Below are 115,343 nucleotides of genomic sequence, written 5' to 3' on the forward strand. Positions count from 1 at the left end.
AGGGCGCGAGCATACTTTGTTAAAAATGTTAACCAAAAAGAAGTTCTTCTCTAAAAGCATCATCATAACAAGCTCTTACACACTTACTTCTTATTGACCCCTTGCTTTTCGTATGCTGCTTTATCATGTTCCTAACGACGCGTCTAAATAGTGCCATATGTTGCGCACTTAATGGCTCATTTATTTGACAGGCATCTTCTTTAAATACGACATCCAGTATCCAGTGTTGCTGATTTTCTATCAGCCAATGTTGTCTTATTGCTTTACTTATCAATATATTGTCTGTCAACGATGTTAGGTAGTAATGTGTGTCAATACTCGTTCTATTACCCTTCGTTCGCTCTCGCTGCACCGCAACGATTGTCCTAACTGATGGCCAGCTCTCTTTAATTTCACTCGGTAATAAACGCGCATCAAGACAATCTATCGTGCGTACTTCTTTTCGCCCATGCCCTGCATCTTGTGTTACATGACTAAGTATCTCTGAGTTTTCAGATTCATACTGGTGTGTAAATGCATCTTGAATCGCGCTATAAAGTTTCTTTTGATTACCCTTTGCTTGCACTAGATAATCTGCATGTCTGCTAATTAGCTGTTTTAGCGTTTCTTTTTGGCAGTGCAAAGCATCAAGTGTAATGACGGTGTTATTGATATCGAGTATTTTCAATAAATCCCGAACTGCCGGTATTTCATTCGTCTTACTGCCAACTGTTTGGTGGAATAATGTGAGACCTGCCTCACAATCAAATGCTGAGACGAGGTGTAATTTATCAGCAATGTGTTTACTTGCTCCGCGAATAGTTTTGCCATCGAAGGCAATGACAGGATGCGCTGATTTAACGCGGTTTTGATTGACCCAGCTATACATCGCGAGTAGTAATGAGTCAGTATCAACGGTTCTAAAAATCCGAGCAATACTATGTCGAGTGGGTATGCCATTTTTGAAAGAACGAAATCCTCTTAACCAATTAAGCTTACTTTCGCCATAGACTTCAATATCTTGCCAGTTTTCACACCCTGATGTAACGGCAGTAATAATAAGAAAAAGCACATCAACTAAGTTATGGTGTTGATTTATATGTGAACGATTATCTTTGACGAGTTCTAAATGGGAGAAGAGTGACATAATAAGTTTAAGGTGATTAAATTTATGGTATTAGATCATAAAATTTGTTTATTTACAAAGTGTGATCCCGCCCTGTTAGCTATGGTTTGTTTATCAATAAAAACAAATAAAAAAATGAGTTAATCTACAGGCTCATTATTTTTTCGAACATCGAGGATATTTATGGAAATTGAATATATTTGGGGTGTTTTAGCGGTTATTGCAGTTTTATTTATATTAATATTTGGTAACTCAATACCTAAGCATGGCAGCGTAACTGAAGGTGATGTTATTGTTGCTTTAAAATCAGGTCATAAAGTTAGAGCAATAAAATATTATAGATCTGTTCATGGTGTAAGTTTGAAAGAAGCTAAAGATGCCATTGAAAAATTAACCTCAAAACATGCCCTGAAGTGAGGCCCAAGTAAAATTCAGCCATTAATTGCAAGTTTTAAAAGTGGTGAGCCTCTTTGTTTTCCACCACCTAGATACAACCCTTATCCATTTGAATACCAGCGATCTAATAATAAATTGCGCTGTCCCCACTTATTTTCACTTCAGCGATATCATTAAACGCGCCGCCCCTAAAAAATTAACTAAGAGTTAAATAACAATACTTTAGTAAACGCTAGTTCATATTACGTCACGTAATATCCATACAGAACTTTAAGTTAAACATACGTTCGTGCAGCGTTCCCATTTTTATTTGACTCAATTTATTGGACATTCTTTTTATGAAATTAAAGTTATTTATCGCAATTATTTTTAGCACTTCGATGTCGTCTTACGCGACAGAAGCAGTAGATAAAACGCAGTTTTCATTCGAAGACTTAAAAGCGCTGGCAAAAGCCTCAGCCGAAAAGCCCTATACAGAAACCAAGGTGCCAGCGCCGGAGTTAATCGATAAAATTACGTATGACGAACATTGGAAAATACGCTTTAAAGAAGATGAAACCTTATATCCAAGTGGAAAAAAGGCGCCCGTACAATTATTTTATCCTGGGCGATATTTTCCTGAGCCAGTAAGTATTTACATCAGAGACGATAAAAATCAGGTGCAAAATGTACCTTTTAGTAATGACGTTTTTGATATGCCTGATGACAGCCCAGCTTACGATCTCCCAGAAGGGTTTGGATTTGCAGGCTTTAGAATAATGCGCCCAGATATGAAACCAGATTGGATATCTTTTTTAGGCGCGTCTTATTTTCGTACCGACGGGCCAGACGGGCAATATGGTTTGTCGGCTCGAGGTATCGCGATTAATACGGGCATGAATCAACCAGAAGAATTTCCGCGCTTTTCTGCATTTTGGATTGGCCCTGCAGAGAAAAAAGGTGAAAGTGTGTCTGTTTGGGCATTGCTTGAAGGGCCTTCTATTACTGGTGCTTATCGATTTGGTTTAAGTAAAGATAACAAAGAAGCCAAAGGCCATATCACCTCAGTGAGCGCTAATTTGTATATGCGCGCCGATGTTAAACGCTTAGGCATAGCACCGTTAACCAGTATGTATTGGTACTCACAAAAAGATAAAACAGAAGCTAAAGATTGGCGCCCAGAAATTCACGATAGCGATGGCCTGGCGATTCACACAGGATCGGGTCAATACGTTTGGCGCCCGTTAAATAATCCTCAGTCGGTTTCGACCAATAGCTTTATTGATGAGAACCCAAAAGGGTTTGGTTTAATCCAAAGAGATCGTGACTTTAATAACTACCAAGACGACGGCGTATTTTATAATAAGCGTTCATCAGCGTGGATAAAACCTACTGACGATTGGGGCAAAGGCGCAGTTCAGTTAATCGAGATTCCAACAAAAGATGAAACGTTTGACAACATTGTTGCCTACTGGGTGCCCGAAAAAGAGGCGCGCAAAGGCGACGAGTTTACCTTTTCTTATGATATTGAGTGGCGTCCACTCGATCCAAAATCAAAAACGCTTGCAAGCGTTGTAAATACTCGCCAAGGCTTAGGCGGGATCCCCGGCCAGCCAATCCCTGAAGGCGTTAACAAAATGGTGATTGATTTTGAAGGTCCAGTATTTAAAGGCTTAGATAACAAAAGTGGTATAAAGCCGATTGTTGAAGCCAGCAATGGTGAAATACTAGAACCTATTGGAGTTTATCCGGTAGTTGGTACAAACCAATGGCGATTAGCGTTTGACTACAAACAAGCTAACAACAATCCGGTGAACATACGCGCGTATTTAGTTGATAAAAATGATGAAGCTATAACTGAAACATGGGTAACTGATGCAAAGGTAACGATTAAATAAGACCTTAAATAAGCATTAAAGTAAAACGGGTGGCTATATTTTGATTTTCTAGGTAATTATAGCCACCATAATGTCTTTTAAAACGCCAATCAAAACACCATTAAAACTCCCTTTTATATCCCACGTAAAATACAGTAAACGATTGAATCAAAATATGAACTCGGCTATGGTTTGTTTATCAATAAAAATAAAAAAACGAGTTAACTTACTGTTTGTTAGCTGTTTTGAGGGATTGTATGTTTTTTTGAGTAAATTATTTTGTTGGGAGCGAGGTAGGCAAAAATCAGGCTACGATAAAATGTTGATTTGTGGTGCTACGTGGCCAATTAAATTTGATACATATTTGCTTAAATTCCCACAAGGAAGTGAAATAGCACCACACACAGACAAAGTTGAATCTGGTAAACACTATCGATTGAATATAGTGCTTAAAAAAGCAGATTTGGGTGGTGAGTTTATTTGCAGTGATCCGATATTTGAAACAAAGCGGGTTAAGCTATTCCGGCCTGATGTAAGTGAGCATCAGGTATCAAAAGTTATAAAAGGTAATAGATATTTACTCAGTATTGGGTGGATAAGAAGGAGCTCTAAGTGTTAGATTTAAGACCTAATTGTGAATGTTGTGATAAGAATCTACCTGCACAGTCCACAGAGGCTTTTATTTGTTCATTTGAATGCACATTTTGTTCTGGCTGTGCTCAAACGGTATTAAATAACGTGTGCTCAAACTGCTCAGGTAATTTGGTGCAGCGACCAATTCGCCCTTTGGCTGCACTAAAAAATTACCCAGCATCGACTAAGCGGGTGCTAAAAGAAAGTGTTTGTGCGCCAAACACATAAAAACATAAAGTATAATAATTACATTTCTGGGTATGGAGGTCTGATGAGAAAATCCTTTGAATTTACTGTTAAGTCAATCAAAGTTAAAATAATTAACGCTTGGTTTAGTGGTGCTAAATTATATGTAAATGGTGACTTACGAGATACTGACAAAACTTTGTTCGCTTTTAGCAAGAATACTTTGCTATCTGCAAATTTAGGTGAGTTGGGTGTTCTAGAAATCAAGCCATTATCGGGGCTAATTACCGTTGAAATGGATGCATATTTGGTCAATGGTACAAACATTCAACATGTATATAGCTCACATAAACGCCTTAGCCTAAAAGAGCAAAGGGCAGCCCGATAAAGCTACTTTAAATAACGTATATTCCTATGTTTTCCTGCATTTACCTGCCTTCAGTAATAACCTCCAAATGACTTTGAGGAGGTTTAAGCCCCTAAGCATACCAAGTTAATATACTTGGTTTACTCGATTACCTTAAAATCACTCATACTCTTTCACGTAAAGTAAAAGCGCGCTGTACATTACACTGAGTGCCTTTGTTACATCGCTGTCGATAACTGCTTCTGCTGGGTGATGGCTTATACCGCCAGGGCTGCGTATAAATAACATGCCAACAGGGCAAATAGGAGCGATTGCCATTGCATCGTGCCCTGCGCCTGAGGCAAGTGAAGGCGATGCTTGGTTATTGAGTTTACATACGCTTGAAAACAAATGCTGAATAGTGGTGTCGCACGCTACGGCATCGGCGGCATGCGTCCATTGCCAATCAAGCGTTAAATTGCGTTTGCTTGCTATAGATTGTGCGCTGCTTTGTATGGCGCTTAATAAGTTAGCGAGATCTGTGTCGCTTTGTGCGCGTGCGTCTAGGCTTATGGTTGTTTTGCCTGCAATCACGTTTGTAGCCCCAGGGCGAGATTGTATTTGCCCTACGGTGGCAACTTCGCCATTTTTAGCATTACTTGCTAGTTTTTCAATTTCGGTTACTAATTCAGCGCAGCCTGCTAATGAATCCTGCCTCAAGTCCATTGGCGTTGTACCCGCATGACCGCTTTGCCCTGTTAGGGTAAGCATGGCGCGTTTTGCTCCTGCGATTGCAGTTACAACGCCTAGCGCCTGATTAACCGATTCGAGCACCGGGCCCTGTTCAATATGAGTTTCCCAGTAAGCTAGTAATTCGTTTTTATTAAGTGCAGCTTTTGCGTAGTCGTTAGGGTTTAGGCCAAAGTCGAGCATGGCTTGGCGCATAGTTATGCCGTTTGTGTCTTCAATGTTTAGCCACTGTGGGTCAAATTCGTTAGCGAGGGCTTTTGAGCCAATTAAAGTGGTGGCAAAGCGGGTGCCTTCTTCATCGCAAAAGCCCACTACATCTAAATGAAAGGGCAGGTCGAGCTTTAACTTATGTGCAAGCGCTGCAATTTCTATCCCCAGTAGTACACCTAAAATACCATCAAACGCACCTGCGTTTGGTACGGTGTCTAGGTGCGATCCTATAATTAAACGTTTAGCATGGGGGTTTGATGATTTTAGTCGTCCCCAAAGGTTGCCCACTTCGTCTTGCCACGATTGCATGCCCGCCTCAACCATCCATGATGCAGTAACGGCGTTACACTCTTTGTGCTCTTTTGATAAGTACACGCGGTGAATACCGCCTTGCATTTGCGATAGTGCGCTGAGAGTTTTACAGCGAGATAAAGCACGTGTTGCGTATTCATCAGCAAGTTCTTTATCTAATAAAGGGCTGTGTTGTGGGCTTACAATCGTCATGCTAAATCCTTTTTTATTTATAGTGAGCAAGGGCTGCAATGGCGGCTTCGCCTTTAGGGCCTTTGTAACCGTTGGCATGTAAGCAAGCGTCTAAACTTGCAAGTGTTTGTAGTACGGTATCTTTGCGGGCGTTGTAACCCATAGTGCCAATACGCCAAATTTTGCCATGCAGTGGCCCAAACGAGGTGCCAATTTCAATACCAAAATCGGTTAGCATTTGTCCGCGTACGTGGTCGGTATTAATGCCCTCGGGTATATAAACACCCAGTACGTTGTTCATTTTATGCCTTAAATCGCCAAATACGTTTAAGCCCAGCGCTTGAATGCCTGTTAGCATGGCATCGCCGTGTAATTTGTGGCGCGCTACGCAGTTATCTACGCCTTCTTCAATGACTATGCGGGCGCATTCTGAGGCGCAATACAACATGCTGGTGGCTTCGGTATGATGATTTAGGCGCTCCTCGCCCCAGTAATTCATTATCATGCCTAAATCAAAGTAGTTTGAGCGTACAAATGGCTCTGTGCCGTCGGTATGATCGGCAGTGCGAATACCTGCTTCTACTTTCTTACGTTTTTGGATCCACTCGGCGCATTTGTCACTGAGTGTTAAAGGTGCTGAACCAGACGGTCCGCCTAAACATTTTTGCAGACCAACCGAAAGTGCATCGAGTTTCCATTCATCGGCAGGAAGTTCGTTACCCACAATGGATGCGGTGGCATCGCAATAAAATAGTACATCGTGCTTTTGGCAAATATCGCCAATATGCTCAAGAGGTTGGTTCATGGTGGTCGATGTATCGCCTTGTACCATGGCAAGCACATGGGGTTTTACATCAACAATGGCTTTTTCGATTTGTTCAGGGGTAAATACTTCGCCCCACGGTACTTCTATTGTGTGCACCTTTGCGCCAACGCGTTCTGCAATTTCAGCCAGTAAATGCCCAAAACGCCCCATAATTGGCACCAATACTTTATCGCCTGGGCGCAAAATAGAGCACAGTACGGCTTCAATCCCAGCGCGCGATGTGCCATCTATTAGCATGGTCCATTCGTTTTTTGTTTTAAAAATTTCGCGGTAACGTGCCATGGTTTCGTTCATAAAACCGGTCATTACTGGATCGTATTGACCTATAAGCTGCGCCGACATAGCACGTAAAACACGAGGGTCGGCATTAATTGGGCCTGGTCCCATTAATAAACGCTGTGGTGGGTTTAAGGTTTGAACTTGCGTGTTATTAAACATATTTTAGGCTCCCAGAGTCTGAATAAGCATGCGTACGCCGGTTATCATTAAGACAACGGCAAAGGCGCGTTTTAGTTGTTTTTGATCCAGTTTGCTACCAATCTTTACGCCAATAGGCGCAAATAAAATAGTCAGCGGAATAATAAGAAAAAAGGCAGGGAGGTTTACCAATCCCCAAGTACCAAGGGGAGCATCGGTTGGCGTTGTGCCAATACTTAATAAGGTAATAACGCCAGGTAGCGCAATCAATAAACCAAAAACGGCTGCAGTACCTACTGCAACATGGGCGCGTACATTAAATGCGTTTAGCATAGGTACGCCAATAGTGCCGCCACCTATGCCAATCATTACCGACAAACCACCTACAATACTTGCCATAACGCCTTGACCAAATTTACCTGGCAGTTGCTTTACAAGCGCGGGTGCGCCGGCTCTAAATAACATGTTTAAACTGACTAAAATAGCAATACAGGCAAACATAAGTACCAGTGCATTACCGCGTATTGAGTGCGCTAAGTAGCTGCCTACAACGGCCATAACTAAAATAAATGGTGCCCAGTATTTTATTAGCGCAAGGTCAATATTCCCTTTGCTATGATGCGAGCGAATAGATGAAAGCGAAGTAGGTACTATGGTTGCAAGTGATGTAGCGGTGGCTATCATCATTGCCGACTCTGGGCTTACGCCAAAACCTTGCAGTAAAAAATACAGCACAGGGACGATAACAATACCGCCGCCTACACCAAAAAGTCCTGCTAAAATACCGGCAAAAATACCGGTTGCTATTAAGGCTACTATAATTGGCCATTGATTTATTATTTCTGACATTGTGTTCCTGCTGTAGTTACTGTTGCACGTCCATCTGAACGAGGATCTGTTGCAGCTTCAAGGCTTGTAGGTGTATCTAAAATCGCCCCAGCGTGCCCCATCATTTCGTTATTATTATCAACGCTTACCCAATCGTGGTCACGTTGATTTAATTCATGTTCTATATGAAAAACTAACCCTTTTTCAATTTTTAAATTTGTACTTGTATCGCCCCATGTGCGTCCAAGTAACCAACGAGGGTCGCTAATTGCTTGTTTTATTGATTTATTTCGCCACGCGTAGCCTGCAAAAACAGCGGCTTGAGTTTGTGGCTGCCCTTCACCGCCCATTGTTCCGTAAGCAAGTCGACGACCATCGCTAAACTTTGCCATTGCTGGGTTAAGTGTATGAGCGGGCTTTTTATTTGGAGCAAGGGCGTTGGTATCTTGATTGTTTAAACTAAAGCTTAAACCACGGTTATTCCACACAAAGCCGCCTTCACTCATTAATATTCCGCTGCCAAATTCCCAGTAAATACTTTGAATAAAGCTGACTAATTGCCCGTTTTTATCTCTGGCTGCCATCCACACAGTATCGCCAGGCTCTGCGTTAAATGGCCATTTTTTGGCTTTACTCATATCAATATTATTAGCAAGTTCGCTTAAGCGATTATCGGTTAGTGCGTTTTTATAATCATCCCCTAACACATCAGGGTCAGCCCAAAGGGTAGGGCGATGCGTAAAGCTTTGCTTAGTTGCCTCAACAATTAAGTGCGTCCAGTCGGCATCGGTTTTAGCTAAATGCTTTAACTTATTTACGGAACCAATTATTTGTAGTGAATGCACGCCCTGTGTTGGCGCGGGTAAGTTGTAGCAATCAATACCACTGAGGTTTGCATTTAGCGCAGTAACTACCTCGGCTTTAGTATTTGCAATGTCACCTGCTGTAATTGAGCTGCCTGCTTTTGCTAAGTCGGCGGCAAATGAGTTGGCAAGTGCGCCTTCATAAAATACGTTTAAACCATGCTTTGCTAGGTATTCAAACGTTGCTGCAAGTTTAGGGTTTTTAAAATGCTGGCCTGCTTGTAAGGGCTTGCCATTGGGTATGAAGAGGTTTTTAAATGCGTCATTGGTATTGTTAGCAGCGGCTAGTTTTTCGCAGCCTGCTTGCAAGCTTTTTGTTACGGTAAAGCCCTCGCGCGCAAGCTCAATAGCGGGTGCTAAAATTTTTGACAGTGGTAGTGCTGCATGCTCATCTAGTTCAAGCGCTTTTTGCCAGCCGCGTATTGTGCCCGCTTGAGTCAGTGCGCTTAATCCGCCGCGCTCTGGTATTTGTGTGAGCGAGTTATAGGGCGTTGTATTAGTTGCTGCGCGGCCGCAGGCGTCAATAGCGGTAGGCGTTTTTTGGTTTGGGTTATCGATAAGCCAAAAGCTGTCGCCACCAATTGAGTTCATATGTGGATATACAACGCTAATCGCAGCGGCAGCCGCTACCATAGCCTCGGTAGCTGTACCGCCTTGTTTTAGTATATTTATACCCGCCTCAGTGGCCGAAAAATGAGATGCGGTAAATGCAATGTTGTGTGTGGTCATGCCGTTGTGCCTTGTTTAAAGTGTGCAGCTAGGTGCTTAACGCAAGCAAGTAGGCTTTTATCGTTACCGTGGCTCATCATTAATGAAAAACCATACGGATGATCATTTGCTAAATCAGCCAGCGGTAAATGCACTTGCGCTGAGCCACTAAGCCCTGCAATTGCCGAAAGCGTAATAATTTGCATGCGTAAGGCGCTTGTGTCGGCGCCTAATTTAGGTGCGGTTGTGGGTGTGGTTGGCAAAAATAAACAGCTGTTTGTATTTAGGTTTTTAGCTATTAGTGTTTGCCATTGGGTTTGTACTTTTAGTGCTTCTTGTTCTTCTTGATCAGTTAGGGCAAGCGCCATATTAAAACGTGCCGCAATTGCTGGCGCAAACTGGGGAAGTTGCCCCTGCAATTGAAGCCAATCTTTATGCGTTTTTGCGATTGCTCGCCCTTGCAGTATTCTAAAACTATCAGCCAGTTCGTTTAATAAGCTGCTGTTAGGTAGTTCAAATTCTTTATGGTGTTTAAAATTAGGCTTGGTTTTTTCAAGCAATTTTTTAAGTGGGGCTTGTAAAGCAGGGTCAACGAGTTCAAATAACGGCTCGCAAATAACTAAGGTATCAACGTTATTAATAGCTTGATTTGGTAACAGTACATTACCTACATCGCTTAATAGCTCGGCGCTTTGGGTAAGCCAACCTATGGTATCAAAAGGCGGAGCCAACGGTATTAGGCCGTCTTTTTCAACCACGTTATGGCTTGGCCTTATGCCATATAAACCACAATAGCTGGCGGGTATTCTAATTGAGCCGCCAGTGTCGGTGCCTAAGCCAATATCAGCTAAGTTTGCAGCAACGGATGCAGCAGACCCCATACTCGAACCACCGCAGGCATGCCCTTTTAATTTAGGATTTTGCGCAGCGCCATAATGTATATTATTACCCTCTAAGCTATAAGCCAGTTCGTCTGTGTGGGTAAAGCCTATAAAGTTACAACCAGCGGTCATGAGCTTAGTAACCGAGCTTGCCGTATTTTGAGCCGGTTTAGCTGTTTTAAACCAGTGTGGGTTGCTTGCGCTGTTACGCTCGCCCTTTACTGCAAATACATCTTTTACAGCTAAGCGATTGTTTGCAAGTAGACCAGATTGGTTTGTTTGCCACAGGGTAGGACCATGGTCACAAAAAATACCGGTCGTATTATTATTTTTGGTACTCATATCACCACTCGTTATAAAAAATCTGACCAAGCAGTTCAGATTTAGAGTGATTAAAAAGACGGATTAATTTTTATTATTTTTCAGCTCACTGCGTAACATCTTGTTTTTATTTTACAGAGCCTGATCCGCTTTTTAATCGTTTAGCTTATTATATTGTTTAAAACCTAAGCAAGAGGAATGCCATAAATTAAAATCTTGTCCAACTGGTCAGGTTTTATTGGGTTGTATGAGGTTTGTAAATGTGGGCTGTAGAAATAGTGAGATTAAAATGAGCTAAAACAAACCAACTTGGTGCGTAGGTGCACCAAGTTGGTCTCTATTTATATGGTTTTGAGTGCTAAATAAGGGGCGTTTTACTGATGATTAAACCGTTAATATCGGCGTAAACCCAATCGTTAGGTTCAATAGTGGTGCTAAGCATGGTAACAGCTTGGTTTTTATCACCAAAGCCGCGCTTTAAGGTACTACGCGGTGTAGAGCCTAGCGCCATTACAGGTAAGTTCATCGTGGCAAGTATCTCAATATCTCGGCAACAGCCATTTATTATTACGCCTTCCCAGCCATTATTTAGGGCACGCTCAGCCATAATATCGCCTATAAACGCAAAGCGTTTGCTCGCAAACCCGTTTATAACTAACACTTTACCTTTACCATTTTCATGCAATATATCGGCGGCAAAAGAGTTGTCTTCTGGGCAGGTAACGGTAACTACTTTGCCATAAAACGTGGTTTTTTTACCAAAGTGGTAAAGGCCGCTGTCTGCTACTTGCACGTTATCGCGATGATCGTCAAATAAATCGGGTGTAGTAAAGGATGTCATGGGTTAAGTCTCACTTTGCTCAGGTATTTTAAGACCAATACCTTTTAAAATTATGTGGGCAATTGATTGCGTAATTTGTGCCACATCGGTTTCGTCGTACTCTAATTTGTTCATTACGAGTAAAACCTCAGCCTGAAAGTCGGCGTAATATTGCGTGGTAGACCAAATAGTAAAGAGCAAATGGTAGGGATCAACCTTATCCATTTTATCTGCGTCCATCCATGCTTGAAGTACATCAACCTTTTGTTTAACCCAAGGGCGGGTATTGGTTCTAAAGTAGTTTTGTAAATAGGGTGCACCGCGCAGTATTTCACTGGCAAATAAGCGAGATTGCATTGGCTGATTTACGGCCAGTATTACTTTGCTTTTAATATAGTTATAAAGCACGGTAGCTGGATCGTCGTTAATTGTGACGTTATCAAGCCCTAAGTTCCAATTAGCTATTATGCGGTCAATCACAGACTCGTACAGACCATCCTTACTTTTAAAGTAATACAAAATATTAGCTTTTGGCACCTGCGCTTCTTTAGCAACCATGCTCATACTTGCTCCGTCGTAACCTAATTGCGAAAACAATTGCTCGGCGGCATCTAAAATTAGTTTTTGGTTTTTCTCGCGTGTGACTTCTTTTTTATTTGGCTTTATTTGTGTGGTCATTATAAAGTTTGCGTGTTTAACGTATTGATTGATTGTAGCTTTACTGACCAAAAGGTCAATTACTAAAAAGGGTGAATGCTAAAAACAAACGAGAGGTTTAAGCTATTAACTTTAGGGTCTGTTGATCTTTGCGGATTAAAATTTGTTCAAACTAGGGGCTATTTAATCGCGGCGCGAGATTTGTAACCTAGTGGGCTAAGTAAAAACCGAGCAACAAAGAGTAAGTAGCCCCTAGGAAGAACCCTTTGGGCAGCGCCTGTTTGGCATTAATGCTACGTTATCGCCCATTAATGGGGAATAACCACACTATATAGGCTCTGCCTTGCCTAAATACCAAACAGGCTGCTGCAAATTTAACCTTGAAAGAACAACAGACCCTTATTGTTTAATTAAATAATTACTGTTAGTTTAGTTTCAAATTTACGAGTAGTACTTTTAGGTTGGTAAATGGACTTTATAAGCAAAAATAAATATACACTATATGGAGTTGCTGCAATATTACTGTGGAGTTGCTTAGTTGCATTACTACGGGATATTTCTGAGTTGTTTAGCCCCATTGGTGGTGCTGCGGCTATGTATTCTGTCAGTGCGATATTTTTAATTTTGGTTATGGGAGTGCCCAAGTTTAGTGGGTTTTCGAAACGTTACTTGGGAGTAGGTACTTTATTATTTGTATCGTACGAAATTTGTTTGGCGCTTTCTATTGGTATGGCAAATAGCCGTCATCAGGCAATGGAAATGGCGGTTATTAATTATTTATGGCCCACGCTGACTATATTGCTCTCTATTATTATTGTTCGTAAAACAGTAAGTTACTGGGTTTACCCAAGCATGATCATTGCTTTTTTAGGCGTTGCTTGGTGTATTACGGGCGATCAAAAAATGTCACTCGATACGCTTGTTACTAACTTTGCTGATAATCCTGCTACTTACTTAATGGCATTAGCTGCAGCGTTTATATGGGCTATTTATTGCGTAGTAACGCAAAAGCTGAGTAATGGTAAAAATGCCATTACGTTATTTTTTGCTGTTACGGCAATGAGTTTAGTGGGCGCAATATGGTTTTAGTAATGAAGCGCCATTAACGTTTTCACTGGGCTCAAGCATAACATTGCTATTAGCTGGTGTAGTCGTGGGGAGCGGTTATGCACTGTGGAATCAAGCTATTATTGGCGGTAACTTAATGCTTTTGGGAACGCTTTCGTACTTTACACCGGTGTTTTCTACTATTATTTCGGCGTTGTATTTATCTATTACGCTGAGTGCTTCGTTTTGGCAAGGGGTTGTGCTGGTAACAGTGGGCTCGCTAATTTGCTACTTTGTAACGCGAGAAAAGCCTAAACAACCTCAAATAGCGTCTGCAACATAAGACTAATTATTAAAAATAAGCCCTATTATTTTAGGGCTTTTTGTTGCGAGCAGATTATTTTGCATTATTTACCTGCGCTAGTAACTCTATAACTTTTTGTTGACCAAATGTTTGTGCAAATTGCTCGGCTGTTTGACCGGCTTTGTTTTGATGCGCGTTGTCGCAATCAAGTGATACGAGCGTTTTAGCGATACTAAATTCACCTCTAAAAATAGCGGCCATTAGCGCTGTGTTGCCACGGTTATCTTCTAAACAGGCATTGGCACCTAAGTGTAAAAGCGTGTTAACCGTGTTTTTATTACCGTGATAAGTGGCAATCATTAACGCGGTGTAGCCTTTGTTGTTGTAGCTGTCGATAGGAATACCAGCATCTACAAATTGCTCTATTACAGCTGTGTCGTTTGTGCGTGCTGCGGCAAAGTAATAAGCAAATAAGCTATCGTATTGAGTTTTTGCAGAATGTTGGTTTTCAACTTGCGTACTGGGTGTTTGTGTATCTGACGTATTTTGAGCGTAAACGCTACTGGTAAAGCTCAGAAATAGAGCGACTATAATTAATAAATTACGCATAACCATTGCCTCTTATAAAAGAGGAAGGGGTTTATTCCTTCCTCATGGTTGTGGTTTAAATAGCTATTTAGTTGGGACTAATTGCTTTTAACTAGTTGCTTATAAGTTAGCTGCTAGTTGTTTAACCATTTTAAGGTCGCCGTTTACAGCTTTAGTTAAGCGTGTACCGTACTCACTATCAGCTTTGTAAAAGTGGCTAAGCATTTTGTGTTTAACACTGCTGTTTTGCACTTTGCCTAAATCGCCTGCTAGGTTATTAATTAGGTTTGTACGTTCTTGCTTGCTAAAACCACGGTATATAACACCTGCTTGCGCGAAGTTTTGCTGCTTTTTAATCGCAGCTTGTTGTACAAAGCCTTTTAGCTCTGTGTTACTTCTACGTGCAATTGGGTTTTCAGCTACGTTTTCTTGGCTTGGCTGGTAGTTCACATTGCTTGTAGTGTTACCAATATTCATTGCGCCGTCTTGGTTGTAGTTAACCACTTCAACTTTTGCACGGTTAATTGGCAGTTGCTGGTGGTTAGCACCCAGGCGGTACATTTGTGTATCAGCGTAAGAAAACATACGACCTTGTAATAGTCTGTCTTCTGATGGCTCAATACCTGGAATAATGTTTGCCGGTGCCATTGCTACTTGTTCTGTAGACTGGAAGAAGTTAGTTGGCATACGGTTTAGGGTCATTGTTCCTACTTTAGTTTCTTTAATGTCTAACCACATTTTTGTTGCATCTAATGGGTTGTAATCAAAATCATCAAGCTGCGACGGATCAAGCGTTTTAATGTACAGATCCCACTTAGGGAAGTTGCCTTTACCAATTTCGCTGTAAAGGTCGCGTGTTAAGTGTTGGAAGTCTTGGCTTTGCACTTTAGCTACTTCTTTTGCGTCAAGGTTATCAATACCTTGTTGGCTTACCCAATGAAACTTAACGTATTTAACATCACCCGATTTATTAATCATTTTGTATGCATGTACACCCCAACCATCCATTTTACGAAGACTTGCTGGTGTACCGTAGTCGCTGTAAACCCACGTTAGCATTTGTGTAGAACCTGGTTCATACGAGAAAAAATCAAAAAAGCGATTAGGATCTTGAATGTTATCAACCGGAGATGGTTTTAAAGAGTGAACCATGTCTGGAAATTTGATTGCATCGCGAATAAAGAACACAGGTAAATTATTACCTACTAAATCCCAGTTACCTTGGTCTGTGTAAAACTTAGTTGCAAAGCCACGTGGATCGCGCAGTGTTTCTGGGCTGCCTTTTGAGTGAATTACTGATGAAAAACGAACAAATACGTCTGTTTCTTTACCAGCTTGTGCAAACGGTGCTGCAATTGTTAAATCATCTAGCTCTTTTGATGCTACAAACACACCGTGTGCGCCAGTACCACGAGCATGCACAACACGCTCAGGAATACGCTCACGTGCAAAGCGTTGCAGTTTTTGAATTAGTTGCACGTCTTCTAGTAATACACTGCCGCGCTCGCCAGCAGTCATTGAATTTTGGTTGTCGCCAACAGCCGCGCCGTTATCTTTAGTAAGAGTTGTTGCTGCGCTTGCCGGTAATGCTATTGCAAGTGCCAGTGCAGTGAGTGTTAATTTTGTTTTGTTTATTTGAGTATTCATTGTCGACCTCATCTATTTAAAAGTGCCGGCAGTGGTGCAGGCTGTTAATCTGTTAACGATAGTATTAATTTTATTAACTTCGGTAAAACTGATTAATTAGATTGATGTGATTTGTAAAACAGATGAAATGAATTTGCAGATACACTTTTTACATTAATGTAATTTTTTTACTACGACCTTAGTCACAATATGCTTTTATAAAATTTATTAAATACAAAGGTGTTTAGTTTTATCTGGCGGTATTTTCACCACGTTAGTGCGTTTTATACTTACAGCGTGTTGACATATTCGCGCAATAAAGGGAATATGCCCAATCTGTGGGCTTATGCCCATGGTTGGGTTGTACTAAAAAGTTGCACAATATTAATCGCGCTTAACTCGTTATGCTTAAATTAGCTAAACCAAACAGTTTGAATAAGGTGACAAGATGAATACTAATATTGAGCTAGTGATATTTGATTGTGATGGCGTTGTTATTGATAGCGAAATTTTAAGCGCACAAGTACTCATTAATATGCTTGTTGAAAAAGGCGTTGAGATTGACCGCGCTTATGTACAGCAACACTTTTTAGGCTGCAACTTTAAAACAGTAAGCCAAAAAATAGCGGATGCATTTAATGTCACTCTTCCTGAAAGCTTTGAAGGTGACTACCGCGAGGCACTGTTAAACGAATTTGAAACCGGACTAACCACGACTGACGGTATAAAAGACGTACTTAACAATTTAGCTGTGCCTATTTGTATAGCTACTAGCAGCAGCCCAGCACGCACCGCAAAAGCGTTGAGCGTAGTGAGCTTAAGCAAGTACTTTAGCGATACGGTTTTTACCAGCAGCGAAGTTAAGCGTGGCAAACCAGCCCCCGATTTATTTTTACATGCAGCTAAACAAATGGGTGTAAAGCCAGAGCATTGCTTAGTAATTGAAGACAGTAAAGCAGGCGTAAACGCAGGAATTGACGCCAATATGCAAGTACTGCATTACAGCGGTGGGCAACATATGCAAGGCTCTGTTAATCATGTACACAGTGCTTACCCAAATGTTGATCATTTAACGCATTGGCAAGATTTTTTAGTGCATACCCTGCACTTAAAAAGTAGTAAACACGCGGCTTTTTAAATCAACAAAGTTTTAAACGTGATTTGCTCGCCTATACACTGACAGGCAAGCAAACGCAAAATATAAATGTAGATGGTTTTGCTTTACTAAAAATAAAACAAAACATGGCAAAACATCATGCGTTTATAAGCCAAATTATAAAAGGCAAAGTATTTAGGTACTATACCAATCTGCTTGAATATGGGGTTTATTTAACGATAAGAAAATTGCACTGTAACTAGGCAAAAATTTTTATATCTAGTTGTTCTAAATATAAAATTTTTAACGACGTTATGGGGTAATTTAACTCGTTAAATTATTCAAATAGTTATGCAGATTGGTATCAAATATTTTGCTGTTAACAATAGGAAATACCATGGCAACGAGTCCACACACACAAACATTTAAAGATGTAAACGAAGAGCAACTTCCTGTTGCTAATAATAAGCTTCACGGCTGGAAGCATTTTGCAGGGCTATACGCTGGCGAACATGTTGCGGCTACTGAATTTGTTATTGGTGCAACGTTTGTTGCATTAGGCGCTTCAACCATCGACATTCTACTTGGTTTATTAATAGGTAACCTGTTAGCAATGTGTTCTTGGTGGCTGATTACTGCACCCATTGCAGTAGAAACCCGCTTAAGTTTATATAACTACTTAAACAAAATTGCTGGTAACTCAATGACCAAGCTCTATAACTGGGCTAACGTGGTTATTTTTAGTGTTATATCGGCCGCTATGATCACGGTATCCTCCACCGCCGTGCGGTTTTTGTTTGATATACCTGCGCAACTTGATTGGTATCCAAATAGCTTTTGGTTTGTAGCCATTGTTTTAGCTGTTGGATCTATTGTTGTATTTGTTGCGATGTATGGCTTTTCTACGGTTGCTGACTTTTCAAAGCTGTGTGCGCCGTGGCTATTTGTTATATTTATTGCAGGCTCGTTCGCGTTATTCCCTGAGCTTTCAAATCATGTATTAGGTTCTACCTCTTTAAGTAGCTTTAGCGACTTTATGACCATAGGCGACTCCTCCATATGGACGGGCACCAACGCCGATGGTGAAAAGGGCATTGGCCTATTAGAAGTGATTGGCTTTGCATGGGCTGCTAACTCAATTACTCATTTTGGTTTAATCGACATGGCTATTTTTAGATTTGCTAAACGCAAAAGCTATGGCTTGTTTTCTGGTGTGGGCATGTTTTTTGGTCATTACTTAGCGTGGATCTCTGCCGGTATTATGGGCGCAGGTGTTGCGGTATTACTTAAAACAACTATTTCATCACTTGATCCGGGCGATGTTGCATACCATGCATTAGGTTGGACTGGTTTTGTTATTGTAATTATTGCCGGTTGGACTACAGCTAACGCAAACCTTTACCGTGCAGGCCTTGCAGCACAATCTATATTTGTTAATCAATCACGTGAACGCACCACCGCTATTGTAGGTGTTGTAACCGTAATTATTGCGTGTTTCCCATTTGTATTTTCTCAAATGCTTCCGCTACTTACCTACGCAGGCTTATTAGTTGTACCAGTAGGCGGCATTGTGTTTGCTGAGCATGTGTTATTTCCTAAAATTGGCCTAACACGTTACTGGGCTAAATATAAAAATATTACCCGCAGCGTACCGGCTATAGCATCTTGGGCGTTAGCACTTGTGTTTGGCTTTGGCTTAAACGCAATTGATGTAATGTCGTTTTACTACTTGTTTATTCCTACATGGATTTTCACCATTGTTGTTTACACGCTTTTAGCTAAAAAATACGGCGCTGGTGACGATTACACACAAGAGATTGAAGCAGAAGAGCAAGAGCAACGTGATATTAAAGAATATCAAGCTGCTGAGGCTAAAGACATTCCAAAGCCAGTAATTGACAGCTCTGTATTTACAAAAGTACTTAACGCGGTTTCTACGGTTTCACTGGTTATTATTTTTATATTTGCCAGCCAAGTGATGTTTTTCAGTGAAACTATGAATATGTACAGCGCTAATAAATCGCAGTTCGAAATAGCCTGTTTTATTTGTACTGTTATTTATTTTGTTACTGCGTACTGGTCGTTAAAACGCCATAAAGTACTCAATACAGCATCGTAATACAGTATCGTAATTTATATTTTATCTTTGTTTAGTAAGGTCGCACCATGACGCAACATCAACACACTGACGCTCTAGTTACAGGGCTAAACCAACAAAGCTTGGCTCAATTACCAAGCCATGTTGATACACCAACCTACGACCGTAGCGCAGTTAAAGCCGGTATTGTACATATTGGTGTGGGCGGTTTTCATCGTGCTCACCAAGCAGTGTATGTTAACGAGCTTTTAAAAACTCCGGGCTCTGAGCAATGGGGTATATGTGGTGTTGGCCTTTTAGAGGGTAACCGTGGTCTGCGTGATATTTTAAAGCAGCAAGATTACCTTTACACGCTTACGGTTAGACACCCAGACGGTACAATAGATAACAAAGTAATTGGCTCAATGATCGACTTTTTGTTTGCTCCAGAGGACAAACAAGCGGTAATTAATAAGCTAGCGCACAGCGATACTAAAATTGTGTCGCTTACTATTACCGAAGGCGGTTACAACTTTAACCCTGCAACGGGCGAGTTTGACACCAGTAATCCAGATATTATTAACGACATTAATAACCCAAACGACCCAATTACAGCGTTTGGCTACATTACTGCTGCGTTAAAATTGCGTAAAGAGCAAGGCCTAGGCGCGTTTACAGTACAGTCGTGCGATAACATTCAGCACAACGGTAACGTAACACGCAAAATGCTTTTAGCCTTTGCTACAGAGCAAGACAAAAACCTAAGTGAGTGGATTGAGCAAAACGTATCGTTTCCAAATGCGATGGTTGACCGTATTACTCCGGTATCTAAAAAGAGTGATATTGATTACGTGGTTGATGCATATGGTGTTAGCGACGAGTGGCCAATTACCTGTGAGTCGTTTACACAATGGGTAATAGAGGACACATTTAGTGACTCTCGCCCAAATTGGGACGTTGTTGGTGCACAGTTTGTTACTGATGTAACGCCTTATGAAACCATGAAAATACGCTTACTTAATGCAGGGCATTCTGTACTTGGTTTATTAGGTTCAATCCATGGCTATGGCACTATTGACGAAACGGTATCGGATGAATTATTTACCACATACCTACGTGCTTTTATGGATAAAGAAGTAACCCCAAATCTTGAACCACTTGAAGGCATTGACCTTGAAAGCTACAAAGATACGTTAATAGAGCGTTTTGCTAATCCTAATATTAAAGACAGCCTAGCGCGTATCTGTAGTGAAAGCTCAGCTAAACTGCCTAAGTTTTTAATTGCCACAATTAACGAAAACCTAGTACAAGGTCGAGATGTATCACTGGCAACGCTTGTTATTGCTACTTGGTGTTTATACAGCGATAAAGGTTTAAGTGAAAACGGCGAGCAGCTTGAAATTCAAGATGCGATGCACAAAGAGCTTAATTCTTACGCGCAAGAGACTCAAACTAGCCCGATTGCATTTTTAAAGTTAACGAGCTTGTTTGGTAAGCTTGAGCATAACGAAACGTTTACTGCTGAATATAAAAAGTCGATTGCTGCGCTGTATGCACCTAATAGTAAAGTTAAAGCCATTATGAAAAACGTACTTGAGCAAAAGAGTAACTAATTATGAGCATTTTAATTAATCATAAATCAAGCGAAAACGTAAGTGTTAGCTGTTTTGGCGAAGTGCTGTGGGATTGTTTTGATTCAGGTAAACGCTTAGGTGGCGCGCCACTTAATATGTGTGTGCGTATTAACTCACTTGGCATTAAAGCCGACATGATCAGCGCTGTTGGTAACGACGAGTTAGGCGCTGAGTTACTAGGCGAAATTACTAGCAAGGGCGTAAGCTGCGAGTACATTGCTATTAACAGTGATAAAAAAACTAGCACGGTTGAGGTAACACTCGACAATGGTGGCTCTGCAAGTTATGAAATAGTGGCAGATACTGCGTGGGATAATATAGCGCTTACCGATGAGTTACTTAGTAAAGTTAAAAGTAGCGATGTATTTGTATTTGGCAGCCTAATTGGGCGAAGCGAAGCGTCTTTAGCAACGTTAAATCAACTCGTTGATGTAGCAAATTTTAAAGTATTTGACGTAAATCTACGTGCGCCGCATTACAAGTTAGAAACACTTGTAGATTTAATGAATAAAGCAGACTTTATTAAGTTAAACGATGAAGAGCTATACGAAATAGCAAAAGCGATGGGTTGTAAGTTTCATTCGCTTGAACAAAATTTAGCGTTTATAGCACAGCAAACAAATACCGATTACTTATGTGTAACCAAAGGTAGCCACGGTGCTTTATTAACAATCAAAGGCGATAATTTTTATAATTCAGGTTATTTAATTAGCGTAATTGACACTGTTGGCGCAGGGGATTCGTTTTTAGGTTCGTTAATTTATCAGCTTTGTAGCAACGACGACGCGCAATATGCCGTAGACTTTGCATGTGCCGTTGGAGCAATGGTCGCCGAAAGTTCTGGCGCAACACCTACTTTAACGCATCAACAAATTAGTGAGTTTATGAACCCACTTTAAAAAACATTGTGTGTGAAAGCGGTTATAACGTAAAAGTTTAACCGCTTTTTTTGTGCCCAAAATAAGACGCGTGTAATAAATATTCAATGTGGAACGTTAAGTGTGCAGGTTGCGTAAATAGTGGCTTATATCGATTATTGTATTAGCTAAACGTCTTATTGTTTGAGGGTTGAAGCTTTGTTATTGTTCGTCGATTATTCACGGATTGAAAAGGCGGGGCGACACACAATGCGCTCTATAATACAAATACAAAAAGAGAAACGTGCTTTATGATCATCTTTTTTATCTGCCTCACTATTTTAATACTGGGCTATAAGTTTTACAGCCCATTTGTTGAAAAACAAGCCGGTTTGGATTCAACTGCTGACACACCACAAAAACGCTTTAGCGAAGGTGTGGATTACGTCGCTATTCACCCTGTAAGAGCATTTTTAATTCAGTTTTTAAACATTGCTGGCGTAGGCCCAATATTTGGCCCAATTTTAGGTGCTTTATACGGACCAGTTGCACTAGTATGGATTGTACTTGGTAATGTTTTAGGTGGCGCTGTACACGACTTCTTCTCAGGTGTAATGAGTATAAAAGAAGACGGTAAAAGCCTACCAGAAATCGCAGGCCATTATTACAACGTCGTATTTAAAGGCTTTATGCTTGTATTTACTGCCATGCTACTGTTTTTTGTAGGTGTAGTATTTATTATGAGCCCTGCAGGTTTGCTAAGTAACCTTGATTTTTTTGAAGGTACAATACTGGCAAACAACACCTTTTGGGTACTTGCTATTTTAGCGTATTACTTTTTAGCGACCTTGCTACCAATTGATAAAATTATCACTAAGTTTTACCCAATTTTTGGTGCGCTAATGATTGTAATGACAGTGGCAATTGCTATTTCATTACTTATTAATGCGCCGCACTTACCGGTACCAAGTGACTTTTTAGCTTACTTTGAAGCTGATCACGCACATGACTTTTTAGAGCCAAATCCAGATGGACTACCAACATGGCCATTGTTATTTATAACAATTACCTGTGGTGCTATTAGTGGTTTTCACTCTACTCAAGCGCCTATTATTGCGCGCTGTTTAACTAACGAAAAATACGTACGTCCAGTTTATTACGGCGCTATGATGTGTGAAGGTATTGTAGGTTGTGTATGGGCACTTGCTGGTATTGCAGCGTTCCCAGAGGGTTACGCAGGCTTAAAAGCATTGCTTGATCAAGGTGGTCCAGGTTTAGTAGTAAACCATGTAGCTAACAGTTACTTAGGCGTATTTGGCGGTATAATGGCAATTATTGCAGTAGCCGTATTCCCAATTACTTCTGGTGATACAGCGTTCCGCTCATTACGTTTAACTGTTGTTGATGCGTTTAATATTCCACAAAGTTTACGTAACCGCTTATTATTGGCTGTTCCTATACTGACGATTGCGTACTTTATGACGAAGCTCGATTTTTCATTAATTTGGCGCTACTTTGCATTCTCAAACATGCTGCTTTCTACAAGCGTATTATGGCTTGCCACTAAGTACTTGTTTGACCGTGGCACATTCCATTGGATTGCCAGCGTTCCTGCTGTTATAGCAACAGCGGTAACGGTTTCTTATATTGGCACTGCAGCAATTGGCCTTAACTTATCAAGCGATTTAGGTAAACCTATTGGCGCTGTAGTAACAGTGATTGGCTTAATTGTTTTAGCAATTGTGCACTCTAAGCATAAAGTTAAACCAACAGCGGTATAATAATCACATAAGTTATTTCAAGCATTAAAAAAGCGAGCTATTGATAATCAATAGCTCGCTTTTTTTGTGTACTAAATTTAGGTATTACTGAGTTGCAAGTTCAAAGTAACTATTATCGTCGAGCGTTTTGCTTATCATCATAGCGCCCTCAAGCAAGCTCACTGTTTGAATAGCCGCTTTAGTAGGGTTGAGTTCACCATTAGCTAAGTGCGCAGCGCTAAGCCATGTTAGGTTTTGATTAAAAAAGCGTTTTACTTCAAGGCGTACTTTATCTGGAAGGCTATCGCTTTCGGCTCCTAGCAACCCGCATAAACACATTTTTTTATCGGTTACTAATGCACTTCTAAAAAGCTGTATGTACACATCAATAGGATTTTTACCGCTTGCTTTAAGCTCGCTTGGCTCGCCTAACGCAGCTAAAAAAGAATCAGTATATTGATGAGCAAGCTCTGCACCTAAATCGGCCTTAGTTGGAAAGTGATAGTGCACACTGGCGCTTTTAATGCCGACTTCGCTGGCGAGCTCTCTAAAACTAAAATTACTGTACCCGCCAAGGCGCACCTTGTTTTCAGCTGCTTTTAATAAAGCTTCTTTTTTACTCATTTTTAATATTTCCTATCCGTAGCAATACCAATTTTATTAAAACATGATCATTGTATCGCATAAAACAACTTACTAACCGCGTTAAAAATTATTAATAAATAACAACTAGTTGCCATAACTTTCGCTTTGTTATTGCACTATTTTCTTAGCGCAATAATAGAACGCTTATTTAATGCAATTGGTACAGTAAAATTATCGACCAGTAGGTAGTTATTTACAAGTGTTTTTACTTTTAAGCAACCCCCAAATTTTATTATGAATTAAGTTAAATCCCATAAATCAGAAAAATTTAAACGTTGACTTAAATTTAGTTTAATATTATAAATTACCTATCGGTAGGTAGGTTGCGCCGTTAATTCACTTCTAAACAATAAAGGTAGAGATTGCTATGAAAATTTATGATGTAGAAAACTTTCCAAATCCACTTCGTGTTCGTATCGCTTTAGCTGAAAAAAATGCCACTTCAAGTGTTGAGTTTGTAGCTGTTGATTTATTAAATGGTGAACACAGAACAAAAGCCTTTTTAGCTAAAAACCCATTAGCAGGTGTACCCGTATTAGAGCTAGATGACGGCACGTTTATATCAGAAAGTACCGCTATTACTGAGTATATTGATACCGCATTTGAAGGCCCATCTTTAATGGGTGAAACCGCAAAAGAGCGTGCAGTAATTAACATGATGCAAAAGCGTGCAGAATCTATGGTGCTTGACGCTGTGGCAACTTACTTTCATCATGCAACTGATGGCTTAGGTCCTGAGCTTGAAACATATCAAAATGTGGCTTGGGGTGAAAAACAAGGCGAAAAAGCGCGCCAAGGGTTTAGCTATTTTAATGATGTACTAGCGCAATCGGCATTTGTTGGCGGTGAGCAGTTTAGTATTGCTGATATTACATTGTATGCTGGGCTGGTATTTGCTGGATTTGCACAAATAGCAATCCCGAATGAGTTAACCCATTTAGTTGCATGGCAAGAAAAAGTAGCAAAACGCCCAAGTGTTGCAGCTTAGTTAGATTATTAGTTTAAAATTTAAGTGAAGTTACGCTTAGGAGCCAAATATGAAAATAGCTGCCGATTTTAGTAAACGAGTTGTGGTACATAGCGAATCGCTCCCGTGGGTTGCATCGCCAATGGCGGGTGTTGATAGACGAGCGCTCGATAGAGTGGGCGACGAAGTTGCTCGCGCAACGACCATTGTTCGTTATGCACCTGGCAGTGAATTTTCGCCGCATGTACATACAGGCGGTGAAGAGTTTGTTGTGCTTGAAGGGGTATTTCAAGATGAGCATGGTGACTTTGCGGCAGGTTCTTATATCCGTAATCCACCGCAATCAAAGCACAAACCGGGGTCTGAAAATGGTTGCGTTATATTTGTAAAGTTATGGCAGTTTCAGCCAGATGATCGAACGCACGTGCGTTTGCAAACAAACTTGATGCAAAGTACGGTGCATCCTAGTTTTAAAAATGTTGCCGTAACCCCTTTATACAAAGACGACTTTGAAGACGTAAGCTTGTTGCACTTTAAGCCCAACGCCTGCATGGTTATAAGCGCAAAAGGTGGAGCAGAGTTCTTAGTACTAGAAGGCTCATTTGATGAGCAAGCCGATACTTTTGTAAAAAACAGTTGGTTAAGAGTGCCTATCAATAGCTCCGTTAACGTTAAAGCGGGAAGTAATGGTGCAAAAGTATGGCTTAAAACGGGTCATTTAATTGATGTAGAAAACCAGATATCTCGCGTACAAAATGCGTAATTGAGTCGTTTATTTGAGACTATTTATTGATCTAGTTCAGGACTAATTAATTTTAGAAGGTGTACTTTTATCACTCAGCCTATTTAAGGAGAGCAGTAATGGTACACACAACACATGGTTTATCTATTGGTCTTGAACGTGCAGGAAGAGAGTTTTTTAAAACTCAAAGCCGTTGGTACGCTTACTCACGACGATTACAAGATAATTACCCCAATGATAAACTCAGCTCTTGGCGAAGTTAAGCACCCAGTCGTGAACGCCTTAATAGATGGTAGCGAACTTGAAGGTTGGGAGTTACGCGCAGCGTGGGATGACTTAAAATTAGGTGTTAAGCACTCTAAAGAATTTAAAAAAGTAGCTATTTACGGTAATAAAGAGTGGCAAGCTCGAATGGCAAAAATAGGTAACTGGTTTATATCGGGTGAGGTTCAATACTTTGAAAATGCTACCGCAGCCATAGATTGGTTAGACGAATAATAAATCCCTTCTCCCAAAAAATAGCGCTTACAAAGCGCTATTTCAACTCTTAAATAAAGGACTTATAGCGAGCGTCTAATAGTTTTTGCTTATTGTTAGGTATCAATTTTATCAAAATACGTTACTAAGCTATCAATAAATGAACGAAGTGCAAGTGATTGATGTTTCCTGGAGCGGTAAATACCGTATATGCTCAAAGTTTGTGGTTTAAGGTGTGGTAGTAAATGTATTAACTTTCCATTATTTATATATTTCTGCGCAGCAAACTTAGGTTGTAGAGTTATTCCTTGATTATTAAGAGCAGCTTTTAACAGTAAGCTCGAATCATTAGCACTGAAGTTACCAGCAATCGCCACAGATACGGGTTTTTCAGGGTGTGAAAAATGCCACATACTTTTTTCAAACCGTGAATAGTTTAAACAGTTATGGCGACTCAAATCATCCGTAGTTATAGGCTTAGAGTTTTTTTCTAAATATTCTGGGCTTGCACATAATACTGAATGGCATTTCCCAAGTGGGCGAGCAATTATATTAGGATCTAAGTCATTGGTAATTCTAATTGCTAAATCTATTCGCTCTTCTACTAAATTTGTAACGTGATTACTAATTTGTACATCAATACTGACTTCGGGGTGAGCGCGTAAGAATTGTTGGAACATATCTTGTAGTACATCATGTGCTAAAAAAGGCGAGCACGACAACCTAATTTGCCCGTTTAATTTGTTATTACTTTCTATCGGCGCACTAATATTTTGGGCGATGGCAATGAGCTCTCGGCTATGATTAAGTACTTTTTCACCCTCTGCCGTGAGTGTAATTTTTCTTGTTGACCGATGGAGTAGTTGGGTATTTGCCCACTTTTCCATTTGATTCAAATACCGTGTAACCATAGATCTAGACATATCTAAAGCACGGGCAGCACCGGCTAGACTTTTCTGCTCTACAATTTTTATAAATACATCAGCTGCAATAATTCTATCCATTCACTTTGCCTATATGTTCGATTTATGCAACAGATGGTTGCATTCTTCCTGGTTTTTAATTCTTAAATTGCAACATACAATAGCCTCATCTTAACGAAATAACAAACAGGCTACTGAGAATGAAAAAAGTTAAACACGTATTAGCAGCAACAGCTTTATTAGCAAGTACATTAATGCAACCGGTATTAGCGCAAAGTGAATTAGTTGTGGATGTATATAACCCACAAGACAAAAGTATTTTTGCTGTCTCATCAAGCATTATAAGTGGTAATAACGAAGTGTTATTAGTGGATGCCCAATTTCAGCGTAATGATGCACAAGCATTGGTTGAAAAAATAAAAGCGAGCGGTAAAACATTAACAGCTGTTTATATTAGTCACAGCGACCCTGATTTTTACTTTGGTTTAGATGTAATTAAAGCTGCTTTTCCAAAAGCAAAGTTATTAGCGACTAAATCAACAGTAGAGAATATTAAACGCTCAATGCAAGGAAAGTTAAATTATTGGGGGCCTATTTTAAAGAGCAATGCACCTAAAGAACTTATTTTGCCAGAAGTAATACTATCAAATACCCTAACTATAGATGGGAAAGAAATTATTATTAAAAATTTACAGCATGATCCAAAGCATACTTACCTTTGGATCCCTTCTATAAAAACAGTGCTGGGTGGGGTTGTAGTATTTGATCAAATGCATGTGTGGTTGGCTGATTCGAGCACTGCCGCAGAGCGTCAAACTTGGCAGTCAACATTAGATAACATTGAGAATTTAAAACCACAGACTGTTATTCCAGGTCACTTTTTACAGGGCAGTAAACAAGACCTTTCTGGTGTGTCATTCATGAAAGGGTACTTAAATAAAGCGGATAGCGCTGCAAAAAATGCAAAAAACTCAACTGAATTTGTAGAGTTCATGACTCAAGCCTACCCTGATTTAGGTGCAAGAAGCATTTTAGAGTTGGGCTCAAAAGTGGTTATGGGTGAGATGCAATGGCACTAAGCGCCCTTGCGTTAAGCAATTATTTAGATAGGAAATATTAATGAAAAACGTAACGTTACATATAATTGTTGACCCTTTATGTGGTTGGACTTATGGCAGTGTGCCCTTGATCACCGCTGCTGAAAATATTGATGGTTTAATTGTAAAAGTACACAGTGGAGGCATGCTAACAGGTGATAATGTAAAATCAGTGACTCCTGCATGGCGTGAATTTGCACTTAAAAACGACAGTGTCATAGCGAAGAAAACAGGTCAGGTATTTGGTAGTAACTATACCGATGGGCTTTTAAAAACCAACGATATTATACTCAACTCGGCTCCGGCTATTACCGCTATATTGGCAGCGCAAGAGCTTGGTATATCAGGTGGGAAAATGCTTAATAGTATTCAACATGCTTATTATGCTCAGGGTAAAAACATTATGCAGCTGCATGTACTGGCTGATATTGCATTGGAGCTGGGTTTAAACAAGGCCGTATTTGAAACCCACTTTAATGCGCTAGAAGGCGATGCAACAGATCAACACATAGCACAAAGCCGCGGCTTATTACACGATATTCATGGGCAAGGTTTTCCTAGTGCAGCATTTAAATTTGACACAGGTAAGTGGCAAAAAGCTGATATAGCCCATTATTATGGAAAAACTGAGCAGTGGGTTACCTACTTACAGCAATCAGTTGCGCTAGTATAGTGTGATGAAATTTCTAAATAATAAAGCTGTTTATATTACAGCTTTATTGAGCTTCCTTTTTATAATGCAAGGGTGTGTGAAAATGAGCAACATAGACATAATTAAAAGTACGTATGAAGGCAAAACATCACAAGAGAATGGGCAAAATTTAGTTGCTCATGCAAGTGATACTATTACTTGGAAAGAGGCTGACGGTTTTGCCTATGCTGGTACTTACCATGGTATGAATGATATTACTGAACATGTTTTTCAAAAGCTTGCAAGCGAGTGGTATAACTATACGTTTACGCCACAAAACTACTTATCCCAAGATGATACTGTTGTAGTGTATGGCACGTATTCTGGTACTTATATTAAAACGGGTAAAAAAATGCAAGCTAGGGTCGCGCATATTTGGCAGCTTAAAAATCAAAAAATAACGCACTTTGAACAAATAGTGGATAGTAAAATGGTGTTTGATGCTATGCAGTAACTACGCGTTACTGCATATTTGAACTTAAAAAACATTAGGTCTATTAAATTACATCAGCCAGTACAGGTAATGCCGGAAATGCCCCTTTAGCTAAACAGGCTTTTGAGCCGCATTTTAGGCCAAAGTTGAGGGCGCGTTTTACTATTTTCTCATCATTTATTTTAGTAGTAAGTAATACATCTTCATTGTTATGGTTTAGATAATATAAAACACCAGCAATAAAAGCATCGCCTGCGCTTGTTGTATCAACTGCTGTAATAATTGGTGCCGATTCACTTAGCGTGAACTCATTATGATAAACTGTCGCAGGCTCAGGACCATCTGTTAAAAATACTACGCTAACACCAACATCTAAAAGTGATTGTAAATAATCCTCGGGTAGCTGCTTTGTTTGTTCTGCTAAAAAGTTTAACTCATCACGAGAGAGTTTAACTATGTCGCAATACTCATAGCAAGCACGTACATTTGCTTCAATATCATCTATGCTTTGCCATAAGCTGTAGCGTAAATTTACATCAAAGCTTACTAATTTATTGTTACTTTTAGCAAGCTGCAAAGCGCTAAATGTAGTTTGCGCAATTGCGTTATTGGTAAGCGTGTTTGAACAAAAGTGTAGGGTACTTAGTTTTTCCCATTGAATTTGCGCCAAGTGATCACTCGTTAAAAGTAAATCGGCCGTATTTTGGCGATAAAAATTAAAACTGCGCTCGCCTGTATCATCAAGGCTAACTATTACCATTGCAGTTTGCGAGCCCATAACTGTAAATAAGTAGTCAGTGCTTACATTGTATTGTGTAAGTGCTTTAGCAAGTTGCTTGGCAAAGTAGTCATCGCCCATACCACCACAAAAAGCAGCTTTACCACCTAACTTTGCATAGCCTACGGCTACATTAGCAGGTGCGCCGCCTGCAATAGGTAAATAAGCACTGTTTTGAGAGTCTTGCGGCAGCATATCAATCAGTAGTTCGCCGAGGCTAAGTAGTTGGGTCATATTGTAAATCCTAAAAAACCTAGCAAGGCTAGGTTAAAGTCAGTGGGAGAATTACTAAATAACCTGAACTCTGGATAATAAATCTATCTCGAGCAGCTATTTTCAGCGCTAACTGCGTTGAATTTATTTGTAATAGGCTAGCTATTGACGCGTAAATTCGCCTTGTTTTCACAGAAAATATCTGGCTAGAGAAAATAAATTTAAATATCACCATGATTCAATACTTTAGTAAATATCTTAACCAGAGTTCAGGTTAAATAAGTTTAGTTAGTTATAAAGCGCTGAAACAAAAAATCGTTTCAGCGCCTACACACTAGAACTCTATTAGTTAAACGCGTATTTAAGCGTTAAAGATGTTGTACGGCCATTAATAGCACGAGCACGGATAATATTGTTTTCAGGTACTGAACCTTCCTCCGCTTCTGTAATACCTACTGTATCGAAGAGGTTATTTACATTAAGGGCAATGTTAAGGTTTTCAGATAAGTCATAACTTACAAAGCCATTTACTTGTGTGTAACCGTCAAGTTTAAGGTCGTTATTATCTTGTGCATATGCATCGGTAGTACCAATAAAGCTAAGGCCAGCAGAGCCTTGCTCATAGTTATAACGTGCCATTAATGAATAAATTAAATCAGCTTGACGACGCGGTGTATTACCTACTACCTCAGGAGCAAGTGCGTCTTTGGCTATTTCTGCGTCGGTCCAGGTTAAATTACCACGGAAATCCCATGCATCAATAAAGTAAGTAGATTCTATTTCGATCCCTTTTGCTTCGTATTCACGGTCAAAAAATGTTTGTGATGTTGCTTCAAAGTTTTGCTCTTCAGTTTCGGCAAAAAACGCAGTAGCAAACACTGATAATGAATCAAAGCGCTTTTTAACACCAAACTCAAATTGGTTCACTTCATCAACAGCGTCTTCTTTTGCAACAGAGCCGTCAGCGCGTACTTTACCAAATAAAAGTCGGTCGGCGTTTGCTCGCCCGCCCTTACTTATACGTGCAAACGTGGCAAGGCTTGGGTCAATTTGGTAATTAGCACCAATTGAATAAGACGAATAGTTCCAGTCATAGTTTACTGGACTTGCGTTTGCAGTATCAATTCCAGCAACATTTTGTTCCGGCACAGAGATCACACCGTCGCGGTTCATATCTACTGTTGAAGTCACTGCACCTGCGTATGTTCCGCGAGCTTCACCGCTATCGTAGCGAGCACTTGCATCAATACTTACATCACCTAGCTTAGTCGAAAATGCTACGTAAGGGGCGCGAGTATCGTATTCTGTATCGTAATCACGTTGACAACAGTTACCAAATGCACTGTAAGCGTATAAACCGTTTTCAGATAACTCAGTGCCATCGGCACCTGTTACATTTAATAATGCAGCATTGTCACCCTTGAGCTCCATTACGTAAGAGTTCCATAACCACGACATAGCAATGTTTTGCGTAGATGCATAGTAACCAAATGTAAGGCTGGTATCATCGTCGAACGATTTAGTTAATTTAAAGTCATTAACTATAGAGCCGAAGTCATTCATTGTGACATCAAATGTCACCATCTTCATTGCTAAACCATCGTTAAACGCTTCACCGGTGTTCGCGTTACTCAAGGTTGCACCTGCGCCACCAATGCTTTCAGCTATTGATGTTGCACTACCGACTTGTTCTGTGAAAGGTGAATTAAAGTTACCGCTAATTGATGACTTACGGAAACGGTTTTCAATACGCCAATCGTTATCTAAATCAAATACAGCTTCAAAACCAACAGAGTCAACCTTTGGATTCATACCATCACGGATATCACCACTGCTAATTTGGTTTTCACCATTTAAGCGTACTGTTTTAGTAAATAATGCTGAGTGAGGTGTGTCTGATTGCGCATCAAAGCCAGCAATAGAGTCACCATTTGAGTACATTGGCATAGGAAGGTAGCCAACACTCTTATCGTCTAAGTGTTTGTAATAAAGGCGAACGTAGCCGTTTTCAAAATCTTTTGTAAGGTTAGCTTTAATTTGGCCACCTTTATTAGACGTGTAACCTGTTTCGCGCGGGCCTTCGCCTTGTCGAACAAAACCACCAACATGAAAACGCACACTATCGCTAAGGTAAGTGCCGTATTCAAAGTCTGTACGAACGCTGTCGTAATCTAAGCCTAGTGTTGTAGACACACTGCCAGATTCGTTTTCGCCATTTTTAGAGATAAAGTTAATAATGCCACCAGGTGCATTACTTGCTGCAGTAGACGCTGAGCCACCACGAATCGATTCAATTGTTTGCACCGTATTATCTAATCGCATAAAAATATCAGAATTACCAAAAGCGATGTCACCGTATTGCATTACAGGTAACCCATCTTCTTGTAATTGTAGAAATTTAGCACCGCCTGATGCTACAGGTAAACCACGAACAGCAATATTCGCATTACCTTCACCACCGGTAGATTCTGCACGAATACCCGGAATAATTCTAAACGCTTCTGCTGTTGAGCGAGGGGTAGACACTTGAACTTGTTCAAGTGATACGCTACTAACTGATACACTAGAAGCCATGATTGTTGTTCGACGTGGTACGCCGGTTACAACAATTGTTTCAAGACCTTTGTTTTGTGACGCTTCTGGTTTTGCTTGATCTGTTTCTTGTGCGTGAACGCCTTGGCTTACGGCAAGTGCTAAAGCACTGATTAAATATAAAGGTGTATTGTGTGTTGTCATGTGAACGCCTCGTTGTGTTGAGCCCGATGGGTTTGTTATTTTTACTTAATCGATTAAGTAAAAATAACAAATATTTTACAATAAGCAAATTATTTTATTATTAATTTGTTATTTATTTACCCACCTGTTGTTTTTTATAGTGTTTTTTATTGTATTAAAATACAAATTTACTCTGTAATTGGGTTACTTTCTGTTAAAGCACTTGCTGATGGGTCACGGCTATAATTAAATAACATAGCTAAAAACAGAATAACTGCAAAGCCTGTTGCTAAGTAAAATCCATAGCGTACATGGCCAAAGTAGTCGCTGATCATACCCATAAACAATGGGGCTAAGGCAGCTGATAAAGCAGTAAAAAAGAGTATAACGCCTGCTACAGCACCGTGTTGCTGCACTGCAAAACACGATATACCTTTGGAATTTAAAGTTGGGTAAACCATTGACATAAATAAACCCGAAAGCGGTAATAACACGACAGCCCAATCAACGCCTCCAAATAACGTACCTACATAGCACAATGCAATGCCAAAGCTTAAATAAGCCATAACACCTTGCCAGCTATAACGGTTTAATAACCATACCGCGATAAAGCGGCCTGCTGCACGTAGTACAAAAAATATGGTTAGTGCATAGGTTGCAAGGAGTGGCCAAGAACCAGTGTAGTCTTTTAAAAGCGTAGGCATCCATACGTATATAGCAACTTCAGTAGCTACATAAAGTGCGATAGCTAGCGAAAAACCAAGGGCATACGGGTTTTTAATCATTTTCATGGTGGTTGCCAAAGAGGCTGGCTTTTCAGTTGTTTTAACAACGCTAGGGTAGTCGGCACGCCAAGCTAAAAAAGCAAGCACTAAACACATAACTCCTGCAATAATATACAGGTATGTCCAACTTACATTTTGCACGAGTAATATGCCAACCAGCGCAGGTCCTACAATGGCACCAATGCCAAAGAAACCCTCAACCTTATTCATTGTTTTAGTGTGGTCCTCGTTGCTATGTGAAATATCACCAAGTAAGGCAAGTGCACCAGTTTTAAATAAACCAATCGCTAAGCCTATACAGCAAAGGAGTACTAAAAAGAATGCAAAGCTGGTGCTAAAGGCGAATAAAAAACAACTCGCGGAAAATATTAATAAACCTAGCATGATAGTTTTTTTACGGCCAAGGCTATCGGCTAAAAAGCCTAAAAACAATCCACTAAAGGCAATGAGTGCCATAGGCGCGTAATGAAATGCACTAGCTTGGGTCATACTCAGCCCAAACTCAGTAATGAGTTCAGGGATGATCATACCTACTGCGTCAGAGGTCATGGCAAACATAAAAAACATCATGTATGTAAGCCAACGTATTTGTTGCAACGGATCGTTGCTTACGTGTGTGTGTGATTTTGTCATGTATTTTTCCTCGTTAAATGCTCTGTTAACACCCAGTAAGTCAATCAGTTACTTATTGTAGTATCATGTGAGCCACGATTTTTGTATGTAAAATTTTTAAAAATTACTTGTAAATTCTTACTCGCTAGTTAAAGATATATCTTAATCGATTAAGTTTCAACATGGTATTCACACAATGATGAAGAATAAAGTTCAATTGATCACATACGCTGATCGAATCACTGGCCAAAATATAGGCGCGCTAACCACACTTTTAAACGGCCCTTTAAAAGGCGTATTTGGTGGTGTGCACTTATTGCCATTTTACAACCCTATTGATGGCAGCGATGCTGGCTTTGACCCTATTGATCATAGTGAAGTTGATTCTAGAATAGGCACTTGGGAAGACATACAAGTATTAGGCAAAGATCTCGACTTAATGGCAGACCTAATTGTTAACCATGTATCGGCGCAGTCTTTTCAGTTTCAAGATGTAATAGCTAAAGGTAAGCAATCAGAATTTTGGGATTTGTTTTTAACCAAAGATGATGTATTTCCAAATGGTATGAGCGAAGCTGAGCAAAAAGCTATTTACCGTCCGCGTCCAGGTAGTTGCTTTACCCCAATGAAGTGTGGTGATGGTAAAACGTATGATTTTTGGACCACATTTACCGATAACCAAATTGACATAAACGTAAAAGTAGCAGCGGGTGTTGCGTATTTAAATAACGTACTTACTAAATTTTCGGCTAACAATGTAAATATTATTCGTTTAGATGCGGCGGGTTACGCCATTAAGCAAGCTGGCACTAACTGTTTTATGCTTGATGAAACGTTTGGCTACCTAGATAACTTATCTAAGCAAGCAAACGATTTAGGCATGGAAACCATTGCAGAAATACATAGCCATTATCAAACTCAGGTAGAAGTGGCAAAACGCGTAAATATGGTTTACGACTTTGCGTTACCACCACTTATTTTACACAGCTTATTTAACAACGATGTAGATGCACTGCTCAAATGGTTACAAATTTCGCCACGTAATTGCTTAACTGTACTTGATACACACGACGGTATTGGCATTATTGACGCAGGTCCAATGGGCGACAAACCAGGGCTATTAAATGCACAGCAGATTGATAACCTAGTCGAAACAATGCACGCCAACAGCAACAATCAAAGCCGCCAAGCTACGGGCGCTGCGGCGAGTAATGTCGACTTATATCAAGTTAACTGTACGTACTACAACGCATTAGGCGCTAAAGACTTTGATTACTTATTGTCGCGTGCAATTCAATTTTTTGCTCCAGGTGTACCACAAGTGTATTACGGCGGCCTATTTGCTTGCGAAAACGACATGGAATTACTGACAAATACAAATGTAGGCCGTGATATTAACCGCCCATATTTAGATGCAAATATAATCGACAAAGCCTTAAATAAGCCTGTAGTAAAAGGTTTAATTGAATTAATTAAAATTCGCAATTCACACCCTGCATTTGCAGGTGAGTTTAGTGCGCAAGGTGAAGGCAGTATGTGTTGTTTATCGTGGCAACTAGATGAGCAAACTATTTCACTCACTGTTGATTTTAAATTACGCCATGCACTTATTACGCAAGTGAACGGCGATGAAGAAACAACGATTAACTTAAATTCATTTTTAGCTTAATGTTATAAAAGTAATTTACCAACGCCATGTAAAGCAAAAGCCAAGCTTAAGTAGCTTGGCTTTTTAACACATAAAACTATTACAAGGTTTGTAAGCTAACTACTCGCACCAATCTCTAATTCGTAACTGACTTCCCGAGTTTTTTCTTCTTTAGAAATAAATAATTCAGCGGCTATAACGCCTTTTTCTTGGCTGTTTTGATGAATGGTGGTGAGGCGAGGTACAAACCGGGCTGCTTCATCAATACCATCAAAGCCCACAATACGCAGTTCTTCACCTATCTTTATGCCTTGTTTTATTGCTTCTCGCATTGTGGCAAGGGCAATTAAATCACTCATACAAATAATAACATTAGGGCGAGGGGAGGCACTGAGCACTTCTTTTGCGGCAATATTTGCAAAACGCTCGCTACTTTCAGGAATGTTCCAAATACGATCGTCAGCCACCGTAATATTTGCCTCGCTTAAAGCGCGTTGGTACCCGCGTAAACGTTGATGCGAAATAGATTGTCCGGTTTCAAATTCGTGATGCTCATACACGCGGCATAATACGTTTTCATCAAGTAGCCTAAGCCCTAATATAGCCACTTTATCGCTTTGATTATGCAGTACGTGTTTAGCAATTTCGTAACTTGCTTGCTCGTTATTAATATTTACAGAGGCATTGCGAGCAATATCAAAATCAATTGTCACTACATGTTTAGACACTGTTTTTAACTGCTCAACTAACGCGTTATTACGAGGGCGGCCATAACAAATAAAGCCATCTACCAAGTCGACCACGTTGTTAAGGTTATCGCTATTACCTGAAAACAATAAAACATTAATGCCGTTTTTTTCAAGCACCGAGGTAACACCGCGCATAAAGCTGCTAGCCACAGGGTCCGATACCATGTATTCCACACTGTCGGGCAGCACTAAAGCAACAATATTAAATGTGCCATTACGCAACGATTGCGCGGCCTTATTAGGGCCATAATAACCAAGCTCTTTACATGCATTAAGTATGGCTTCACGGCGTTTGGCAGAGAGTTGATCTGGGCGATTAAACGCGTTAGAAACCGTCGCATTAGACACGCCTAATTCTTTAGCGATACTTTTTAGGGTCCAGCGGATTGGTTTGCTCATTAATTATTTTTAGCCATTAAACAGGGTATTAATAAATTAACATATTCAGCGAGTTAGCAAAGTAAAAAATGAGATTTTAGGGCTAATGTCGGCACTCTTTAGGGGCAATGCCAAAGGTTTGTTTAAATAAACGGCTAAAATGACTCGCACTATTAAATCCAACATCAAAACAAACTTTACTAATTGCATGACCTTGTAGCAATTGAGTGCGCGCTTTTTTTAGTCTTAGCTGTTGTTGCCAAAGGGCTGGGCTAGTACCAAATGTGAGTTTAAATTGCTGATAAAATTTACTGCGGCTCATGCAGGCTATTTTGCATAAGGTATTTATGTCGAGCGTTTCATTTAAATGTTCTTCAATATAAAGCAGGGCATCACTAACGTTTGTTTTAAGGTGTGGTTTATCGCAGTTAGCCAGTAATAACTCACGGCTTTGTTGTTGTAATAAACGGGTGATCAATTCATTTAACGACAAGTCAATCAAGTAATGGCGTTGGGCACCTTGTTCGCTAAATAAATGCACAATACGCTCTAATAATTGCTGCGTTTGAATATTGTGTTGGGTGTGCACTAACTGCGGTACATATTCAAACAAGCTATCGTGTGCAAAGTTTTGCTGCATGTTAAGCGCATTAGCCACGCTCGTTATTTTGTCGGTGCTAATTTCAATGGCTAAACAGGTAGTAGGAGTGCTCATTGATGCTTGTGGAAAATCAATTAATACGCCTTGCTCTGGCGCTAATACAAACGACTCGTGTGGTAAAAATGCTTTATGGTATTGGCTGCTTTCTACGTGCATTACCTTTTTGCCGCTAAGCATTGCACAAAACAGTAACTCGTTTGAGTGCAGTGCCACCTTTTGCGCACTTTGATACGTGTCGTAAATACTCAGCTCACTGTTATCGGCCGCAAACGTGACTTTATTTTCAATTAATACATCAAGTTGTTGGCGTTTTTTGTTTAACTGAGATGTGTGCATATCAATCCTTTAGGTTTTTATTAATGTGGACTCACAGACAATTTTTGTGGACAGCTAATCAAGTTTTTAGGCGCTTGTTAGTTTAATGTCGATTAAATATAAAGCATTTTGATTTATATAAATGTTCGACCTTTAGCTAACAACAATAAAGAGAGCACACACATGATATATGCAAATCCAGGCAGCGACGGCGCACTTTTAAACTTTAAACAACAATACGGTAATTACATTGGCGGAGAGTGGGTAAAGCCAGTGAATGGCCAATACTTTGATAATATAAGCCCAGTAAACGGTAAAGTGTTTTGCCAAATACCGCGCTCAGATAAAGACGACATAGAGCTGGCACTCGATAAAGCGCATGCAGTGCGAGCGCAGTGGGGCACAACGTCGGTGACCGACCGAAGTAACATACTGCTAAAAATAGCCGATCGAATTGAGCAAAACCTAGAGTTACTTGCCGTAGCCGAAACATGGGATAACGGTAAAGCAATTCGTGAAACACTCGCTGCTGACATTCCGCTAGCGGCTGATCACTTTCGCTACTTTGCAGGGTGCCTGCGATCGCAAGACGGCACAATAGGCGAAATAGACGAAACCACCGTTGCATATCATTTTCACGAACCGTTAGGTGTGGTTGGGCAAATTATTCCGTGGAACTTCCCTATTTTAATGGCTGCCTGGAAACTCGCGCCAGCACTTGCTGCAGGTAACTGCGTAATTTTAAAACCGGCTGAGCAAACCCCAGCTTCTATTTTAGTGTTAATGGAAATTATTGGCGATTTACTTCCCGCAGGCGTACTTAATATTGTAAATGGATTTGGTAAAGAAGCAGGTGAAGCACTGGCCACCAGTAAACGAATCGCTAAAATTGCATTTACAGGTTCAACGCCTGTAGGTTCACATATTTTGAAATGCGCTGCTGAAAATATTATTCCCTCTACGGTCGAGCTCGGTGGTAAATCGCCTAATATATTTTTTAATGATGTAATGGAAAAAGACGACGCGTTTTTATCCAAAGCCATTGAAGGTGCCGTGCTTGCTTACTTTAACCAAGGCGAAGTGTGTACGTGCCCATCAAGGCTGTTTATTCAAGAAGATATTTACGAGCAGTTTATTGAACGAATACTCGAACGTACCTTAAAAATTAAACGCGGAAACCCACTTGATAGCGAAACCATGGTGGGCGCACAAGCCTCAAAAGCACAGTTCGATAAAATACTCAGCTACATTGAAATAGGTAAAAAAGAAGGCGCCGAAGTACTCACTGGCGGTAACGTAGAGCAACTAAGTGGCGATTTAAACGGTGGTTACTACATACAACCTACGCTGCTTAAAGGCACAAATGACATGCGTGTTTTCCAAGAAGAAATTTTTGGCCCTGTTATTTCTATGTCGACCTTTAAAGATGAAGCCGAAGCACTCGAGCTTGCCAACAGCTCTGAGTTTGGTTTAGGCGCCGGTGTATGGAGCAGAAACATGAACCGTGCTTATCGCATGGGTCGTAAAATAGAAGCAGGGCGAGTGTGGACCAACTGCTATCACATGTACCCAGCACATGCTGCATTCGGTGGTTATAAAAAATCAGGAATAGGGCGCGAAACGCACAAACTGGCACTTGATCACTACCAACAAACTAAAAATTTATTAGTGAGCTACAGCGAAGATCCGCTTGGCTTCTTTTAAAAAATTTTAATACAACAATCACTCAGTAATGAGCGCTGCATATTTGCGGCGCTTTTTCATTTTAAGGGGTCCATTGCACCACTTACTGCTTGTTGTAATACATAAATAGGATACTAATTGAATTAAAATGTTGAAACTTCAGGGCTTTAAATAATTCATTAACTGCGTTAAAAAAGTGATTTAATAATATGAGTTTTATAAAAAGCTGATTCATAGTTAGCTAGTTGTTTACATAAGATTATTTGATGGCTAAGATAAATACATCGTAATTTATGAAACTTTACGGTCTATAAAACGATAAAGGCCTCAGAGAGAGTAACTAACTTTTTGTCAACGATATGGAGATCATTATGTACCCAAAAGAATTTTACATCCTACCCGAAGAGCTTTTCCGCCTCGGAAATGCTTCAAGTCCTCGTCTATCGAATGTTCGAGCTCGTGATGTTGATGTTACAACCGTAAATGGAATTAAGGTTATTATCGCAAACGGAAAAGGGATCAGCGTTTTCGATATAGAAGGTATCAACAATGCACCAATGACTGGTTGGGTTTGGAGGTTTCCACCGAATACCCAGCCGCCTCATGGATTGAAGATGGTTCAGGATAAGCCACACCATTACTGTATTTCGCCCACTCGGAATATGCCGGTTGACAAGTTCAAGGGACTTCTTGAGGAAATGGCCCTAAAAGCATCTCGAGTATTTAAGAAAGAAGGAAAGATTGTATGAGTCAGTTCAAGCTTGAACTTGCAGGATCAGAGCTAAAATACGTGCTAGAGGGTCTCATAGCACTTGAACAAGAAATGGCAAAAATATGTGAAACGTCAGATGACTCAGATGAGATTGCTGATGTAGGCAATGATTTGATTGAGCTGCGCTTGTTACTAAATCCTTTGAAGGAGAGAGCCATCAGTCAGTTCGGAGATAGTATAACTGATTTTTCGCGGGATGAGTTATAAGTTAAAAAGTAAGTTTGGTGTCAATACCTAATTTTAAACCAATTTAGGGTTCCAGATGACACCATCTCTCACCATTAAATTCATGATCGCTACCAGCTTTCGTATGAACGCAATGATAAATAAATCACAAAGCACAATAAGCAACACACCCACCCTACGCAAAAAGCTGAGCAATGTAGACAAAATGAAAGTAAAAATAGACTGCCCAATAGGGCGACGACAGCTGTTTATTAAAGAATGGCAAGCGATTCTGCTGTATTGAACCGGCTTTTCTTTAGGTTAAAAGTGCAATATTATCGTCAACAAAGGCATGAATAAATTGACCTTACGGGGTCAAACGAAAGTGAATGCGCAATGGCAACTGTATTGCCTAGTTCATAATATAGAAAAGCTGCAAAACACGATGCATTAAGAAGGGGAAGCCCTTTTAACCTAAATTAAAGCTACTCAACCACCCGTAATCCCGTCCAAAACGTCAATTAAAACAATATCAAACATTTCTTTATATTCTGCGTAAAAACACAGTAATTAATTGAACCAAAATAGGAACTCAGCTATGGTTAATACATTAATAAAAACAAATAAAAAACGAGTTAATCTACAGGCTCGTTAGCAGTACATAAATGTATGGAGTAAGAATGAAGTTTGATGCTATAAATTTTAAAGATAAGTTCTCGAAATTTACTGAACACTGGTCTCCGCGTGTTGTTGCAGAAATGAATGACTATCAATTTAAGTTAGTAAAAGTTGAAGGCGAATTTGTTTGGCATGATCATCCTGATACAGATGAAATATTCATCGTTTTGGAAGGTATCCTTAATATAGAATTCCGTGACGGCATCGTAACCCTAAATTCGGGTGAAATGTTTGTAATTCCAAAAGGTGTAGAACATAAACCTGTTGCTAACAGTGAATGTAAGATTATGATTGTTGAACCTAAAGGAGTCGTTAATACTGGTGATTCAGGTAGCGAGCTGACGGCTGAAAATGATATTTGGGTGTAAAGTACAGCTAACAAGTCAATAAATTAAGATTCGCTAAACATGTCATGCCATTTGCGGAGCAAATCGCCCGCCACATTTGGCTCACTTATTATTGAGGCGTTAGTTTTACGATGATGAAATCAAGTTTAGCAATATTAATCACAATGTATTTTCTTTTAGGTTGTGACAGTCGAGATGAGAAAACTATGGAAGTACCTGTTGAAATCGAATTTACAGAAAGTGACTTAAATTACTTTAATCAGCTTAGCCAATATGAATTAGAATTAATTGATAATACTCTTTATTCTCATACGAGTGAAAGTTGGCAAAAAATAGCTATGGTTATTGCCAAATCTTTAAAATTGCGCGATCAATTTAAAGATCTAAATGATATTAAGTTATTACTTAGGGTTCATCACTTGATAAATACTAGTAAGCTTGAATCACAAGGTAATATCAAAGCTATGCGTTTTAGTGAAGTAAAGCGAAAGTAAAACTTAGAATAACAAAGACATATATGGACGCTCCCTTGAAGTCAAGACGAGCCGATGTATAAACATCTAAGTTGGTGCTTTTATTCATTATCATGTATTCCATTTCGCAGTAATGATGCGTCACAAGCTTGCTAAAAAGCAAAGGTACTGACATATATTCGAGCTATGGTGTCATGATTATCATGCGCCATGCTCCTAATGAGCTTCGTACCAAGGGACCTAAAAAATATTCACCCAAACGAGATTGAATCTCGTGTCTTTATCTGGTTAACCTTGGTTAGCGTGCGCTTTTTATTTCATTATAAGTGAAGTACATACAGGATAAGCGTATGTTACGACTTAAGTGCCCAAACACCCACTCAGGTTTTAAAACCTATGTCATAATCAGGCTGTCTTAAGTCGTAAACTCGGGTGTGATTGGCGTGTAAAATACGCATAATTAAGCATCCTTGCGTGTATTTTGCACATACTGAGGTGAATAGAGGGTTTGCTTGGTCAGCAATACCCACATCAGTCGCGCCAATCTGTGCGCGGTGGCAACCACCACACAATTAAAGTGTTTTTTCTCGCGTAATTGATTTACCCATTGGCTTAGCGCATCTGTCTTATGGTGACTTCTGGCGATAATGGCGCGAGCACCGTGAATAAGTTGTTTTCGTAAGTAACTGTTACCGCGCTTAGTAATGCCTGACATTTTACTTTTATCGCCTGACGCGTATTGTTTAGGTGTTAATCCTAGCCACACCCCGAGTTCTTTTGCATTCTTAAATGCCTGACCGTTCCCGATTGATGCCGCATAGGCTGAGGCATTGAGTACACCCACGCCAGGAATGGAGTGAAGTATTTTAGCGTTTGTATCCCGTTCAACGTGTGCAGTAAGCATCGCTTCAATGGCTTTAATGCGTTTAACAAGGGTTTTGTACTCAGTGTAAATATCACTCACCATTGTGCGCAGTATTGGGCGAAGCTCAGAATCACTTTCTAACGCAATGAGGCCTTGCTCAAATACCTTCATACCGACAGGAAATACATACCCAAAATCGACCAATAAACCGCGTAACTGGTTGGTTGCAGCAATCCTGTTTTGCAGAAGTAGCTCACGTATCTTATGGAACATGAGTATTTCTTGCTGAGCTTCGGTTTTAATAGGAACGAATTTAATATGAGGGCGTAAGCTTGCTTCATAGATAGCAAATGCATCGTTACTGTCGTTTTTATTACCGCGAACAAAGGGGGTAACGTGTTGTGCAGGAATAAGGTCAACGGTATGACCGTAAGACGTAAATACTCTCCCCCAATAGTGGGAAGAATAGCAGGCTTCCATCACTACGCGGCACGGAGGGGTATTCGCCATGAAGGCGTTGAGTTTAGCTCTGTTTAAACGTTTATTGCATTCTCTTTTATGGTTAGAATTGAAGCCAGCGACTTGGAATACATTTTTTGCCAAATCAATTGATAATGTGCTAATTTTCATGACGGACGTTCCCTTTTAACTGAGTGAGTTCAATTACCAGTTTGGCGCATTGACGCCGTTTTGGGGAGCGTCCATCTCATCACCCACCTTAAATTTTGCACTTAACCACCGTAATTCCTTCCAAAAAACTAATTAAAACAACACCAAACTCCCACTTTATATTCTGCATAAAATACAGTAATAGATTGAACCAAAATAGGAACTCAGTTATGGTTTGTTTATTAATAAAAACAGATAGAAAACGGGTTAATCTTCAGGCTCGTTATATTTCAATGAAAGGAATCTACGATGAAGCCGTATAAAAATTTATCTACACAAAACTTACCTTTGCTATTGCTAATCACGAGGGTTACAACTGTTTTAGCGCTCATTGCTATTGTCGTATCAATTATTGCCTTTATCACATCTTTCTTCATGAAAACGGGATTTGGGATTAATCAATTGTTTGTTTTATCAACAGCTATATTTCCATCAGCCATGTTTGTTTTATTAGGCTCTGGCGTGGTGGCTGCAATTATCGCTTTTGAAGAGAGTTATCGTAAAAAATCCGAGGCGTATATTGCATCACTTTGAAATCTAAGAACTCGCCCTGAGGTGGATAGCATGCGCTAAAGCTCACTTTCCACCGCAAATTTTAACAGCGGTGAACCCTTACTTTTCAATGAAGTTAAGGAAGTTGATTCGTCTTAAAGCGTACGTGTTTTCCAGTACCTAAATAGGATTCGTATCCACCTAAATGCCAATGATCTGATGATGGTATTATGGAATTTCATTTTGGTTTTTTGCTGCCAACTATCCTGCCAATTTCACAAATGTTTGCCTTGAAAATTTAGAGTTAAGCCCTTTCACCCTAAATAAAAGCCACTCAACCCCCGTAATTCCTTCCAAAACGGCAATTAAAACAACACCAAACTCCCACTCTATATTCTGCATAAAATACAGTAATAGATTGAACCAAAATAGGAACTCAGCTATGGTTTGTTCATCAATAAAAACAAATAAAAAACGAGTTAATCTACAGGCTCGTTATATGCCTATAGAGGTTCTTCAAAATCATATGGAAATTCGCAATATTTCCTGGGAGCAAACAATCCCGCTTCGACAAAGTATTCTTTGGCCAAACAAGCCTCCTGAATATTGCCATGTAGATGGTGATCCTGATGCAATTCATTTTGGTACATTTATCAATGACGAACTTGTTTGTGTTGCTTCCGTATACATAAAATCACATAAAGCTCGCCTACGTAAGTTTGCTACTAAAACTGATTATCAAGGGCAAGGCATTGGCTCTCAAATGCTAAAGTTTATTCTTCAATCCCTTAATAATACGGTTGTAAATTTTTTTGGTGTGATGCTAGGGAATCAGCTTTAAGTTTCTATCAGCGTTTCGGTATGCAGCCATACGGAGAGCGTTTTTATAAAGCTGATGTTTCTTACTTTAAAATGGGAGTTGCTTTATAGTAAGTTTAAAGCGGCATATAACAAACTGTTTAAGGGTGATTCGCAGCAATTACAGCGACACCCATCCTAAATTTCCTTATTTAAATTAAGATGGGTGTCAAGTGTACTCTCAGGCTTTTGCTCCTTCGTCGCTAATTTTGGCCAACAATTTTTTGCCTCTTAACGAGGCGTTTATGTATTTATCGAAAATCTCAAAATCAGGTGAAAAATGAACTTAGTTGAGTCTACTGCTGAAGTAATCGAAAATGCTCGAGAATTTAGTTACATAGTTAAAGGGAATAGCATTGCTTATGACCGTTTTTCCCAGTTCTTCCATTGGTATTATTTCCCAGAGCTCAGCTTATTTGCTCCAAGTAAATTCATCGGGTACAGAAATACAACAGTTTCAAACTACGTTGGTAAAGGAAATGGCGGAGAGACTCAAGCTGTCTTAAATAAGTGGTTTTCCAAGCTAGAGGAGACATCAGAAGAGTACAAATTAGCTTCTGATGAACTGCAAAAATTTGCCACTAAAATTGGCAAAAAGTTATCAGCAAAAGTGTTTAATGGAACTGGTGGTATTTATTTACTTTCCAGCCACGTTAATATTTCTTTATATCCAGATGAGACTAACGAACCTGAATACAAAGAGGGTAAGGTAAGGCAAGTTACTGTAAATGCAATCGAACGTAATCCTGAAGCTCGACGAAAGTGCATTGAATATTATGGTGCCGTGTGTAACTCATGTGATTTTGACTTTTCTGAAAAGTACGGAGCTGAGCTAGGTTCAGGATTTATCCATGTTCATCACGTATTGGATATAGCTCTTGTTGGGAAAGAGTACAAAGTTGACCCTATAAATGATCTTCGTCCACTTTGCCCAAATTGCCATGCTATGGTTCATAGAACAAAGCCAGCAATGCACCCAGATCAGTTAAGAGAAATCATCAAAAAAATACATAACAAAGCATTTAAGAGTGATTCCCAATGCTTGGCATTTTTCATTCCATCGTTGGGTTTTGTGTTTACGGTGGTAAGGTTAGGTTTTGTGCTAGCGTTGCTCACACCTTAATAATTTTAAGGATAAAAAATTGAGTCTTGGAAGGTGGGATGACGCAATACTCAAAAGCCTCTTATTTGTGGGAATAGGCATTGCTGTCTCGGCTTTATTTACTGGTTTAGCACCATCATCAGTAAACGACCTTTTAGGGTTGGTTGTTACATTTTTACTATATGTGGGTGTTTATCTGTTTATTTCTATCGTAGGTTGGTTAGTAATTGGGTTTCCACTTCATTTTTTAATAAGCAAATACACAAATCGTTCCTATTTATATTATGCTGCTATACCAATGGCGTTTGTTCTACCGTCCTTGTTTTATAAAGGTTCATTGTTGTTTGGTCTCGCAGCACTATTTCAAGCCTTAATATTTCGTTTTTACGTTTACAAAAAAATATACCAAACGCATCAAACCTGATTCCGCAAGCAGGCCGGTTTTTTGCAAAACACGGCGCAAAAAAGCGTCCAACTTGCTCCGCTGTTTATGCGGGCGTTATAACCCTTTTTAGTGGGGTGGCCGTGTTTAGAGGATTAGGTCAATGGAAAAACTCATTGAAGCCTGCTCACCAAGTTTACTCTCAAACGGGCTAATAACAGCTGGCTATTGTTCGTGCTTCACACATTTCAGCCAACGTTCTTTAGCCGTTTAATGTAAGCATTAGACGATTATCTATTCCATCACTCATAAGGATTACTATGTTAATAGGTCGTGTTTCTGAATTGACTGGAGCAACTCGAAAAGCTATTCGGTACTATGAGTCAATTGGTTTGATAACGCTTCCAAATAGAAAAGGTAGCTACCGTATTTATAGTAATCATGATGTTATGGTTATAAGTATGATTTGTCGTGCTAAAACCCTTGGGTTTAGCCTCGGTGAAATCAAGGATATAGTGTCTAAAAAAACGGAGGAAAAGAAACTTCCTATTGATTTGATTCACCTACTTATAGATAAAAAAATATCACTTTTAAAACAAGAGATTGACGAGATTTTGCTGAAAAATGAGAATTTGAAGCAATTTAAAATAGATTTAGTTAAAGAATTCACTTGACCTTCCCCTCAAGGGAAAGGCTTACAGTTAACTGATAATTAACTCATAGGATGATTTATAGTGAAAAAGCTGAATTTAGAAAACACAAATATATTAATTACAGGCGCATCTTCAGGCATCGGGAAAGAGTTTGCTAAACAACTCGCTAGCAAAGGAGCTAAATTAATCCTAACAGCCAGAACGCATAGCGATCTAATAAGTTTAGCGCAAGAGTTAGAGCGTGAACATAGGAACATTTGGATTAAAACTATTCCCGCCGATTTAAGTGAACTAAATGGCCCTAAAAAATTATTTGAACAAATAAATGATTTAGGCTTGTCAGTTGATTATTTGATTAATAATGCTGGTTTTGGAAAATTTTGTGAGTTTTCTGGTGAGAGTTTTGAAACTTATCATAAAATGTTGATGTTAAATGTTAATGCATTAGTTGAACTTACTCATTTATGTTTGCCTGCAATGGTAAATAAAAATAGCGGCGGAATTATTAATGTAGCATCTATTGGTTCTTTTCAACCTTTACCATACCAGACTGTTTATGGTGCATCTAAAGCTTTTGTATTAAGTTTTTCAGAGGCTCTTACCGGAGAATTATTAGATAAGAATATTCGCGTCATGGCCTTGTGCCCCGGTACTACAGAGTCTCGTTTTATGGAAAATGCTAATGCTGATACATCCAATATGAACTTGGCTCCTGCAAGCAAGGTAGTTAAATCTGCGCTCGCGGCTTACGAAAAAAATAGAATGTATACAGTATCGGGTAAGATTAATTACGTAGTCTCTTTAATACCTCGATTATTTTCACGTAAAAGGACAGTCAAAATAGTTGTTAGCATGTTTAAGGACAATGTACTGGGAAAAAGCTTAGTTTAAGGTTCATATAAGGACATGCCTTGAGGTGGACAGCAAGCACTAAAACTCACTTTCAACCGCAAATTTTAATAGTGGTGAACCCTTGCTTTTCAATACAGTTAAGTAAGTTGATTTATCGTAGGGCGTATGTGTTTTTAAACACCTAAACAGTATTCGTATCCACTTAAATGCTAATGTTCTGATGATGCTATTATGGGGTTTTCCTTTACTTCTTGCTGCCAACTATCGTGGCTAAGTAACGATGCTTTAGCGCAAAATGAATAACGCACAGATTATTACTTTGTAAAGACGCTCAATTGTTCTTCAAGCCAAAGCATAAATGCACTTACGCGCTTGGGTAGATGGTGCCTATTTGGGTACAAAATATTGATTGGTAGGTCGGGCATCGCGTATTGAGGCAAAACTTGTATAAGTTCGCCAGATTCAAGGTATTTACTTATACCGTGAATAGGTGATTGAATAAGCCCGAAACCACTCAGTACTGCGCTTAAATATGCCTCTGAGGAGTTAACAGTAAGCTGGCTTTTCATCGTTATTGATTGCAATTGATTATTGCTATCTAAATATTCGAAACCCGGATCAGGGATACCAAGTGTTTGACTGTAGCGAACAATGTAATGATTTTTTAAATCGTTAAGAGTTTTAGGTAAACCATGATTTTTTACATAATAACGGCTTACGCAATTTAAAACTTGAAAGCTGCCCAAACGTCGTGCAATTAACGATGAGTCGGTAAGTTCGCCCACTCTTACTACGCAATCAAATCCTTCTTTAATGACATCTACTCGTCTATCGGAGCTGCCAAGTTCTATTTCAAGATTTGGGTGCATTTTTAAAAACGAACTTAAGTTTGGAATGATGGTATCTCGACTAACAGCTTGTGGCATATCTACACGTATTCGGCCTGTTAAACCTTTATCCTCACTTACAAATAAATTTTTTAAATCGTCAGCGTCGCTGATAATTCCTAGTGCACGTTGATAAAATAGCTCACCGTCTGAAGTCATATTTACAGTGCGTGTAGTACGGTGTAATAAACGCGTATTTAATGTACTTTCAAGCATGGTTACTGCTTGCGATACACTTGACTTAGGAAGATTTAAGCTTGTTGCTGCTTTAGAAAAACTACTGAGTTGCGCTACTTTAATAAAAATACGTATTGCGTTTAGGTCTTTCATAACACTGTTTATTGTTCGTTTATTTTGAACAGTGTAACTCTTTTCAGCCTGTTTATCTTTGTTGCTTGAAAAAATATACTGGCTTGGAAGTTATTTAACTCCCCGCTTTTATTTTCAACAGGATATAACAATGAACAAACGAATTGCAGTGATCACCGGTGGTAATCGTGGGCTTGGTAAAAGCACGGTGCTTTGCCTTGCAAAGCAAAATATCGATTGCATTTTTACTTACCGTCGTCATGAAAAAGAAGCAAAAGAGGTTGTAAAGCAAGTACAGGAGCTAGGCTCTAAAGCGGTTGCATTGCAATTAGATGTAAGTGATATGCTCGGCTTTGAGGATTTTGCACAACAACTACAAAATGTCCTGCAGACTCATTGGCAACAAAGTGAGTTTGATTACTTAATTAATAATGCAGGGGTGGGGCTTACTAGCAGTTTTGCAGACACAAGTGAATCAACTTTTGATACGTTAATAAATATTAACTTAAGGGGAGTATTTTTTGTTACCCAAACATTGTTGCCCTTTATAAAAAACGGTGGTCGTATTATTAATTTATCAAGTGGTTTAACGCGTTTTTCATTACCCGGTCATATTACTTATGCAATGACCAAAGGTGCAATAGAAGTAATGACAAGGTATTTAGCTCAAGAACTTGCACCTAAAAATATTACGGTAAATGTTGTAGCCCCTGGTGCAATTGAAACCGACTTTGGTAATGGCGTCGTTCGTGATAACGATGAAGTAAATGCGTTTATTACATCACAAACGGCAATGGGCAGAGTTGGTGTAACAGACGATATAGGGCCTATGATTGCTAACTTATTAGCGGACGAAAACCGTTGGATGACAGGCCAACGACTTGAGGTATCGGGCGGTATGTATATGTAATCATACCAACCGGCATGAATCTTTGAGCAATTTAGTGAATTAAATTTCACTATAGCGTCGTCTAAATTTTTCTTTAGAACAACTATGTACAAAAATTTTTGCCCAGCTCTAGCGTAATTTTCTTAACGTTAAATAGTCCCCATATATAAACAGATTGGTATCACTTATTAAAAAATTATGACTTTAGACAATAAAAAACCGCTCGGTGAGCGGTTTTTTGCATTTTTTACTAAAGGAAATTTAGTTAGAACGTGTAACGAGCACCAATTGAGTAACGAGGACCGTATTGATTAGCAAATAAGAACTGCTCTTCGTAACGTCCGTAACCTTCTTCGGTTGCATTATTTAAGTTTATGCCATCAAAAAATACCGTTACGTTTTCGTTTACATCGTAGTTAACGCTCATATCCCATTGGCCATACGCTTTAGCATATTGCGGAGGCGCATCAGCTGAACCTTGCGCTTGGCCTACACCAATTAGGTATGAGTCGCGCCATGCATAAGTAATTTTAACTGATAGGCCGTCTTTTTCGTAAAAGCCTTGGAAGTTAGCTGAGTCACTTAAGCCTGTAAGTGGTGCTTGTTGATCAAGGCTTTCGCTATCAAATTCAACGTCGCCATCTACAAACGTCGCGTTAACACCAACACCAAAACCGGTTTCACCAATTAAGTGTTGAACAGCTACTTCAAAACCATCTACCGATTTACTGTCGGTGTTTTGTGGTTGGCTAATATTCCATGTAATTAGCGGATCGTCGCTGTTTGGCTCAATAACGCCATTTGCATTGCCGTAACCGCTGGCAATCATTTGTGCAAAAATAGCGTCGGTTGTTGCTTGCTCGCCACGTGATTCAATATCGCTTACGGCTTGTAAGTAACGAGGGCCGTTTAAAACATCGTACAAGCCATCAATAGTGGTTTGCGTAATGGTGGTTTGAATAAAGTTATCAACATCTTTTTTAAAGTAACCAACAGACGCGTAGCTGCCTTCTGCGTAGTAATACTCAAGTGATAAATCAAGGTTTGTTGATTCAAACGGCAATAAGTTTGTATTACCTTGACTACCTGTGCGAGAACCTGGTTTTGGGCTGCCTGTTAAGCTGCGGCCACCGGCTAAATTACCTAGTGGTGCACGCGACATTGTTTTACCCCAAGATACGCGGGCTACTACGTCTTCAGTTAAATCAACACTTACGTCGATTGAAGGCAGTAAAACATCGTAATCACCTTGTTGCTCTAAGAAGTTATCATCGCCGCCAGCAGCGTATTGCATGATCCACTCAGAAGCGCTGATCCAATTAACTTGATCTTCAACGCGTTGACGTACAGTACTGGTTACGTCTGTTTGCTCATAGCGTAGGCCTGCATTTACTTTTACGTAGTAGTTACTTACGTCAAATTCCCAGCTTGATTGAACATAAAAGCTATTAGTGATTTCTTCTACGTAACTTTCGCTGTCAATACCATCCATATAGGCATTAGCTGCGTATGCATCTGAGCCTGTTACATCTGCTGTTAAATAAGCAATTTGGCGTGCAACAGCTTCATCAAAGTCATACGTGTAGTAGTAATTAGGTTGTAAGTCGCTACCGCCGCCAGCAAATTGGTCTAAAAGACCCGATGTATCGTGACGTGTAAACATGCTATCTGGGAATATTTCTGTATACGATGGGTTAAAGCCTGGACCACCTACTAAACCACTCCACGCGGTGTAACCACCGGTGTTTTGCTCAGTACGTGATGTACCAAATTTAACTTTAACTAAACCAATGTCGTAGCTTTCGTTATACCACGTAGTATGTAGTTGTAACTGTTCAATGTTTGACTCACCCGGTGAGTGAGTAAACTGACTAAAGTTTGAGTCAATTTCGCCTGGTGTTAGTTCGCTTGTGCCGTTTAACCAGTTAACTTGAGCACTTGGAATATCGCCTGTGCGGTAATCGTAAATTTTATTAGCAAGCTGATCTGAGCCCAAAATCACTTGGCCGGTACTGCCTAGCCCGTCATCGGCGCCGTTGTCAGTCTCATTTTTAGAGTCGTGGTAATCAAGCTCTACGTGCCATGTGTCGTTAATTTCCCAATCAAGATTTAAACCAAGTGAGCGTGCTTTTACTTCTGTAGTACCTTTATTGGCTGTGAATGACGCATCGTTACCGCTAATATCAGCATAAACAGCTGTACCATTTTCATCTAGTTCGTAGCCATTAATATTGCTACCAAAGTCGTTCCAAATACCCCAACCAATACTCTGAGAACCTGTTACAGCTTTACTTGCGGTGTAATCAAGTGTTGCTACAAAGCCATCTACCGGTGCGTATTGAAAGGTAACTTGTCCGTTTGTTCGTTCACGTTCTACATCTTCAATAGAGTAGTTCATGTCTTTAGGGAGGTAGTAGTTACCTGCAGGGTCTGTGCGGTTATCAACTACGTTGCTGCTATCTAATTCAGGTAAGTCTACGTTTGCCTGCCAGCCTTGAATATTGGCACTTTGTTTTTGAAAGTCACGCTCTTGGTGCGAAAATGAAAAACCAAAACCAAAAGTGTCATCTACAAAAGTATTGCTATAAACCGTAGAAAACTCTGGTGTTACGTCATCGCCAGCTTCGTTTGACGAGTCGTGGTTTGCTTTAACGGTAGCTGAAAAGTTTTGACCCGGCTTTTGAAAAGGGCGCGCAGTAGAAATATTAACTGTTGCACCTAAGCCACCGCTTGGCACGTCTGCACGTGCTGTTTTAAATACTTCAAGCGCACTTACGCCTTCAGAGGCGATGTTTTCAAGGTTATACGAACGTGTATAACCTGTGCCCGGCATTTGGCGGCCATTTAAGGTAATTAAGTTAAACTCAGGACCAAAACCACGTACTGTAATTTGGCTACCTTCACCGTTTGCACGACTTACCGATACACCGGTAATACGTTGTAATGATTCTGCTAAATTGGTATCTGGGAATTTACCCATTTCTTCAGATGAAATGGCATCTACAATGCCAGAAGAGTCGCGTTTCATATCCATAGAACGAATAAGTGAACCACGAATACCTTTTACTTCAATAACTTCTACATCAGATGAAACGCTTGTTTCTGCTTCTGCCGCAATAGCTGTGTTTAATGTGCTCGCAGCAATGATGAGAGACACAGAAGCCGCAAGTTGGCTCTTTTTAAAATTGAATGTGTTCATAATAGCTCTGCTTTATAAAATGTTGTTCAAGAGTGAAGGTGCTGTGTAATACCAATTTTATTAAAAATATGATCATTCTATCGCATTAAATAACTCACTAACTGAGTTAAATTATTCATATAGAACAACGATATGTCACAATTTCGCCTTGTTATTGTGCTATTTTCTTAGCGCTATAATAGGTCTCTTGTTTAATGCAATTGGTATAAACACCTAGAATTTTGTCAGTGAAATCTTAATTATGGGTTTGAAATTTTTACATTATCAACACGGTATACTGCGCCAGCACCTTGGCCCCAATTAGGAAAAATCATTAATACATCTATTGCACTTACATCTAAACCGGCAGCCGATAAGTCAGAAAGCGTATAAGTATATGTTTGCCATTCGTTTAAAATAGGGGCAATGCCTTCAAGACTTTCAGTAAGTGCGAGCTCTACGGCAGAGTCACCTTCGTTTGATTCAACTTTGAAAAACCATGGGGCATCGGGTGTGCTTGGCATACTCGTAACTTTCATATCAAACGTAATTTGACCAACCGTTATGATAGCGCTTGCATCAAATGCTTCGCCGCTCCCGCCAACAGATGTACGGCTATTAAAGCCCATTACAGTGGGCGCATCGTTTATTGTAAACTCTGCAGTTATACCATGTTGTTCATCATCCATTGCTTCCACTGGCGTAGAGCCGCTACAGCAGTCCCACATTGGCCAATCAAGATTTTGGGTATCAGAGAACACATCAAGTTCAGGGAAATCTTGCGTAACTTTTACATCATCTACTCTATATACAGCGCCGTTACCAGTGCCCCAAGCAGGAAAGATCATAACCGCATCAATTGCGCTAATATCTAGGTTTGCAGCAACAAGATCGGTTAATTTAAAGGTGTATGTTTGCCATTGACCTACAACAGGGGCAATACCTTCGACGCTTTGGGTAATAGGCAATTCGGCAGCGGTAGGGACGTCACCTGCGCTTTCAAGCTTAACAACCCATGTAGAGTTTGCATCAGCAGGTGCGCTAGTTACTTTCATTTTAAATTGAAAATACCCTTGTGCTAACAGGGGTTGCATCGAAAGGTGATACTACGCCTGCTTCATCAGAAATGTTTGCTGCTCTTGAGATAAAACCGTTTACAGTTGGGTTTTCACCAACACTAAATTCAACTGTATTACCTTGCTGAGCGTCAGCTACTATTGCAGGAGTTGAACCTCCGCAACAATCCCATGCAGGCCAATTAATATTAAAAGAATCACTAAATATGGTTAATGGAGTAACTCCTCCAGCTATAGGAACTGGTGCCTCACCCTCAAGTAAGGCATCGTTTAAGCTATCGTAACCTGGGCGAATGGTTTCACAACCTTTACCTGTATCAGGGTTTGATGCACATTGATAAACACGTACGTAATCAATAGCAAAGGTTTGGCCGTTTTCAAATGCGCTAGCGTCTACACCTAAATCATTAACGTTTTCAGGCCAGTCGCCGCCTACTGCTAGGTTTAGCAATAAGTGAAAGTCTTTATCAAATGGTGCGCTATCCCAATGCGTTGTAAGTTCGCCAGAACCTTGTTCAAAGTATTCTGCAAACCAACCACGATGTTTTAAGCCCGCAGGCTCATTTTTGGAATTATATAAAACCTCAGATTGACGCTGAGTTGCATAAAGGTAACCGTCTACGTACCAGCGAATTTCACCTTCTTGCCATTCAACAGCATACGTATGGAAATCATCTGCCGGATTAGTATTCTCAGGGAATTTAAATTCTTTGCCCGTAGAGCTGTTATCTGGCCATGCACGTCCGTAATGAAGGGTACCGTGAATACTTGACTCTATCCCGCCGTCTTCATCTGGTGTTTTAAGGTTTACTGATTCTAAAACATCTATTTCACCAGAACGAGGCCAAGTGCCGTAAACTTCATCTGTTGGCAGCATCCAAAATGCTGGCCAGCTACCTTGCCCCGATGGAAGTTTGGCGCGCACTTCAAAACGACCATATGTAAAGTCGGCGTTGTAACGCGTATTTAAGCGCGCTGAAGTGTAAGGTTTTTCTGCACCTTCTTCGGCCGGTAGGGCAACAATGTTTAACACACCGTCAGCAATAAATGCATTATGCTCGCTGTCGGTGTAACACTGTTTCTCGTTGTTACCACCGCCATTGCAGTTTAATTCGTAGTTCCATTTGTTTGTATCAATGGCTGAGCCTTCAAACTCGTCGCTCCAAACCATTTGCCAATCTGATACTGGCTCAGAGGCATCTACATTTTCAAAATTTGATTTAGTGGCAGAGTCACCACCACAGCCAGCTAACGTAACTAAAGAGATAGCGGCAAGTAAACGTGTAATGTGCGTTGTTTCAATGTTCATAACTGAACCCCGGTTTCAACAGATTATTGTCAGATTAATTGTTTTTGAGCTTTGTTTTCGTGCTGTAAGCGCTTACATTTTTAACTTGTGTTTTGTAAGCGCTTACAAATGATATTGCGGAGTGACGAATTGGTCAACTTATTTGTCTAATTTATTTACAATTAGTTTACGGTAAGACCTATGCAAAAAATCTAATTAACTTGAACTGAGATTAATGAATATCATTGTTGGTTAACCCAAGGCCCACTATAAACCTTGTTTTTATCGCTATAACACTGCAACGCTTTTCTTTTTACTGCACTGGGCTCTTCTCTAGACAATACTCTTGTTATAGACAGCGCTTGCAGAGCTAAAGTTGTATTGTTCAGAGCTTGTTTACTAGAAGCGCCAACCCACATTATTGTTTCCTCACTCCCTTGAATAAGCACTTCAATACGTTGTGGCTGGCCCTCAAAATCGGCGCGTTGAATAAGGTAGTCTTTGTTTTTAGTAATACTTCCTACACTGGTGATATTAAATAGTGGAGTTTGAGTAGGGTTTAGTATATAAATTATGACCTGATGGTGCTGAATTTGTAAAACAACTGACTGGGAAATTTTATTTTCTAATGTTAGGTGATACCAACCTCTATTAATAAGGCCAAGATAGTGTTGGTATTTTTCAACTATATATCGTTTTCCGCCTGTAACAATATGTCGAATAGGTAGATTCGGGCTAGGAGATTCTATTGCTGTACTGAGTAAAAAACACTCTATTTGTCCACCGTTACCACTGGTAATCGACAGCGAAATTGTCGATGTATCGTTACCTGAAACTAGAATTAGTGATGCATCGCCTTGTTTGTTTTCTGAGCCTGGAATTGTCATTTTTTTTGGTGCTTGCTGATTACTCCAATTTACATCTAGGAAAACATTTCTGTCATTTTTGGACGTATTGTATATAAGTACACAGTAAATACGTTTAGGAAACAAAGACGTACAGGTTATAGTTTGTCCTTCACAGAGATCTACTCTTTCTCCTATACTCCAGCTATTTGAATTTTCTGGGTTACTTATTGCCTTGCTATAAAAAGAGGGAATGAGGGTAGATGTAAATAAGCTTAAGGAAAGTTTAATAAACTTTCTTCGCGCTTTAAGTTTTTGATTACTTTGTAATGGTTCAGGAGAAGATGTTTTAAATTTCATATTATTCATCGACTCCTGTTACATTAAAGCTAACTTAAATGTATTGAGCAACTATGGTTGAGTCAGACGAATTTTGCTGACTATCAGCATTCATCCATACTTTTTGCTGACCATTACCTTGGCCTTGGTAAGTGATCGTTTGTGGTTGCCCTTGTGGTTTAACAACTTCATAGCTTGAACCTTCAGCTACAGTACCTGTAGGTACGATTATATTACTTGGGTCGCCCACAGGGTTATTTATAAATACTTTTGCATGGTTCTCTGAAAACTGAACAGAGATAAATTGAGTTTGTGGACTATTCAGCGTCAACTGATACCAACGTGACTCCGGTACTGCGTAGTATCTAGCGCGTTTGTTAAATTGTTGCAGCTCACCATTGAATGGTAATTGCATGTTTTCGATGCCTGATGTATTGGTTGGCATACCAACACTACCGATCCATGCATCAATTTTTGCGCCACTTTGATGGCTCACAATCGACACATTAGCGGTTTGTGTATCGTTTCCTGAAATAAGGGCTAAAGCCGCTAGACCATTATTTCCGGTTGTTCCTGGGACATTGACAGTCTTAGGGGGATGGCCGTTACCTATATTTACGGTCACTGGGATATTTTGGTCTTCCCCTGAAGCATTATATAAAAATACAGCGTAAAGCTGTCCTGCCTTTAGGTTTTCGCACTGTGCTGTGTCACCACCTGTAAGTTGAATAGAACGTCCATCATTCCAAGTAATTGTACTCATAGCTCTTATCTCCAATATAATAAGTTTAAGTTCTAAGTACCAAAATGAGCAATCGTTGCTCAATACATCAGGTTTGATAAGAGTAGTTCTATTTAGCAATAATAATTATTACACTTTATTACACTTGTTTAAGAAAGCTGGATTTTAATATTTTATTGTAATAATAAAATATGAGTATTGTTATTGTTTGTCTATTTATTCAACAGTGTGTTTATAAAGTCGTTTAATTCAATTGTAGAGTGCAATCGTTTATTTAGTGAACATCAAGTTAAGCTCACTTATTTTTTAAATGGCATGATCAATAAGCCCCACAACGAGGCATTTTGCTTTTGGCTTGGGTATTCTTTTAAGCCAATATTTATATTTGCGTCGGTTTTTTTAGCTTTACCTTTGTAACTACCAAATAATTTATCCCACCAAATTACACTAAAACCATAGTTTGAGTTAGTTTCACTAACCACTTGGCTATGGTGAATTCGATGCAATATTTGCGTCATTAGTATTAAGCGCAGTGGTTTTTCAATGGCATTAGGTAGGCGTATATTTGCATGGTTAAATAATGCTAAACCATTAAGTGCTATTTCAAATATAAGTACCGCAATGGCAGGTACGCCAAGAGCAGTTACTGCAATGAGTTTTATAAGTATGCTCAGTACAATTTCGATAGGGTGAAAGCGCAAGCCCGTACTTGTATCAACATGCGCATCGGCGTGGTGTACACGGTGCAAGCGCCATAAAATAGGCACTTGATGAAATAATCTATGCTGCCAATAAATTAATATATCGAGTAAAAGTATGCTCAATATAATAATTAAACTGCTTGGTAGGGCTATTTGATTAAATAAGCCAATGCCGTGCTCTTGATTGTAAAGTGCAACAGCGGTTAACCCAATGGGTACAACTAAGCGCGCAATAACTGATGAAGCAAACACTAACCCAAAATTAGCAAACCAACGTGTACTGCTTTTAATAGGTGCTTGGCGAGCAGGCTTTTGCCATTCAAGCAGCATCATTATAATTAAAATGCTAAAAAAGCAGCCGAGTCGCCACCATACTTCATTAGTCATTTATTACCTCAGAATTTGCACTGCTAGGCACGTTTTCAGCTGCTTTGTTAGCATCGGCTTCTTGTTGCTTAAGCGTGTGATAACCGCCATGTATACGGGTAAAAATAGTTATGCCACACGCAATAGCAAAAATGCTCGCCATAACTGCAAAGTGCTGCGGCCAAATACAAAATGCAATAAATAGCGCTATTGTTTCAGTGCCTTCGGTTAAGCCGTTTAAGTAGTAAAAGCTTTTGTATTTAAATTGCGGTTTTTCGAGTTTAAATTTTTCGGCGGCAATCGCAAAAGCTAAAAAGCTTGAGCCCGTACCAATAAAAGTGGCAAGTAATAACGATCCCGCTATTGCGTTTTGCTCAGGGTTTGCCAAAATAAAGCCAAGCGGAATAGCCGCGTAAAATAAAAAGTCGAGTGTGATATCTAAAAAGCCACCTGCGCTTGAACTTTGGTTTGCATAGCGTGCTAATGCGCCATCAAGTCCATCTAAAATGCGATTTAAAGCAATAGCAACTAATGCGCCGTACCACATTTCAAACGCCAGTAATGGCACGGATAATAAGCCTACTAAAAAGCCTACCACAGTGAGCTGATCGGCGGTTATGCCGCGTTTATGCATAAGCATAACCGCAGGTGTTAAAAGTGGCTTAATTACAGGGGTGATAAATTTGTCTAGCATGTTTGTTGCCTTATGCGTATTAAAGCCACGAATTAAAGTGCGCTATTTAAAGTAATGAGTTTGCCATTTGCAGCGTCGGCGTCGCTATGGTCATGAGTTACCATAATTGCAGGTAGCTTATGATCGCGTATTTGGCTAAACACGAGTTCGCGTGTATCAATACGCAGTTGGGTGTCGAGTTTGCTAAAGGGTTCGTCGAGTAAAATGGCTTTAGGTTCGCTCAGCAGCATACGTAATAATGCAACACGGGCTTGTTGCCCGCCCGATAAGTTATCGGGGTGGCGATTACCCATGTCTTTAAGACCGACTTGCTCAAGTGCGTGTGCTATTTTTTCAAGGCGTTGTTTTTTATTACCTTTAGGCATTGCAAAGGCAATGTTACCAGCAACAGTTAAATGCGAAAACAACAAAGCGTCTTGATAAAGTACACCAATATGGCGTAAGTGTGGAGGGGTATTATCGATATTTTGACCATTAAGCCACACCTCACCATTGGCCTTAAAGCTACTTGGTAAAGTACCCGTAAGCCAATTTAATAAGCTTGATTTACCACTGCCTGATGGGCCCATAATAGTCAGAATTTCACCGCCATTAACTTGCTCGTTTAAGCTAAGTAACAGCTCATTTTGGCGATAAAGCTGACAATTTTTAATCTGTAACGATGACTGCATTAAAAAACCTTAACCCTGATAGTGTTAAACATGGGAGCTTTAAATATGTGCCCGTTTAAACTCGCGTACTTTTAAACACGTGCACTTTTGAAAAAATATTTAGGTAAACCCCATGCCAGTATGAATCCAATAAGTGGCAACGCCATTTGCATAATAGCGTACACGGCACTGGTGCGTCTGCTTGCGCCATTGGCAAGCGTAACAGCTTCGGTTGTTATTGTGGCTATGCGCCCGCCGCCAGCTAAAAGCGTGGGGAGGTATTGTCCAAAACTAATTGCTAAGCCCAGTGCGGCTGCAATTAAAATAGGGGCAAACAACTGAGGTAGTTTTACTTTAAAAAACACCTTGCATGGCGCTGCGCCTAGGCTTGCTGCAACATGAGCAAAACGAGGATCTAAGCGCCTATAACTGCTCGCAAGTGACAAAAACACATAAGGCAACACAAACAGTAAATGCGTAAGTACCACATTAAAAAATGCGGCTTGGTTATTTACCAATTGTTGTATCCATACTAGCCCAAACAAAAAGGCAATACTGGGTACTAATAACGGTAAGTAAATAATTAAACTGGTAAAACGAGAAATCGGTTTGTCACTCAATTGCTCTGATTCTAAACACAATAGAGTAAGAATAATGGCAAATAATGTGGTTACTAAACCGATTGCTAGGGTATTAAAAAGCGGGCTGCTCATTTGCATTAGCGCACTTTTAAAATGCAGTAGTGTAAATTGCTCAGGCATTGCATCTGGAAAGCGCCAAAAGCCTGCAACCGACCACATAACTAAACCAATAAGTGACAACATTATAAAGCTAATTACTAATATGGTGAGTACGACCGTTATTTTTTGCCAATAAAATCCGCCGTATTCGCGCACTCCATTAGTGAGGGAGTCGCTAAATAGCACTTTTACGGCCTTTTCTGCGCCAAGCCAAAGGGCTAATAACCCACCTGTAACAGCCAGTTGTAATAAAGCGCCCGCTGAGGCTTTAATGCGCAGGTTTAAATCAACATCGTTAAACCAATGCATTATTGCAACGGCTAACGTGGGTGGTGTATTTGGGCCTAAAATGAGTGGCATTTCTACACTTGCGCTTGCATAGGCAAGCACTGCTAAAAGGGGCAAGCGCAGCAGCGGATAAAGACTTGGCAGTATTACTTTAAAAAAGGCGGTCATTGGGCAATAACCCAAGTTAAGCGCAACCTTATGTTGCTGGCGTAATTTTTTGCCAAGCTCAGGTTGAGCAAGTACGCCCAGTGCCATTAATAATAAAAAGGGAAGCTCTTTTAGTGTTAAGCCTAAAATAATACTAATACCGAACGAATCATGCGGAAACATGCCGTTTGGCGCAAGTTCCCAGCCGCTTAACCAAGGCGACGCTAAGCGTGAAATCATACCTGAAGGGGCAATTAAAAACCCTACTGCAATAGCCGCGGCGGCATGAGGTATCACTAATATAGGGCTCAATAAACGCTGAATTCGGTTAAGCCACGGGCTATTAAAAAACGCAGCTAAAATCATTAAGGTAATGATAAATGCAAGCAGAGTACTTATTAAGCCCGTTGCAACGCTTAAGGTAACCATTTGAGTAAGGCCGGATGTTTGCCAAAGGGCATTAAAACCTTGCAAGCTAAACGTTGTTTGCTCAAGTACGGGCGCATAACCAAAGGCAGGCAGCAATACGCTAATTAAGCCACCAAGTACGGGTAGTATAAGTAAAGCGAGTAAAAATCGCGGGCTAAATTTTACAATGCGCGTAAACATATCGGTGCTGCACTGCGTTGTTGCTTTGGTATTTACTGGTACACTTTTTGAAATAACGCTCATTGGCTTACTCCATAACGGGTTTGCCAACCTTGCATAATGGCGTTTACCCAGCTTGGATGAGGTTCGCTCAATGTGCGTTTAATACTGTTTAAAGGCAGTGCACTTGGATGCGGTTTAGCTGTTTTAAATAAGGCTTGTTGTTCAGGCGTTAACGTTGATTGAATAAGTACGCTTTTATCGCCCCATATATGCGCTTTTTGCTTTTCAGCTTGCGCTTCAGGGCTGAGTAAAAAATTAGCCACTAATTGCGCACTTTGCTGGTGGCTTGCATTGTAAGGGATTGCCACAAAATGGGTATTACTTAAACTGCCATCACTCATTGCATAGCTGCGAATGCTGTTTGGTAAATCATAGCGTTTTACAGCTGCGGGTACTTCAGGTGCTGAAAAAGTAAAGGCTAAACTCAGCTCTGTATCGTCCACAAGGCGGCGCATTTGAGCACCACTTTGCATAAAATGAGTGCCACCACGCCAAAGCGTTGGGTGTAGTTTATCTAAAAAGTCCCACAGTGGGTTTAACACTTGTGTTGTATTTTTAGTTGTAGCTGGTTGGTTTAGCTGCGCTTTAATATTTTCGCTGCTTTGCTGATGCAGTACAACTAAGGCGTATTTTAAAAAGCTCATACCTAAAAAGTCAGGTGGCTTTGGGTAACTAAAGCGACCAGGGTTTTGTGCGCTCCAGTTTAATAATTCGTTTAATGTCGTCGGCAATTTATTGTTTGCCTTACCATTTATTGCAATGCTGTCGTAATAAAACGTAAGTGACGCTTGCCCCCATGGCGCTTCCATCCCATTGGTAGGTAAACCAAAATCAAAGGTTACAGCAGGGTTATTAGCAGCATCGGTTAATGCAAAGTAGGGGAGTTTACTCGCCCATTGCTTTAAAAGCAGAGAGTGCTCACTCATGGTGGCAAAGTTAGCCCCGTTGATCCACATTAAATCTACGCTGCCTTGGCTGTTGTTGTTTGCTGATTTTTCGGCGAGTACACGGCTTACCGCTTCGCTGGTGTCGCTTAGTTTTACATGCACTAAGTTAATGTTGTACTTAGTTTTAACTTGCTGGGCTGCCCATTGAATATAAGCATTTATTTGTGCGTCGCCGCCCCATGCATAAAAGTATACATCTTGATTACTACCAAGTGCTTGAACTTGTTGCCATCGAGATTGCTGCTGTGTGTGTATTACCAAATCACTTTTATTATTTGCAGTAATAACGGTATTAGCAAACACAGCGCTCGAAAAAACAGCTGAATTTGCGATTGTACAAACGTAAAACGCGACACAGCAAAAGCTGTATCGCGCCTGTGTTTGCCAAAACTTAATGGCGAACATTTAAATCCCAGTTGTAGTCTAAAAATTTAACTTCCATGTCATCATTTTTAAGTGCTTTTTGCTGAGCTGGTATCAGTTTAAGTGCATCGCTGTATTGCAAGAAAAACTGCTGTAGCGTGTTTGCACCTCGAAAGCCTTTTTCAAAGTCATCGCCGTACCACTTAAATATTGAAGAGAGGCTTAGCGTATTTTCTTGAGCCATATTACGTGTCATATCTGATAAAAAACGCACCGTTTGCTCTTGCAATTGGCTCTCTAAATCAGTGGCTGTATACGCTTCTTCTCGAAGTGCAGGGCAACCAATACTCGCGCAATTTACTGCAAAGTGAATGCGTGGGTCGTTGTATTTCCCGCTGCCACGTATTAAACCATGCTCTATATCATCAAGGCTGCGAGTTTTGCCAAGTAAAGGAATAAACTCTTTACTCCACGGTGAGCTAAAAAACTCCCTAACTCTTTGATTGATTTAAGATCTGGATACTTAGTCAATATAAGTTCAACAGTCCATGCGTTATATGCATTGATTAAAAAAGCGAGTTGTTTAGGCTTTTCCCATGCGTCGAATTCGCTTTGCGTTACAGCCGTTAACGAATCTAAATACGTTTTTAGCTGTGCATGCTCACGTTTTATGGCAGCGTAATCAACCTCAGTACTGTGATTATGGTTAATGGCGACAACATGCTTATTTAACAATGCATTCCAGCTATCGTGCATGCTCTGGGCTTGGGCCGAAAATGACGCTGCAAACGATGTTACAACTAAAGCCGAACCAAGTAGTAATGCTTTTAAAGGTGTTTTAAACATAATTAACCTCGACGCCAAGTGTGGTATTTTTCAAGCAAGTTAAGCACTTTTTCAGGTGCATGAGCGCGTTTCCACTCACCTGCTGCGTATTTATTACCTTCAGCCCAAGTAGGGTAGCTGTGGATAGTACCGAGTATTTTGTTAAGGCCTAAACCGTGTTTCATTGCCAGTACAAACTCAGCAATTAAATCGCCAGCGTGTTCAGATACAACAGTAACGCCCAATATTTTGTCTTTGCCTTTTGGTGTAATCACTTTAATAAAGCCTTTTGTAGCGCTGTCGGTAATTGCACGGTCTAGCTCTTCAAATTCAAAGCGAGTAATTTCGTAATCTATGCCTTTGTCTTTTGCGTCTTGTTCGTTTAAACCAACACGTGCTACTTCTGGGTCAATAAACGTAGTCCACGGAATAACACGGTAATCTACTTTAAACTTTTTAAGGTGACCAAATAAGCCATTTACCGCAGCGTACCAACCCTGATGGGCTGCCACATGTGTAAATTGGTATGGACCTACAATATCACCCGCTGCAAAAATATTTGGATACAGTGTTTCTAGATATTCGTTAGTTACTACTGTGCGGTTTGTTTCAATGCCAAGCTCTTCAAGGCCATAACCTTTAAGGCGCGCACTTCGACCAACGGCACATAGTAGCTCATCGTATTCAATATCTATTTCTTTGTCGTTATGTTTAACAACAATATATTTTTTACCATCGCGAGCTTCACAACGTAATGCCTGATGCGATGTTAAAATATTAACGCCGCTTTCGGTTAACGCTTCGTGAGCAAAAGTAGACACTTCAAGATCTTCTTTGATCATGATGCGCTCCGCCATTTCAATTTGCGTAACACTTGAACCTAAACGTGCAAAGCTTTGTGCTAATTCGCTACCAATTGGGCCACCACCAAGTACTACAAGTTTTTTAGGGGCTTCATCTAGCTCTGCAAATTTATTCCACAATGTATCGCTTGTTACATAGCCTGTTTCTTCAATACCAGGTAGTGGCGGTACAAATGGGCGTGCGCCAGTTGCAATAACAATGGTGCGTGCAGTTAATGTTTGCGTGCCGCCATCGTTAAGTTTAATTTCTACAGTCCATGGGTCGATTAATTTACCGTAACCTTTTACTACATCTACGCCTAGATTGGTGTAACGCTCAACACTGTCGTGTGGTGCTACATCTGCAATTACTTTATGTACACGTGCCATTACTTTTTTGAACGAAAACTGTGGAGTTGTGTTTTCTAAGCCATATTTTTCACCGTGGCGAATTTGCTCTGCAATTTTAGCGCTTTTAATAACGGCTTTACTTGGAACGCAACCGTAGTTTAAACAGTCGCCGCCCATTTCGCCCGCTTCAATAAGGGTTACTTTTGCTTTAACAGCGGCAGCAATATAACTTGTTACTAAACCACCTGCGCCTGCGCCAATAACAATCATGTTACGGTCGAATTTTTTAGGTTTAGTGTAGTTTTTGTATACGCGACGTTTTTTAAACACGTTTAAAATTCCTTTAGCAATGAATGGAAAAATACCCAATAAAGCGAATGATAAGATTAAGTTGAATGATAAAATTCCAGATAAGCTCTCTATTTGCGCCAGTTGCGTACCTGCATTAACAAATACAAACGTACCGGCTAGCATACCTGCTTGGCTTACCCAGTAATAAGTCCATGACTTTATTGAGGTAACACCCATTAGTAAATTGATTAAAAAGAACGGAAACACCGGCACTAAACGAAGAGTAAATAAGTAAAATCCACCTTCTTTTTCAACGCCAGCATCAATTGCGGCTAAGCGCTCAGGAAAACGTTGTTTAATAGTGTCGCGTAGTAAGTAACGCGATACTAAAAAAGCAAGTGTTGCGCCAATAGTTGAGGCAAAAGATGCAACCAATAAGCCTTCAACTAAGCCAAACAATGCACCTGCTGCAAGTGTTAAAATAGCGGCGCCTGGTAACGAGAGAGCAGTTACTACTACGTACAGTAAAAAGAACCCACCAATAACGAGTAACGGTGACTGCTCTTTGTAATCGCTAAACTGATCCATCGATCCTTTTAAGCCATCAAGCGTAAGTAGTTGGTGTAAGTCAAAATGAAAGAACAGACCGACGGCGGCCGCTGCAATCAATAATAGAAATATTTTTTTAATCATGTTCTCTCTCTTAAAAACTATGCGTAAGGGTTAACTTGGCGTTTATTGGCAACTCAGGAAAAGCTAAAGTTGCACCAAAGTAACCGCCTTCAAATACGGGGCGCCAGTTTTTTTGATTTGTGACGTTATTTACATCTAAACGTAATTTAGTACTAGGCGTAAAAGCATAGCTAGTATTTACGTTTAATGTGTACTGATCACGAATTTTTACCGTCGCTAAAAAGTCCAATGGGTAACTCTTTGTATATAGACCTGAAAAACCCGTTTGCCATTTCGAATTAATTGAATAATTTCCGTTAAAACTGAACGATTGCTCAGGAATGCCTTGAACTTGGCGATTAGAGCGTGCAAATGGTGTAAAGCTTGGGGCACCAACACCGGTGCCTGCGATAATATCTGGACGAGAGTTGTCAAATGCATCTGCTACTTGCGCTGAATCTTGACTGCTTGCAGAGTTGTCGTAACGTGCATCAATATAACTGTAGCCGGCACTTAACCAATAAGGGTAGGCATCGTAAAACACTTGGCCTTCAAACCCTTGTGTACGAATACCGGTATTGCTTCCATCGCGGTTACGTAAACTACGACGTTGGCTAAACAAAGCACCATCGGCGTACCAATCGCTGTCGGTTGGTGCGTATTTTAAACCAAACTCAACAAGGGTGTTTTCGGTAGCAAAATTTTGTGCACTGATTGTGTTGTCGCCACCCAGTGATGTACCGCCAGCCATGCTGTTTGATGTAGCTTCGTTATAACTTGCTGCACCGTAAGTGGTGTAATCATTATTTAGTTTGTAATTAAAGCTAACTTGACCCGATTGCAGCGTGTCATTAATGCTATCACTTGCTGCAACTTGACCTTGTGGTGCGATTGGGTCGCGCGCATCTACATCATAATAATCAACACGATAACCTACGCTTGTATGAAACTTATTTGTCCAATCTGAATCTTGCTGAATAGCAAGCCCAGTTTGCCATGAGCGAGAGTCCGTAGTGTCTGATAAGTTAAAGTCGCCGCTACCATCGTTATTAATATCGTACTGGCCACCGGGAGATACGAACACCCCCGGGCTAATTTCAATTAAACGCGCTTGTTGCGTATCGGTTAAAGGAATACGACGATTTGAAATTGGGCCAGTTAAATCAATAGGCAAGTCGGCTTCGGTAGTAAATTGGCTATAGCCTAATACGCGATTATAGCGCACATCAAATGCAAAAATTGTTTGCTGTTCATTGCTCCATTGGTAAGTCAATTCGGTACGATTTTGCGCGGTATCGGCACCGTCTATAATTTCAACAAAGCTGTTTTGTGCAATTTCTTCGCGTTGTAAGTGCTGAAAATACGTAATATTTTTTATTGATGCATTGCTGGAAAGTTCACGCTTATAAATGCTGTGTAGTAAGTAAGTAGTAGCTTCGTTTTGATTATCAGGATCGGTAAGTACCGTACTACGGTCTATTTTTACTTGCCCAGTAGGTGAAACAATAGAACCAGCCGCTGGTATTGTACTGCCATTTGCTTGTACGCCTTGGCCAGTAATGTATAAGCCATGATCTATGAGTACTTGTGTTGGGCGGTTAATACCTGCGTTATCGGTAAATTCAACTTGGTACAACTCAAAGTTAAGATCCCAGCTGCTCTTGTCATCAGGTAATACCCGAAGGGCAGCAAATAGGCTGTCACTTTTAGTACCTGAAAAATCATAGTAACTGCCGTTATCTATGTGCTCAGCGCTCACTCTAAAGCCAACTTTGTCTTTTACAATCGGTGCGCTGTAATCGACCAAAACGCGGTATTGATCCCACCGGCCCGCGGATAAACTTGCTTTGCCTTTGCTTTCATCGGTAGATGCTTTTTTAGAATGTAGATTCACAAAGCCGCCGTTACGTTGACTTGAGCCAAATAGAACCGGCGGTGCGCCTTTTACAACATCAATTTGTTCTACTGCGTTGAACGATAACGGCACCCCAAAACCATTATTGCCAGCTTGGCGGCGTGTACCATCTTGAAAAAGCTCACCCAATTGTCCGCGAATTGTTGGCAAACTTGGTGCACCAAAGCCACTCGCTGAATAGGTATTAGGGCTTACTGCTAATACATCTTGTAGCGTAGTAATATTAAGTTGCTCTATTAACTCACTTGAAATTGGTGTTACCGAGCGGGCTATATCTTGTAGTGCTAAGTTATCACCAAACGGGCCATCTACAGTGGTATCTTTAACTGAAAGGCCTTGAGATTTAGTAATTTGGCCCGCCACTTCAATGTGCTCTATTACATCATTTTTTGTTATTTTTAATTCTTCAGCTGCAAATGAGTTAAGTGGTGTATTTAATATGGCGGCTAAGGATAAAGCCAAGTATGCGTGTTTCAAACGTTTTCTCTCTACGGTTATATGTTGATGTCGATAAAGACCGAAAGGTTTAAAAATAACTTTCAGTAAACCTTCGATTCTTTTTGTTTATAGAACATTATAAAAACAGTTGCTTTTTAGGGGCTGTAATTAAGTAATGTTGTTTCATTAGTGGATGAAACATCAATAGATCAATTGTATGATATTCCCTGTAAATTATTGCTTTTAATCGGCTTTTTATTGTAGTCTACTTTTGGGTAGTTAACCTTTTATTATGTATTAACTTCCATATAATAAATCTGCATATTTCAAATAATCCACGCTTTATTTTCTAAAAGTAAAATAAGCAAAAATAATTACGCTGTGTTGAAATAAAAACTAACTAATACGGTCTTGATTACTTCAAGGTTTATTTATACATTTTTGAGGGAATTTTATGACAGGTTCAATGAGTTCAGACGTACAAAAACGTCTGCAGTGGTCTCTTTTATCGCTTCGTTTAGGCGTTTTTATTGTAATGATCATGTGGACATTCGATAAATTCGTAAATCCAGGCCATAGCGCACGTATTTTCGAGCACTTTTATGGGATCAGCGGTTCATCAGACATGGTTGCTTATGTTATCGGTGCTCTGCAACTTGTATTAGTATTGGCATTTTTAGCGGGTATTAAAAAACGCATTACTTATGGTGTGATTTTTGTGATGCATGGCTTGTCTACGCTTTCATCTTATAACCAATACATAGATGGCTTTAATAACTTATTATTCTTCACTGCATGGCCAATGTGGGCTGCGTGTTTTACACTTTACTTATTACGCGACCAAGACGTGAAATTTACTGTGAAGTAGTAAAAGAAAAAATGGTTATAAGCCATATGGCTTATAACCAATAAGTACACAGGGAGTGTGTGGAAGTCGATTTATATGTTATGCAACTAGTGCATAGCATCGTTATATTGCTCAGCAAGGCTCTCTTTTTGCCCTTCGTTAAGTGCTTTACCCGCTAATTGAAACACTTCGTGTTCTTCTTCACTTAAATGATGATGTACCAAATGGTGCAGCTTTTTAGCTGTAACTAACCATGCAGACGAGCTCATTTCTGTATCTTCAAGTTGTTCAATTAATTCATCAATTTCGTGATGTTCAGCTACGCTGTGGCGTGCTTTTTCATGAGTTAAGTCATCAAACATAAGTGGGTTATAAAAGTAACGTTCTTCAAATTTTGCATGTTCTTCTAATTCTGTTTTTAGCTCATCCATTAACTTGTGGCGCTGCTCTGTGTCGCCGTGTGTTTGAATAAGCGCATCTACTAATTTTCGTTGTTTGTCGTGATCGTGACGTAGCGCTTCAAAAATATTCATAATTAGTCCTTTTACAATTTATTTGCTTATAACACTAACTAGCAAACGAAATGCCAAATATTAAGTTATTGTATTTTAATGAATATATTTTAATTTTTTTATTCTTAGGCTGCTATCACTGTAAATTTTACATTTGCATGAATGCAATAATTTCAGGTTTTTGCGTAGTTCAATTATAAAAGTGAGTATAAATCCCTACAGAACCTTACAAATATTTACTGGTTGTTTATTTTATTGCAGTGATAAAGTAGCAGCGTTATTTAGGTACAACCTATATGTTACTCCCACATATAACATCAATCGGTATAAATGCAGGTAGCACGTTAACTTAATAGGATAGTTTAAGGATGAACATAAAAACCCCCATCGCCGCATTATTGCTGTGCGCTCTACTGAGTGCATGTAGTACTGCCTCGCGTTCTGACCCTAACTTGCAGCTGTGATTTAAAGTAAATAAGTTGCGTAAAAATAGGATTGGTTATGAAGCAATTGTTGATAGCAATTTCACTTTTATTATTACTAAGCGCTTGTACGGCGAAGCCTTACGCAGGCTCGGCAAAATGTATGGAACAAGCAGATATTGCATACGAAACCGATACACGTAAAAATGAGACATTAGATAATGAATGCAAAGCTGCAAAAGTAAATACGCCTAATAAAGAGCTTGAGAATCATGGCTTGGTTGATAGAAGCCTTTTACAGCTAATCGTTAGCGTTTTAAATGGCGTATTTTAATAGTAAAAATATAATTAAATAAGGTATGTATGAGAGAAGAACTAAGAGCAAAAATAATTACCGTATGCGATAAAAAAATAGCAGCTAAAGGCGAAAATGTGGGGCTTTCTTTTTATGCATTTTTTGCCAATAAAAACGACGACCCAGAGCTACTTATGGAGGCCGCTACTTGGTGGATACACACCCATAAATTAGATCATTTTGTAAAAGCACATAAAATTAAACAGATGGTTTTAGACGGACTTTAGTCAAGTAAATGAGCCAATACTTTTAGCTGTGCTTATTTAATCAACAACGACTTGTTTTCTTCCGTTTTCTTTTGCTTTATAAAGTAATTTATCTGCATGCTTAATAAGAACATCTAGTGTACTTTTTAAAGGGCTACTTACAGAGGCTCCCACACTAAAAGTGATTTTTGTATCACTAGGAAGGTCTTTTATATTACTACAATGCTCGGTAAACCTAGTGGCGAGCTGGTCAAATATATCTCGAATAGCTAGTTCGTCAACCAAATTAAGTGCAAACAACCATTCTTCGCCGCCGTAGCGGCCAAACTGATGATCACCATTTAGTGTTTCTTTTACAGCTTTTGCAAAGGCAATAAGAACTAAATCTCCAACATCGTGACCAAATTGGTCGTTAACTTTTTTAAAGTAGTCTAAGTCAACAATTGCTATCGTCATTTTACCTTCATCAAGCTTTGCTTCTGCTGCGCGCATTATTCCTCTACGATTAGGGCTATTTGTTAGATAATCTGTTAATGAAATATCGTGATATTTTTGACGTTGTCGAGCTTGCCGATAAAATAAAAATAATGAAGCAATCACTAAAATAAATGCAATAGCAGCGCTAAGTCGCCAAATTATTTTTTGTTGGTACTCTTCTTTAGCTTGTAGTTCACTAATGTCTTTTTCGTACTCTAGTTGCTGTATTTTTTCTTCTTTTTCTTTTACTTCAAACTTGACCTGAAGTGTTTTTATATTACTTTCACTGGTAGCTTCGTAGTGTTTTTTTGTATAAAGGAGTTTTTGTTCAATTGCTTCAAAAGCCTCGTCAGTGTAGTTAAGGCGTCGCTTTAGCTCATAGCGTTTACTTAAAAAATCGGCTTTATAAATACTGCGGCTGAATTTATCTAATTTTAAAAATACCTCATCGTTTGCTTCATTTGCTTGATCAAGTAAATCTAGTTTTATATATATGTCAGCTAACAAAATGAGTGAAGCGAGTTGCATGTCGTGAACACCTGCAGAAAGAGCAAGCTCAATATTTTCTTTAGTTAAAGTTAAAGCTTTATCGTAGTTTGCTTGTAAGTACTCAATACTGGCAATTGAGTACTGAGCAAAGGTTAAGCCTTTTTGCATATTAGCTTTTTTAAAATAGAGCAATGCTTTGTCTAGGTATATTAAGGCATCTTTAGGTTTTTCTATCTCAAGCAATATATTGCCTAAACTCCAATATGCTTTTGCAGTAAAAAGCCCATCTTGTGTTTGCTCATATGCCGCAACCGCTTTTTTTGCATAATATACGGCTTTATCTTTTTCGTTTAGATAATTGTATGCATCGGCTATTTTTCTAAAAAAGTATCCTTGAGATGCTGAATCGTCATCTTTTAATGCTAATTCTAGCCCCTCTAGAGCAACATTTAGGGTCTTTTTCAATGAATCTGTATCGGTGTAATAGTAAGCAAGTGCTCGTAAAATAATGATTTTTTCTTTAGTCGAATACTGTTGCAAGCTCTCTTCTAATTTCGTGGCTAGTATTAGTGCTGGAGCTGGGTTTGGCTTTCTCGCTAAAGACTTCAGTTGTGATTCGAGAAATAATAAATGAACACTTTTTTGATTTGGTAACTCTTTGTTCTTTAAGTAATAAGACAAGTGTGTGTTTAACGCCTCGTATTTTTCTTGTCTAAAAAGTAGCTCCGCATACAAAGCGGCCGCTTCTAGATGAAGTTTATCCCAATTTTGCTCTTTGCTTATTTTAAACGCTTGAGTGAGTTTGTCTTCATTTTGAAGATAGTCTATTTCATTTAGTTTTATGTTATTGATGAGAGCTTGAGCCGCTTGGTAATTTTGCGGATATGGCTCATCGTTAGCTGAGGCAAAATTACACCAAAGTAAAAACGAGACTAGAGCAATACACTTTGCCCATAAAGTATTATCTAAAATGTTTATTTGTATATTGCTAGTCATTTTAACCCTTTGATGACTTATTTTTATCAGTGAAATAATTTTGTTTATATTGTTTGTTAAGCTATTTCTTGAATCTATTTTTATATTTGTTTTTTGAAAAAAACTTAATCATAAACGATTTCAATTTAACTAATAAAAACCATAATTTGTATAATATAGCAGTTGTGGCCATATGCATTTGATTAAAAATCAGCAGCGACTTCAAATTTCAATCGCTCGAGCGTAATGGGGTGAGTAAATGCTAAGTATTCTGCATGTAAATGTAATCTATCGGCTTTTTGTCCGTAATGTGTGTCGCCTATAATTGGCATGTTTAAACCTAAACTGTGTGCGCAATGCACTCTTAATTGATGAGTTCGCCCTGTTTTAGGGTATAACTGTAATCGGGTAATGTTGTTGTTACGCTCTAAAACCTGCCAGATAGTGAGCGACGGCTTACCATGTTTGTAACACACCATTTGGCGCGGTTTATCATCAAAGTCGAGCACTAAGGGTAAATCAATTACTCCGCTGTCCTCAGCTACGTTACCATTAACTAGTGCGACATAACGTTTATCTATAGTGCGTTCAATAAACTGCTTTTGCAGTGCTTTGTGCACACGTTTATTAAGTGCAATCATCAATAACCCAGAAGTCGACATATCTAATCTGTGTACAATTAGTGGGCCTGATGCCTCTGGAAACTGCGTTTTGATTCGCATATAAACTGAGTCACTAATATTAACGCCAGGTACCGATAAAAACTCAGCGGGCTTATTTACCACAAGTAAGTCGTCATCTTTATAAACAATACTTAAATCTTTACCCTGAGCTGGGTTGATAAGTAGCGGGTTATCTTCAACGTTTAAACCCTTTAACATATGCCCAAGTATTGGTTGGCATTTACTGTAACAAGATGGGTAGTAATTTTTATGCTGCCTAATTGCCGATTTAGGCGCTGCTCCCCACCAAAATTCAGCCATAGCAAGTGGCTTTAAGTCATGTTTATAGGCGTATTGTAATAATTTTGGCGCAGCACAATCGCCAGCACCCGAAGGAGGAGTGTGCTCAGGTAATGCTGCAAAAATAGCATTTAAATCTGTAGTTTCTCCATTTGCATTTAAAAATTGGTACTGCGCAAATAATTTTTTTGTAAGCTTTTAGAAAGCGTTTTACGGCGTTTTTTTAAATGAGCAATTTCATCAGAAATATTGATGTGTGTTTGCTGCAGTGACTCGATTATATTTTGCCAATAGGCTTTAAGTGCCAGCAGTTGCTTTTTTCTACGATACTTTGCCCTGCAAGCTTATTTTTTAACTGCTCAAAATCACTTTCGTTAAGCTCTAATTCGCCTTCGGTACGTTGTATTTTACGTTGCTGACGACCGGCTTGCATTACTGCCTGTTGAGCTAATAGTGCTTGCTGGTAGCTCTGTGTTGCATCATCAAGTTTACTATTAACTTCATGCAGTTGTTCGCTATTTTCTAATTGCTCAATTTGAGCATTAATATCGTTAATTATTTTACTTTGAGCCAAATAGCTATCGTCTTGCAGTTGCATGCTAGAAACTGGCGGTACAAAGCTAATATTGGCTTTATCACCTTCAATTTGCCCCGAATAAGCACTTAAAAAGCCTAATTGTTGCTTAGCATTTTGCACCACTAAAACCCCAAGCATTTTACCGGCATTTTCTGCTTTTAAATGCGTTAACGTTTCAAGTTGTTGCTGTAATTGTTTTGTGGCTGCTACAGCTAATGGTTGCGGCTCGTAATAAAAAGGGAAAGTAAACTTTTCAGGAAGCGCGAGAGAATCAATATTTTGAGAAAATAATGTAAAGCACGAAGCAGAATTTGACATAGAAGTAAGAGAAAAACATTCAGTAAAATAATTGAGCGCATAATAACATATTCATAGTTAAGCCACTAAAAATCTCGCACCCGCATATTCATAAACACTTTAAAGCGGACATTCATGTTTTATGTATCAGTATGGGGCGTAGCAAACCTAGGAGTATCGTTTGTTAGTAAAGTCTCGGTAGTAATATATCTATCATTATCAAAATATTTAGGCTTATCGATTCTCAATAATTGAGCGCATTTCGAAACGATGACTTACTTGATAGATCAGAGGCGAAAAATCAATTTACAGAATAACTGAATATTTAGGAGTTCTATATTATGAGTCAAAATATTGCAAGTTTTATCACTAAAACTCTCGAACAAGCTGGCGTAAAACGTATTTGGGGAGTGACTGGCGATTCACTTAACGGCATTAGTGAAAGTCTGCGAAAAATGGGCACAATTGAATGGCTAGGAACGCGACATGAAGAAGTTGCCGCATTTGCAGCCGGTGGAGAAGCGCATTTATCAGGCGAGCTTGCGGTGTGTGCGGGTTCTTGCGGGCCGGGTAATCTTCATTTAATTAATGGCTTATTTGATTGTCAGCGCAATAATGTACCGGTATTAGCTATTGCCGCACATATTCCTTCACCTGAAATTGGTAGTAGTTTTTTTCAAGAAACCCATCCGCAAGAATTATTTAAAGAATGCAGTGTGTATTGTGAAATGGTGTCGAGCCCCGAGCAAATGCCGTACCTGCTAGAAACCGCAATGCGACAAGCAATATTAAACAAAGGCGTGAGTGTGCTTGTGTTACCTGGCGACATTGCATTAAAAGATATGCCTAAAGCTATCAAACCAAAATGGAACGTGCCAAAACCTGCAACGTATACTCCCGCTTTATCTGATATTGAAGCAATGGCGACTCATCTTAATAAAAGTAAAAAAGTAACCTTATTGTGTGGTGCTGGCTGTAAGGATGCCCACGACGAAATTGTTGCGCTAGCCGAAAAATTACAAGCACCAATTGTGCATGCTATGCGCGGTAAAGAATTTATTGAATACGATAACCCTTATGATGTTGGTATGACCGGATTTATTGGCTTTGCGTCGGGCTATCATGCAATGCAAGAAGCCGATACGTTACTTATGATTGGGACTAGTTTTCCTTATCGTGCTTTTTATCCTGAAAATACCACCATATTACAAATTGATAATCAGGCTGCGTCACTCGGGCGACACGTGCAAATTGACTGTGGCGTGCTAGGGGATACAAAAAATTCAGTGGCCACATTACTTGAGTATATTGAAGGTGAGCGCACAGACTCGCACTTACAAAAGAGTGCTAAGCACTATAAAGAATCGCGAAAAGATCTCGATGAACTCGCCAGTGGCAAAACCTCGCAAAATTTAATTCACCCGCAATACCTAACACGTTTACTCAACGAGCAAGCGGCTGATGATGCTGTTTTTACTTGCGATGTAGGTACACCAACAGTATGGGCTGCGCGTTATTTGTCAATGAATGGAAAGCGCCGTTTAATAGGATCGTTTAATCATGGCTCTATGGCAAATGCCATGTCGCAGGCAATGGGCGTGCAATCTGTAGATAGAGACCGCCAAGTAATTGCAATGTGTGGCGATGGTGGCTTTTCGATGTTAATGGGGGACTTAATCTCGCTTAAACAGCTTAATTTACCTATAAAAATTGTTGTTTATAATAATCGCTCACTTAGTTTTGTGGCTATGGAAATGAAAGCCAGTGGGTTTTTATCAGGCGATACCGATTTAGAAAACCCAAGCTTTGCTAACATTGCACAGGCCTGTGGCTTAAAAGGGATTCATGTGGACGACCCTGAAAAATTACCATCGGCAATGAACGAGATGATGAATTACTCAGGACCTGTTGTTTTAGAAGTCGATACCGCAAAACAAGAGCTTTCAATGCCGCCGCAAATCAAATTAGAGCAAGCAAAAGGCTTTAGTGTTTACATGATGAAGGCGTTAATAAATGGCAAAGGCGATGAAGTTGTCGAACTGGGTAAAACTAATTGGTTACGTTAGTTAAGTTACTTCCCTATTGAGTACTTTGGCTCAATAGGGAAGTATGAAGCAATAATGTCCTCTATTATGTGCTTATTGCAAGGTATGCCTTTCACGTAATGTAAAAAACGTCGGACATACTTTCTTAAATATTAATAAACCATAGTGCTTTATTGTAACATGTTGAACTAAAAGTAAAATAACATGAAGTTTGTATAGAGTAGGTAATAGTAATAACCTATAAGGTCAATTACGTGTTTATAAAAGTAGGTATAGAGCGTTGATCAAAATTGAAGACTTTTCTTTAGCATGGCGCTGGATTAGCTCATCCCATGGTGATTTTTCTAAAGATACACTAAATAAACTCAATCCATTGAGTGAAGATCAAGCAAGAACATTAATTGCCGCCACACCCATTAACTTTCCGGTTGGAGCAAAAATATTCGACTCCACACAAGGGAGTGAGTTAACACGCCAATGGTTAAAGGGCTTAGTAAATGATTCGCAAACAGTAACAATTTGCTGGGATCAAGAAACAGCATTAGCCCTACCTTGGATAGTTTTTTGTGATCACTGGGATGATTTTTGCTATCCATCAAGTGATGACATAAATCTGTATTTAACCTGAACTCTGGTTAAGAGATTTACTAAAATATTGAATCATAGTGATATTTAAATTTATTTTCTCTAGCCAGAGATTTTTAGTGAAAACAAGGCGAATTTACGCGTCAATAGCTGGCCTATTGCAAGTAAATTCAACGCAGTTAGCGCTGAAAATAGCTGCTTGAGATAGATTTATTATCCAGAGTTCAGGTTATTTAGAAAGCGGTGAACTGTTTTTACGTTGGAATCAATATGAGGTTTTTGAGTTTGACTCAAGTGCAATGTAATGAGCTAAAACACTTAGTATTGGCCTCAATTGCTACTTGGCGGTTGTTTTTAGCGTAACGTTTCACTCGCTTTACTCAATTAAAGTAAAGCGAGTGCTCAGTATCACTTACAAACTCTTTTTAGGCGGTAGGGCGACGTTTGCAAATATTAGCCCTGCAACAAGCGACATAAATATTAAAAACGTTTGCTGGCCTATATGCTCTGCATATATAAAGTCTTGGCCTTCAATGAGTGAGTTTAAGCCAATATAGGTTTTGCTACCTGGTACTAATACAATTAAGCCTTGCATGGCTACAATAGAGGCCGGCGCATTAGCAACACGGTTAAACAAGTTACTAAATATACCCACCGATAAAGCACCCACAAACGTACCTAACGTGTAATCAAGATACATAGCTGAGCCAATACTTGTGCCGTACGCTATAAATCCTGATGCAATAGACCAAACTGCGTGTTTAAGTTTGGTTCTAAAAATAACGATTAGGCTGCTACAAAGTAAAAATATAGCCAGCCATGCTGTCCACTTTGGTAGAGGATCAGGTTGTACAAAGTCAGCTTGCCCAAAGAGTGCAAAGCCAATACCTATACCAATAAAACCGCCAAAATAGAGTTTAAATAACAGCATAAACGAGTCCATGACTCTTGCTGTACCCGACACTAAATGCCGCGCCGCAAGCTCTGCTAAGCCAAGCGCAAGTGCTAAACCGGGTATAAACACAATAATGGCCGAAAGTACCACCAAGCGTATGTTTATTTCGGGCGTTATGTACACGCTTACTGCACATGCAAGTATTGCCGATATTATGGCTACCAATGGCTCAAGCATATGAGCTACGCGTTTTGAGCGTCCAGACCAAAGTACAAACACATAAACAACCAAAGTAAGTAGCGATGACCAAATAACATCAGTCCAGCTAGTACCCATTAACATGGCAAACGCACCACCAGAAGTTGCAAAGGCAACGCCCGTTGTTAATTTATTATATGGGTTTGGCATCACAAAAATTGCGTCTAGCTGCGCATCAACTTCTTGTAAACTTAGCTTGTCGTCAAGCATTTGGTTTACAAGGTCGTCGGTGTCGGCAAGTGAGCCTAAATCGTGATCGCCAGGGTCTACACGTGCAACGTGGGTGTACTCATCTTCGTGGCCATCGGTCCAAATAACAAACGTTACAGAGGTTGGCGACATAACAAATGACGATTTAAGTCCTAAGTAAGTAGCCACTTCCATTAGGTGGGCTTCTAGGCGGTAGGCTGGGGTGCCATACTTGTGAAGCATTTTGCCCAATTTAACGATAAATTTGCGTTTTTCTGTAAAGGTTGCAGTTTTCAAATCTTTTTGGACCAAATATTGCGATAACTAAGCTAAAAATATAGACAATACAGCTAAAACTGCCCACGTTTGATGGGCGCGATTTTAAACACTAATTGGTGTGTGTCTAGTCATTTTTAATCTAATTTTTTATTTTTTTCAGCTATCCATTGCGACATGTATTGAGTGCTGCGCATTGTATGATGTTTGAGCATTTGGCCTGTAAAGTTTTTTTCGCGATGAGCCTTTAAATCGCTACTTATTGAATCGATTTTTTTAATTAACGCAGTGCTCAATTGTGCTTTATCGTAGAGCGTATTAAGGAGTGTATTGCCATCTTGTTGTGCTTGTTCAAAGTCACTTTGATTGTTGTACATTTCAACAGCTGCATCAGCAAAGTCATCGGCGGTGTTGGCTATTTTACCAGGCCATGGTAAATCGTTATGCATGCCCTCTGCGCCAATATTAGTGGTAACGCTGGGTGTTTGCATAATCATGGCTTCAAGTAATTTACCTTTAATCCCAGCACCAAAACGAAGTGGTGCTAAACATACACGTGCGCTTTGCATTACATCAAACGCATTATCGGCCCAGCCTTTTATTAAAAACCCTGTTTTAGGGTTATTTAGCGCCGTGGCTTTTGGTGGTGGGTAGGAGCCATAAATATGTAGTTCTGCTTTTGGGAGTTGCTTGCGAATAAGTGGCCATATCTTTTGTAAGTGCAACACGGCATCCCAGTTTGGCGCGTGCCTAAAATTGCCTATGGTCATAAAATGTTGGCGCTGCTCAAACGTTTTTGTACTTGCAGGTAATGAGCTTAAATCGACCATAAATGGTAAATGGTGCAATAAGCTTGGCTCTATTTTAAATACGCTGCTTAGTAAACGCATTTCATAACTTGAAATAATTAAGTTTAAATCGCAGCGTAAAATAGCGGCAATTTCGCGTTTTGCTATGTCTGAGTGTAAATCGCTGATTGTAAACTCACGCTCACCTTTAAACGCTTCGTGACGAGCGTTACGCAGACATTGTAAATCTTCGGTATCTAAAATTTTAATCGCATGAGGGCAATGTTTATCGACGCGCCAGCCAAATTGTTCTTCCATCATAAAGCGGTCAAACATGACTATATCTGGGTTATAGGCTTTAACGTATTCGTCAAAGCTATCGCAGTTTAGTGCAATGCTTTGGCTGGTTATGCCAAAAGCGTCAAGGTTTACCATGTGCTCTGTGCGCTGCGCGGGCGTTGCAAATTCAACGTCCCAGTTTTGCGCTCTAAAAGTATTTAATAACGACATCATGTGCGTTCCCGCAGCAGATGAATTTGGTTCTGGCCATACGAAACCAATTACCAGCACTTTTTTCATTGGCTAGAATCTCTAATTAGTGAGTTTACATTTACCAGTGTTTTTACTGGCGGAGCTGTGTTTTGTAGCAATTCTTTGAGTACTAGGTGACAACGTTTAGCAATGTCATGTGTGTTAATTACAACGGTGCTTAAGCTGTAAGGCATAACGCTATAATAAGGTAAGTGGTAGCAGCTCGCTATTTTTATATTTTTATTGGTTGGTATGTTAAGCGTCTGTATTGCAGCAAAAACACCTTGTGCAATTATATCATTTTCGCATACAAGGGCGCTTAACTGAGGGTGTTTTGCGTAAGCTTCAATAAATGCATTTTTAGCACTAAGCGCTTGGTTTTGACTGCATGATATGGCTACCAAAGGCGTAACGCCGTGCTGTGAGCAAGCAGTATTAAAGCCACTTTGAAGTGCTTGAGAGTCGCTTAGCGTTAGCTCGCTTCCTATAAATGCAATATGTGTAACGCCTTGTGCAAGCAAATGCATGCTGGCTACGTGGCTGGCTTTTTTATAATCGGGAAGTACGCATGGCGCTGCGCTAAAGGGAACTTCTCGCATTAAGGTCATTACCTTTTGCTGTGCGCTGAGAGTATCGAGCCATTTGGCACAAGTATTAGCAACAGGGCAAATGATGAATGCGGCGGCGTTGTATTCTTTTAAGTTTTTAACCGCGTTTGTTTGCAGCTCAAGATTATTATTACTACTTACTATCATGGCTTGTAAGTTATTTTCGTTTAAAATACGCTCAAGGTTAGTCGCGAGTTGCGCCATATACGGATTAGTTAAATCGTTTATTACAATAGCGACTAAGTTAGAGCGCCTTGAGCGCATAGCTGCTGCATCGCGATTGTAAATGTAGCCTAGTTCGTCAATGGCTTTTAGTACTTTTTGTTTACTTTTTTTGCCGACTTTATCGCTTTGAGTAAGCACCAAGGATACGGTTGACTTTGATACACCAGCAAGATCTGCAACATCAAAAATAGTGACTGATTTAGCTCTGTTCTGCATTGTACTTAAAGTGCCGAAATAGTGAATAAATAGCGCAATAGTGTAGCTTAAATAACACTATTAAGTCATCTATTGGAATACTTTAAACGAGCTTAATGCTTTATGAACAAAGCAAAACGTGTTTATATACGTTTATAAAAGTAAAAAATAACAAAAGGATAAAAACATGAACGCTTTTAGGCTGTTAGTTGCCTTTATTTGTTGTGTTGCATTATTGCCAGCAAGTTATGCAGAACAAGGGTATCAAATGCCCTCACCAGAGCTTGCAGCTTTGGTTGATGCTAAATTAGCCCCCACTAGTTACTTGTCGAGCGATGGTCAGTGGCTTGCATTATTTGAACGCAAACGAGTGGTAACACTTGATGAGCTTGCAAAAGAAGAGCTTAAGCTTGCAGGGATTAAATTGAACCCAGCTAATTTTTCGCGTTCTCGTGTGAGCGCTAAGTTTAGCGCTGTTGAACTTAAACATGTTCGCACTGGTACAGTGATTAGTATTAATAATTTACCACGCGGTATTATTCGCTCTCCTCAGTGGTCGTCTAACAGCAAGTTTTTAGCGTTTATAGTTGAGCAACCTAACCAAGCAAATTTATGGCTTTACAATGTTGAAACAAAACAAGCAAAAGAGCTTTCAAGTGCAGCACTCAATTCAGTAATAACAGCAACTCCCTACGAATGGTTACCTGACAGTAGCGCCATAGTGGCAAACTTGGCGGTAAATGTTGGTAAACCTGCTTTGCAAAACGACAGTCAAAATGTAGTGCCTGTTATTCAACAAAGCACTGGCGAAAAAGCGCCCGCCCGCACTTACCAAAATCTATTAACAAGCCCATTTGATGAAGCGCACTTTAAATTTTATGGCTTAGGTCAGCTGGCTTACATAACACTTGATGGTAATGCCCAAGCAATTGGACGTCCTTCTTTATTTAAAGCGTTTTCGATATCACCTGATTCGACAAATATATTGGTTGCAGGTATTAGCCAGCCATTTTCGTATCAAGTACCGTACAGCCGTTTTGCAAGCACTTGGCAAATATGGGGCATGCGCGGTTATGTTTTAGCCGAACTTGCAAAGCAACCTCTTGCCGATAATATTCCGCAAGGTTACGACAGTGTTCGCACTGGCCGCCGCGATTTTGAATGGCGAGCCGATCAAGGCGCTGAAGTTATTTGGGCGCAGGCGCAAGATGGCGGCGACATGAAAACCGACGTTGAGCACCACGATTATCTTTACAGCTTACGTGCACCATTTAAACGCGAACCTAAATTGTTTGCCAAAGTAGAGCGCCGTTACGCGGGAATGGAGTGGAGCAACGAGAACATTGCCATGCTGACAGATTGGCGCTTTAGTGATCGCCAAGTACGTACTTACATCGTACAACCACGCAATGCCGACAGAAACCGCGTTTTATTTTCAGAGCGTAGTTATAACGATGCGTATAAAGATCCAGGTAATGCAATTTACGAGCACAACGATTTAGGTGCTAACGTTATTAAGATTGTAGGCGGGCGTTATATTTACCTGCGCGGTAATGGTGCTTCAGAGCAAGGTAATGTGCCGTTTTTAGATAGGTACGATGTTAAAACAAATAGCAGTAAGCGTTTATGGCAATCACAAGCGCCATACTACGAGCGCGTTCGCGCACTGCTTGACGACGAAGGTGAGCGATTTATTACTATTCGTGAATCTAAAACTGAGCAACCTAACTTTTTTATACGCGATTTAGATAACGACACGCTAACGCAGTTAACGACATTTGAGCACCCGTATCCTGCATTTAAAGGGGTAACTAAAGAGCAGTTACGTTATAAGCGCGACGACGGGGTTGAGCTTTCTGGCACGCTTTATTTACCACCAGGGTATGACAAAACACAAGGCCCGTTACCGGTACTTATGTGGGCTTACCCACTTGAATACAAAGATAAAGCGGTTGCATCGCAAGTACGCGAATCGCCTTATGCATTTACCTACATTGGTTATTGGGGCCCAATGCCTTACCTTGCCAAAGGGATTGCCGTGTTTGACGACCCTAAAATGCCAATAGTGGGTATTGATGGCAGCGAGCCAAACGATAACTTTAGAAAGCAGTTAGTATCAAGTGCGCAAGCAGCTGTTGATGTATTGGTTAAAAAAGGCATTGCCGATAAAAACAAAATTGCCATAGCAGGGCATTCGTATGGTGCATTTATGGTTGCTAACTTATTGGCTCATAGCGATTTATTTAAAACAGGTATTGCCCGCAGTGGCGCGTATAACCGCACATTAACGCCGTTTGGTTTTCAAGGAGAAGAACGTGATTTTTGGCAAGCACAAACTGTGTACGCTAATATGTCGCCGTTTTTCCATGCTGAAAAAATTAACGAGCCAATGCTAATGCTCCACGGCCAAGAAGATCCTAATTCAGGAACCTTCCCAATGCAAAGTGAGCGCATGTACGCAGCCCTAAAAGGTTTAGGTAAAGATGCTCGCTTAGTAATGCTCCCTTATGAAGCACATGGTTACCGCGCGCGTAAAAGCTTATTGCATGTATTGTGGGAACAAGAGCAGTGGTTAGACAAGTACTTGCTTAGTGATACAGTTGAGCCGGTAAAAGTAACTACTGAGCAAGTGACTACTGATAAAGCCGCAGAGCCAACCGCAGGCCAGTAGTAGAATAAGTATTCAAAACGTGGCTATTTAGCCGCGTTTTTGCTTTTAATATGAGAGTAAATTAATGATTGATGTAGCAGCACTTGCGGTTTTTATTCCTACGTTCTTTTTTGTGTCTATCACCCCTGGTATGTGTATGACGCTCGCTATGACTTTGGGTATGAGCATTGGCGTGCGCCGCACATTATGGATGATGATAGGCGAGCTATTAGGCGTCGCAAGTGTTGCTATAGCTGCGGTTTTAGGCGTTGCAAGCGTAATGCTAAATTACCCAGATGCGTTCGCTATTTTAAAGTGGGTAGGCGGCGCGTACTTAATTTATATTGGCGTTAACATGTGGCGAGCCAAAGGAAAAATGTCCATTGATACCTCAAAGCCAAGTGATGTAAGTAGGCAGTCGTTATTTACCCAAGGTTTTGTAACTGCAATTGCAAATCCTAAGGGCTGGGCGTTTATGATTTCACTACTGCCGCCATTTATAAGTGTTGAGCATGCTGTAGCTCCTCAGCTTTTAGTATTGTTAAGTGTAATAATGGTGAGCGAATTTGTATGCATGTTAGCTTACGCAACAGGCGGTAAAAGCCTGCGTTTATTTTTAAGCCGTGGCGATAATATAAAATGGATGAACCGTATTGCTGGCAGCTTAATGGCTGCTGTAGGTATCTGGTTAGCGCTAGGGTAATCGCTTAGCGAAGGAACATATTTGTCATCTCTAAGTTTGACCTATTCAGAGGCCGGATGACTTTATTCACCAGCCGGCCTTCATATAATAAAAGTGAAGAATGATTACTCCGTAATCGAATTTATATAAGCGTTTATATTATGTTGGTTAGTTGGATTTTTAGCTGCCCAACGATCATTTATACCATCTTTATTTTTATCAATTATGTCAGGGAATCCTAGAAATTGTCGTTCATATTCTTCCCAGCTTTTAATCATTTCTAGTTCACTGTTTATTAAACCTTTGCCATTAATAGGCGTACTACCATCTACTTGGTTTAACACTTGTGTATCAATATTATCTAAAAACATGCCATTGGCATTAAAATTAGCCCCTACGTTTTTTTCCTTTATAAGTGTGCTGTAGGTTTTTTGAGTACTATTTATTGTCGCACTATTTACAGCACCATTGATTGGCTCTAACTTAACTCGACTGAGTCGTTTATCATCCATTGATATATTTTTACGTTTTGCATCTTTGCTAGTGCGATAGTTTACACCCAGTCGGTTATCGGCAGTTATTTTCTCATCTCCCACAAAATAGTTACCAGATATATAAGCTTGAGACTTTGTTATATTTGGTGAGTACCATAAATCAACAAGTTGTATTACTTTACTTGCGGGTCCCGGTTTGTAAATGTTGTTTATTAAGTTAAAGCGGCCATTCTCACTACCATAAACGTTATTACTGCCCCAGTTAAAAATGATATTGTTGGAAAATTCAACAAATTCAAACTGTTCATCGTAAGGGGGTTTTAAGCGTGAACCATTTAATCGTGGTGTGCGGCTATTATGATGAGCGATGACATTATTAATAAAACTGGCTTTATTTCCCCCAAATTCCACCATAGCCATGACGCCCTTTGGGATGGATTGAGTGATTAAGGCTCGCAGCTACAATTGAATTTTGCAGCGTGAATCGTTGGTTATTATAAAAGCTAGCAGTTTCATCGACTGACCAGCTAAATGAGCAGTGATCAATTATTATATCTCGGCTATTGCGCACAGACATCGAATCTTCAGCTAATTTAAATGTACCAAGGCGAAAACGCATATAGCGAATAATGATATGATCAGCATCCGAAACTTGAACTGGCGCACCCGCAACGGTAATGCCACCAGGAGAGGTTTGCCCTGCAATAGTTAAAAAGCCACTTTTTACAATAATGGGTTCTTTTAAATGAATAACACCGGAGATATTAAATACCACTGTGCGCTTGTATTTACGCTTTAAGGCGTGTCTAAGTGTTCCCTTTGCTGGGTTTTTAGGATTATCTTCCAGTGAGTTAACAATATAGATTTTGCCGTCACGCCCCCTTGCGTGTATTTCCCGTATCCATCGGCATTTTTAAAGGCTAAATTTGAGTCGAGTGCATACCCGTGAGAGGTGAATACGCCCACTAATAAAACAAATACACTTAAACTTAAATATTTAATTTTCTTATTGATTGTATCCAAAGTATGCACCCTAAAATTGTTATGTTTATAAGCTAAAGCTATCAGTAGCAAAAGCAGTTTTATTTATTTGTTGTGCTAAATTATGAAGTACGGCATTTGGATGCCATTTATCACCAAATACCCACTGTTCGACAGTTTGTTGGGCTAAATAAGTGTTAGTGGGCTGAAAATTATTACGTGCCCATGAATAACTATTAATGTTTTGATTATTCGCAAAAAAATACCTAGCGCCAAATTTGTTTGCCTTATTACGGCTTTTATCAGGGTAGGTTTTTTTGAATATTGGTTTGTCAGCCATGTGGCTAGAGAACTGGTTATTAATTAAATAAAACTGTGCATCATAATGATGTCGACCTAACCAAAAACCTTTTACACCATCAAATTCACTGTCATTTACAACGAGCTTTTGATTTACATTGAGTTCGCCATCATGCCAAAGAGTGGCACTTTGCTTTATGTTGAAGAATTTAGAATGCTCAATTAACGCGGTACCACGAGGACACACCATATCGGTTGCGCCAGTAAATGAGCAATATGAATGGTAATATAATCCATCTTTTTTATTCCACAAACTCAGAGTATCGGCCCCGTCGGAACTAATGTTACATTGATGCAAGGTGATGCGGGTGGCCTTTTCAAAACTACGAACCGCAAACTGGTGCTCGTTAGTATTGTGTTCTCGGCCGTAGTGATTATTGATTTGTAAGTTGACGATATTTATATCGCTACCGTCAATATTTACAACCGCCGCCCCCAATCACTGTCGTGATTTTTTCGCCAGTTATTTCTAAGCTCAGGAAAAGTAATTCGCGTATTACTTTGCGACTGACCAACTAAACTTAAGTTATTGCGAGTTATAAATAGCTTTTCGTTATATTCGCCAGCGCTGATTAAAATAATAACGCGTTTAAAGTGAGTACTCGCATCAATAGCTTGTTGAATAGAGCTGAAATATTTAGGGTTATGCTTATCCACATACAAAATAGTACTGGGCTCACTTCCAATGGCTGGTGTTTTTGAGTGGATGTTGCAACTAACCAATAGACAAATAACGAAAAAAGTAAACTTCATCATTAACGACCTATTATTGACGTTTTTATTGAATCAGTATCAATACCTACAATCGCCCCTCGGTGTTGAATAACCTGTCCGGCTAATAAGTTACCAGCTTTGGCACAGTCCTCTATTGAATTACCGTGTAGCCAGTATGCTAGAAACCCCGCGTTAAATGAATCCCCAGCCGCTGTTGTATCAGTAACATTATCGACTTTGTTGGTTTTAAAATAGCGGGGCTCTGAAGTGTTTTTATTACTGTACTGACAACCATCAGCACCTGTTTTTATGAGCACATGCTGAGCGCCGGCTTTGTGCAAACGAAAATGGCAAGCGGTAATATTATTATCGGCCCAAATTTGTACTTCATCATCAAAAGTGAGCAATGATAAATTAGCAAGCGCATACATGACTTTGTTGGTTTTTTTACAGTGTTCATCACTTGCCCAAAGAGCCGGGCGGTGATTACTGTCATATATAATATCGACACCTTGATGAGCAAGCTTTGTTAGAATTTCAAGCAGGGTATTGCAATCTTTAACTGATAAAATAGCGAGTGATATCCCTGATAGATAAATAGCATCAAAATGACTAAGAAGCGCGACAATATGGTTAAAATCAGGATGTGTTACCAAATATTTTGCTGCTGAGTCGCTTCGCCAATATTGAAAAGAGCGCTCTCCTTGAACATCGTTTTGAATCATATACAAACCAACCTGTTTATCAGGTGCGATAAGTACAAAATCAGTATTTAATTGATGTTTTTGCCACTGCTTTATTATCTCGGTGCTCAAAGTGTCGGCACCCATGCAAGTAACATAATTTACATCAACACTTTGACCTGCGAGCTTTTTCAAATAAATAGCGGTATTCATTGTGTCACCGCCATAGTTTTGTTGCATAGAAGAAAATAATTGACCCGATAGCTCAACCATACACTCGCCAATAATTGCTATTTTTTTGATAGACATTTAAAGCGTGACTCCTTTTTTCCAGATAGCGACTTCACGAATATCATTCTTTTCATTACAGGTTTCTTTTCCGTTGACTATCTCAACAAGCAAGTCAACAAACTCACCATGCACTTGCTCCATACTTACATCGTTGATGAGCACACCAGCATCAAAGTCTATCCAGCGTGTTTTTTTCTTGGCTAGCTCTGAATTAGTGGCAATTTTAAGCGTAGGAACAAAGCCGCCATAAGGGGTGCCACGACCAGTGGTAAATAGTACAATGTGGCAACCAGAAGCACCTAAAGCACTTGTTGCAATTGGGTCATTGCCAGGTGCATCTAGTAAGTTTAAACCGGGTACGCTCAAACGTTCACCATAGTGTAAGACGGCTTGTACTTTGCTGCTGCCAGCTTTTTGTGTACACCCTAGTGATTTATCTTCCAATGTGGTTATTCCGCCTTTTTTATTTCCAGGTGACGGATTTTCGTAGATGGGTTGATTATGTGCTTTGTAATAACCTTTAAAGTTGTTAACCATTTCAACTAACTTATGAAAGGTTGCTTCGTCTTTACAACGCGACATTAATAGCGTTTCGGCACCAAACATTTCTGGTACTTCGGTTAACACGGTTGTACCGCCTTGGGCTATTAAATAATCTGAAAACACACCTAGCATAGGGTTAGCTGTTATGCCCGATAGGCCATCACTGCCACCACACTCTAAACCAAATTTAACTTCACTTAATTTTCCAGGTTCGCGTTTGTCGTGCTTTATTCGACTATAAATTTCTTCGAGAAGAGCGACACCATCTTCAATTTCGTCATCAGCTTGTTGTGTGATTAAAAATTTAACGCGGTTTTCATCAAAATCCCCAAGCCCTTCTTTAAACACATTTAATTGGTTGTTTTCACACCCCAAGCCAACAACCAACGCACCGCCTGCATTAGGGTGCAATACCATGTTTTGTAAAAGAATACGGGTTGTTTCTAAATCATCACCGAGCTGTGAGCAGCCAAATTGATGAGGAAAAACATGAATTCCGTCAATGCCAAGATCAGGGTTTCGTTGCATAAACTCTTTTTTCATTTGTGCAATCATACCGTTTACACAGCCAACAGTAGGGATAAGCCAAATCTCGTTGCGTATACCAATTTCGCCATTTTTACGACGATAAATATTAACATCGGGTGATGGAGTTGCTGCTGCTTGGTCAATAAACTCAGGGGTGTATTGATATTCAAGTTCATCGTTTAGGGTGGTTTTAACACAGTGTGTATGAACCCACGTACCTTTTGGTATATTAGCTAAAGCAAAGCCAATTGGAGCTCCATATTTTATAACTTTCTCGTCTTTTTCTATGTCACGCAAAGCTACTTTATGACCTTTGTCTACATCTTGAGTTACTAAAATGTCGATGCCATCAACCGGTAATGTTTCGCCTGCTCCAATATTGCGCATGGCAATTGCTACATCATCGGTTGGGTGTAATTTGATTAATGGTTTCATTTTATTGACCTAATTTACTTTCAATGGTGGCTGCTACACTGGTGTTCAACATACTCTGTAGATAGCCTACGATGCTTTGTTTAAGGCCTGAAATATCATTTAAATTTGTTTCCCAGTGCCAATCACAGGCTAGGAACTTTTCAACCAATTGATCAATACTTAAGCTACCACGGCCATACTCCAGCCAGTTGTCTTTAAAAAACGCTAACCATTGTTCGCTATCACTGAGAGCTATAGACTCATCATTACGTACACCACGGTAAAATAAAATTTGTCCAGCCATTGCCATCGCAATTAACTCAGGAACCTTTTGGTTTAATTCCACATATTTAAATAGCTGAGGTAGCAGGCGTGTCTTAAATTTAGTCATACTGTTTAGTGAAATAGACAATAGTAGATGGCAAATATAGGGGTTTCTAAAGCGGTTAAGTACATCGCTGGCAAACTTCTTTAGCTCATCTGCGGGTAAATCAAGGGTCGGAATAATCTCATCAGCAATGAGTTGAGTTAAATATCGTTCAAATAATTGAGCACTAAGGGCATCACCAACCGAGTCAATATTTGCCATATATGCCAGCGGCACTAACGCTGTATGTGCTCCATTTAAAATAGCCACTTTGCGTTGTTTGTAAGGTGAAATATCGTCGACAATTTTTATATTTACGTCACTGTCTTTCAAACACAATAACTCAGCGAGATGTTTTGGTCCTTGAATAACAAATAAGTGAAAATACTCGGCAGTGACCATAAAGTTGTCTAAATAACCGAGTGACTCTTGCAGTTGTTGATGTTCGTCTCGTGGAAAGCCTGTCACAATACGGTCAACTAGGCTTGAGCAAAAATGGTTATGTACATTTAACCATTGGGTAAACTCTTCTGGTAATTGCCAGTTTTTTGCGTACTTTAAAACGATTTCTTTGAGCTTTTCGCCATTGTAATCAATAAGTTCGCACGGAATAATGACCATGCCACTTTCTGCTGAGCCAGCAAAGTGATTAAATCGATGAAATAACCATTGTGTTAGCTTTGCTGGGAATGCTTTTGCAGGTTTATCCTCTAGCTTGTCTGAATCAATGTACTCTATGCCTGCTTCAGTTGTATTTGAAAAAATGATTTTCAAATCAGAATTTGTAGCAAGCTCTAAAAAACGCTCAAGGTTTTTATAAATAGGGATCTCTTCATTAACGCAACCAATAATACGCTCTTCACTTACGGTTTCACCTTGCTCATTTAAGCCACGAATAATAGTGGTGTACAAACCATCTTGTGTATTTAGCAGCGGTAATGTGTCGTAATCAATTGGGCGAATAATTGCAATGCCTGCACTTAGATCACTCGTTTGGTTTAATTTATCTATTTGCCAATCGACAAAAGCGCGTAAAAAGTTACCTTCACCAAATTGCATTATTTTTGTTGGGTATTTGTTTTTATTAAAGTTTTTTCTATTCAATGTTTGCATAATATAACCCATTTTGAGTATCGATTGGCCTGTTGTTGATTTCATACTACTTATAAATGCCACCGGTGGCAAATTAAATTTGACAAACTGCCACCGGTAGCGAAGAATGGCTTTTAACAACTCAAATTATTTTATTTACATTATATAAATATAGAGATTAACGATAGGAATTAGCAATGAGCATGCATTTATTCGATTTAAAGGGAAAAACGGCCTTAGTAACTGGGGCCAGCCGTGGATTAGGGCAGCAAATAGCCTTGGGTTTAGCTCAAGCAGGTGCAAATATTATATGTAGCAGTAGCAAAGAGAATGGTTGCAAAAACACGTGCCAGATGATTAACAATGAATCAGGGCAAGTGATTGAATTATCTGCTGATTTAAGCCGCGAAGATGCTGTAATTTCGCTTGCGGAGCGTGCATTAGAGTATGCTGGGACTGTTGATATTTTAATTAATGTAGGTGGCACTATTTTTCGAAGTCCAGCCGTAGATTATCCGTACGAGCAGTGGCAAAACGTAATGAAAGTAAATGTTGATGCTAGTTTTTTACTTGCTCAGGCACTTGCACCTGCAATGATTAAAAAAGGGCAAGGGAAAATTATCAATATTGCGTCAATGCTTTCATATAGTGGTGGCATGACAGTACCTGCTTACACAGCAAGTAAACATGCTATTGCAGGCGTTACTAAAGCATTAGCGAATGAATGGGCGCAATATAATATTCAAACAAATGCAATTGCTCCCGGTTACTTTAAAACCGATAACACACAAGCTTTACAAGATGATCCTACTCGAAACAGTGAGATCGAAAAACGTATACCAGCAGGGCGTTGGGGTGACGCTGAGGATTTAATTGGAACCGCCATCTTTTTATCATCAGCTGCTAGCGATTATGTTAATGGACATATTTTAGCTGTTGATGGCGGCTGGTTAGCACGATAACTTTATTTTAGGTAGCAAACTATGAGTACAGAAATTGAGTCACGTTACGCCGTTGGTCCAAATGAAGTGAAAGGCTACGATACACAGCAGCTCAGAGATGAGTTTTTGGTTGATAAGCTTATGCAAGTAGACAAAATTTATTGGCTGTACACGCATTACGAACGTTTTATGGTAGGTAGTGCGGTTCCAACAGTAGGAGCTTTAACGCTAGAGACAGTAGATAACCTCAAAGCAGCTCATTTTTTGAATGGACGTGAATTGGGCATTATCAATGTAGGCGGCCGAGGTACGGTAACTGCAGACAATGAGACGTTTGAACTTAACTACAAAGATGCTTTGTATATAGGTAAAGAATCAAAAAATGTGACGTTTAAAAGCTGTGATAACACAAATCCAGCTAAGTTTTATTTAAATTCGGCGCCAGCACACCATAAATACCCAAATAAACGAGTTACCCGTAATGATGCAAACGTCTTGCATTTAGGCGCTTTAGAAACGTCTAACGAGCGTGATATAAACCAAATGCTGATTAATACAGTTGTAAAAACTTGCCAATTACAAATGGGTTTGACTGAGCTAAAGCCTGGTAGTGTATGGAATACAATGCCTGCTCATCAACATGAGCGACGTAATGAAGTGTATTTTTATTTTGAAATACCAGAGCAACAAGCTGTGTGCCATTTTATGGGAGAACCCACAGAAACGCGCCATTTATGGATACATAATGAACAGGCCGTTGTTTCACCTGCGTGGTCTATTCATTCTGGATCGGGTACTCAAAACTACAGTTTTATCTGGGGGATGGCTGGCGAAAATCTAGATTATGATGATATGGATAAATATCAGCCGCATGAACTGAGGTAATGTAGTTCGTACAATCGCTTATTCACACACTGATAAGAAGAAATATAATAATGCATAAGAATCTTCTCAATGTCGTTTTTTTGGTTTTATCGATCGGGCTACTCACCAGTTGTAGCGATGATAAAAAAACCATACGTTTAACATTAGCGCATACACTTGATACTCGTCATGTGGTTCACAAGGCGATGGAATTTATGGCAACGCGGCTAGATTACTATTCAAAGGGGAGTATGGAGATAGTAATTTACCCAGGTGGCCAACTTGGTTCTGAGCGAGAATTAATTGAACTATTGCAAATAGGCAGCCTTGCTATAACCAAAGTATCAGCCAGTCCTCTTGAAGGGTTTGTACCTGAAATGAAAGTATTTGGTATCCCTTACTTATTCAGAGATAGTGAACATTTTTGGCGAGTACTTAATAGCGAAACAGGCCAAAATTTACTCGATAAGGTTGCAACTGCAAAACTTAAAGGGCTGGGTTATTACGATGCGGGTAGCCGTAGTTTTTATACAACGAATAAACCAATCAACACACCTGATGACTTAGTGGGTGAAAAAATAAGAGTACTGAATAGTCCAACTGCGGTTGCCACTGTTCAAGCCCTTGGTGGTGCAGCTGCGCCTATTGCATGGGGTGAACTCTATGCAGCTTTGCAACAAGGTGTTGTTGATGGTGCAGAGAATAACCCACCTAGTTATTACTTATCTCGCCATTATGAAATAGCAAAATATTATTCATTAGATGAGCACACATTTGTACCTGATGTAATTATTGCCAGCCAAAGTGTGTGGAATTCGTTAAATACTCAGCAGCAGCAATGGCTAAGCCAAGCAATGGCTGATTCAGTAAAGTACCAGCGTTCGTTATGGCAAACCGCTTCTGATGACGCCCTTGCAAAAGTAATTGAAGCGGGTGTTGAAGTAACCTATCCAGATAAAAAAGCATTTCGCGATCAAGTCGTTGAGTTTCATGCGTCTTTTGACAACACTCCTGTTGCAAAAGTAATAACAAAAATTAAAGCAATGTAGTGAGAGATGATGCGTAAATTTAACACACTTTTAAATCACCTAATTGAGCGTATTTTGATTATGGCTATGGTTGCCATTGTTGCGGTGGTTTGCTGGCAGGTTTTTTCGAGATTTATAATGCGTTCGCCAAGTTCATATACCGAAGAATTAGCGCGCTTTTTGCTTATTTGGATTGGCGTATTAGGTGCAGCCTACGCTTATCGAACACGTGCACATTTAGGGCTTGATCTGTTTTATGAAAAAATGAAACCGAGACTAAAGCACAAATGCGCTATTTTTATAGAATTAATAGCGCTAATAACAGCCAGCAGTCTATTAATTTATGGGGGCGCTTTATTGATGCTATTAAGCTTTGATTTGAAGCAAACATCAGCAGCTTTAGGCATTAATATGGGATTTGTTTATTTAGTGTTGCCATTAAGCGGGGTACTTATTGCGATTAATTGCTTAGATAATTTACTTCAATTAGCCGCTACTAGACAGAAGGAGGAGGTGTAATGGATTTTACAGCAATAATTCTCGTCGTTACTTTTTTTGCATTACTACTTATTAATGTCCCTATTTCAATATGCATTGGTTTAGCTACTTTACTCGCCTTATTAATGCATATGGATTTTACGCCGGCGGCGACGACTATCGCCCAACAGCTAGCTGGTGGATTAGATAGTTTTGCTTTACTTGCTATTCCATTTTTTATTCTCTCTGGGCTTATCATGGGCCAAGGAGGGATCGCCAAGCGGTTAATCGAATGTGCGATGGCATTAATAGGGTTTTTACCTGGTGGCTTAGCGTTGGTAAATGTTTTGTCGTGTATGCTATTTGGTGCAATATCAGGTTCTGCTGTAGCTGCAACCTCAGCGATTGGTAGTTTTATGGTACCAGAGATGAAAAAACATGGTTACAGTGAAAACTTTGCGGCTGCTGTCACCGCGACGGCATCCACGACGGGCATGCTAATTCCACCCAGTAATATTTTAATTATTTATGCAATCGCCAGTGGTGGTGTTTCAATTGCGGCATTATTTATAGCAGGCTACCTTCCGGGTATATTAGTTGGACTTGCATTAATGACTGTTTGTGCGGTGTATTCTATTAAAAATAAATACCCTGTAACAGCACGCCTACCGTTGAAAATTGTTATTGAAAAAGTGTTGGCTGCCTTTCCTAGTTTACTGCTTATTTTTATTGTAATAGGCGGTATTATTGGAGGGGTATTTACTGCAACTGAAGCGGGGGCAATCGCGGTAATTTATGCGTTAATATTATCTGTTATTGTTTATAAGGAAATTAGTTTAGCCGCGTTACCTGGAATATTACTAAAAGCATGTGAAACAACCGCGATTGTAATGCTCATCATTGGTGCTTCTTCTGCAATGTCTTGGCTGCTATCGTTTACCCATATTCCGCAAATTGTCAGTGATTTCTTTTTAACACTCAGTGATAACCCAATTATTATATTATTACTCATAAACTTGATTTTAATTCTAGTGGGAGCATTTATCGATATGACTCCTGCGGTGCTTATTTTTACGCCAATATTTTTGCCTGTGGCTGAACAGTTTGGTATGTCGCCTATACAATTTGGTATTATGATTGTATTAAATTTATCCATAGGGTTGGTGTCGCCACCAGTAGGAAGTGTACTTTTTGTAAGTTGTGCAGTGGCTAAAACGTCTCTTCATAAAATTATTAAGCCAATGATCCCATTATATATCGTTATGTTTTTAGTTTTAATGCTGGTTACATACGTACCTGCTGTGAGTGAGTTTTTACCTCGCTTATTTGGTCTTATTGAGTAACATAATCTGAACTTGGGATAATAAACTTGTCTTAAGCCGTAATTTTCACGCTAACAGCGCTGAATCTACTACAATAGGCTATACAAAAAGCGGTTGGTCGAATTTATTTTGCGTAAAAGCCAACCGCTGTTATAACTATTGTCTTACAAAATAATTTATTTTTGGGTTCATTTTTGCCTTGAAAGACTAATCACTGCAATGGTTTCTTTACAGACATCAAGTAGCTGGTAAAATTGAAGATTACCCTTGTTCAGGAACTTATAATGTCAGTAACGATCAATGATGTAGCACGGCTTTCAGGTGTTTCAAAACGTACTGTTTCTCGCGTAATTAACTGCTCACCAGCAGTAGGTGAGGCAACGCGTGAGCGGGTACTGGAAATAATTAAAGAAACAGGCTTTTCACCAGATAAGCAGGCTCGTGGACTCGCATCTAGTCGTTCTTATTTATTAGGGCTAATTTATGATAACCCTGATGCGCTTTATATTGACCAAGTACAACGCGGTGCTTTAAGTGTGTGCGCCGAACTGGGTTATGAGCTAGTTGTTCACCCCGGGTCGTCAAAGCATGAGGACTTTATTGATGATTGCTTACGTTTTATTTCACGCTCAAAATTAGATGGCGTGATTATCCTACCACCAGTATCTGAAAATAAAGCACTTGCGGCGGCTCTTCGTGAAGCACAATGTCCTTATGTACGCCTTGCCTCTGTTGATTTAGATGATGCAGACAATATAGTTGTCTCGGATGAGCGTGCAGCCATGCGTGATATGGCAAGCCATTTAGTTGAACTTGGTCATACCGATATTGGTTTTATTTCTGGGCCGCAACATTTTCGTTCATCTACTGAGCGTTTAGCCGGTTTTTTGGCTGAGTTACAGGTTTACAATGTGCAACTACCAGACAGTCGTATTGTGGAAGGGAAAAATAATTACGAAAGTGGCTTAATGTGCGCACAAACACTGTTAGACACGCCTAATAGACCAACAGCTATTGTAGCTAATAATGATGAAATGGCCGCAGCGGCATTACGCGTTGCAAGTAACTTAAATATCAAAGTACCCGATGAGCTTTCAGTTGCAGGATTTGATGATAATATTTTAGCGTCGCGCATTATTCCTTCGTTAACGACGATTCGTCGACCTGTTTATAATATGGCATGTTTAGCAGTACAAAAGTTAATAAATAAGTCGCGTGCAACAAAAGAAAAGTTACCACTTCAAAAAACGGTTACGCCCACTTTAGTTAAGCGAGAGTCGACAGGGCAATGTAGCGAATAATACCAAACGGCATAAATACTTGAACAATTTAATGAATTAAATCACTCTATAACGTTGTTAAAAATTTTTTATTTAGAACAATTAGATATAAAATTTTTTACCTAGTTATAGTGCAATTTTCTTATCGTTAAATAGACCCCATATATAAGCCGGTTGGTATAAAATACCCGTTATAGCTGTTTTTTTAAAAATAACGTCATTGCTTTTATTGTGTCTGTTTGCCACGGTTGAAATAGCCAAAAACAATGAGGAGCATCTTTAAATTGATAAACTTCAGTGGTTATGCCCAGAAAATTTAACTTTTGAATGGCTTTTTCTCTGCCTGCATAAAAACGCTTAGCACTACTATTGATAAATAAGGTCGCGGGTGAGCTTGCGTTAATATAGTTAATTGGTGACGCATTATGCCAACGTTGGGGGTTATCCTCATATCGCCAACCGAGCCAAGCACTCGCAGATGTTATTTTTTTACTTGGGTCATTTTCATAGCGTAGGGCTATAGGTGTTGTAAAATCGCTCAATCCATCAATATTTATTAATACGTTAGCTTTTATAAGTGGGTTATTAGTTTCTTTTAATTGCCCTTGACTGTAGGCCAGTAAGGCCGCCATTTGCCCTCCTGCAGAGCTGCCAATTAGCGCTAGTTTTGATGTATCTATATTATATTGTGCTTTATGAGTTGTAAGCCAATTCAGCGCAGTGGCTAAATCATTAATTGCAGCAGGATATTGCGCCTCTGTTGATAATCTATATGCAGGCACTGCAACCACAAACCCTTGTGCTGCAATAGAAAATGCTAATGTTTTTAATAGTTCAGGTGTTCCTGATTGCCAGCCCCCACCATGAATCATGACAACAAGTGGTAAGGAAGCGGTTGAATTTTTGGGGCGATAAATAGACATTGCTAATACATGGTCGGTAACTTTTTTATAAACAACATCCTGATAGGACAAGATTTCGCGGGGTATTGTTTGTGAGGGTAACTGTATTTGTGGGTAATCCTTTATTAATTTTTTATACCTATTTTGCAACGTGTACTCTTTTCCATATGCGGATGATATTATAAAAAAGCTACCTAGAATGAGTATAATACAATAAATTAATCTGTTGCTATTACGCATTTTTAATTTTGCTCTATTGGTGTGAAACGAAAATAATCAACATCTATAAATTGCGTTGCGTTTGGCTTAGATGCAACATGAAATAAACCCACTTTTGCTCCTACCCAGCGTCCTTTTGTAGCACTAAAATGTTCACCAATAATTCGAAAAGGATCTGTGCTATTAGTGCGATAACTAAAAATAGCATCGCCAGTGGGTTGCATTGTCATACGTAACTCAACATTATTACCAGAGAAAGGTTGAGGTTCTTTTAAGTGTTCATTACAGCCTTTACGTGCATTTATACATTGTGCGTAAACCAGTTGATTAGTTTGCGTTTCTTTATCATAAGTAATACCGATCCATGCATAGTTCTCACCAAATAAAACAAGTCCTGCTTGGCCTTTTAATGGCAATGTAGGTAACGTAAGTTTAGTGGTTAGAGTAAAGGTATTTGTGGGTAATTTTTGTAGTAATAGAGAAGGTGTTAACCACAAGCTGTCATTGCTTTCGGCTATTTTTTTCTGCTGATATAAGCGCAAAACACCAAGCTTTTTAGTTAGCGAATACCAACGTACATCAGAATTTGCATTCCATTGCCATTGTAGAGCCAGTTGTTCAGCGGTAAAATCATCACTCGCTTTAAGTGATTTAATCGTCACTGTATCGCTATGCACTGGTTTTTTATAGCGTAAAACAGGCTCACCTATTTCATCACCGTCTTCGTCTTTGCCGATGATAGGCCAATCATTTTTCCACTGCATTGGTTGTAAATGTACGATACGGCCATACGCTTTTTTGACTGAAAGTGGATAAACCAATCTTCATCAAAGTCAGTATGTATCCAAGCACCCTGATGCGGGCCATTAATAATAGAATTACCTTGATTCATAACTATTTTAGCTTGGTAAGGACCGGCGATATTTTTACTACGAAACACCGATTGCCAACCTAAATCAACGCCACCTGCTGGGGCAAATATATAATAATAGCCATTACGCTTATAAAATTTGGGTCCTTCAATCGTCCTATATCCAGGGAAATTTTTGCCATCAATGATATGAGTAAATAGGCTGCTTACCGATGATGCATCGCTTGTCATTTCCCTCAAACTTAAAACATTATTAAAGCCTGCTCTACTCTTTGCCCAAGCATGTAATAAGTAACTTTTACCGTTATCATCCCACAGAGGTGTTGGATCGATGAGTCCTTTTCCTGATAAAATTAAGCGCGGTTTGCTCCATTTTTTTGCTGGATTGGCTGTCGTGGTAACATAAATACCAAAATCAGGATCTGGGTAAAATATCCAAAACAAGTTATTGTGATAACGTATATTTGGTGCCCAAACACCATTACCATGTTGCACTTTTTGGTAATGCGTTACGGGGATCTGTTCTGTTAGTGCGTAATTAATTAAAGACCAATTAACTAAATCGGTTGAATGAAGTATTGGCAATCCTGGGGCTGAATTAAAGCTAGACGCGGTCATGTAGTAGTGGCCATTGACAGCAACAACATCAGGATCGGAATAATCGGCGTGTAATATAGGATTTGTATAATCGTCGGTATTTAAACTAACGCGGTTAATACCAGTATTATCTGTTACATAGGCCGCGTCTGGTGGGGCAATTGATTTGGCTGAAAATGAAAAAGTAACGAGGTAATATACAAAAAATTTTAACAGTATTATTATATTTATTGGTCGCATTATTAGGCCTTAACGCATCAAAGCAAGGCTAGCTAAAATAAATGGCCCTACGCCTTTAGGATCATTGGCTCGAATATCCTCACTTATATAATACCCAAAGCTACCATCGCGATAGGGTGTACCACCAAGGCCTGCTACGGCACATGTCTGAGTAAAAGAAATACGTTGGTTCGTTGCATCGACTAAAATAAATTGTTTAATTAAACCGTTGTAGCTTCGCTGTGCATGTAACAAGTAGTCCGCAGGAAGGTAGCCGTTCATAACACCTTGAGCCATAGCATAAGTTAACATAGCGCTGCCTGATGATTCTAGGTAGTTGCCTTTAATACTTGTTTTATCAGTTACTTGAAACCAGGTGCCAGAACTATCTTGGTAAATAAGAGCGGCATCAATTAGCGCCTTAAAGCGTGTGTTTAGCCACATTTTTTTATTGTAATTGTTCGGGAGTTGGTCAAGTACGTCGACCATTGCCATGGCATACCAACCAATAGAACGAGACCAATGATTAGGCGATTGTCCTGTTTTAGGATTTGCCCATGCCTGTTGTTTAGATTCATCCCACCCATGTACAGGTAGTTTAGTATCACTGCGATAAAGGTATTTTTCTATTAATTCAAACTGTTTGATTACATCGTCGAATTGAGTTTCGCTGCCATAGCGGCGTATATATTGTGCATAAAAGGGCGCACCCATATAAAGCCCATCGAGCCACATTTGGGAGGTATAACGCTTTTTATGCCAAAACCCACCTTCTTTAGTACGAGGATGATGTTCTAGCTGCTTGTAAAGAGTATCGATTGCTAAGCGATATTTATTGTTTTTAGTCTCATCATACATAAAAAACAATAATTTACCGGCGTTGAGCATATCAATATTATATTTACTCTGTTGATAGCTTTTAATGGTGCCATCTTCATTAATTAAGCTATCAACATACTCACGTATATAATCAAAGTAGCGTTTGTCTTTTGTATTTTGATAAAGCCGAGAGAATGCGAGTAGCTCAAGGCCGTGTGTGTAATCCCAACGTGGCGCTTTGCGCCAATCGAGGGTATACGCCTGTGGGTTTCGCTGCATCTCTGATTCAGCCATTCTGATAGACCATAAATTTTCATTTGGTAATGGCTCGGCTTTCAAAGTAAAAACACAACAAAAAATACAGATAAGCACTGAAAATACAGCTGAACTAAATGGTAAATGCATAGTAACGCAACCTTATTTTGAAGAATGACTTACTTTACTGAGTTATCTATACCTAGTAGCTTAACCATTTCGATACCAGCCAAAATGTATGGTGCAACACCTTTGGGATCGTTACGGCTAATAGGTTCGCTCATGTAATAGTCATAGCTTCCATCACGACCAAAACCTAACCCTGCTACGTAGCATTGATTTAGCATAGAAACAGTTCCATCTTTATGAACAAGGGTAAATTCACTGAGTAAACCTTTATAAGCTGATTTTACTAAAGCAGTATATTCTTTAGCTAAGTAGCCTTTATTGATTGCTTTGGCATAAAAGTAAATAAACATTGCTGTGGCTGACGACTCGCGGTAATTACCGCGCTGCGCAGGTTTGTTAAGTATTTGCCACCATGTTCCGGTGTTTTGATCTTGAACACTTTTAAGGCTAACGGCAATCTCACCAATCATTGTGACTAAAAAATCACGCTGCTCGATATTTTCTGTCGGAATATAATCCAGTACATCAACAACAGCCATGGCTAACCAGCCCATGCCGCGAGCCCAAAATTCTTGCGACAATCCTGTGTTTTTATCAGCCCAACTTTGTGCTTTTAGCTCATCCCATGCATGGTAGTAAAGCCCTGTACTTGAGTCGCGTAAAAATTCGCGAGTAAGTTTAAATTCGTTGACTACTTCATTAAGCGTTTCTTGCTGTTTATGACCAAGCTCGAATTTTTTTGCATAATGAGCTAAAAATGGCATACCCATGTAAACACCATCTAACCATACTTGACCTTGGTATTTCTTTTTATGCCAAAAAGCACCAGCAGAGGTGCGTGGTTGATCGTGCAATTGTTCTCTAAGTGTTTCAATAGCTACACGGTATTTAGCCTCACCTGTACGCTCATATAAGCTAATTAAGTTTTGGCCAGGGGGGATGTTATCAATATTGAAGTTACTTTTTTTATACGCATAAATTTTACCTTGATCAGAAATGAAGCTCGCGGTTACTTTTTCAATGACTTCGCTGTACTGTTTTTTTCCGGTCAATAGAGCTAACTGATTATATGCGTAAGGCTGAATACCAATGATATCGTATTCAAATTTTGGTAAGCGTTTACGGTTTACATCCCAGCCCATATAGTGATAACCAAGTACTTTATGAGAAAGCTCGGTGTCAGCTAATGCCTGTGTCCACTTTAAAGCACTTTTTGCATCAAGTGGTGCTTTGAATTGAGCTGCTGATAAACGCGTTTTAATTCGCAAACGTGGTTTTTGTGTTAATTTTTCGGCTTCCTTGTTTAAATAATCAATAAAAGCATCTTTACTATTTATGCCGCTTTCTGGTTGCCACACTGAAGCAAAATAGTAATTAACACGTTGCTGAGATTTATCCCCTTTAGGCTCAAGTATCGCGAGATAGTTGTTTTTATCTTCGGTTACTTTTTTTAGATCGCCTTTTTTGAAAAAAATAGCCATACCAAGTGGTGATTTATCTAAGCTTTGTTTACCCCAACTAGCAATATAGCTATAGCCATAGTTACTTAAGTTGTTTAAATCACCTTGTATGAACACAGTATTTTCATGTTTAACAATGCCTGTAGCCATATTCGGTAAGTCTTTACTTAGCTTTAGTGCTACATTTGCTAGGCGTGAACCTGCATGCATACTAATATCAGCAACAAGATTTTGTTGATTATATGAGCTTTTCCAGTCGTTATAATCTAGCTGTACACTCGCGCGTAAATCGCCATTTTCGACAATGCGTGCTGTCCGTGTTTTTACATTGGCGACGTGCTCAAGCTGGTTTTTTGTATTCATTACACCAAAGCCGCCTGCACCGAGAGAGCTTCCTACTTTAAGGATATCCATCCCCCAACGTGCTTTGTGATGATAAGATTCATATCCATCTAAGCCAACTTGGTGTAACACGGGTTCTGGTGTTAATTTACCGAAAATATCAAAGCCATTTCGCCAATCTAAATAAAAGCGATAGCCTACTTTGTCTGATTCAATACCGGGTCCTTCATAGCGTATCCAATTTGAATGGTCCGTATAGTAATCTGGCGGTGTAAGTGATTTAACATTTTCAAAATGACCTCCAACGTATTCTTTTTTACCTGTATTTATTTGGTGTTTAGGGGGCGACTATGCGGGTGCCATTGCCCAGCAACTTTATGGGCAAGATCTGCCTGTACTCGTTTTACTTTATCGACAGGTTTAACACTAACAGGTGTATTTTCAATAGTAATACTGACAGGTGTGCTGTTATTTAAATCAACAACAAAGTAAAGTCCGTCAACAGTGCCATCGTAGTCAATATCAACTGCTTGACTTGGAAGTTCCACATCAGCACTGAAAACGCTGAGTGCTTCTTTTGATGTGAGGCCTAAGTCGTAGTAGCTCACGTAGATAGGCTCATCAGGACGTGCAAAATCAGAGGGGTTACTGATTTCTATTTGTGCTAAAGGGGGCGCTTTTTTAAGTGTTGGTAATGCTGCAATGCTTTCTTTTGCTGGCAAGCCGATAGAAACAAACTTGCAAAAATAATAGCACCGGATGTGAGTGCAAACTGTTTTAAAGGGGCGTTTATTGTCATAATCTTCTCCCAATAATAACAGCCAAGCAAAAAGTACTTGGCTGTTAATTAAATAAGCTAATCTAATTTATATGCTTTTTTAACTAACCCATAGGTTAATTGATAAGCTAACGTGTGAGCTGTTTCTTCATTAATTTGATGATTTGTTACCAGCTCGGCTAAATATCGGCAATCTACTCTGCGTGCTACATCATGACGTGCAGGAATTGATAAAAATGCTCGCGTATCATCATTAAAGCCCACCGTGTTATAAAATCCAGCAGTTTCAGTTGCTTGCTGACGAAATCTTAACATACCTGCGGGGCTATCATGGAACCACCATGCTGGGCCTAGTTTTAAACTAGGGTAGTGGCCTGCGAGCGGCGCAAGTTCACGACTGTAAGTTGTTTCATCAAGGGTAAATAGAATAATCTTTAGATTTGGGTTATTTCCGTATTTACTTAACAGCGGTTTAAGTGCATTAACATACTCGGTTTGACTTGGTATATCTGCGCCTTTATCTCGGCCAAATTGATTAAATATTGGTAAGTTATGATTTCGGTGTGCCCCCGGATGAATTTGCATCACTAGGCCATCTTTTATACTCATTCCAGCCAGTTCAGTTAGCATTTGGGCGCGAAAAAGCTCTTGTTCTTGTTCTGTTGCTTGACCTGTACGGCATTTTTCAAAAAGGGCTTCACATTCATTTAAACTTAAATCAGCAGTTAGTGCACTAGGGTGACCATGATCAGTTGCTGTTGCTCTGCCTTCTTGTTTAAAATAATCACGGCGAGTTTGAATTGCACTTAGATAACCTTGCCATGTAGCAGTATTTTGGTTGGTTAGTTCACCTAGTTTTTTTATATTTTCAATAAAGTCTTCTCGGCTTGCATCAACAACATCATCTGGTCTAAACGAGGTAATAACACGTTTTTCCATCGATGTACCAGCAATCGCTTTATGGTGCGCGAGTGTATCCAAAGCACCTTCAGTTGTTGCAATTAGTTCAATGTTGAATCTGTCCATCAGTGCTTGTGGCTTAAATGCTTCTGTTGCTAAGGCCGCCGTTATTTTTTCATAGTAGTCTTGTGCATTTACAGAGCAAAGTTTTTCTGTAAAGTTAAATACATCACTAAATACCGCATCTAACCAGTAACCACTTGGTGTGCCAGCAAATAGGTGATAATTGTCAGCAAAAATTTGCCACGCTTTTTTTGGATCCGCATTTCTCGAGCGTTCCATATCACCTTCAAGGCCATGCTCGGGGATCCCTAGCGTGGTAAGGTCAATACCTTGGCTGTACAGCATTCTAAATACATAGTGATCAGGTTTAATAAAGAGTTCAGTTGCGTTGCCAAAGTTCTTATTTTCGTTAAACCAACTTGGATCCGTATGCCCATGTGGGCTAATAATTGGTAAATCCTTTATTTTTTCATACAGTTGGCGTGCAATCTTAATAACGCTTGGATCACTTGAGAAAAGACGGTCCGGGTGTAATTTTAATTGTTCAATATTCTTCGTCATGGAAATTCCTGCATTCATTTCTTTTACCTATTTAGCCACCGGTGGCAAATTTATAAACTTAAATTATTTAGCTTCGAGTACGTGTGAACATGCCTGTGTAATAAGTTGCCACTGTTTATTTATCACCCATTGAGGATTGGCTACCCATGTACCACCTACGGCAAAAACATTACTCAGAGCTAAATATTCTTGATAATTATCTTGATTTATTCCACCTGTTGGACAAAAGCGAACATCTTTAAATACGCTCGATACTGCTTTTAAAAAAGGCTGGCCTCCAGCAAGAGAAGCGGGGAATAATTTTTGTTCATTAAAACCAAACTCTGTTGCAAGTAATATGTCAGAAGTATTTGATACACCAGGTAAGCATGGAACTTCACAGCTAGAAAGCGCATCCAGTAATTTAGAAGAGACGGCAGGAGTAACAATATAATCAGCACCTGCGTTAAGTGCCTTATCCAAAATATGTGTACTCGTCACCGTTCCTGCACCAACAATAAGGTTTGGTATTGCGTGTTTTATAGCTTTTAAAGCATTAATCGATTGCTCTGTTCTTAATACAACTTCAACAAGATGAATCCCTGATTCGTACATTGCGTTTGCTATATCAATACCTTGTTGTTCATCATTAGCTTGAATGATTGGTAAAATAGGTTGTGATGCCATTAATGCGGAAAACGGTTTATTGCTCATTCATTTACTACCTTTTACTGGGTTATTTTAGCTAATGACATTGGTTGTTTGTTTAGTGTGACATTATCAATGGTAAAATTAGTCACATGGTTAACGATTGATTCATCACCGACTTGGTCAAAGTGGCTGTTTGTTAGCGTAATATCTTTAATTGGATCACGGGCAAAGCCATTAAGATAAAGGGCTTTACTGAGTACATTTTTACAATGTAAGTTGTCTATTTTTATATCGCGGACAATGGGATCAAATTGTCCCGCATCGCCTTCTTCATAGTAAAAGTTAATTACAATCGCATTTTTAACGGTACCAACTTCAATGTTACGAATACGGATGTGTTCAATTAAACCACCTCGAACTGAGTTGGTTTTGATTCTAATAGCACGCTCTAAATGGGGGCTATCCATAGTACAATTTTGTACAAAAACATTATTCACACCGCCAGAAATTTCACTGCCTATTACGACGCCGCCATGACCTTCTTTCATATGGCAGTTTTCAATGATAATATTTTGTGAGGCTGTATTTACTCTGCGTCCATCAGCGTTTCTTCCTGATTTAATTGCAATGCAGTCATCTCCGGTATCAAATACACAATTTTTAATATGGACGTGATTACAGCTTTCAGGGTCGCAGCCATCAGAATTAGGTCCATGGCTTGAAAAAGTGACATCGCAAACCGTAACACTATTACAAAGTACAGGGTTTACTAGCCAAAATGGCGAGTTTTTAATTGTGATACCTTCAATAAGTACATTATTACAGCGATAAGGTTGTATAAAAGGAGGGCGTAAATAAGCGCCATCAGCATAAATGCGCTGCTCAACGGGGATATGTTGCTCAGCATCTCGCATTAACTTATCTCGAGCTGTTTTTTGCTCAATTATCTGGCCATTATTGTCAGTTAAAAGCTCCCAGTGAGCCTCTTTGTGCTTACCTTTCCATGGCCACCAGGTGGTATTATTTGCATTACCTTCAAGAATCCCTTTGCCTGTTATAGCAATATTTTCTTGCTCGAAAGCATAAATAAGCGGTGAGTAACCCATCATTTCCAGGCCTTCCCAGCGGGTAAATACAGCTGGAAGATAGTCCTCAGGGCTTGTACTAAAACTGAGTATAGCGCCTTCCTCTAGATGTAAATTAACATTAGAAAGTAGGTGAATTGCGCCTGTTATAAATTGACCTTGAGGAATAATTACCTGTCCCCCTCCTTGGGCGTTACAGGATTTGATTGCATTATTAATTGCGACAGTATTGTTAGTTTTATTATCGCCGTTAGCGCCAAAATCGATAATATTAAATGTTTTATCTGGGAACGAGGGGACTTTAATGGATGACTTAATCGCATCTGCCATTTTCCAGTCATCACCTCTTACAGGGCTGCTTAACATATCGACAAGGGGGCTGATTTACATCCAACTAACGCTCCTCCAAGTAATGTACTAGATGCAACTGCCTTTATAAAAAATCTACGTGTATTATCCATGTATGTATCCTACAGTGTGGCACCTTATTTATTATTAGTAGTGCTGTTGGTACGCTTAACTAACACGATTAAATATTATTGAGTTAGTTATTATAAATTAACTTTATCAGCCATTGCCACCGGTGGCAATTTGTTTTTGTGATAATTAAAATCACTATAGCTTTTTGATATAAAATAACCGGTAACAAAGTTACCGGCTATTTTAGGTAAGATCATTGTTAGAATGATCCGCGCAAGCCTACTAAAAATTGACGACCAGAGGATAAGCTCTCATAAGGACGCTGGGTATAAATATCATTCCATTGTTCTTGTTTTTCGTCCGTTAAATTAACTGCTTCAAACGACACACTCATCGATTCGCTCAACTCATAGCGAGCAGAAAAGTTAAGTTTAGCTTTTGCATCATAACCACGTACAAAAGTAGATTCATCCTTATATTCATTGAGGTACTGTTTGTTGTACCCACTGCGGTAGTTATAAGAAAAACGTGCCGACCAGCTTTCTTCTTCATAATAAAGTGTAATGTTGTACGAATTTTTAGACGTTTCTTCTTCTACCAAATTTAGCTCAGTACCATAAAAAGGGTCTTCAACATCGCGAGAATAATCAATGTAGGTATAGTTTGATTGCAGACCTAAATTATTAAATGGTGCAGGTAAAAATGTAAAAGGTTGCTGATAGATAAATTCAGCCCCCCACATACCCTCGGCATCCGTATTAACGAGTTGAGATACTTGCCAAGTTATAGTACTTGGATCCATATCACCAATATCAATCCCGAGTCGATCCAACTCATCTTGCGTTAATACCTCATCACTACTGTCCTTAGTTAAGCCAGTAATATCTTTATAAAATAATGAAGTTGCAATAAGCGACTCTTCTGCAAAATACCATTCTAGGCCTACATCATATTGTTTCGATTTGTAGGGTTGTAAAGAGGGCCCCGCGCCACGTTTAATTGATGCTGTAGGATCGTTTTCATCAGGGACATTAACACTAATCGATGAGCGTAAATCAGACAATTTAGGGCGAGTTATCGCATGTGAATAACTAAAGCGACCAACTAGATCTTCAGTAATATCGTAAGCAATATTTAACGATGGCAACCATTCGTCACCTTTACTTACTGATTCGCGCCAACTGTAGCCGTTATCAAAATTTGCACCGTCGCCGCGACCTGCTGTGTAACCATCTTTATAGATGTGGTCTAAATTAACGATGCGACTGGTATTTTTATTATCAACATAACGTAAACCTATATTACCGCGCAGTTCATTATCAAAAATGTCGTGCCTAAAGTTAAGTTGAGCATACGCTGTTGTTACTTCTTCTTTAATATAATATGTGCGCTTATATTCTTCTTTTGCTTCGAAAAAATCACGACCTGAAAATGCAGCCATCATTGCATTGTAATCAGGCGTTAACCATTTGCCATCGTTTAGTGTTGATGTGGCAGGTACTGAAGCATCATTACCAAATTTGACACCTTGTTTATCTAACGTAGTTGAAAATAATAAGCCATTTATTTGTGAATTATCTAAATCCATAACGCGTGTTTCAGCACTTTTTCCACTGGTTTTATTTGTTTCTATATTAAGGTCTTTCCACGAAGATCGATAATCATGCTGCTCTGTTTCAAACGAACGTTGACCTACACCAAATTTAACTGTGTATTGGTCATTTATCTCGTAGCTAAAATCGATTTTAACTGTACTATTTTCACTCTCAATTGTTTGAGCGCGGTTACGTGTTAGAGCTGCGGCGTAGTTGTTACCATCTACCATTGAATTTTCTAAATCGGCACGTGTAAATGTGGCGCCAGGGGCTTGGCCAGCAGCAAATGCAAATGAAGGCATGGTCGAATTTAACTCACCACTGCCTATTGCTACTCCACCTGGATTATTTATTAACTCCAAAGGGTCAATATTACTATCGTAACTATAAGCAACAGTCGAACCTGCGCTGTCGAGTGCAAATGTTCTAGAGTAAGGAACGTCTAAATCAGATTTACCCATACCAACTAAAAAGTTCATTTGAAGGCGATCGTTAATATACCAATCACCAGAAAAACTTATTTGGTCAAAGTCAGACTCAGCCTTATCTTGACGAGCTTCAGAGCGAATAATTGCATTAGAATAGGCTCCCGCTACAATTGTATTGTTATCATCTATATGTATGTTTTCTGGAACAATGTCTTTTTGGTCACGTAATAATACAGAGTATTGATATTCATCCATTGTTGTATCAAGGGCTGCATGTAATATGTCTAAATTCATAGACAGGTTGTCGGTGGGAGCGTATTGAAAAGCAACCGTTGCACCTAAACGTTTTTGCTGCTTAGAAAAAATAGAATAGCGAGGGATACGCGGTAAATATAAGCCATCTAAATTATCATCAGTATAGTTACCATTTTCTTGTAATAGTGTTTTAGGCGAAGCCGTTAAATAGTTAGTGCCGCCTTGCGTTACAGGTAAACCATCATCTTGGTATTTTGGGTTATTGACGGTCCAGCGCACACTTGATGATCCTTCGCTTTGTACTGTTCCATCGCTGTAAGCAACCGATGCTAACACTCCAAATTTGTTATCCCAGTTATTGCTCAGCATAAATGAAATACGAGGGGATACATCCTCAGAAATGTCGTTGTAGCGGGCGTTTACGTTGTAAGAACCTTTAAAACCATCATACTGAAATGGACGCGCCGTTTGTAAATTAACATTACCTGAAATACCGCCATCTTCCATTTCGGCAGAAACTGTTTTATCGACATCAATTTGAGTAAAAAGCTCAGATGCAAATACATTATAATCAAATGCACGAGAAGTATTTGAACCACCAGCAGCATCTGTTGCAGCACCAGCAGATGCTGATTCCATACCGTTAATAGTTGTTTTAACAAAGCGAGAACCTAAACCACGAATCGTGATTTGACGACCTTCGCCGGCATCTTCTTCAATTGAAATTCCGGGTACACGAGCAAGAGAGTCTGCTACATTTAAATCGGGAAATTTACCAATGTCTTCTGCAATAATGGTTTCGCGTGTGCCAACAGCTTCACGTTTTGCCATAAGAGCTGCGTTAATGCTACCGCGATAACCTTTTACTTGAATGATTTCTATGTCATCGCTGTCGTCACTGGCCTTTTGCTGTGATTGCTCAGCTGCAAAAGCATTGCTAGTAATTACGCCACCTAAAATAAGATAGGTCATGAGTGTGTTTAGTTTAAAGTTGTGTGTAATTGCTGCCATTGCGATCCCAGTTGTGTTTTATTGTTATAAATTACATGGCCGTGTCGGTGTTTTGCCATGTGTTTGCTATATTTAACATAAATGACTGAAAAATATATGTTTAAGTAATTTAATTTAAAATGCCAATGAATGAACGATATAAATTGCTACCGGTGGCACGCGATGAAAACTATACCTAAAAATAGCGACTGTCAAATAATAAAAACAATAAAATTAATACTTAGTTCACATAATTTAACATTTAATTATCTGAAATAGACTAGGGCGTGTTGACCTTTCGTGGTTGAATTTGCAGCAGGCTGTTTGGTTTTTAGGCAAGGCAGAGCCTATGTAGTGTGGTTATTCCCCATAAATAGGCGATAACGCAGCATAAATGCCAAACATGCGCTGCCCTTTAGGTTCTTTCTAGGGACGATTAACTCTTTGTTGCTCGGTTTTTAATTAGCCCACTAGGTTACAAACCTAGCGCCGCGATTAAATCGCCCCTAGATTGAACAAATTTCAATCCACAAAGATCAACACGCCCTTGGGTTTGCTTATCTTTCGAGGTTAAATTTACAGCCGTTTAGACAAGGCGGATGCGGAAACTTTGCTCGGTTTTTACTTAGCCCACTAGGCAAAAAACCGAGCAAAGCGATTTAATCGCCCCCTAAATTGAACAAATATCAATCCAAAAAGTTCAACACTCTTTAAGCACAACTGAATAATATATTGACTATATATTATTTTGTTTGCCACCGGTGGCAATTGTGTTATTTTTAATAAAAGCCTTTGAATTAAATCAGTCAATTAGCCAAGCGTTATAGCTTATTTCGTAAGCAGGAGATAATAATGATAAAAAAATAGTAGGCTCAATACTAATATTGAGTAGTTTTTTTGCAATGAGTAAACAAGGTACAACACATATATATATGGCTGGGGATTCAACCATGTCTATTAAAGATGTTAAAGACTATCCTGAAACAGGGTGGGGTATGCCATTCAGCATTTTTTTAATGAATCAGTTTCTGTGGTCAACTTAGCTAAAAATGGTCGTAGCACGCGTACATTCAAAACCGAAGGGCTATGGAAAAAAATAATAGATAATATTCAAGTTGGTGACTACGTGTTTATTCAGTTTGGCCACAATGATGAATCCAAGAAAAAAATAGATAGGTATACCTCACCTGAACAGTTTGCAGATAATCTTACTCATTTCATTAATGATATTAATGCTAAAAAAGCACATGCTATTTTGCTCACTCCAATTACGCGTCGTTACTTTAACAAAATGGGTACTTTAAAAGAGACACACCCTATATACGCTGATAAAGTCCGTCAGGTTGCACAAGAAACAGGTGTTGATTTTATAGATATGGAAAAGGTAACCACGGCATATTTTCAATCTTTGGGTGATAAAGGTTCTGCACTTCGTTTTATGCACATTGGTGCAAATTTACACCCTAACTACCCATTTGGGGTAACAGATGATACGCATTTAAATCAGCTTGGTGCACGCGAAGTCGCACAATTGGTATTAACTCAACTAAAAATATTGAACCACCCATTGGTAAAAAAGCTACGTACTCCCGATCCAAAGCATTTAAAACTAAAAGGTTGATATTATCAATTAGTTTGCTATAGTTGACTTTGTCATCTATTTAACGCTTAAGGCATGCCCAAAAATGAGTACATCCGTATCAGCAAATCCAGTAATGGTTGAGCTTAAAAAAACACCTGTAATTTATAAAATACTTGTTATGGTAAGTATTATTACCTTAATTGGCGGTACTTTAACTGGCATTATGACTTATGTGAATGTGGGTGTTACAGAGCATTTTTATGCAGATTGGTTTACCTCATTTATAAGTGCAGTACTTGTAATGGCGCCTGTTGGTTTTGTAATGATGACCTTAATGCATAAGCTAGTTAATAAGTTATTGCCTAGTAGTAGCGAGCTAAAACGTAATTTAGTGATTAGTGTTTTTATGGCGCTGATCATGGAGTCGGTGATGGCGTTTGTTACCGCTACTAATAATATTGGCTATGCAGATATGCGTGTATTTGTAACTGGATGGGCTGAAGGGTTATTAGCCGCATTACCAATAGGTTTAACTATAATGCTGATAATGTCGGTTACGGTAAAACCTAAAATAGAACGCTTTTTAAAAAGCTAATAACAAAAAAGAGCCATTGGCTCTTTTTTGTTATTTAGTGTTTACCTGCTCTTTAAATTGCGCCATTCAAAAAAGGTGCTGTTCGGCTTATTTTAGATTGAGCTACCTCTGTAGGTTTACCTTGGGCCACAATTATTCCTCCTTCTTCACCAGCACCGGGTCCTACATCAATTACCCAGTCACTATTACGGGTTACTTGCATATCGTGCTCAACCATAATAACGGTATTGCCAGCATCAACTAATTTATTTAACTGCGCCATTAACATTGATACATCGGATGGATGCAGACCTGTAGTTGGCTCATCAAGAATATAAAGTGTGTTACCGCGCTGCGCACGTTGCAGCTCAGTTGCTAATTTAATACGCTGCGCCTCACCGCCAGAAAGCTCAGTGGCAGGTTGCCCTAAACGTAAATACCCAAGACCAACTTGCATAAGTGCATCGAGTGCTCGCAGTATTGCAGGTTCATTTTCAAAAAAGGTATGCGCCGATTCAACCGTTAAATTGAGGATATCGCTGATGTTTTTATCACGATATGTAACCTCAAGTGTTTGCTCGTTATAACGTTTGCCATGACACACTTGGCAAGGTGAATAAACACTAGGTAAAAACAGCAGTTCTATACTTACAAAGCCTACGCCTTCACAATTTTTACAGCGACCTTTAGCAACATTAAACGAAAAGCGACCAGCATCGTAACGGCGCTCTTTTGCTTTTTGTGTTGAAGCAAATAGTTTACGCACGTGATCAAACAAGCCCGTATAGGTAGCTAAGTTTGAACGAGGGGTACGGCCAATCGCTTTTTGATTTACGGTAATTAGGCGGCTTATATTATTTATACCTTCAATGATTTTTCCGCTGGTGTGTGTTTGCAGCTCCTGTTCGAGTAAGTCGGCTTCGTCGGTTGGCGCTTGTGTTACTACTTTTTGCCCTAGCGCTTCGTAAACAAGCTCTACTAACGCTTGGCTTACTAAGCTTGATTTACCAGAGCCCGAAACACCAGTAACGGTTGTCATAACACCTAGTGGAAATTCTGCATTGAGTTTTTTAAGGTTGTTACGCTCAATATTAGCCAATTTTAACCACGCTTTTGGCTGTCTTTGCTCCTTTTTTTGCGCGCTGTTTTGAGTAGACTCTTGACTGGCGTTTTTAGCAAAAAGGTGACGACCGGTGTGCGAATTTTTTATTTTTTTAACCCTTCAACAGGGCCGCTGTAAATAATGTCGCCTCCGTGTACACCGGCATTAGGACCCACATCAACAATCCAATCGGCATGTTTAACAACGCTAATATCGTGTTCAACAACAAATACAGAATTGCCAGCCGCTATTAGCTCGTCGAGCGCTTTTAAAAGTGCTTGTGTGTCGGCAGGGTGTAAACCCGCTGAAGGTTCATCTAGCACGTAAACCACCCCAAATAGTTTAGAGCGAATTTGTGTGGCAAGTCGCAACCGTTGTAGCTCTCCGGGTGAGAGCGTTGGCGTTGTACGCTCTAGCGACAGGTACCCTAAACCAAGCATGGTTAGTGCTTCAATACGGGTGAGAATATCGCTGGCAATGCGCTGCGTAACAATGGCTTGCTCTGGATTTTTTGTATTTTTATTTACTTTGGTGTTGGCGGCATTACTTAATTTTTTAGCAAGCTCGTTTAACGTAAGTTGAGATAGCTCGCCAATATCGAACCCTGCAAATTTAACACTTAACGATGCTTGTTTTAATTTTTTACCTTGGCAAGTAGGGCACTGCGATATTTGCATAAACTGCGATACGCGCTTTTTTGTACGCGGGCTTTGGGTAGTAGCAAAAGACTGTAAAACAAAGCGTTTAGCGCTTGAAAAAGTTCCCATGTAGCTTGGATCTTCGTTATTTTTTATCGCATTTTGTGTTTGCTCATAGGTGTAATCTGGGTATACCGGCACAGTAGGTGTTTCGTCGGTAAATAAAATCCAATCGCGTGCTTTTTTAGAAAGTTTGTTCCAAGGTGTGTCTATGTCATAACCAAGCGAGGTAAGTATACGGCTTAGGTTTTTACCTTGCCATGCTGGTGGCCACGCGGCTATAGCGCGCTGGCGAATAGTTTTTGTATCGTCTGGCACAAGTAGCTTTTCGGTTACTTCAAACACTCGGCCTATTCCTGAGCACTCTGGGCACGCACCTTGTGGCGTATTCGGCGAAAACGCATCGGCGTAAAGTATGCCTTGCCCTTTGGGGTATTCGCCTGCCCGTGAGTAAAGCATGCGTAGCGCGTTAGAAATAGTTGTTATGCTGCCAACTGATGAGCGAACCGACGGTGCGCCGCGTTGCTGCTGCAAAGTAACGGCAGGCGGTAGTCCTTCAATAGAATCAACATCGGGCTCATCAACTTGATCTATTAACCTACGGGCGTATGGTGATACCGAATCAAGATAACGGTGCTGCGACTCAGCAAACAGCGTTCCAAACGCAAGCGACGATTTTCCTGAGCCCGATATTCCTGTAAAAACAACCAATGCGTTACGAGGTAAATCAACGTCTACATTTTTCAAGTTGTGAACGCGTGCCCCTCTTACTTGAATGCTATTACTGGGATCAGATAAATCCGTTGTTGAGTTTTTATGTGTGCTTGCCATACGTTTATACTCCTGTTTAATCGCGCTTTTTACTTTAAGTTAGCTTTGAATTATTTACTCTTATCACTCGTTATTACCCAAAGT

93 protein-coding genes and 9 pseudogenes are annotated in these 115,343 nt (G+C 39.6%); 45 read left to right on the plus strand and 57 right to left on the minus strand.

Features of this window, described 5'->3' with window-relative positions:
- Positions 1-28: 28 nt before the first annotated feature.
- A complete protein-coding gene (locus P4S65_RS17950) occupies positions 29-1,126 on the minus strand; it encodes an ISAs1-like element ISPsesp1 family transposase (protein ID WP_096792602.1) in 1,098 nt (365 codons plus the stop codon).
- Positions 1,127-1,288: 162 nt separating this feature from the next.
- Here P4S65_RS17950 and P4S65_RS17955 point away from each other — a divergent pair, with 162 nt between their 5' ends.
- The 5 genes from P4S65_RS17955 to P4S65_RS17975 all read left to right on the plus strand — a co-directional run bounded on the left by P4S65_RS17955 (position 1,289) and on the right by P4S65_RS17975 (position 4,564).
- Positions 1,289-1,522, plus strand: a complete 234-nt coding sequence (locus tag P4S65_RS17955; protein WP_182675012.1) for a ribosomal protein L7/L12 — start codon at positions 1,289-1,291, stop codon at positions 1,520-1,522.
- 317 nt (positions 1,523-1,839) lie between these two features.
- Positions 1,840-3,378: a glucan biosynthesis protein gene (locus P4S65_RS17960; protein ID WP_337120783.1), complete on the plus strand. Its 1,539-nt coding sequence runs from the start codon at positions 1,840-1,842 to the stop codon at positions 3,376-3,378.
- A gap of 298 nt (positions 3,379-3,676) precedes the next feature.
- A complete protein-coding gene (locus P4S65_RS17965) occupies positions 3,677-3,976 on the plus strand; it encodes a 2OG-Fe(II) oxygenase (protein WP_337121192.1) in 300 nt (99 codons plus the stop codon).
- Positions 3,970-4,218 (plus strand): DUF1272 domain-containing protein, encoded by a 249-nt coding sequence (locus P4S65_RS17970; protein ID WP_337120784.1) that lies wholly within the window; start codon positions 3,970-3,972, stop codon positions 4,216-4,218. The genes P4S65_RS17965 and P4S65_RS17970 overlap by 7 nt, the downstream gene beginning before the upstream one ends.
- 43 nt (positions 4,219-4,261) lie before the next feature.
- Positions 4,262-4,564 (plus strand): hypothetical protein, encoded by a 303-nt coding sequence (locus P4S65_RS17975; RefSeq protein ID WP_149603520.1) that lies wholly within the window; start codon positions 4,262-4,264, stop codon positions 4,562-4,564.
- A 138-nt stretch (positions 4,565-4,702) separates the two neighbouring features.
- On the opposite strand, the gene P4S65_RS17980 is transcribed toward P4S65_RS17975, so the two are convergent.
- The 7 genes from P4S65_RS17980 to P4S65_RS18010 form a co-directional block, all read right to left on the minus strand.
- The gene (locus P4S65_RS17980) at positions 4,703-5,986 is read right to left on the minus strand and encodes an allantoate amidohydrolase (protein ID WP_337120785.1); all 1,284 of its coding nucleotides are present in this window, start codon (positions 5,984-5,986) and stop codon (positions 4,703-4,705) included.
- A 13-nt stretch (positions 5,987-5,999) separates the two neighbouring features.
- Positions 6,000-7,229, minus strand: coding sequence for a pyridoxal-phosphate-dependent aminotransferase family protein (locus P4S65_RS17985; protein WP_337120786.1), 1,230 nt, complete (start codon positions 7,227-7,229; stop codon positions 6,000-6,002).
- Between the two features lie 3 nt (positions 7,230-7,232).
- Positions 7,233-8,057 (minus strand): sulfite exporter TauE/SafE family protein, encoded by an 825-nt coding sequence (locus P4S65_RS17990; RefSeq protein ID WP_096794350.1) that lies wholly within the window; start codon positions 8,055-8,057, stop codon positions 7,233-7,235.
- Complete coding sequence (locus P4S65_RS17995; RefSeq protein WP_337120787.1) at positions 8,045-9,628, minus strand: gamma-glutamyltransferase family protein; 1,584 nt, start codon at positions 9,626-9,628, stop codon at positions 8,045-8,047. The genes P4S65_RS17990 and P4S65_RS17995 overlap by 13 nt, the downstream gene beginning before the upstream one ends.
- Entirely contained in the window at positions 9,625-10,830 is a 1,206-nt protein-coding gene (locus P4S65_RS18000) for an amidase family protein (protein ID WP_096794352.1), read from the minus strand. Before P4S65_RS18000 ends, P4S65_RS17995 begins: the two co-directional genes overlap by 4 nt.
- A gap of 337 nt (positions 10,831-11,167) precedes the next feature.
- Positions 11,168-11,650 carry a putative 4-hydroxy-4-methyl-2-oxoglutarate aldolase gene (locus P4S65_RS18005; protein ID WP_007378542.1) on the minus strand — a complete coding sequence of 161 codons (483 nt, stop codon included), beginning with the start codon at positions 11,648-11,650 and terminating at the stop codon, positions 11,168-11,170.
- Between the two features lie 3 nt (positions 11,651-11,653).
- Complete coding sequence (locus P4S65_RS18010; protein ID WP_004334664.1) at positions 11,654-12,307, minus strand: TetR/AcrR family transcriptional regulator; 654 nt, start codon at positions 12,305-12,307, stop codon at positions 11,654-11,656.
- Positions 12,308-12,754: 447 nt separating this feature from the next.
- Here P4S65_RS18010 and yddG point away from each other — a divergent pair.
- A pseudogene (gene yddG / locus P4S65_RS18015) lies at positions 12,755-13,676 on the plus strand (aromatic amino acid DMT transporter YddG).
- 54 nt (positions 13,677-13,730) lie between these two features.
- Here the strand turns inward: yddG and P4S65_RS18020 are convergent.
- Both P4S65_RS18020 and P4S65_RS18025 read right to left on the minus strand, forming a co-directional pair.
- Positions 13,731-14,246 carry an ankyrin repeat domain-containing protein gene (locus P4S65_RS18020; RefSeq protein WP_337120788.1) on the minus strand — a complete coding sequence of 172 codons (516 nt, stop codon included), beginning with the start codon at positions 14,244-14,246 and terminating at the stop codon, positions 13,731-13,733.
- Between the two features lie 99 nt (positions 14,247-14,345).
- Complete coding sequence (locus P4S65_RS18025) at positions 14,346-15,872, minus strand: catalase (protein ID WP_337120789.1); 1,527 nt, start codon at positions 15,870-15,872, stop codon at positions 14,346-14,348.
- A 427-nt stretch (positions 15,873-16,299) separates the two neighbouring features.
- Between P4S65_RS18025 and P4S65_RS18030 the strand changes: the two are divergent.
- The 5 genes and pseudogenes from P4S65_RS18030 to P4S65_RS18050 all read left to right on the plus strand — a co-directional run bounded on the left by P4S65_RS18030 (position 16,300) and on the right by P4S65_RS18050 (position 23,296).
- A pseudogene (locus P4S65_RS18030) lies at positions 16,300-16,970 on the plus strand (HAD family hydrolase).
- A 374-nt stretch (positions 16,971-17,344) separates the two neighbouring features.
- The gene (locus tag P4S65_RS18035; protein WP_337120791.1) at positions 17,345-19,066 is read left to right on the plus strand and encodes a purine-cytosine permease family protein; all 1,722 of its coding nucleotides are present in this window, start codon (positions 17,345-17,347) and stop codon (positions 19,064-19,066) included.
- Between the two features lie 47 nt (positions 19,067-19,113).
- Positions 19,114-20,637, plus strand: a complete 1,524-nt coding sequence (locus tag P4S65_RS18040; protein ID WP_096794357.1) for a mannitol dehydrogenase family protein — start codon at positions 19,114-19,116, stop codon at positions 20,635-20,637.
- A 2-nt stretch (positions 20,638-20,639) separates the two neighbouring features.
- Positions 20,640-21,557, plus strand: coding sequence for a carbohydrate kinase family protein (locus P4S65_RS18045; RefSeq protein WP_096794358.1), 918 nt, complete (start codon positions 20,640-20,642; stop codon positions 21,555-21,557).
- Between the two features lie 269 nt (positions 21,558-21,826).
- Positions 21,827-23,296, plus strand: a complete 1,470-nt coding sequence (locus P4S65_RS18050) for a carbon starvation CstA family protein (protein WP_096794359.1) — start codon at positions 21,827-21,829, stop codon at positions 23,294-23,296.
- 84 nt (positions 23,297-23,380) lie between these two features.
- On the opposite strand, the gene P4S65_RS18055 is transcribed toward P4S65_RS18050, so the two are convergent.
- A complete protein-coding gene (locus tag P4S65_RS18055; RefSeq protein WP_007378853.1) occupies positions 23,381-23,899 on the minus strand; it encodes a TetR/AcrR family transcriptional regulator in 519 nt (172 codons plus the stop codon).
- A gap of 388 nt (positions 23,900-24,287) precedes the next feature.
- Here P4S65_RS18055 and P4S65_RS18060 point away from each other — a divergent pair, with 388 nt between their 5' ends.
- From P4S65_RS18060 to P4S65_RS18070, 3 genes and pseudogenes are all read left to right on the plus strand, one after another.
- Positions 24,288-24,908: a glutathione S-transferase family protein gene (locus tag P4S65_RS18060; protein ID WP_096794360.1), complete on the plus strand. Its 621-nt coding sequence runs from the start codon at positions 24,288-24,290 to the stop codon at positions 24,906-24,908.
- A gap of 49 nt (positions 24,909-24,957) precedes the next feature.
- Positions 24,958-25,650: a cupin domain-containing protein gene (locus tag P4S65_RS18065; protein WP_337120792.1), complete on the plus strand. Its 693-nt coding sequence runs from the start codon at positions 24,958-24,960 to the stop codon at positions 25,648-25,650.
- A 98-nt stretch (positions 25,651-25,748) separates the two neighbouring features.
- A pseudogene (locus tag P4S65_RS18070) lies at positions 25,749-26,127 on the plus strand (STAS/SEC14 domain-containing protein).
- Between the two features lie 95 nt (positions 26,128-26,222).
- On the opposite strand, the gene P4S65_RS18075 reads toward P4S65_RS18070, so the two are convergent.
- Entirely contained in the window at positions 26,223-27,110 is an 888-nt protein-coding gene (locus P4S65_RS18075) for a LysR family transcriptional regulator (protein ID WP_096794362.1), read from the minus strand.
- Positions 27,111-27,229: 119 nt separating this feature from the next.
- On the opposite strand from P4S65_RS18075, the gene P4S65_RS18080 reads away from it, so the two are divergent.
- From P4S65_RS18080 to P4S65_RS18090, 3 genes are all read left to right on the plus strand, one after another.
- Entirely contained in the window at positions 27,230-28,108 is an 879-nt protein-coding gene (locus tag P4S65_RS18080) for an MBL fold metallo-hydrolase (protein ID WP_096794363.1), read from the plus strand.
- A 40-nt stretch (positions 28,109-28,148) separates the two neighbouring features.
- Positions 28,149-28,799 carry a DsbA family protein gene (locus P4S65_RS18085; protein ID WP_096794364.1) on the plus strand — a complete coding sequence of 217 codons (651 nt, stop codon included), beginning with the start codon at positions 28,149-28,151 and terminating at the stop codon, positions 28,797-28,799.
- Positions 28,800-28,881: 82 nt separating this feature from the next.
- Positions 28,882-29,271, plus strand: a complete 390-nt coding sequence (locus P4S65_RS18090) for a nuclear transport factor 2 family protein (protein WP_058553102.1) — start codon at positions 28,882-28,884, stop codon at positions 29,269-29,271.
- Between the two features lie 43 nt (positions 29,272-29,314).
- Here P4S65_RS18090 and P4S65_RS18095 read toward each other — a convergent pair whose 3' ends face one another.
- From P4S65_RS18095 to P4S65_RS18105, 3 genes are all read right to left on the minus strand, one after another.
- A complete protein-coding gene (locus P4S65_RS18095; protein WP_337120793.1) occupies positions 29,315-30,262 on the minus strand; it encodes a carbohydrate kinase family protein in 948 nt (315 codons plus the stop codon).
- A gap of 324 nt (positions 30,263-30,586) precedes the next feature.
- The gene (locus tag P4S65_RS18100) at positions 30,587-32,977 is read right to left on the minus strand and encodes a TonB-dependent receptor (protein WP_337120794.1); all 2,391 of its coding nucleotides are present in this window, start codon (positions 32,975-32,977) and stop codon (positions 30,587-30,589) included.
- Between the two features lie 167 nt (positions 32,978-33,144).
- The gene (locus tag P4S65_RS18105; protein ID WP_007378862.1) at positions 33,145-34,374 is read right to left on the minus strand and encodes an MFS transporter; all 1,230 of its coding nucleotides are present in this window, start codon (positions 34,372-34,374) and stop codon (positions 33,145-33,147) included.
- A 175-nt stretch (positions 34,375-34,549) separates the two neighbouring features.
- Here P4S65_RS18105 and gtfA point away from each other — a divergent pair, with 175 nt between their 5' ends.
- Positions 34,550-36,022 (plus strand): sucrose phosphorylase, encoded by a 1,473-nt coding sequence (gtfA, locus tag P4S65_RS18110; protein ID WP_096794366.1) that lies wholly within the window; start codon positions 34,550-34,552, stop codon positions 36,020-36,022.
- 95 nt (positions 36,023-36,117) lie between these two features.
- On the opposite strand, the gene P4S65_RS18115 is transcribed toward gtfA, so the two are convergent.
- Positions 36,118-37,149 (minus strand): LacI family DNA-binding transcriptional regulator, encoded by a 1,032-nt coding sequence (locus P4S65_RS18115; protein WP_096794367.1) that lies wholly within the window; start codon positions 37,147-37,149, stop codon positions 36,118-36,120.
- Positions 37,150-37,231: 82 nt separating this feature from the next.
- Positions 37,232-38,125, minus strand: coding sequence for an AraC family transcriptional regulator (locus tag P4S65_RS18120; protein ID WP_096794368.1), 894 nt, complete (start codon positions 38,123-38,125; stop codon positions 37,232-37,234).
- 162 nt (positions 38,126-38,287) lie between these two features.
- On the opposite strand from P4S65_RS18120, the gene exaC reads away from it, so the two are divergent.
- The 6 genes and pseudogenes from exaC to P4S65_RS18155 all read left to right on the plus strand — a co-directional run bounded on the left by exaC (position 38,288) and on the right by P4S65_RS18155 (position 42,243).
- Positions 38,288-39,808 carry an acetaldehyde dehydrogenase ExaC gene (gene exaC, locus P4S65_RS18125; RefSeq protein ID WP_306724852.1) on the plus strand — a complete coding sequence of 507 codons (1,521 nt, stop codon included), beginning with the start codon at positions 38,288-38,290 and terminating at the stop codon, positions 39,806-39,808.
- 350 nt (positions 39,809-40,158) lie between these two features.
- Positions 40,159-40,536 (plus strand): hypothetical protein, encoded by a 378-nt coding sequence (locus P4S65_RS18130; protein WP_033028505.1) that lies wholly within the window; start codon positions 40,159-40,161, stop codon positions 40,534-40,536.
- Entirely contained in the window at positions 40,533-40,766 is a 234-nt protein-coding gene (locus tag P4S65_RS18135) for a hypothetical protein (protein WP_007379016.1), read from the plus strand. Before P4S65_RS18130 ends, P4S65_RS18135 begins: the two co-directional genes overlap by 4 nt.
- A gap of 157 nt (positions 40,767-40,923) precedes the next feature.
- Positions 40,924-41,178: pseudogene (locus tag P4S65_RS21965) on the plus strand (transposase); the annotation flags it as partial.
- Positions 41,179-41,404: 226 nt separating this feature from the next.
- Positions 41,405-41,770, plus strand: a complete 366-nt coding sequence (locus P4S65_RS18150) for a cupin domain-containing protein (protein WP_096794370.1) — start codon at positions 41,405-41,407, stop codon at positions 41,768-41,770.
- 110 nt (positions 41,771-41,880) lie between these two features.
- Positions 41,881-42,243 (plus strand): DUF3658 domain-containing protein, encoded by a 363-nt coding sequence (locus P4S65_RS18155; RefSeq protein WP_096794375.1) that lies wholly within the window; start codon positions 41,881-41,883, stop codon positions 42,241-42,243.
- A gap of 439 nt (positions 42,244-42,682) precedes the next feature.
- Here P4S65_RS18155 and P4S65_RS18160 read toward each other — a convergent pair whose 3' ends face one another.
- On the minus strand, positions 42,683-43,717 hold the full coding sequence (locus P4S65_RS18160) for an IS110 family transposase (RefSeq protein WP_337120796.1): 1,035 nt from the start codon (positions 43,715-43,717) through the stop codon (positions 42,683-42,685).
- A 288-nt stretch (positions 43,718-44,005) separates the two neighbouring features.
- Here P4S65_RS18160 and P4S65_RS18165 point away from each other — a divergent pair, with 288 nt between their 5' ends.
- From P4S65_RS18165 to P4S65_RS18185, 5 genes are all read left to right on the plus strand, one after another.
- Positions 44,006-44,290 carry a hypothetical protein gene (locus P4S65_RS18165; RefSeq protein WP_007377189.1) on the plus strand — a complete coding sequence of 95 codons (285 nt, stop codon included), beginning with the start codon at positions 44,006-44,008 and terminating at the stop codon, positions 44,288-44,290.
- A 400-nt stretch (positions 44,291-44,690) separates the two neighbouring features.
- Positions 44,691-45,089 carry a GNAT family N-acetyltransferase gene (locus tag P4S65_RS18170; RefSeq protein ID WP_337120797.1) on the plus strand — a complete coding sequence of 133 codons (399 nt, stop codon included), beginning with the start codon at positions 44,691-44,693 and terminating at the stop codon, positions 45,087-45,089.
- 297 nt (positions 45,090-45,386) lie between these two features.
- Positions 45,387-46,229 carry an HNH endonuclease gene (locus P4S65_RS18175; protein WP_337120798.1) on the plus strand — a complete coding sequence of 281 codons (843 nt, stop codon included), beginning with the start codon at positions 45,387-45,389 and terminating at the stop codon, positions 46,227-46,229.
- 681 nt (positions 46,230-46,910) lie between these two features.
- Entirely contained in the window at positions 46,911-47,264 is a 354-nt protein-coding gene (locus tag P4S65_RS18180; protein ID WP_096794380.1) for a MerR family transcriptional regulator, read from the plus strand.
- Positions 47,265-47,324: 60 nt separating this feature from the next.
- Positions 47,325-48,134 (plus strand): SDR family NAD(P)-dependent oxidoreductase, encoded by an 810-nt coding sequence (locus P4S65_RS18185; RefSeq protein WP_337120799.1) that lies wholly within the window; start codon positions 47,325-47,327, stop codon positions 48,132-48,134.
- Between the two features lie 39 nt (positions 48,135-48,173).
- Here P4S65_RS18185 and P4S65_RS18190 read toward each other — a convergent pair.
- Together P4S65_RS18190 and P4S65_RS18195 are read right to left on the minus strand one after the other, a co-directional pair.
- A pseudogene (locus tag P4S65_RS18190) lies at positions 48,174-48,347 on the minus strand (IS110 family transposase); the annotation flags it as partial.
- A 62-nt stretch (positions 48,348-48,409) separates the two neighbouring features.
- Positions 48,410-49,312: a LysR family transcriptional regulator gene (locus tag P4S65_RS18195; RefSeq protein ID WP_337120800.1), complete on the minus strand. Its 903-nt coding sequence runs from the start codon at positions 49,310-49,312 to the stop codon at positions 48,410-48,412.
- A gap of 130 nt (positions 49,313-49,442) precedes the next feature.
- Between P4S65_RS18195 and P4S65_RS18200 the strand changes: the two genes are divergently transcribed.
- The gene (locus P4S65_RS18200; RefSeq protein ID WP_007377195.1) at positions 49,443-50,201 is read left to right on the plus strand and encodes an SDR family NAD(P)-dependent oxidoreductase; all 759 of its coding nucleotides are present in this window, start codon (positions 49,443-49,445) and stop codon (positions 50,199-50,201) included.
- Positions 50,202-50,445: 244 nt separating this feature from the next.
- On the opposite strand, the gene P4S65_RS18205 is transcribed toward P4S65_RS18200, so the two are convergent.
- The 12 genes and pseudogenes from P4S65_RS18205 to P4S65_RS18260 all read right to left on the minus strand — a co-directional run bounded on the left by P4S65_RS18205 (position 50,446) and on the right by P4S65_RS18260 (position 68,568).
- On the minus strand, positions 50,446-53,379 hold the full coding sequence (locus P4S65_RS18205) for a TonB-dependent receptor (protein ID WP_337120801.1): 2,934 nt from the start codon (positions 53,377-53,379) through the stop codon (positions 50,446-50,448).
- 239 nt (positions 53,380-53,618) lie between these two features.
- A pseudogene (locus P4S65_RS18210) lies at positions 53,619-55,743 on the minus strand (family 16 glycosylhydrolase).
- A 221-nt stretch (positions 55,744-55,964) separates the two neighbouring features.
- Positions 55,965-56,927, minus strand: coding sequence for a hypothetical protein (locus P4S65_RS18215; protein ID WP_232525569.1), 963 nt, complete (start codon positions 56,925-56,927; stop codon positions 55,965-55,967).
- 34 nt (positions 56,928-56,961) lie between these two features.
- The gene (locus P4S65_RS18220) at positions 56,962-57,669 is read right to left on the minus strand and encodes a hypothetical protein (protein ID WP_007377199.1); all 708 of its coding nucleotides are present in this window, start codon (positions 57,667-57,669) and stop codon (positions 56,962-56,964) included.
- 278 nt (positions 57,670-57,947) lie between these two features.
- Positions 57,948-58,736 (minus strand): sterol desaturase family protein, encoded by a 789-nt coding sequence (locus tag P4S65_RS18225; protein WP_337120802.1) that lies wholly within the window; start codon positions 58,734-58,736, stop codon positions 57,948-57,950.
- Positions 58,729-59,409: a CDP-alcohol phosphatidyltransferase family protein gene (locus P4S65_RS18230; RefSeq protein ID WP_337120803.1), complete on the minus strand. Its 681-nt coding sequence runs from the start codon at positions 59,407-59,409 to the stop codon at positions 58,729-58,731. The genes P4S65_RS18225 and P4S65_RS18230 overlap by 8 nt, the downstream gene beginning before the upstream one ends.
- Positions 59,410-59,441: 32 nt before the next feature.
- Positions 59,442-60,080, minus strand: coding sequence for an ATP-binding cassette domain-containing protein (locus P4S65_RS18235; RefSeq protein WP_007377202.1), 639 nt, complete (start codon positions 60,078-60,080; stop codon positions 59,442-59,444).
- Positions 60,081-60,151: 71 nt separating this feature from the next.
- Complete coding sequence (locus P4S65_RS18240; protein ID WP_337120804.1) at positions 60,152-61,906, minus strand: ABC transporter permease; 1,755 nt, start codon at positions 61,904-61,906, stop codon at positions 60,152-60,154.
- On the minus strand, positions 61,903-63,237 hold the full coding sequence (locus P4S65_RS18245; RefSeq protein WP_096794387.1) for an ABC transporter substrate-binding protein: 1,335 nt from the start codon (positions 63,235-63,237) through the stop codon (positions 61,903-61,905). The genes P4S65_RS18240 and P4S65_RS18245 overlap by 4 nt, the downstream gene beginning before the upstream one ends.
- Positions 63,224-64,041, minus strand: a pseudogene (locus P4S65_RS18250) (DUF547 domain-containing protein). Before P4S65_RS18250 ends, P4S65_RS18245 begins: the two are co-directional and overlap by 14 nt.
- Positions 64,042-64,043: 2 nt before the next feature.
- Positions 64,044-66,197 carry an FAD-dependent oxidoreductase gene (locus P4S65_RS18255; RefSeq protein ID WP_096794388.1) on the minus strand — a complete coding sequence of 718 codons (2,154 nt, stop codon included), beginning with the start codon at positions 66,195-66,197 and terminating at the stop codon, positions 64,044-64,046.
- 10 nt (positions 66,198-66,207) lie between these two features.
- Positions 66,208-68,568 (minus strand): TonB-dependent receptor, encoded by a 2,361-nt coding sequence (locus P4S65_RS18260; protein WP_337120805.1) that lies wholly within the window; start codon positions 68,566-68,568, stop codon positions 66,208-66,210.
- 415 nt (positions 68,569-68,983) lie between these two features.
- Here P4S65_RS18260 and P4S65_RS18265 point away from each other — a divergent pair, with 415 nt between their 5' ends.
- Positions 68,984-69,397, plus strand: coding sequence for a hypothetical protein (locus tag P4S65_RS18265; protein WP_337120806.1), 414 nt, complete (start codon positions 68,984-68,986; stop codon positions 69,395-69,397).
- Positions 69,398-69,483: 86 nt separating this feature from the next.
- Here P4S65_RS18265 and P4S65_RS18270 read toward each other — a convergent pair whose 3' ends face one another.
- Positions 69,484-69,909 (minus strand): hemerythrin domain-containing protein, encoded by a 426-nt coding sequence (locus P4S65_RS18270; RefSeq protein ID WP_337120807.1) that lies wholly within the window; start codon positions 69,907-69,909, stop codon positions 69,484-69,486.
- Between the two features lie 480 nt (positions 69,910-70,389).
- Between P4S65_RS18270 and P4S65_RS18275 the strand changes: the two genes are divergently transcribed.
- Together P4S65_RS18275 and P4S65_RS18280 are read left to right on the plus strand one after the other, a co-directional pair.
- On the plus strand, positions 70,390-70,644 hold the full coding sequence (locus tag P4S65_RS18275) for a hypothetical protein (protein WP_007377211.1): 255 nt from the start codon (positions 70,390-70,392) through the stop codon (positions 70,642-70,644).
- 29 nt (positions 70,645-70,673) lie between these two features.
- Positions 70,674-70,892 carry a DUF6500 family protein gene (locus tag P4S65_RS18280; protein WP_007377212.1) on the plus strand — a complete coding sequence of 73 codons (219 nt, stop codon included), beginning with the start codon at positions 70,674-70,676 and terminating at the stop codon, positions 70,890-70,892.
- A 36-nt stretch (positions 70,893-70,928) separates the two neighbouring features.
- Here the strand turns inward: P4S65_RS18280 and P4S65_RS18285 are convergent, their stop codons facing one another.
- Both P4S65_RS18285 and P4S65_RS18290 read right to left on the minus strand, forming a co-directional pair.
- Entirely contained in the window at positions 70,929-72,833 is a 1,905-nt protein-coding gene (locus P4S65_RS18285) for a tetratricopeptide repeat-containing diguanylate cyclase (protein WP_337120808.1), read from the minus strand.
- A gap of 182 nt (positions 72,834-73,015) precedes the next feature.
- Positions 73,016-74,669: pseudogene (locus P4S65_RS18290) on the minus strand (pseudouridine synthase).
- Positions 74,670-74,989: 320 nt separating this feature from the next.
- On the opposite strand from P4S65_RS18290, the gene poxB reads away from it, so the two are divergent.
- On the plus strand, positions 74,990-76,714 hold the full coding sequence (gene poxB / locus P4S65_RS18295) for a ubiquinone-dependent pyruvate dehydrogenase (RefSeq protein WP_337120809.1): 1,725 nt from the start codon (positions 74,990-74,992) through the stop codon (positions 76,712-76,714).
- Positions 76,715-76,973: 259 nt separating this feature from the next.
- Positions 76,974-77,321 (plus strand): hypothetical protein, encoded by a 348-nt coding sequence (locus tag P4S65_RS18300; RefSeq protein ID WP_337120810.1) that lies wholly within the window; start codon positions 76,974-76,976, stop codon positions 77,319-77,321.
- Between the two features lie 369 nt (positions 77,322-77,690).
- Here P4S65_RS18300 and P4S65_RS18305 read toward each other — a convergent pair whose 3' ends face one another.
- The 3 genes from P4S65_RS18305 to P4S65_RS18315 form a co-directional block, all read right to left on the minus strand.
- On the minus strand, positions 77,691-78,917 hold the full coding sequence (locus P4S65_RS18305) for a threonine/serine ThrE exporter family protein (RefSeq protein WP_337120811.1): 1,227 nt from the start codon (positions 78,915-78,917) through the stop codon (positions 77,691-77,693).
- Positions 78,918-79,033: 116 nt separating this feature from the next.
- Entirely contained in the window at positions 79,034-80,263 is a 1,230-nt protein-coding gene (locus P4S65_RS18310) for a glycosyltransferase (RefSeq protein WP_033031981.1), read from the minus strand.
- On the minus strand, positions 80,260-81,264 hold the full coding sequence (locus P4S65_RS18315) for a LacI family DNA-binding transcriptional regulator (protein WP_337120812.1): 1,005 nt from the start codon (positions 81,262-81,264) through the stop codon (positions 80,260-80,262). Before P4S65_RS18315 ends, P4S65_RS18310 begins: the two co-directional genes overlap by 4 nt.
- A 166-nt stretch (positions 81,265-81,430) precedes the next feature.
- Here P4S65_RS18315 and P4S65_RS18320 point away from each other — a divergent pair, with 166 nt between their 5' ends.
- Both P4S65_RS18320 and P4S65_RS18325 read left to right on the plus strand, forming a co-directional pair.
- Positions 81,431-83,914 carry a S9 family peptidase gene (locus P4S65_RS18320; protein WP_337120813.1) on the plus strand — a complete coding sequence of 828 codons (2,484 nt, stop codon included), beginning with the start codon at positions 81,431-81,433 and terminating at the stop codon, positions 83,912-83,914.
- A gap of 64 nt (positions 83,915-83,978) precedes the next feature.
- Positions 83,979-84,596 carry a LysE family translocator gene (locus P4S65_RS18325; RefSeq protein WP_306724873.1) on the plus strand — a complete coding sequence of 206 codons (618 nt, stop codon included), beginning with the start codon at positions 83,979-83,981 and terminating at the stop codon, positions 84,594-84,596.
- Between the two features lie 104 nt (positions 84,597-84,700).
- On the opposite strand, the gene P4S65_RS18330 is transcribed toward P4S65_RS18325, so the two are convergent.
- Genes P4S65_RS18330 through P4S65_RS18365 form a run of 8 tightly spaced genes read right to left on the minus strand, consistent with a single transcriptional unit; the run spans position 84,701 to position 91,108 of the window.
- Positions 84,701-85,483, minus strand: a complete 783-nt coding sequence (locus tag P4S65_RS18330; protein ID WP_337120814.1) for a hypothetical protein — start codon at positions 85,481-85,483, stop codon at positions 84,701-84,703.
- Positions 85,461-85,844 carry a hypothetical protein gene (locus P4S65_RS18335; RefSeq protein WP_337120815.1) on the minus strand — a complete coding sequence of 128 codons (384 nt, stop codon included), beginning with the start codon at positions 85,842-85,844 and terminating at the stop codon, positions 85,461-85,463. Before P4S65_RS18335 ends, P4S65_RS18330 begins: the two co-directional genes overlap by 23 nt.
- A 20-nt stretch (positions 85,845-85,864) precedes the next feature.
- On the minus strand, positions 85,865-86,092 hold the full coding sequence (locus P4S65_RS18340; protein WP_337120816.1) for a hypothetical protein: 228 nt from the start codon (positions 86,090-86,092) through the stop codon (positions 85,865-85,867).
- 25 nt (positions 86,093-86,117) lie between these two features.
- Positions 86,118-86,849 (minus strand): polysaccharide lyase, encoded by a 732-nt coding sequence (locus P4S65_RS18345; protein ID WP_337120817.1) that lies wholly within the window; start codon positions 86,847-86,849, stop codon positions 86,118-86,120.
- Positions 86,831-87,166 (minus strand): hypothetical protein, encoded by a 336-nt coding sequence (locus P4S65_RS18350; protein WP_337120818.1) that lies wholly within the window; start codon positions 87,164-87,166, stop codon positions 86,831-86,833. Before P4S65_RS18350 ends, P4S65_RS18345 begins: the two co-directional genes overlap by 19 nt.
- A complete protein-coding gene (locus P4S65_RS18355; protein ID WP_337120819.1) occupies positions 87,166-88,116 on the minus strand; it encodes a sugar kinase in 951 nt (316 codons plus the stop codon). The genes P4S65_RS18350 and P4S65_RS18355 overlap by 1 nt, the downstream gene beginning before the upstream one ends.
- Entirely contained in the window at positions 88,117-89,604 is a 1,488-nt protein-coding gene (locus P4S65_RS18360) for a UxaA family hydrolase (protein ID WP_008134477.1), read from the minus strand. It lies immediately after the preceding gene.
- Between the two features lies 1 nt (position 89,605).
- Positions 89,606-91,108 carry a tagaturonate reductase gene (locus P4S65_RS18365; protein ID WP_337120820.1) on the minus strand — a complete coding sequence of 501 codons (1,503 nt, stop codon included), beginning with the start codon at positions 91,106-91,108 and terminating at the stop codon, positions 89,606-89,608.
- A gap of 131 nt (positions 91,109-91,239) precedes the next feature.
- Here P4S65_RS18365 and P4S65_RS18370 point away from each other — a divergent pair, with 131 nt between their 5' ends.
- The 6 genes from P4S65_RS18370 to P4S65_RS18395 all read left to right on the plus strand — a co-directional run bounded on the left by P4S65_RS18370 (position 91,240) and on the right by P4S65_RS18395 (position 96,975).
- Positions 91,240-92,004, plus strand: a complete 765-nt coding sequence (locus P4S65_RS18370) for an SDR family oxidoreductase (RefSeq protein WP_337120821.1) — start codon at positions 91,240-91,242, stop codon at positions 92,002-92,004.
- 21 nt (positions 92,005-92,025) lie between these two features.
- The gene (gene kduI / locus P4S65_RS18375) at positions 92,026-92,868 is read left to right on the plus strand and encodes a 5-dehydro-4-deoxy-D-glucuronate isomerase (RefSeq protein WP_337120822.1); all 843 of its coding nucleotides are present in this window, start codon (positions 92,026-92,028) and stop codon (positions 92,866-92,868) included.
- Positions 92,869-92,918: 50 nt separating this feature from the next.
- Positions 92,919-93,896: a TRAP transporter substrate-binding protein gene (locus P4S65_RS18380; protein ID WP_149615082.1), complete on the plus strand. Its 978-nt coding sequence runs from the start codon at positions 92,919-92,921 to the stop codon at positions 93,894-93,896.
- Between the two features lie 6 nt (positions 93,897-93,902).
- Positions 93,903-94,394 carry a TRAP transporter small permease gene (locus P4S65_RS18385; protein WP_007377230.1) on the plus strand — a complete coding sequence of 164 codons (492 nt, stop codon included), beginning with the start codon at positions 93,903-93,905 and terminating at the stop codon, positions 94,392-94,394.
- Positions 94,394-95,695 (plus strand): TRAP transporter large permease, encoded by a 1,302-nt coding sequence (locus tag P4S65_RS18390; protein ID WP_007377231.1) that lies wholly within the window; start codon positions 94,394-94,396, stop codon positions 95,693-95,695. Before P4S65_RS18385 ends, P4S65_RS18390 begins: the two co-directional genes overlap by 1 nt.
- Positions 95,696-95,958: 263 nt before the next feature.
- On the plus strand, positions 95,959-96,975 hold the full coding sequence (locus P4S65_RS18395; protein ID WP_007377232.1) for a LacI family DNA-binding transcriptional regulator: 1,017 nt from the start codon (positions 95,959-95,961) through the stop codon (positions 96,973-96,975).
- A gap of 170 nt (positions 96,976-97,145) precedes the next feature.
- Here the strand turns inward: P4S65_RS18395 and P4S65_RS18400 are convergent, their stop codons facing one another.
- From P4S65_RS18400 to P4S65_RS18445, 10 genes are all read right to left on the minus strand, one after another.
- Complete coding sequence (locus P4S65_RS18400; protein ID WP_337120823.1) at positions 97,146-97,877, minus strand: alpha/beta hydrolase; 732 nt, start codon at positions 97,875-97,877, stop codon at positions 97,146-97,148.
- Positions 97,878-98,098: 221 nt separating this feature from the next.
- On the minus strand, positions 98,099-98,839 hold the full coding sequence (locus P4S65_RS18405; protein ID WP_337120824.1) for a hypothetical protein: 741 nt from the start codon (positions 98,837-98,839) through the stop codon (positions 98,099-98,101).
- A complete protein-coding gene (locus P4S65_RS18410) occupies positions 98,782-99,783 on the minus strand; it encodes a glycoside hydrolase 43 family protein (RefSeq protein ID WP_337120825.1) in 1,002 nt (333 codons plus the stop codon). Before P4S65_RS18410 ends, P4S65_RS18405 begins: the two co-directional genes overlap by 58 nt.
- A 9-nt stretch (positions 99,784-99,792) precedes the next feature.
- On the minus strand, positions 99,793-100,986 hold the full coding sequence (locus P4S65_RS18415) for a glycoside hydrolase family 88/105 protein (protein ID WP_337120826.1): 1,194 nt from the start codon (positions 100,984-100,986) through the stop codon (positions 99,793-99,795).
- Between the two features lie 29 nt (positions 100,987-101,015).
- The gene (locus P4S65_RS18420) at positions 101,016-103,097 is read right to left on the minus strand and encodes a glycoside hydrolase family 88 protein (protein WP_337121193.1); all 2,082 of its coding nucleotides are present in this window, start codon (positions 103,095-103,097) and stop codon (positions 101,016-101,018) included.
- Positions 103,094-103,489, minus strand: a complete 396-nt coding sequence (locus P4S65_RS18425; RefSeq protein ID WP_337120827.1) for a DUF4861 family protein — start codon at positions 103,487-103,489, stop codon at positions 103,094-103,096. Before P4S65_RS18425 ends, P4S65_RS18420 begins: the two co-directional genes overlap by 4 nt.
- A 134-nt stretch (positions 103,490-103,623) precedes the next feature.
- The gene (uxaC, locus tag P4S65_RS18430; RefSeq protein WP_337120828.1) at positions 103,624-105,069 is read right to left on the minus strand and encodes a glucuronate isomerase; all 1,446 of its coding nucleotides are present in this window, start codon (positions 105,067-105,069) and stop codon (positions 103,624-103,626) included.
- Between the two features lie 63 nt (positions 105,070-105,132).
- Complete coding sequence (gene eda, locus P4S65_RS18435; protein ID WP_007377238.1) at positions 105,133-105,762, minus strand: bifunctional 4-hydroxy-2-oxoglutarate aldolase/2-dehydro-3-deoxy-phosphogluconate aldolase; 630 nt, start codon at positions 105,760-105,762, stop codon at positions 105,133-105,135.
- A gap of 14 nt (positions 105,763-105,776) precedes the next feature.
- On the minus strand, positions 105,777-107,114 hold the full coding sequence (locus P4S65_RS18440) for a glycoside hydrolase family 28 protein (RefSeq protein ID WP_337120829.1): 1,338 nt from the start codon (positions 107,112-107,114) through the stop codon (positions 105,777-105,779).
- Between the two features lie 349 nt (positions 107,115-107,463).
- Positions 107,464-110,493, minus strand: a complete 3,030-nt coding sequence (locus P4S65_RS18445; protein ID WP_337120830.1) for a TonB-dependent receptor — start codon at positions 110,491-110,493, stop codon at positions 107,464-107,466.
- A 1,009-nt stretch (positions 110,494-111,502) separates the two neighbouring features.
- Between P4S65_RS18445 and P4S65_RS18450 the strand changes: the two genes are divergently transcribed.
- Both P4S65_RS18450 and P4S65_RS18455 read left to right on the plus strand, forming a co-directional pair.
- Positions 111,503-112,093, plus strand: coding sequence for a rhamnogalacturonan acetylesterase (locus tag P4S65_RS18450; protein ID WP_337120831.1), 591 nt, complete (start codon positions 111,503-111,505; stop codon positions 112,091-112,093).
- A 64-nt stretch (positions 112,094-112,157) separates the two neighbouring features.
- A complete protein-coding gene (locus tag P4S65_RS18455; protein ID WP_096794411.1) occupies positions 112,158-112,649 on the plus strand; it encodes a DUF2798 domain-containing protein in 492 nt (163 codons plus the stop codon).
- A 52-nt stretch (positions 112,650-112,701) separates the two neighbouring features.
- Here P4S65_RS18455 and uvrA read toward each other — a convergent pair.
- Positions 112,702-115,259: pseudogene (uvrA, locus tag P4S65_RS18460) on the minus strand (excinuclease ABC subunit UvrA).
- Positions 115,260-115,343: the final 84 nt, after the last annotated feature.

Origin of the sequence: Pseudoalteromonas sp. B131b (assembly GCF_037162545.1) — a bacterium.
Classification (GTDB): Bacteria; Pseudomonadota; Gammaproteobacteria; order Enterobacterales; family Alteromonadaceae; genus Pseudoalteromonas; species Pseudoalteromonas fuliginea.

Coding starts and splice junctions, on each gene's coding strand:
- P4S65_RS18115 (WP_096794367.1), bottom strand. CDS start 37,149: ATGAGCAAACCAATCCGCTGGACCCTAAAAAGTATCGCTAAAGAATTA.
- P4S65_RS18075 (WP_096794362.1), bottom strand. CDS start 27,110: ATGGATAGAATTATTGCAGCTGATGTATTTATAAAAATTGTAGAGCAG.
- P4S65_RS18310 (WP_033031981.1), bottom strand. CDS start 80,263: ATGAAAAAAGTGCTGGTAATTGGTTTCGTATGGCCAGAACCAAATTCA.
- P4S65_RS18050 (WP_096794359.1), top strand. CDS start 21,827: ATGATCATCTTTTTTATCTGCCTCACTATTTTAATACTGGGCTATAAG.
- poxB (WP_337120809.1), top strand. CDS start 74,990: ATGAGTCAAAATATTGCAAGTTTTATCACTAAAACTCTCGAACAAGCT.
- P4S65_RS18265 (WP_337120806.1), top strand. CDS start 68,984: ATGACAGGTTCAATGAGTTCAGACGTACAAAAACGTCTGCAGTGGTCT.
- P4S65_RS18215 (WP_232525569.1), bottom strand. CDS start 56,927: ATGAAATTTAAAACATCTTCTCCTGAACCATTACAAAGTAATCAAAAA.
- P4S65_RS18160 (WP_337120796.1), bottom strand. CDS start 43,717: ATGAAAATTAGCACATTATCAATTGATTTGGCAAAAAATGTATTCCAA.
- eda (WP_007377238.1), bottom strand. CDS start 105,762: ATGAGCAATAAACCGTTTTCCGCATTAATGGCATCACAACCTATTTTA.
- P4S65_RS18105 (WP_007378862.1), bottom strand. CDS start 34,374: ATGACAAAATCACACACACACGTAAGCAACGATCCGTTGCAACAAATA.
- P4S65_RS18025 (WP_337120789.1), bottom strand. CDS start 15,872: ATGAATACTCAAATAAACAAAACAAAATTAACACTCACTGCACTGGCA.
- P4S65_RS18090 (WP_058553102.1), top strand. CDS start 28,882: ATGAGCAACATAGACATAATTAAAAGTACGTATGAAGGCAAAACATCA.
- P4S65_RS18405 (WP_337120824.1), bottom strand. CDS start 98,839: ATGCAGTGGAAAAATGATTGGCCTATCATCGGCAAAGACGAAGACGGT.
- P4S65_RS18205 (WP_337120801.1), bottom strand. CDS start 53,379: ATGAACACATTCAATTTTAAAAAGAGCCAACTTGCGGCTTCTGTGTCT.
- P4S65_RS18220 (WP_007377199.1), bottom strand. CDS start 57,669: ATGAGTACAATTACTTGGAATGATGGACGTTCTATTCAACTTACAGGT.
- P4S65_RS17960 (WP_337120783.1), top strand. CDS start 1,840: ATGAAATTAAAGTTATTTATCGCAATTATTTTTAGCACTTCGATGTCG.
- P4S65_RS18045 (WP_096794358.1), top strand. CDS start 20,640: ATGAGCATTTTAATTAATCATAAATCAAGCGAAAACGTAAGTGTTAGC.
- P4S65_RS18225 (WP_337120802.1), bottom strand. CDS start 58,736: ATGACTAATGAAGTATGGTGGCGACTCGGCTGCTTTTTTAGCATTTTA.
- P4S65_RS18360 (WP_008134477.1), bottom strand. CDS start 89,604: ATGAAACCATTAATCAAATTACACCCAACCGATGATGTAGCAATTGCC.
- P4S65_RS18065 (WP_337120792.1), top strand. CDS start 24,958: ATGAAAATAGCTGCCGATTTTAGTAAACGAGTTGTGGTACATAGCGAA.
- P4S65_RS18365 (WP_337120820.1), bottom strand. CDS start 91,108: ATGAAATCAACAACAGGCCAATCGATACTCAAAATGGGTTATATTATG.
- P4S65_RS17975 (WP_149603520.1), top strand. CDS start 4,262: ATGAGAAAATCCTTTGAATTTACTGTTAAGTCAATCAAAGTTAAAATA.
- P4S65_RS18280 (WP_007377212.1), top strand. CDS start 70,674: ATGAGAGAAGAACTAAGAGCAAAAATAATTACCGTATGCGATAAAAAA.
- P4S65_RS18135 (WP_007379016.1), top strand. CDS start 40,533: ATGAGTCAGTTCAAGCTTGAACTTGCAGGATCAGAGCTAAAATACGTG.
- P4S65_RS18380 (WP_149615082.1), top strand. CDS start 92,919: ATGCATAAGAATCTTCTCAATGTCGTTTTTTTGGTTTTATCGATCGGG.
- P4S65_RS18320 (WP_337120813.1), top strand. CDS start 81,431: ATGAACGCTTTTAGGCTGTTAGTTGCCTTTATTTGTTGTGTTGCATTA.
- P4S65_RS18200 (WP_007377195.1), top strand. CDS start 49,443: ATGAACAAACGAATTGCAGTGATCACCGGTGGTAATCGTGGGCTTGGT.
- P4S65_RS18440 (WP_337120829.1), bottom strand. CDS start 107,114: ATGGCAGATGCGATTAAGTCATCCATTAAAGTCCCCTCGTTCCCAGAT.
- P4S65_RS18395 (WP_007377232.1), top strand. CDS start 95,959: ATGTCAGTAACGATCAATGATGTAGCACGGCTTTCAGGTGTTTCAAAA.
- P4S65_RS18270 (WP_337120807.1), bottom strand. CDS start 69,909: ATGAATATTTTTGAAGCGCTACGTCACGATCACGACAAACAACGAAAA.
- P4S65_RS17955 (WP_182675012.1), top strand. CDS start 1,289: ATGGAAATTGAATATATTTGGGGTGTTTTAGCGGTTATTGCAGTTTTA.
- kduI (WP_337120822.1), top strand. CDS start 92,026: ATGAGTACAGAAATTGAGTCACGTTACGCCGTTGGTCCAAATGAAGTG.
- P4S65_RS18245 (WP_096794387.1), bottom strand. CDS start 63,237: ATGTTCGCCATTAAGTTTTGGCAAACACAGGCGCGATACAGCTTTTGC.
- P4S65_RS18035 (WP_337120791.1), top strand. CDS start 17,345: ATGGCAACGAGTCCACACACACAAACATTTAAAGATGTAAACGAAGAG.
- P4S65_RS18080 (WP_096794363.1), top strand. CDS start 27,230: ATGAAAAAAGTTAAACACGTATTAGCAGCAACAGCTTTATTAGCAAGT.
- P4S65_RS18325 (WP_306724873.1), top strand. CDS start 83,979: ATGATTGATGTAGCAGCACTTGCGGTTTTTATTCCTACGTTCTTTTTT.
- P4S65_RS18175 (WP_337120798.1), top strand. CDS start 45,387: ATGAACTTAGTTGAGTCTACTGCTGAAGTAATCGAAAATGCTCGAGAA.
- P4S65_RS18020 (WP_337120788.1), bottom strand. CDS start 14,246: ATGCGTAATTTATTAATTATAGTCGCTCTATTTCTGAGCTTTACCAGT.
- P4S65_RS17985 (WP_337120786.1), bottom strand. CDS start 7,229: ATGTTTAATAACACGCAAGTTCAAACCTTAAACCCACCACAGCGTTTA.
- P4S65_RS18445 (WP_337120830.1), bottom strand. CDS start 110,493: ATGGCAGCAATTACACACAACTTTAAACTAAACACACTCATGACCTAT.
- P4S65_RS18235 (WP_007377202.1), bottom strand. CDS start 60,080: ATGCAGTCATCGTTACAGATTAAAAATTGTCAGCTTTATCGCCAAAAT.
- P4S65_RS18355 (WP_337120819.1), bottom strand. CDS start 88,116: ATGTCTATCAAAAAAATAGCAATTATTGGCGAGTGTATGGTTGAGCTA.
- P4S65_RS18390 (WP_007377231.1), top strand. CDS start 94,394: ATGGATTTTACAGCAATAATTCTCGTCGTTACTTTTTTTGCATTACTA.
- P4S65_RS18410 (WP_337120825.1), bottom strand. CDS start 99,783: ATGCGACCAATAAATATAATAATACTGTTAAAATTTTTTGTATATTAC.
- P4S65_RS18150 (WP_096794370.1), top strand. CDS start 41,405: ATGAAGTTTGATGCTATAAATTTTAAAGATAAGTTCTCGAAATTTACT.
- P4S65_RS18315 (WP_337120812.1), bottom strand. CDS start 81,264: ATGCAGAACAGAGCTAAATCAGTCACTATTTTTGATGTTGCAGATCTT.
- P4S65_RS18085 (WP_096794364.1), top strand. CDS start 28,149: ATGAAAAACGTAACGTTACATATAATTGTTGACCCTTTATGTGGTTGG.
- P4S65_RS18195 (WP_337120800.1), bottom strand. CDS start 49,312: ATGAAAGACCTAAACGCAATACGTATTTTTATTAAAGTAGCGCAACTC.
- P4S65_RS18010 (WP_004334664.1), bottom strand. CDS start 12,307: ATGACCACACAAATAAAGCCAAATAAAAAAGAAGTCACACGCGAGAAA.
- gtfA (WP_096794366.1), top strand. CDS start 34,550: ATGATGAAGAATAAAGTTCAATTGATCACATACGCTGATCGAATCACT.
- P4S65_RS18130 (WP_033028505.1), top strand. CDS start 40,159: ATGTACCCAAAAGAATTTTACATCCTACCCGAAGAGCTTTTCCGCCTC.
- P4S65_RS18275 (WP_007377211.1), top strand. CDS start 70,390: ATGAAGCAATTGTTGATAGCAATTTCACTTTTATTATTACTAAGCGCT.
- P4S65_RS18005 (WP_007378542.1), bottom strand. CDS start 11,650: ATGACATCCTTTACTACACCCGATTTATTTGACGATCATCGCGATAAC.
- P4S65_RS18285 (WP_337120808.1), bottom strand. CDS start 72,833: ATGACTAGCAATATACAAATAAACATTTTAGATAATACTTTATGGGCA.
- P4S65_RS17950 (WP_096792602.1), bottom strand. CDS start 1,126: ATGTCACTCTTCTCCCATTTAGAACTCGTCAAAGATAATCGTTCACAT.
- P4S65_RS18385 (WP_007377230.1), top strand. CDS start 93,903: ATGATGCGTAAATTTAACACACTTTTAAATCACCTAATTGAGCGTATT.
- P4S65_RS17995 (WP_337120787.1), bottom strand. CDS start 9,628: ATGACCACACACAACATTGCATTTACCGCATCTCATTTTTCGGCCACT.
- P4S65_RS18000 (WP_096794352.1), bottom strand. CDS start 10,830: ATGAGTACCAAAAATAATAATACGACCGGTATTTTTTGTGACCATGGT.
- exaC (WP_306724852.1), top strand. CDS start 38,288: ATGATATATGCAAATCCAGGCAGCGACGGCGCACTTTTAAACTTTAAA.
- P4S65_RS18155 (WP_096794375.1), top strand. CDS start 41,881: ATGATGAAATCAAGTTTAGCAATATTAATCACAATGTATTTTCTTTTA.
- P4S65_RS18180 (WP_096794380.1), top strand. CDS start 46,911: ATGTTAATAGGTCGTGTTTCTGAATTGACTGGAGCAACTCGAAAAGCT.
- P4S65_RS17990 (WP_096794350.1), bottom strand. CDS start 8,057: ATGTCAGAAATAATAAATCAATGGCCAATTATAGTAGCCTTAATAGCA.
- P4S65_RS18230 (WP_337120803.1), bottom strand. CDS start 59,409: ATGCTAGACAAATTTATCACCCCTGTAATTAAGCCACTTTTAACACCT.
- P4S65_RS18120 (WP_096794368.1), bottom strand. CDS start 38,125: ATGCACACATCTCAGTTAAACAAAAAACGCCAACAACTTGATGTATTA.
- P4S65_RS18350 (WP_337120818.1), bottom strand. CDS start 87,166: ATGATGAAGTTTACTTTTTTCGTTATTTGTCTATTGGTTAGTTGCAAC.
- P4S65_RS18170 (WP_337120797.1), top strand. CDS start 44,691: ATGGTTTGTTCATCAATAAAAACAAATAAAAAACGAGTTAATCTACAG.
- P4S65_RS18040 (WP_096794357.1), top strand. CDS start 19,114: ATGACGCAACATCAACACACTGACGCTCTAGTTACAGGGCTAAACCAA.
- P4S65_RS18165 (WP_007377189.1), top strand. CDS start 44,006: ATGAAGCCGTATAAAAATTTATCTACACAAAACTTACCTTTGCTATTG.
- P4S65_RS18455 (WP_096794411.1), top strand. CDS start 112,158: ATGAGTACATCCGTATCAGCAAATCCAGTAATGGTTGAGCTTAAAAAA.
- P4S65_RS18060 (WP_096794360.1), top strand. CDS start 24,288: ATGAAAATTTATGATGTAGAAAACTTTCCAAATCCACTTCGTGTTCGT.
- P4S65_RS18095 (WP_337120793.1), bottom strand. CDS start 30,262: ATGACCCAACTACTTAGCCTCGGCGAACTACTGATTGATATGCTGCCG.
- P4S65_RS18415 (WP_337120826.1), bottom strand. CDS start 100,986: ATGCATTTACCATTTAGTTCAGCTGTATTTTCAGTGCTTATCTGTATT.
- P4S65_RS18100 (WP_337120794.1), bottom strand. CDS start 32,977: ATGACAACACACAATACACCTTTATATTTAATCAGTGCTTTAGCACTT.
- P4S65_RS18240 (WP_337120804.1), bottom strand. CDS start 61,906: ATGAGCGTTATTTCAAAAAGTGTACCAGTAAATACCAAAGCAACAACG.
- P4S65_RS17980 (WP_337120785.1), bottom strand. CDS start 5,986: ATGACGATTGTAAGCCCACAACACAGCCCTTTATTAGATAAAGAACTT.
- P4S65_RS18055 (WP_007378853.1), bottom strand. CDS start 23,899: ATGAGTAAAAAAGAAGCTTTATTAAAAGCAGCTGAAAACAAGGTGCGC.
- P4S65_RS18400 (WP_337120823.1), bottom strand. CDS start 97,877: ATGTCTATTTATCGCCCCAAAAATTCAACCGCTTCCTTACCACTTGTT.
- P4S65_RS18255 (WP_096794388.1), bottom strand. CDS start 66,197: ATGATTAAAAAAATATTTCTATTATTGATTGCAGCGGCCGCCGTCGGT.
- P4S65_RS17965 (WP_337121192.1), top strand. CDS start 3,677: ATGTTGATTTGTGGTGCTACGTGGCCAATTAAATTTGATACATATTTG.
- P4S65_RS18330 (WP_337120814.1), bottom strand. CDS start 85,483: ATGGTGGAATTTGGGGGAAATAAAGCCAGTTTTATTAATAATGTCATC.
- uxaC (WP_337120828.1), bottom strand. CDS start 105,069: ATGACGAAGAATATTGAACAATTAAAATTACACCCGGACCGTCTTTTC.
- P4S65_RS18370 (WP_337120821.1), top strand. CDS start 91,240: ATGAGCATGCATTTATTCGATTTAAAGGGAAAAACGGCCTTAGTAACT.